At 67.2% G+C, this 114,171-nt stretch carries 99 protein-coding genes, 1 tRNA gene and 1 pseudogene (1 of these 101 only partly in view); 59 read left to right on the plus strand and 42 right to left on the minus strand.

What is annotated here, in order from left to right:
* A partial coding sequence (locus tag AC57BR_RS18900) for a pyruvate dehydrogenase E1 component-related protein (RefSeq protein WP_496365177.1) occupies positions 1–120 on the minus strand: 120 nt, incomplete at its 3' end.
* A 328-nt stretch (positions 121–448) separates the two neighbouring features.
* Here AC57BR_RS18900 and AC57BR_RS18905 point away from each other — a divergent pair.
* From AC57BR_RS18905 to AC57BR_RS18925, 5 genes are all read left to right on the plus strand, one after another.
* A complete protein-coding gene (locus AC57BR_RS18905; protein WP_496363366.1) occupies positions 449–2,014 on the plus strand; it encodes an NCS1 family nucleobase:cation symporter-1 in 1,566 nt (521 codons plus the stop codon).
* Positions 2,015–2,110: 96 nt separating this feature from the next.
* Positions 2,111–2,854 (plus strand): aspartate/glutamate racemase family protein, encoded by a 744-nt coding sequence (locus AC57BR_RS18910; protein WP_496363368.1) that lies wholly within the window; start codon positions 2,111–2,113, stop codon positions 2,852–2,854.
* 42 nt (positions 2,855–2,896) lie between these two features.
* Positions 2,897–3,658 carry an SDR family oxidoreductase gene (locus AC57BR_RS18915; RefSeq protein ID WP_496363370.1) on the plus strand — a complete coding sequence of 254 codons (762 nt, stop codon included), beginning with the start codon at positions 2,897–2,899 and terminating at the stop codon, positions 3,656–3,658.
* 148 nt (positions 3,659–3,806) lie between these two features.
* The gene (locus tag AC57BR_RS18920; protein ID WP_496363372.1) at positions 3,807–4,820 is read left to right on the plus strand and encodes an endonuclease domain-containing protein; all 1,014 of its coding nucleotides are present in this window, start codon (positions 3,807–3,809) and stop codon (positions 4,818–4,820) included.
* Between the two features lie 189 nt (positions 4,821–5,009).
* Positions 5,010–6,488 (plus strand): cation:dicarboxylate symporter family transporter, encoded by a 1,479-nt coding sequence (locus AC57BR_RS18925; RefSeq protein WP_496363374.1) that lies wholly within the window; start codon positions 5,010–5,012, stop codon positions 6,486–6,488.
* Between the two features lie 158 nt (positions 6,489–6,646).
* On the opposite strand, the gene AC57BR_RS18930 is transcribed toward AC57BR_RS18925, so the two are convergent.
* The 3 genes from AC57BR_RS18930 to AC57BR_RS18940 all read right to left on the minus strand — a co-directional run bounded on the left by AC57BR_RS18930 (position 6,647) and on the right by AC57BR_RS18940 (position 9,766).
* Positions 6,647–7,048 carry a sterol carrier family protein gene (locus AC57BR_RS18930; RefSeq protein WP_496363376.1) on the minus strand — a complete coding sequence of 134 codons (402 nt, stop codon included), beginning with the start codon at positions 7,046–7,048 and terminating at the stop codon, positions 6,647–6,649.
* Between the two features lie 29 nt (positions 7,049–7,077).
* Entirely contained in the window at positions 7,078–8,094 is a 1,017-nt protein-coding gene (locus tag AC57BR_RS18935; RefSeq protein WP_496363378.1) for an asparaginase, read from the minus strand.
* Between the two features lie 94 nt (positions 8,095–8,188).
* Positions 8,189–9,766, minus strand: coding sequence for a molybdopterin-dependent oxidoreductase (locus AC57BR_RS18940; protein WP_496363380.1), 1,578 nt, complete (start codon positions 9,764–9,766; stop codon positions 8,189–8,191).
* Positions 9,767–9,872: 106 nt separating this feature from the next.
* On the opposite strand from AC57BR_RS18940, the gene purD reads away from it, so the two are divergent.
* Both purD and AC57BR_RS18950 read left to right on the plus strand, forming a co-directional pair.
* Positions 9,873–11,204 carry a phosphoribosylamine--glycine ligase gene (gene purD / locus AC57BR_RS18945; protein ID WP_496365178.1) on the plus strand — a complete coding sequence of 444 codons (1,332 nt, stop codon included), beginning with the start codon at positions 9,873–9,875 and terminating at the stop codon, positions 11,202–11,204.
* Between the two features lie 2 nt (positions 11,205–11,206).
* Positions 11,207–12,145, plus strand: coding sequence for a phosphoribosylaminoimidazolesuccinocarboxamide synthase (locus tag AC57BR_RS18950; RefSeq protein WP_496363382.1), 939 nt, complete (start codon positions 11,207–11,209; stop codon positions 12,143–12,145).
* Positions 12,146–12,224: 79 nt separating this feature from the next.
* On the opposite strand, the gene AC57BR_RS18955 is transcribed toward AC57BR_RS18950, so the two are convergent.
* A complete protein-coding gene (locus AC57BR_RS18955) occupies positions 12,225–13,487 on the minus strand; it encodes a helix-turn-helix domain-containing protein (protein WP_496363384.1) in 1,263 nt (420 codons plus the stop codon).
* A 133-nt stretch (positions 13,488–13,620) separates the two neighbouring features.
* Between AC57BR_RS18955 and AC57BR_RS18960 the strand changes: the two genes are divergently transcribed.
* The gene (locus AC57BR_RS18960; RefSeq protein ID WP_496363386.1) at positions 13,621–13,854 is read left to right on the plus strand and encodes a hypothetical protein; all 234 of its coding nucleotides are present in this window, start codon (positions 13,621–13,623) and stop codon (positions 13,852–13,854) included.
* 100 nt (positions 13,855–13,954) lie between these two features.
* Positions 13,955–14,308, plus strand: a complete 354-nt coding sequence (locus tag AC57BR_RS18965) for a hypothetical protein (RefSeq protein ID WP_496363388.1) — start codon at positions 13,955–13,957, stop codon at positions 14,306–14,308.
* 134 nt (positions 14,309–14,442) lie between these two features.
* Here the strand turns inward: AC57BR_RS18965 and AC57BR_RS18970 are convergent.
* The 5 genes from AC57BR_RS18970 to AC57BR_RS18990 all read right to left on the minus strand — a co-directional run bounded on the left by AC57BR_RS18970 (position 14,443) and on the right by AC57BR_RS18990 (position 21,759).
* Positions 14,443–14,519 (minus strand) — tRNA-Pro (locus tag AC57BR_RS18970).
* Between the two features lie 81 nt (positions 14,520–14,600).
* Positions 14,601–16,475: an ABC transporter ATP-binding protein gene (locus tag AC57BR_RS18975; RefSeq protein ID WP_496363390.1), complete on the minus strand. Its 1,875-nt coding sequence runs from the start codon at positions 16,473–16,475 to the stop codon at positions 14,601–14,603.
* Positions 16,472–18,289 (minus strand): ABC transporter ATP-binding protein, encoded by a 1,818-nt coding sequence (locus AC57BR_RS18980; RefSeq protein WP_496363392.1) that lies wholly within the window; start codon positions 18,287–18,289, stop codon positions 16,472–16,474. The genes AC57BR_RS18975 and AC57BR_RS18980 overlap by 4 nt, the downstream gene beginning before the upstream one ends.
* A 159-nt stretch (positions 18,290–18,448) precedes the next feature.
* Positions 18,449–19,396, minus strand: coding sequence for a metallophosphoesterase (locus AC57BR_RS18985; protein ID WP_496363394.1), 948 nt, complete (start codon positions 19,394–19,396; stop codon positions 18,449–18,451).
* Positions 19,397–19,398: 2 nt separating this feature from the next.
* Positions 19,399–21,759, minus strand: a complete 2,361-nt coding sequence (locus AC57BR_RS18990) for a transglycosylase domain-containing protein (protein WP_496363396.1) — start codon at positions 21,757–21,759, stop codon at positions 19,399–19,401.
* A gap of 37 nt (positions 21,760–21,796) precedes the next feature.
* Between AC57BR_RS18990 and sp36 the strand changes: the two genes are divergently transcribed.
* From sp36 to AC57BR_RS19005, 3 genes are read left to right on the plus strand one after another with little or no spacing between them, the layout of a single operon-like run.
* On the plus strand, positions 21,797–21,952 hold the full coding sequence (sp36, locus tag AC57BR_RS18995; RefSeq protein ID WP_003797879.1) for a Sp36 family protein: 156 nt from the start codon (positions 21,797–21,799) through the stop codon (positions 21,950–21,952).
* A 1-nt stretch (position 21,953) separates the two neighbouring features.
* Complete coding sequence (locus tag AC57BR_RS19000; protein ID WP_496363399.1) at positions 21,954–22,487, plus strand: RidA family protein; 534 nt, start codon at positions 21,954–21,956, stop codon at positions 22,485–22,487.
* A gap of 16 nt (positions 22,488–22,503) precedes the next feature.
* A complete protein-coding gene (locus AC57BR_RS19005) occupies positions 22,504–23,415 on the plus strand; it encodes an NUDIX hydrolase (protein ID WP_496363401.1) in 912 nt (303 codons plus the stop codon).
* A 523-nt stretch (positions 23,416–23,938) separates the two neighbouring features.
* Here the strand turns inward: AC57BR_RS19005 and AC57BR_RS19010 are convergent.
* Entirely contained in the window at positions 23,939–24,616 is a 678-nt protein-coding gene (locus tag AC57BR_RS19010) for a Crp/Fnr family transcriptional regulator (RefSeq protein ID WP_003797871.1), read from the minus strand.
* A 192-nt stretch (positions 24,617–24,808) separates the two neighbouring features.
* Between AC57BR_RS19010 and AC57BR_RS19015 the strand changes: the two genes are divergently transcribed.
* Positions 24,809–25,993 carry a MarP family serine protease gene (locus tag AC57BR_RS19015; RefSeq protein ID WP_496363404.1) on the plus strand — a complete coding sequence of 395 codons (1,185 nt, stop codon included), beginning with the start codon at positions 24,809–24,811 and terminating at the stop codon, positions 25,991–25,993.
* A gap of 52 nt (positions 25,994–26,045) precedes the next feature.
* On the opposite strand, the gene AC57BR_RS19020 is transcribed toward AC57BR_RS19015, so the two are convergent.
* From AC57BR_RS19020 to AC57BR_RS19045, 6 genes are all read right to left on the minus strand, one after another.
* Positions 26,046–27,071: a DUF2332 domain-containing protein gene (locus tag AC57BR_RS19020; RefSeq protein WP_496363406.1), complete on the minus strand. Its 1,026-nt coding sequence runs from the start codon at positions 27,069–27,071 to the stop codon at positions 26,046–26,048.
* A gap of 2 nt (positions 27,072–27,073) precedes the next feature.
* Positions 27,074–27,550 (minus strand): type II 3-dehydroquinate dehydratase, encoded by a 477-nt coding sequence (gene aroQ, locus AC57BR_RS19025; RefSeq protein WP_377948473.1) that lies wholly within the window; start codon positions 27,548–27,550, stop codon positions 27,074–27,076.
* 252 nt (positions 27,551–27,802) lie between these two features.
* On the minus strand, positions 27,803–30,004 hold the full coding sequence (locus AC57BR_RS19030) for an alpha-galactosidase (RefSeq protein ID WP_496363408.1): 2,202 nt from the start codon (positions 30,002–30,004) through the stop codon (positions 27,803–27,805).
* 133 nt (positions 30,005–30,137) lie between these two features.
* Positions 30,138–31,481: an ABC transporter substrate-binding protein gene (locus tag AC57BR_RS19035; RefSeq protein ID WP_496363410.1), complete on the minus strand. Its 1,344-nt coding sequence runs from the start codon at positions 31,479–31,481 to the stop codon at positions 30,138–30,140.
* Positions 31,482–31,532: 51 nt separating this feature from the next.
* Positions 31,533–32,462, minus strand: a complete 930-nt coding sequence (locus AC57BR_RS19040) for a carbohydrate ABC transporter permease (RefSeq protein ID WP_496363412.1) — start codon at positions 32,460–32,462, stop codon at positions 31,533–31,535.
* Between the two features lie 11 nt (positions 32,463–32,473).
* Complete coding sequence (locus AC57BR_RS19045; protein ID WP_496365179.1) at positions 32,474–33,421, minus strand: carbohydrate ABC transporter permease; 948 nt, start codon at positions 33,419–33,421, stop codon at positions 32,474–32,476.
* 214 nt (positions 33,422–33,635) lie between these two features.
* Here AC57BR_RS19045 and AC57BR_RS19050 point away from each other — a divergent pair, with 214 nt between their 5' ends.
* Both AC57BR_RS19050 and AC57BR_RS19055 read left to right on the plus strand, forming a co-directional pair.
* Positions 33,636–34,850, plus strand: a complete 1,215-nt coding sequence (locus AC57BR_RS19050; protein ID WP_496363414.1) for a Gfo/Idh/MocA family protein — start codon at positions 33,636–33,638, stop codon at positions 34,848–34,850.
* A gap of 14 nt (positions 34,851–34,864) precedes the next feature.
* Complete coding sequence (locus AC57BR_RS19055; RefSeq protein ID WP_496363416.1) at positions 34,865–35,884, plus strand: LacI family DNA-binding transcriptional regulator; 1,020 nt, start codon at positions 34,865–34,867, stop codon at positions 35,882–35,884.
* A gap of 30 nt (positions 35,885–35,914) precedes the next feature.
* Here AC57BR_RS19055 and AC57BR_RS19060 read toward each other — a convergent pair whose 3' ends face one another.
* The 5 genes from AC57BR_RS19060 to acs all read right to left on the minus strand — a co-directional run bounded on the left by AC57BR_RS19060 (position 35,915) and on the right by acs (position 42,129).
* Positions 35,915–36,697, minus strand: a complete 783-nt coding sequence (locus tag AC57BR_RS19060) for a DeoR/GlpR family DNA-binding transcription regulator (protein ID WP_306925696.1) — start codon at positions 36,695–36,697, stop codon at positions 35,915–35,917.
* 44 nt (positions 36,698–36,741) lie between these two features.
* Complete coding sequence (locus AC57BR_RS19065; protein ID WP_496363419.1) at positions 36,742–37,653, minus strand: carbohydrate ABC transporter permease; 912 nt, start codon at positions 37,651–37,653, stop codon at positions 36,742–36,744.
* Entirely contained in the window at positions 37,650–38,621 is a 972-nt protein-coding gene (locus tag AC57BR_RS19070) for a carbohydrate ABC transporter permease (protein WP_496363421.1), read from the minus strand. The genes AC57BR_RS19065 and AC57BR_RS19070 overlap by 4 nt, the downstream gene beginning before the upstream one ends.
* 16 nt (positions 38,622–38,637) lie before the next feature.
* Positions 38,638–39,948: an ABC transporter substrate-binding protein gene (locus tag AC57BR_RS19075; RefSeq protein WP_496363423.1), complete on the minus strand. Its 1,311-nt coding sequence runs from the start codon at positions 39,946–39,948 to the stop codon at positions 38,638–38,640.
* Positions 39,949–40,131: 183 nt separating this feature from the next.
* Positions 40,132–42,129 (minus strand): acetate--CoA ligase, encoded by a 1,998-nt coding sequence (acs, locus tag AC57BR_RS19080; protein WP_496365180.1) that lies wholly within the window; start codon positions 42,127–42,129, stop codon positions 40,132–40,134.
* A 403-nt stretch (positions 42,130–42,532) separates the two neighbouring features.
* Here acs and AC57BR_RS19085 point away from each other — a divergent pair, with 403 nt between their 5' ends.
* The 3 genes from AC57BR_RS19085 to AC57BR_RS19095 all read left to right on the plus strand — a co-directional run bounded on the left by AC57BR_RS19085 (position 42,533) and on the right by AC57BR_RS19095 (position 45,756).
* Positions 42,533–44,089 carry a hypothetical protein gene (locus tag AC57BR_RS19085; RefSeq protein WP_496363425.1) on the plus strand — a complete coding sequence of 519 codons (1,557 nt, stop codon included), beginning with the start codon at positions 42,533–42,535 and terminating at the stop codon, positions 44,087–44,089.
* Positions 44,090–44,260: 171 nt separating this feature from the next.
* Positions 44,261–45,082, plus strand: a complete 822-nt coding sequence (gene nth, locus AC57BR_RS19090) for an endonuclease III (protein WP_496365181.1) — start codon at positions 44,261–44,263, stop codon at positions 45,080–45,082.
* Positions 45,079–45,756, plus strand: a complete 678-nt coding sequence (locus AC57BR_RS19095; protein ID WP_496363427.1) for an NUDIX hydrolase — start codon at positions 45,079–45,081, stop codon at positions 45,754–45,756. Before nth ends, AC57BR_RS19095 begins: the two co-directional genes overlap by 4 nt.
* Before the next feature lie 13 nt (positions 45,757–45,769).
* Here AC57BR_RS19095 and AC57BR_RS19100 read toward each other — a convergent pair whose 3' ends face one another.
* Both AC57BR_RS19100 and AC57BR_RS19105 read right to left on the minus strand, forming a co-directional pair.
* Positions 45,770–45,961, minus strand: coding sequence for a YegP family protein (locus AC57BR_RS19100; protein ID WP_043417572.1), 192 nt, complete (start codon positions 45,959–45,961; stop codon positions 45,770–45,772).
* 332 nt (positions 45,962–46,293) lie between these two features.
* Positions 46,294–48,090, minus strand: coding sequence for a bifunctional 3'-5' exonuclease/DNA polymerase (locus tag AC57BR_RS19105; protein WP_496363429.1), 1,797 nt, complete (start codon positions 48,088–48,090; stop codon positions 46,294–46,296).
* Between the two features lie 194 nt (positions 48,091–48,284).
* Here AC57BR_RS19105 and ssd point away from each other — a divergent pair.
* The 7 genes and pseudogenes from ssd (at position 48,285) to AC57BR_RS19140 (ending at position 53,876) form a co-directional block, all read left to right on the plus strand.
* Positions 48,285–49,498, plus strand: a pseudogene (gene ssd / locus AC57BR_RS19110) (septum site-determining protein Ssd).
* A complete protein-coding gene (locus AC57BR_RS19115) occupies positions 49,495–50,907 on the plus strand; it encodes a TadA family conjugal transfer-associated ATPase (protein ID WP_496363431.1) in 1,413 nt (470 codons plus the stop codon). The pseudogene ssd and the gene AC57BR_RS19115 overlap by 4 nt, the downstream one beginning before the upstream one ends.
* A complete protein-coding gene (locus AC57BR_RS19120; RefSeq protein ID WP_496363433.1) occupies positions 50,904–51,719 on the plus strand; it encodes a hypothetical protein in 816 nt (271 codons plus the stop codon). Before AC57BR_RS19115 ends, AC57BR_RS19120 begins: the two co-directional genes overlap by 4 nt.
* Before the next feature lie 43 nt (positions 51,720–51,762).
* Positions 51,763–52,377 carry a type II secretion system F family protein gene (locus tag AC57BR_RS19125; protein ID WP_496363435.1) on the plus strand — a complete coding sequence of 205 codons (615 nt, stop codon included), beginning with the start codon at positions 51,763–51,765 and terminating at the stop codon, positions 52,375–52,377.
* 331 nt (positions 52,378–52,708) lie between these two features.
* Positions 52,709–52,996 (plus strand): DUF4244 domain-containing protein, encoded by a 288-nt coding sequence (locus AC57BR_RS19130; RefSeq protein WP_496363437.1) that lies wholly within the window; start codon positions 52,709–52,711, stop codon positions 52,994–52,996.
* A 140-nt stretch (positions 52,997–53,136) separates the two neighbouring features.
* Positions 53,137–53,544: a TadE family type IV pilus minor pilin gene (locus tag AC57BR_RS19135; RefSeq protein ID WP_496363439.1), complete on the plus strand. Its 408-nt coding sequence runs from the start codon at positions 53,137–53,139 to the stop codon at positions 53,542–53,544.
* Positions 53,545–53,585: 41 nt separating this feature from the next.
* Positions 53,586–53,876, plus strand: a complete 291-nt coding sequence (locus tag AC57BR_RS19140) for an Rv3654c family TadE-like protein (protein WP_496363441.1) — start codon at positions 53,586–53,588, stop codon at positions 53,874–53,876.
* 196 nt (positions 53,877–54,072) lie between these two features.
* On the opposite strand, the gene AC57BR_RS19145 is transcribed toward AC57BR_RS19140, so the two are convergent.
* Positions 54,073–56,469 (minus strand): DEAD/DEAH box helicase, encoded by a 2,397-nt coding sequence (locus AC57BR_RS19145; RefSeq protein WP_496363443.1) that lies wholly within the window; start codon positions 56,467–56,469, stop codon positions 54,073–54,075.
* 158 nt (positions 56,470–56,627) lie between these two features.
* Positions 56,628–57,320, minus strand: a complete 693-nt coding sequence (locus AC57BR_RS19150; RefSeq protein WP_496363445.1) for a GNAT family N-acetyltransferase — start codon at positions 57,318–57,320, stop codon at positions 56,628–56,630.
* Positions 57,321–57,444: 124 nt separating this feature from the next.
* Between AC57BR_RS19150 and trhO the strand changes: the two genes are divergently transcribed.
* Complete coding sequence (gene trhO / locus AC57BR_RS19155; protein ID WP_496363447.1) at positions 57,445–58,350, plus strand: oxygen-dependent tRNA uridine(34) hydroxylase TrhO; 906 nt, start codon at positions 57,445–57,447, stop codon at positions 58,348–58,350.
* A gap of 82 nt (positions 58,351–58,432) precedes the next feature.
* On the opposite strand, the gene AC57BR_RS19160 is transcribed toward trhO, so the two are convergent.
* From AC57BR_RS19160 to AC57BR_RS19170, 3 genes are all read right to left on the minus strand, one after another.
* Entirely contained in the window at positions 58,433–58,996 is a 564-nt protein-coding gene (locus tag AC57BR_RS19160; RefSeq protein WP_496363449.1) for a DUF6023 family protein, read from the minus strand.
* Positions 58,997–59,118: 122 nt separating this feature from the next.
* Positions 59,119–59,562, minus strand: a complete 444-nt coding sequence (locus tag AC57BR_RS19165; protein WP_496363451.1) for a DUF6023 family protein — start codon at positions 59,560–59,562, stop codon at positions 59,119–59,121.
* 10 nt (positions 59,563–59,572) lie between these two features.
* Positions 59,573–60,178 (minus strand): hypothetical protein, encoded by a 606-nt coding sequence (locus AC57BR_RS19170; protein ID WP_496363453.1) that lies wholly within the window; start codon positions 60,176–60,178, stop codon positions 59,573–59,575.
* A 65-nt stretch (positions 60,179–60,243) separates the two neighbouring features.
* Here AC57BR_RS19170 and AC57BR_RS19175 point away from each other — a divergent pair, with 65 nt between their 5' ends.
* Positions 60,244–61,887, plus strand: coding sequence for a DUF7059 domain-containing protein (locus AC57BR_RS19175; RefSeq protein ID WP_496363454.1), 1,644 nt, complete (start codon positions 60,244–60,246; stop codon positions 61,885–61,887).
* A gap of 95 nt (positions 61,888–61,982) precedes the next feature.
* Here the strand turns inward: AC57BR_RS19175 and AC57BR_RS19180 are convergent, their stop codons facing one another.
* Complete coding sequence (locus AC57BR_RS19180) at positions 61,983–62,297, minus strand: hypothetical protein (protein WP_496363456.1); 315 nt, start codon at positions 62,295–62,297, stop codon at positions 61,983–61,985.
* 186 nt (positions 62,298–62,483) lie between these two features.
* Here AC57BR_RS19180 and AC57BR_RS19185 point away from each other — a divergent pair, with 186 nt between their 5' ends.
* The 5 genes from AC57BR_RS19185 (at position 62,484) to proC (ending at position 69,055) form a co-directional block, all read left to right on the plus strand.
* Positions 62,484–63,185, plus strand: coding sequence for an ArsR/SmtB family transcription factor (locus tag AC57BR_RS19185; RefSeq protein ID WP_496363458.1), 702 nt, complete (start codon positions 62,484–62,486; stop codon positions 63,183–63,185).
* A 174-nt stretch (positions 63,186–63,359) separates the two neighbouring features.
* The gene (gene topA, locus AC57BR_RS19190) at positions 63,360–66,083 is read left to right on the plus strand and encodes a type I DNA topoisomerase (RefSeq protein WP_496363460.1); all 2,724 of its coding nucleotides are present in this window, start codon (positions 63,360–63,362) and stop codon (positions 66,081–66,083) included.
* Positions 66,084–66,179: 96 nt separating this feature from the next.
* The gene (locus AC57BR_RS19195; protein WP_496363462.1) at positions 66,180–66,629 is read left to right on the plus strand and encodes an SseB family protein; all 450 of its coding nucleotides are present in this window, start codon (positions 66,180–66,182) and stop codon (positions 66,627–66,629) included.
* Positions 66,630–66,713: 84 nt separating this feature from the next.
* Positions 66,714–67,706, plus strand: a complete 993-nt coding sequence (locus AC57BR_RS19200; RefSeq protein ID WP_496363464.1) for a Ppx/GppA phosphatase family protein — start codon at positions 66,714–66,716, stop codon at positions 67,704–67,706.
* A gap of 515 nt (positions 67,707–68,221) precedes the next feature.
* Positions 68,222–69,055: a pyrroline-5-carboxylate reductase gene (proC, locus tag AC57BR_RS19205; RefSeq protein ID WP_496363466.1), complete on the plus strand. Its 834-nt coding sequence runs from the start codon at positions 68,222–68,224 to the stop codon at positions 69,053–69,055.
* Between the two features lie 209 nt (positions 69,056–69,264).
* Here the strand turns inward: proC and AC57BR_RS19210 are convergent, their stop codons facing one another.
* Together AC57BR_RS19210 and AC57BR_RS19215 are read right to left on the minus strand one after the other, a co-directional pair.
* Positions 69,265–69,951: a potassium channel family protein gene (locus AC57BR_RS19210; RefSeq protein WP_003797805.1), complete on the minus strand. Its 687-nt coding sequence runs from the start codon at positions 69,949–69,951 to the stop codon at positions 69,265–69,267.
* A complete protein-coding gene (locus AC57BR_RS19215; RefSeq protein ID WP_496363468.1) occupies positions 69,944–71,377 on the minus strand; it encodes a TrkH family potassium uptake protein in 1,434 nt (477 codons plus the stop codon). Before AC57BR_RS19215 ends, AC57BR_RS19210 begins: the two co-directional genes overlap by 8 nt.
* Before the next feature lie 105 nt (positions 71,378–71,482).
* On the opposite strand from AC57BR_RS19215, the gene AC57BR_RS19220 reads away from it, so the two are divergent.
* Both AC57BR_RS19220 and AC57BR_RS19225 read left to right on the plus strand, forming a co-directional pair.
* Positions 71,483–72,694 (plus strand): acetoin utilization protein AcuC, encoded by a 1,212-nt coding sequence (locus AC57BR_RS19220; RefSeq protein ID WP_496363470.1) that lies wholly within the window; start codon positions 71,483–71,485, stop codon positions 72,692–72,694.
* 111 nt (positions 72,695–72,805) lie between these two features.
* Positions 72,806–73,438: an ArsR/SmtB family transcription factor gene (locus AC57BR_RS19225; RefSeq protein WP_496363472.1), complete on the plus strand. Its 633-nt coding sequence runs from the start codon at positions 72,806–72,808 to the stop codon at positions 73,436–73,438.
* 77 nt (positions 73,439–73,515) lie between these two features.
* On the opposite strand, the gene AC57BR_RS19230 is transcribed toward AC57BR_RS19225, so the two are convergent.
* On the minus strand, positions 73,516–74,856 hold the full coding sequence (locus tag AC57BR_RS19230) for an alpha-hydroxy acid oxidase (RefSeq protein ID WP_496363474.1): 1,341 nt from the start codon (positions 74,854–74,856) through the stop codon (positions 73,516–73,518).
* A gap of 106 nt (positions 74,857–74,962) precedes the next feature.
* Here AC57BR_RS19230 and AC57BR_RS19235 point away from each other — a divergent pair, with 106 nt between their 5' ends.
* Both AC57BR_RS19235 and AC57BR_RS19240 read left to right on the plus strand, forming a co-directional pair.
* Positions 74,963–75,670, plus strand: a complete 708-nt coding sequence (locus AC57BR_RS19235; protein WP_496363476.1) for a FadR/GntR family transcriptional regulator — start codon at positions 74,963–74,965, stop codon at positions 75,668–75,670.
* Positions 75,671–75,967: 297 nt separating this feature from the next.
* Positions 75,968–76,558: a TetR/AcrR family transcriptional regulator gene (locus AC57BR_RS19240; RefSeq protein WP_496363478.1), complete on the plus strand. Its 591-nt coding sequence runs from the start codon at positions 75,968–75,970 to the stop codon at positions 76,556–76,558.
* 140 nt (positions 76,559–76,698) lie between these two features.
* Here the strand turns inward: AC57BR_RS19240 and AC57BR_RS19245 are convergent, their stop codons facing one another.
* Positions 76,699–77,712 (minus strand): LacI family DNA-binding transcriptional regulator, encoded by a 1,014-nt coding sequence (locus tag AC57BR_RS19245; RefSeq protein WP_496363480.1) that lies wholly within the window; start codon positions 77,710–77,712, stop codon positions 76,699–76,701.
* A 207-nt stretch (positions 77,713–77,919) separates the two neighbouring features.
* Here AC57BR_RS19245 and AC57BR_RS19250 point away from each other — a divergent pair, with 207 nt between their 5' ends.
* Genes AC57BR_RS19250 through AC57BR_RS19265 form a run of 4 tightly spaced genes read left to right on the plus strand, consistent with a single transcriptional unit; the run spans position 77,920 to position 82,394 of the window.
* Positions 77,920–79,341, plus strand: a complete 1,422-nt coding sequence (locus tag AC57BR_RS19250) for a Gfo/Idh/MocA family protein (protein WP_496363482.1) — start codon at positions 77,920–77,922, stop codon at positions 79,339–79,341.
* A gap of 25 nt (positions 79,342–79,366) precedes the next feature.
* On the plus strand, positions 79,367–80,359 hold the full coding sequence (locus AC57BR_RS19255; RefSeq protein WP_496363484.1) for an NAD-dependent epimerase/dehydratase family protein: 993 nt from the start codon (positions 79,367–79,369) through the stop codon (positions 80,357–80,359).
* The gene (locus AC57BR_RS19260; RefSeq protein WP_496363486.1) at positions 80,356–81,261 is read left to right on the plus strand and encodes a 5-dehydro-4-deoxyglucarate dehydratase; all 906 of its coding nucleotides are present in this window, start codon (positions 80,356–80,358) and stop codon (positions 81,259–81,261) included. The genes AC57BR_RS19255 and AC57BR_RS19260 overlap by 4 nt, the downstream gene beginning before the upstream one ends.
* Positions 81,261–82,394: a mandelate racemase/muconate lactonizing enzyme family protein gene (locus AC57BR_RS19265; protein ID WP_496363488.1), complete on the plus strand. Its 1,134-nt coding sequence runs from the start codon at positions 81,261–81,263 to the stop codon at positions 82,392–82,394. The genes AC57BR_RS19260 and AC57BR_RS19265 overlap by 1 nt, the downstream gene beginning before the upstream one ends.
* 85 nt (positions 82,395–82,479) lie before the next feature.
* Here the strand turns inward: AC57BR_RS19265 and AC57BR_RS19270 are convergent, their stop codons facing one another.
* On the minus strand, positions 82,480–83,601 hold the full coding sequence (locus AC57BR_RS19270) for a M24 family metallopeptidase (protein ID WP_496363490.1): 1,122 nt from the start codon (positions 83,599–83,601) through the stop codon (positions 82,480–82,482).
* A complete protein-coding gene (locus tag AC57BR_RS19275) occupies positions 83,598–85,730 on the minus strand; it encodes a DUF6807 family protein (RefSeq protein ID WP_496365182.1) in 2,133 nt (710 codons plus the stop codon). The genes AC57BR_RS19270 and AC57BR_RS19275 overlap by 4 nt, the downstream gene beginning before the upstream one ends.
* Before the next feature lie 1,396 nt (positions 85,731–87,126).
* Between AC57BR_RS19275 and AC57BR_RS19280 the strand changes: the two genes are divergently transcribed.
* The 3 genes from AC57BR_RS19280 to AC57BR_RS19290 all read left to right on the plus strand — a co-directional run bounded on the left by AC57BR_RS19280 (position 87,127) and on the right by AC57BR_RS19290 (position 90,523).
* Positions 87,127–88,071 carry a carbohydrate ABC transporter permease gene (locus AC57BR_RS19280; protein ID WP_496363492.1) on the plus strand — a complete coding sequence of 315 codons (945 nt, stop codon included), beginning with the start codon at positions 87,127–87,129 and terminating at the stop codon, positions 88,069–88,071.
* Entirely contained in the window at positions 88,064–89,020 is a 957-nt protein-coding gene (locus AC57BR_RS19285; RefSeq protein ID WP_496363494.1) for a carbohydrate ABC transporter permease, read from the plus strand. The genes AC57BR_RS19280 and AC57BR_RS19285 overlap by 8 nt, the downstream gene beginning before the upstream one ends.
* A gap of 144 nt (positions 89,021–89,164) precedes the next feature.
* Complete coding sequence (locus tag AC57BR_RS19290; protein ID WP_496363496.1) at positions 89,165–90,523, plus strand: ABC transporter substrate-binding protein; 1,359 nt, start codon at positions 89,165–89,167, stop codon at positions 90,521–90,523.
* Positions 90,524–90,693: 170 nt separating this feature from the next.
* Here the strand turns inward: AC57BR_RS19290 and AC57BR_RS19295 are convergent, their stop codons facing one another.
* Complete coding sequence (locus AC57BR_RS19295) at positions 90,694–92,709, minus strand: beta-galactosidase (RefSeq protein ID WP_496363498.1); 2,016 nt, start codon at positions 92,707–92,709, stop codon at positions 90,694–90,696.
* A 203-nt stretch (positions 92,710–92,912) separates the two neighbouring features.
* On the opposite strand from AC57BR_RS19295, the gene AC57BR_RS19300 reads away from it, so the two are divergent.
* The 5 genes from AC57BR_RS19300 (at position 92,913) to AC57BR_RS19320 (ending at position 97,969) form a co-directional block, all read left to right on the plus strand.
* A complete protein-coding gene (locus tag AC57BR_RS19300; protein ID WP_496363500.1) occupies positions 92,913–94,193 on the plus strand; it encodes an ABC transporter substrate-binding protein in 1,281 nt (426 codons plus the stop codon).
* Positions 94,194–94,227: 34 nt separating this feature from the next.
* On the plus strand, positions 94,228–95,175 hold the full coding sequence (locus AC57BR_RS19305) for a carbohydrate ABC transporter permease (protein WP_496363502.1): 948 nt from the start codon (positions 94,228–94,230) through the stop codon (positions 95,173–95,175).
* Positions 95,172–96,083, plus strand: a complete 912-nt coding sequence (locus AC57BR_RS19310) for a carbohydrate ABC transporter permease (RefSeq protein WP_496363504.1) — start codon at positions 95,172–95,174, stop codon at positions 96,081–96,083. Before AC57BR_RS19305 ends, AC57BR_RS19310 begins: the two co-directional genes overlap by 4 nt.
* 4 nt (positions 96,084–96,087) lie before the next feature.
* Positions 96,088–96,672 (plus strand): Poxvirus protein I5, encoded by a 585-nt coding sequence (locus AC57BR_RS19315; protein ID WP_496363506.1) that lies wholly within the window; start codon positions 96,088–96,090, stop codon positions 96,670–96,672.
* Positions 96,673–96,736: 64 nt separating this feature from the next.
* Positions 96,737–97,969 (plus strand): MFS transporter, encoded by a 1,233-nt coding sequence (locus AC57BR_RS19320; RefSeq protein ID WP_496365183.1) that lies wholly within the window; start codon positions 96,737–96,739, stop codon positions 97,967–97,969.
* Position 97,970: 1 nt separating this feature from the next.
* Here AC57BR_RS19320 and AC57BR_RS19325 read toward each other — a convergent pair whose 3' ends face one another.
* Positions 97,971–100,001: a DUF6807 family protein gene (locus tag AC57BR_RS19325; RefSeq protein ID WP_496363508.1), complete on the minus strand. Its 2,031-nt coding sequence runs from the start codon at positions 99,999–100,001 to the stop codon at positions 97,971–97,973.
* Positions 100,002–100,211: 210 nt separating this feature from the next.
* Here AC57BR_RS19325 and AC57BR_RS19330 point away from each other — a divergent pair, with 210 nt between their 5' ends.
* A complete protein-coding gene (locus AC57BR_RS19330; protein ID WP_496363510.1) occupies positions 100,212–100,877 on the plus strand; it encodes a rhamnogalacturonan acetylesterase in 666 nt (221 codons plus the stop codon).
* 78 nt (positions 100,878–100,955) lie between these two features.
* On the opposite strand, the gene AC57BR_RS19335 is transcribed toward AC57BR_RS19330, so the two are convergent.
* Positions 100,956–101,981, minus strand: a complete 1,026-nt coding sequence (locus AC57BR_RS19335; RefSeq protein ID WP_496363512.1) for a LacI family DNA-binding transcriptional regulator — start codon at positions 101,979–101,981, stop codon at positions 100,956–100,958.
* A 179-nt stretch (positions 101,982–102,160) separates the two neighbouring features.
* Between AC57BR_RS19335 and AC57BR_RS19340 the strand changes: the two genes are divergently transcribed.
* From AC57BR_RS19340 to AC57BR_RS19375, 8 genes are all read left to right on the plus strand, one after another.
* The gene (locus AC57BR_RS19340) at positions 102,161–102,526 is read left to right on the plus strand and encodes an L-rhamnose mutarotase (protein WP_496363514.1); all 366 of its coding nucleotides are present in this window, start codon (positions 102,161–102,163) and stop codon (positions 102,524–102,526) included.
* Positions 102,527–102,571: 45 nt separating this feature from the next.
* Positions 102,572–103,738, plus strand: a complete 1,167-nt coding sequence (gene rhaI / locus AC57BR_RS19345) for an L-rhamnose isomerase (RefSeq protein WP_496363516.1) — start codon at positions 102,572–102,574, stop codon at positions 103,736–103,738.
* A 2-nt stretch (positions 103,739–103,740) separates the two neighbouring features.
* Complete coding sequence (locus AC57BR_RS19350; protein WP_496363518.1) at positions 103,741–105,792, plus strand: bifunctional aldolase/short-chain dehydrogenase; 2,052 nt, start codon at positions 103,741–103,743, stop codon at positions 105,790–105,792.
* A complete protein-coding gene (locus tag AC57BR_RS19355; protein ID WP_496363520.1) occupies positions 105,789–107,282 on the plus strand; it encodes a rhamnulokinase in 1,494 nt (497 codons plus the stop codon). The genes AC57BR_RS19350 and AC57BR_RS19355 overlap by 4 nt, the downstream gene beginning before the upstream one ends.
* A 57-nt stretch (positions 107,283–107,339) precedes the next feature.
* Positions 107,340–108,347, plus strand: coding sequence for an acetylxylan esterase (locus tag AC57BR_RS19360; RefSeq protein WP_496363522.1), 1,008 nt, complete (start codon positions 107,340–107,342; stop codon positions 108,345–108,347).
* Positions 108,348–108,623: 276 nt separating this feature from the next.
* On the plus strand, positions 108,624–109,760 hold the full coding sequence (locus AC57BR_RS19365; protein WP_496363524.1) for a 3-deoxy-7-phosphoheptulonate synthase: 1,137 nt from the start codon (positions 108,624–108,626) through the stop codon (positions 109,758–109,760).
* A 98-nt stretch (positions 109,761–109,858) separates the two neighbouring features.
* Positions 109,859–110,071 carry a helix-turn-helix domain-containing protein gene (locus AC57BR_RS19370; RefSeq protein WP_003797758.1) on the plus strand — a complete coding sequence of 71 codons (213 nt, stop codon included), beginning with the start codon at positions 109,859–109,861 and terminating at the stop codon, positions 110,069–110,071.
* 220 nt (positions 110,072–110,291) lie between these two features.
* Positions 110,292–110,390, plus strand: coding sequence for a 30S ribosomal protein bS22 (locus tag AC57BR_RS19375; protein ID WP_003792170.1), 99 nt, complete (start codon positions 110,292–110,294; stop codon positions 110,388–110,390).
* Positions 110,391–110,521: 131 nt separating this feature from the next.
* Here the strand turns inward: AC57BR_RS19375 and AC57BR_RS19380 are convergent, their stop codons facing one another.
* A complete protein-coding gene (locus AC57BR_RS19380; protein WP_496363528.1) occupies positions 110,522–111,340 on the minus strand; it encodes an HAD family hydrolase in 819 nt (272 codons plus the stop codon).
* Between the two features lie 83 nt (positions 111,341–111,423).
* On the opposite strand from AC57BR_RS19380, the gene AC57BR_RS19385 reads away from it, so the two are divergent.
* Complete coding sequence (locus AC57BR_RS19385) at positions 111,424–111,681, plus strand: glutaredoxin family protein (protein ID WP_496363530.1); 258 nt, start codon at positions 111,424–111,426, stop codon at positions 111,679–111,681.
* Between the two features lie 86 nt (positions 111,682–111,767).
* Positions 111,768–112,463 (plus strand): redox-sensing transcriptional repressor Rex, encoded by a 696-nt coding sequence (locus tag AC57BR_RS19390; protein WP_496363532.1) that lies wholly within the window; start codon positions 111,768–111,770, stop codon positions 112,461–112,463.
* Positions 112,464–112,515: 52 nt separating this feature from the next.
* Here the strand turns inward: AC57BR_RS19390 and AC57BR_RS19395 are convergent, their stop codons facing one another.
* Together AC57BR_RS19395 and AC57BR_RS19400 are read right to left on the minus strand one after the other, a co-directional pair.
* On the minus strand, positions 112,516–113,424 hold the full coding sequence (locus AC57BR_RS19395; RefSeq protein WP_496363533.1) for a hypothetical protein: 909 nt from the start codon (positions 113,422–113,424) through the stop codon (positions 112,516–112,518).
* A 205-nt stretch (positions 113,425–113,629) separates the two neighbouring features.
* Positions 113,630–114,171: the 3' portion of a hypothetical protein gene (locus AC57BR_RS19400; protein WP_496363534.1), read on the minus strand. It continues 103 nt past the right edge of the window; 542 of the gene's 645 nt are visible here — the last part of the coding sequence; its start codon lies off the right edge, out of view — the gene reads right to left on this strand; its stop codon occupies positions 113,630–113,632.

Here is a 114,171-nt window from a genome sequence, read left to right on the forward strand (position 1 = left end):
CTGTTCCCTGATCAGCGCATCCAGGGACTCAACCCACTCGGCGGTCTCTTCCGGATCACGATCAGGCAGCTGGTTAGTCAACCCGCTGAGGATATGGGAGGTATCTTCTCCTGCAGCCACGGCAGCCTCGTTTCATCTTTGAATGTTGGGCTCATGTTTTCGTATTGTGAGAAAACATTCTTGCTATTCGAGATTATCGGCAGCACTAGATCCCGGTCAAACGCTGCCGCCCATTCCTTGGCAGCGACGGCGGGGCGTTGGCCAAAGGTGCGGTTTGTGACCAATAGCGCCGGCCCAGCACCTTGACCTGAAGGTGATGCAGGTCATACGATGTTTTCACTATTCAACAAGTTTATTTCGCAATGTGGAATAACAGCGATAATCCGGCGACGCTGATCGCCCGATCGAAGGCTCACCACTGCGAAAATCCCAGAAACCGGAGAACCAGATGCAGACGACCCCATCAGTCGGCGTCGAAACGGACGGGCCGACGCCGTTGTCGGGCCAGCCGGTCCAGGCCGCCACAGCCACCGACGCCCTGTGTGAGGCGGCCAGCGCGGCAGCCGGCCGCGACATCAGCCCCAGCCTCTACAACACCGACCTCGCACCCACCAAGCGGCAAGGGCGCCGCTGGACCGGGTACAGCATCTTCACCCTCTGGGCGAACGACGTGCACAGCCTCGGAAACTACGCGTTCGCCGTCGGACTCTTTTCCCTGGGCCTCGGGGGCTGGCAGATCCTCACCGCCCTGGCCATCGGAGCGGTTCTCCTCTTCGTCCTGCTCAGCTTCTCCGGCTTCATGGGGCAGAAAACGGGCGTTCCGTTTCCTGTCATGAGCCGCATCAGCTTCGGCATCCGCGGTGCACAGCTCGCAAGCCTGCTGCGCGGGGCGGTGGCGGTGGCGTGGTTCGGCATCCAGACATTCCTTGCCTCGGTGGTGCTCCGCGTCATGCTGGTGGCCATGGTTCCGTCCCTCCACGACCTGGACACCAACTCCATTCTCGGCCTCTCCACCCTGGGCTGGATGTCCTTCGTGGGGCTGTGGATCGTGCAGCTCGTCATTGTCAGCTTTGGCATGGAGATGATCCGCAAGTACGAGGCCTTCGCCGGTCCGGTCATCCTGGTGACGATGGTCCTGCTGGCTGTCTGGGTCTTCACCGAGGCGCAGGGCTCCATCCAGTGGACCGGCATCCGGGGCCTCGAGGGCGGCGAGATGTGGCGGACTATTTTCGCCGGCGGTGCCCTCTGGGTCTCCATCTACGGAACGTTTGTCCTTAACTTCTGCGACTTCACGCGCTCTGCGGTGTCCAAGAAGTCCATTGTGCGCGGCAACTTCTGGGGCATCCCCATCAACATGCTCCTCTTCGGCGCCATCGTGGTGGTCCTGGCCGGAGGTCAGTACAAGATCAACGGCACCATCATCGAAACGCCGTCCGACATCGTCCAAAGCATCCCGAACACCCTGTTCCTGGTGCTGGCCTGCCTCGCGATCCTCATCCTGACCATCGCCGTCAACCTCATGGCCAACTTCGTCGCTCCCGTGTATGCCCTCACCAACCTCTTCCCCAAGCGGCTCAACTTCCGCCGCGCAGCCTGGGTGAGCGGCACCATCGGCCTGGTCATCCTGCCGTGGAACCTCTACAACAACCCCCTCGTGATCGTCTACTTCCTGGGTGGGCTGGGTGCACTGCTCGGCCCCCTGTTCGGCGTCGTCATGGCCGACTACTGGCTGCTCCGCCGCGGAAAGGTCAACGTCCCCGAGCTCTACACCGAGGACCCGGCGGGAGCCTACTTCTACAAGCGGGGCGTCAATCCGCGGGCCATCATCGCACTCGTGCCGGCGGCCGTCCTGGCCATCCTCGTCGCCTTCCTCCCCGCCTTTGAGGCGGCGGCACCGTTTGCCTGGTTCTTCGGGGCCGGCGTCGGCGCACTGAGCTACTACGTGATCGCCGACCGCAGGCTGCGCTTTGAGGACGCAGACGGCGAGGCCATCGCCGTCGCCAGCACCCACTAAGAGCCACCCACCCAACTGACTCGCACTTAATGTCGTTTTGAGCCCCCAAAACGACAACAACTGCGAGTCACTTGGGCCACCAGTCCAGGAGGAACCATGCGCATACTCGTTGCGAACGTCAACACCACCCAGTCCATGACCGATTCCATTGCCGCCCAGGCGCGCAGCATCGCAGCACCGGGCACCGAGATTGTCGGGATCACGCCGCGCTTCGGGGCCGACTCCTGCGAAGGCAACTTTGAGAGCTACCTGGCCGCGATCGCCGTCATGGACCGCGTGGTCAACTACCCTGAACCCTTCGACGCCGTCATTCAGGCCGGCTACGGCGAGCACGGCCGGGAGGGGTTGCAGGAACTGCTCGACGTGCCCGTCGTTGACATCACCGAGGCGGCGGCCAGCACGGCCATGTTCCTGGGCCACAAGTATTCCGTGGTCACCACCCTGGACCGTGCCGTGCCGCTGATCGAGGACCGGCTGAAGCTGGCCGGCCTCGATGCGCGCTGTGCTTCGGTGCGGGCCAGCGGGATGGCCGTGCTGGAACTCGAGGAGGAACCGGAGCGGGCGGTCGAGGCCATCATCAGCCAGGCGCTGCTCGCCGTCCGGGAGGACAAGGCCGAGGTGATCGTGCTGGGCTGCGGCGGCATGGCGGGCTTGGACGAACAGATCCGGCAGCGGGCCGGAGTGCCCGTCGTGGACGGGGTTGCGGCCGCCGTGACCATCGCGGAGTCCCTGGTCCGGATGCAGCTCTCCACGTCCAAGGTGCGGACGTACGCCACGCCGCGGCCCAAGACCGTCATAGGCTGGCCGCTGACGTCGAACGACGTTCCCGCCACCGCCTAAGGTTCCCGCCGCCCAGGTTCCAACAACTCCAGGAGAAGCAGCATGACCGTTCCACCTACTACGGGACGGGTCGCCGTCGTGACCGGTGCCGGTTCCGGCATCGGGCGCGCGGTTGCCCGGCAAATGCTGGCGGACGGTTACCGGGTGGCCCTGGCGGGCCGCCGTGAGCAGCAGCTCCTGGAAACAGCGGACGGGCATCCGGACGCGCTTGTGGTGCCGTGCGATGTCACGGTGCCCGACGACGTCGAACGCCTTTTCGCTTCTGTCCTCCGGCGCTGGGGCCGGGTGGACGTCCTGTTCAACAACGCCGGCGTCTTCGGGCCGGCGGCGTCGGTGGATGAGATCACCGTGGCGGACTGGGAGGCCACCGTGGCCGTGAACCTGACCGGCTCGGTGCTGTGCGCCGGGGCCGCCGTCCGGGCGATGAAGGCACAGACACCGCGGGGCGGGCGGATCATCAACAACGGCTCCATCTCGGCGCACTCACCCCGGCCGCGGACCGTTGCCTACGCCGTCACCAAGCACGCCATGACGGGCCTGACCAAGAGCATCGAGCTCGACGGCCGGGAGTTCGGGATCACCTGCGGGCAGATCGACATCGGCAACACCGCAACGGAAATCATGGACACCATCGGGGTCGGCACGGGGGCGCTCCAGGCCGACGGAAGCCGCAAGGTGGAACCGATGTTCCCGGTGGAGGACGCGGCCCGTGCAGTGCTGATGATGGCCGGGATGCCGCCGTCGGCCAGCGTGGGTTCGGTGGTCATCACGGCCGCGGGAATGCCCTTCATAGGCCGCGGCTGACCTGACCTCCGTCCTTCCCCCGAGTTTTTGTCCACATATCGCGACTTAAACGGCCCTCAGCGTCGAATACCTGTACAAAAACTCGCGACCTCGAAGTTGCGCCTGTGGATAACGTCCCGCAGGCCTCTTCAAGGTGCCTCAATGGAGCATGACCAGATTGTCACCGCTGCCCGAGGAGATCGGCGGCAGACCCTTCGCCGTTCCCGAGGCCTCCCTCGCCGGCGTTCCTGCCAGCAGGCTCTTCGCCCGCGACATGCACCGCCCAAGCAGGGGCATCCGCGTGCCGAGGTCGTGCGGTGCCGACCTTCCCGCACTCGTCCGCTCGCACACCGCACTTGATCCGGACACCTTCGCCAGCCTGGTCACCGCTGCCGAAGTCCACGGCGTCCCCCTGCCGCCGTGGGCCGAGTTCAGGCCCGACGGCGGCGCACCGGTGACCGCCGTCGTCGAACCCGTGCCATGGGGCAAGAAAAGCGGTCCGCATTTCCGCGAGCCCGGACGGTTCCTCCACCTCTCCCGGGAGAGCGGCGAACCCCTTCCGCGCCGGCGCGGGATCGCCGGGCACCGGCTCAAGGTCCGGAGCGGCGATCTTGTTGAGATCGACGGCCTCAGGCTGACCTCCGTGGCCAGGACGTGGGTGGACCTAGGCTCCGTCCTGCCCATCGACGACCTTGTGGTGGCCGGTGACGCCATCGTCAGCGAACACGCCAGGCACTTCGGGCCGCCGAAGGTCGCCATGGTGCCGCTGGCCGAGCTGCGGAAGTTTGTGGACGGCGCCAATGGCATCCACGGGGTGCGGAAGGCGCGGCGGGCGCTCGACCTGCTGTGCGTCGGCGTCGACTCGCCGCCGGAAAGCAAGCTCCGCCTGCTGCTGGACGGCGCCGGCCTTCCCGAGTTCACGCCGAACTGCCGCGTGGATGACGTCCTGAACAGGACGGTCTGGACGGATCTCGGGTGCCCGAGGTTCCGGACGTGCATCGAGTATGAGGGGCTCCATCACCTGACTCCTGAGCAGCAGGCACTGGACGCATACCGGGACCAGCGTGTGACGGACGCGGGCTGGCGCCAGGTCAAAGTCAACAGCGTCGACATGAGCCGCGGGCGTGACTGGGTCGTGTCGCGGGTCAGGCAGGCGCTGCGCAAGCAGGGCTGGCCCGTGTAGGAGTTTTTGTACAGATACCGGCCGCTGGAGGCGCGGCAAGTCCCAAAAAGTGGACAAAAACTCAATTGTGACCGGCGAAATAGTTCCGCATTGTGAAAACTGAATTTCCTCTTGCGGAATTGTGTGACCGGGGTTACGTTGGAAGCAGACCCCGATCCGGGGCAGTTCCCAATTGATAGGTACAGATCAATGAAGATCCCAGATTCCGCGGCGCTGAAGGCGAGTTCGGTGCCGTCGAAGAAGAAGCCCCTCTATAGGTCGCTCTTCTTCCAAATTCTGATCGCCGTCGTGGCAGGTGTTCTCATAGGGCATTTCTGGCCGGACCTTGGCTCCCAGCTGAGGCCGCTCGGTGACGGTTTCATCCAGCTCATCAAAATGATCATCGCGCCGCTGATCTTCCTCGTGATCGTCACGGGAATCTCGGCCGTTGGCGACGTCAAGGCGGTCGGAAGGGTAGGAGTCAAGGCTCTTCTCTACTTCACAGCGGCCACACTTTTTGCCCTGGTTTTCGGCCTGATTGTCGGCAACATCGTCCAGCCCGGAGCGGGCCTGAACATCGATCCGAGCACCCTGTCCCAGGAGGCTCTCGACGCCAAGACCGGCCACGCCGTGCCGAAGGACGCAGCGGCCTTCATCCTGGACGTCATTCCCACCAGCGTCATCGGCGCCTTCGCCAGCAACAGCCTGCTGCAGGTCCTCTTCTTCTCGGTCTTCTTCGGCGCGGCAATTGTGGTCATCGGCCGGGAGCGCTGCATGCCGGTCATCAGCCTCATGGAGACGGTCCTCGAACTCATCTTCAAGATCATGTCCTGGATCATGAAGGTGGCCCCGATCGGTGCCTTCGGTGCCATGGCGTTCATCATCGGCCAGTACGGGCTGGACACCTTGGGCACTTATGCGCAACTGATCGCCGCCTGCTACGGCGCCGCGGTGGTCTTCATCGGCCTCCTGTTCCTCGTGGCCTGGGGCTTCGCCCGGGTTCCGCTGTGGCAGTTCCTCAAGTACACCCGCGAGGAATTCCTGCTGGCCCTGGGCACCGCCTCCACGGAGGCCGTGATGCCGCGCATCATGACCAAGCTGACGAATGCCGGATGCTCACGGGCCACCACCGGCCTGGTGGTGCCCACCGGCTACTCGTTCAACCTGGACGGTGCGGCGATCTATCTGTCCATCTCCCTGCTGTTCCTCGCCCAGGCCTTCGGCCACCATCTGGACCTCGGTCAGCAGCTTGCCGCCCTCGGTGTCCTGCTGCTGACCTCAAAGGGCATGGCCGGCGTCCCAGGCTCATCTTTCCTGGCACTGTCCGCCACGGCAGCTGCGCTCGGAATCTTCCCGGTGGCCGGCGTCGCCCTGCTCCTCGGGGCTGACCGGCTCATGGACTCCATGCGCGTGGTGGTCAACCTGCTGGGCAACTGCGTGGCAACCTTCGTGGTCTCCAAGTGGGAGGGCCAGTTCGACCGCAGCGTCATGGTCCGGGCGTTCCGCGGCGAGATCACCAACCACGACTCCGCCGTCATGCTGGGTGTGGAGGAGGACTTCCAGGAGCAGGAACTGGAACGGATCAGCGGGGGCGGTCAGGCTTCGCCCAAGTTCCGCGGCGGCCCGAACCCCGGTGAGATGCCGGAGTTCCAGATGAGCAGGCCGTCCGCCGCCATCAACCACGAGTAACGACCGGAGTTTTTGTACAGATATTGGCCGCTAAAGGCCTTTGAGGTCGCGATATCTGTACAAAAACTCCAAATGACAGAGGCAGGATCCCGCCCCGGGCTGAGCAGTTCAGACTTGGGCGGGGTCCTGCCTTTCGTGTGAGAACGGGGAAGCGGATCTCAGAGCGGGAGGAGGGCTGAGAGGTCGGCACGCAGGCCGGAGGCCGCCACGCGTCCGGCGCTGACGGCGTCCGCCCAGCTCAGCCGGCCGGTCACCATCGCCAGCCAGGTGGCGGCGTCGCACTCGATGACGTTTGGGGGTGTGCCGCGTGTGTGCCGCGGACCCTCCACGCACTGGGTGACGCCGAAGGGCGGCACCCGCACCTCCACCGAATTCCCCGGCGCCCGGGCGGTGACCTCCTCGAGTGAGTACCGGACCGCCGTCGCGATCACCGAACGGGGAACCGCCGGCGCGGCGGGTGCGGCCGGAGCAGCGTCCGACGGCGGGACGGCACCTGCCGCCCACTCGTTCAGTGCCGCTTGGCCGTCGGCCGGGTCGATTCTGCGGCGCGCAACTGCCACCGGTGCCTCCTTGAAGAGCTAGAAGTACGTTAGTCCAGCAGTGCCGAGACGGCGTGGCCCAGGCGGATCCTGCCCACGGGGCGGCCGCCGCCGAGGACCGGCTCCACCACCTTCTCGAGCACGCTGGACACCCCCGGGATGTCGACGGCCCCGCAGGCTGCCAGCAGGGTCAGCCCGACCAGCGAGGTGGCCCGCAGGTTGCCGTCAAGCACCTTGAGGGCCACCGAGACCCCTTGGGACGTGGCCATGACAAGGATGCCCTCGGCGCCGATCTTGGCGATGACGTCCAGCTCCTCCATGACGATCGTGTTGGCCTCGCCCCTGCCCTGGACCGCCCACGGGTAGTCCAGCATGGAGGTTGCGATGGTGGCGGCGCGGGCATTGGCGGATTTGTCGGAGGGAGCCTTGGCGAGCAGGGAGTACGCACGGGCCAGCCCGGTCAGCGAGATGGCCGCAACCGGGGCGCCACAGCCGTCGATGCCCAGGTGGGCGATCCGCTCGCCGGAGTACTCCTCGATCACGGTGCGGATGCGCTGCTGCAGCGGGTGGTTGGGTTCCAGGTAGCTGTGCGTGTCCCAGCCGTTTTCGGTGCAGGCCCACAGGAAAGCCGCGTGCTTCCCCGAGCAGTTGAACGCCAGCCGGGACTTGCCCCGCTCGGACCGGGTCAGCCACGTCCGGGCCGTCTCGTCCTGCGGCCACGCGGCGGGGCACTGCAGCTGGTCCTCCTTGACGCCCGCGGCCTTGAGCATGCCCTCGACGACGTCCATGTGGTCGAGGGACCCGGTGTGGCTGGCACAGGCGAGTGCCACCTGGGCGCCGCGCAGCGGAACGCCGGACTGCATCGCCGCCAGCGCCTGCAGGGGCTTGAGCGTGGACCGGGCCAGGATGGGGGTGGAGATGTCGCCAAGCTGGGTGACGACGTGGCCGTCAGCGGCGAGCACCACGGCGGCCCCGATATGGCGGGACTCCACGAATCCGCTTCGTTCAACCACGGCGAGTTCAACGGCGGAATCCACAGTGAACGTGGCGTGCGAATTTAGGGCCATGGCCCAAGTCTATGGTGCGGCACGGGCATTCCCCGGGAGCCGTCCGGGGCGGCTGGCCGCATAAAAACGCGCGGCCAATGCGCCGCTGGACCGGCTACTCAACCGTGACCATGACCGACTGCCAGCCTGAGGCGCCGTCAGGCACGGGATCGGCGCGCTTCTCCGTCTGCACCTCACCGGTCCCGTCCGTGGCGCGCACCTTGATGTAGTGCGAGCCCGGCTTGGCATCCCAGTCGAAGGACCATTGCCGCCACGTGTCCACGGAAGCCTCGTCCGAGAGCACGGCCTCAGCCCAGCCGCCGCCGTCGATCTGCACCTCGACCTTGGTGATTCCCCGGGTCTGCGCCCACGCCGTGCCGCCGACGGCCACCCGCCCGGCCGGCACCACCGCGAAGGACTTGGGCACCTCCACCCGGGCCATCGTCTTGATGGGACCGCGCTCCGACCAGCCGCGCTGGGTCCAGTAAGCCTTGCTGTCGGCGAACCGGGTCACCTCCAGATCCACCACCCACTTCGTGGCGGAGACAAAGCCGTACAGTCCCGGCACCACCATGCGCACCGGGTAGCCGTGTTCCAGCGGCAGCGGTTCGCCGTTCATGCCGATGGCGAGCATGGCGTCGCGGCCGTCCTGCAGGACCTCCAGCGGCGTGGAGGCGCTGAATCCGTCGATGGAGGTGGAGAGGACCATGTCCGCGCCCGAGGTGGGCCTGGCCCGCTTGAGCACCTCGCGGAGGGGGAGCCCCAGCCACTTGGCGTTGCCGGCGAGGTTGCCGCCCACCGGATTCGAGACGCAGGTGAGGGTCACATGGGACTCGATCAGTTCGGCGTCGAGCAGGTCCTGGAAGGTGAGCCGGACCTCCTCCTCCACGAGCCCGTGCACGCGCAGTTGCCACTCCTCCGCCTTGATCTCCGGAACGCTGAGGGCAGTGTCAATCCGGTAGAAGTCCTTACCGGGCGTCAGCCATGGCGTCACGCCCGGAGTGGCCGACTGCACCCCGGCGGGCACGGCGGCTGCACCCCGGGCCGGGGCCGGCAGCCGGAGGGACTCCCGCGCCTGCGCCACAGTGCTGCGCGCGGCGCTGAGCAGCCGGCCTCCGGTGGCGGCGATGCCCGCGGCGGCCGCCGTGATGCCTGTTGCCGCAAAGAAGGCGCGCCGGGAGGTGGCCGGCCGCTCCGGCGCCTTGGCCGCCACGTCAGCCGGAGAGTCGGGAAAGGCCCGCAGCCGCCACAGCCGAGAGACCAGCAGCCGCAGCGCTACCAGCCCTGCCACGGCTCCCGCCAGCGAGGGCACGGCGTCCAGCGGCCTGACGCCCGCGCGGGTCACCACGCTGGCCACGATCACCGCACCCATGAACAGCACTCCGGCGGCGCCCAGCGCCCATCTCCGGTACGCCACCACGCCGAGCACGCACGCCAGCACGAAAATCGTCAGACCCATCCCGGCGAAGAGCGCGGCCTTGTCATTGGTGCCGAACGTCGCAATCGCGAAGTCCTTCAGCCACGGCGGGGTGAAGTCGATGAACGTCGAGCCGAGGGCAATCAGGGGAGTGGCGCGGGCCGTAAAGAACGCCCCCAGCAGTTCCGCGACGGAAAGAACGACGGCGGCGGCGGCCACCCCGGCGAGGGCCGCCAGTGCGGCTGGTCCCCTGAGCAACCTCATGAGCTTCTTCATGACATTGGTTCGTAGCGGCGGGCCATCCGGATTGTCCGCCGGCCGCAACTGAGGGCCGGGCCTCAGCTTAGGAGCCAGCACGGTGCACAAAGTACCCTTGGAGACTGTGAAGGTACTCGTCATTGGCCCAGGCGGCCGCGAACACGCCATTGTCCGCTCCCTCCTTGCCGACCCCAACGTTTCCGAAGTCCACGCGGCTCCGGGCAACGCCGGCATCAGCAAGCTCGTCCCCACGCACGCCATCAACGGGAACGATCCGGACGCAGTGGCGGCGCTCGCCACCCGGCTCGACGTCGACCTGGTTGTCGTAGGTCCCGAAGCCCCCCTCGCCGCCGGTGTTTCCGACGCGGTGCGCGACGCCGGCATCCCGGTGTTCGGCCCCAGCAAGGCGGCCGCCCAGCTCGAGGCCTCCAAGGCTTTCGCGAAGCAGGTCATGGCCGAAGCCGGCGTTCCCACGGCGATGGCCCTGGTGGCCGTGAACGCGGACGAAGCAGGCTCGGCCCTGGACACCTTCGGCGCGCCCTACGTCGTCAAGGATGACGGCCTGGCCGCCGGCAAGGGCGTGGTGGTCACCAACGACCGCAACGATGCCCTGGCCCACGCCCAGAGCTGCTTCGACGCCGGCGGAACCGTCGTCATCGAGGAGTTCCTGGACGGCCCCGAGGTCTCCGTGTTCGTCCTGTGCGACGGCCGCAACACCGTGGCCCTGTCCCCGGCGCAGGACTTCAAGCGCATCTACGACAACGACGAAGGCCCCAACACCGGCGGCATGGGCGCATACACCCCGCTCGACTGGGTTCCGGATGGCCTGGTCCAGGAGGTCATCGACCGCATCGCCCAGCCCACCGTGGATGAGATGGCCCGCCGCGGCACCCCGTTCGTCGGCGTGCTGTTCGTCGGCCTGGCGCTGACCAGGCGAGGCACGCGCGTCATCGAATTCAACGTCCGCTTCGGCGACCCCGAGACGCAGGCGGTGCTCGCACGGCTCAAGACCCCGCTCGGTTCCCTGCTCCTGTCAGCTGCCAAGGGCGAACTGGACCAGGCAGAAGAGCTGCGCTGGTCCAAGGACACGGCAGTCGCCGTCGTCGTCGCCTCCGAAAACTACCCGGACACCCCGCGCACGGGTGACCGCATCCGCGGGCTCAAGAAGGTGGACGAACTGGACGGCGTCCACGTGATCCACGCCGGAACCAAGCTCGACGACGAGGGCAAGGTGGTCTCCGCCGGCGGCCGCGTGCTGGCCGTGGTGGCGCTGGGGTCCGACCTCGTGGAGGCTCGGGAAAGGGCGTACGACGGCGTGGAGCTGGTTCAGCTGGAAGGCGCCCAGTTCCGCACGGACATCGCAGGCAAAGCCGCACGCGGTGAGATCAAGGTGTCGGCCGCCGTCGCGGCCCCGTCGGCTGCCCAGGCCGGCTCCGCATCGGAAGAGAAGGCGTGACTGTGGCTGAACAGGAAGGTCCCCGCGGCCTGGACACCCCGCACACCGAGCTGCCCGGCTGGAAGCATGTCTACTCGGGCAAGGTCCGCGACCTCTACATCCCGGCCAGCGACGCCATCAACGAGCAGTTCGGGCAGGAATGCGTGCTGGTGGTGGCGAGTGACCGCATCAGCGCCTACGACCACGTGCTCAGCAGCGAGATCCCGGACAAGGGCCGGATCCTGACCCAGCTGAGCCTCTGGTGGTTCGACCAGCTGGGCGTCGAGCACCACGTCCTGGCATCCACCGTGGAGGACGGCGTGCCGGCCGCGGTCGAGGGCAGGGCCATGATCTGCAAGAAGCTGGAAATGTTCCCGGTGGAGTGCATTGCCCGCGGCTACCTCACCGGCTCCGGCCTCGTGGAGTACCGGCAGTCCGGCACCGTCTGCGAGATCCCGCTGCCGGAAGGCCTGGTGGACGGCTCCCGCCTGGAGCAAGCCATCTTCACCCCGTCGGCCAAGGCCGAGGTGGGCGAGCACGACGAAAACATCACCTACGACGCCGTCGTGTCCATCGTGGGAGACGACATCGCCGCGCGCCTGAGCGAGCTGACCCTGGGCATCTACACCAAGGCCGAGGAGATCGCCCGTGAACGCGGCATCATCCTGGCCGACACCAAGGTGGAGTTCGGCTACGACGTCGTGAACGGTGCCATCACGCTGGGAGACGAGGTCCTGACGCCGGATTCGTCCCGGTTCTGGGACGCCGCCACCTACGAGCCCGGCAAGGCTCAGCCCTCCTACGACAAGCAGTTCGTCCGGGACTGGCTGACGTCCGCCGAATCCGGCTGGGACAAGGCCTCCGACACGCCGCCGCCGGCCCTGCCCGCGGACATCGTGGACCGCACCCGGGCCCGCTACGTCGAGGCCTACGAGAAGCTGACCGGCCGCACCTTCAGCTAGGCAGTCCAGGCCTTAAACAAAACGCCAGGCGCCCCCGGAAAGAGTCCCGGGGGCGCCTGGCGTTCGTCCGGAACAGCTGTCAGCTGGCCTCGGCCGCGGCGGCGCGCCGCTGGGCGAGCCGGATCTCCAGCACGGCGTCGAGGGCCTGCTGGACGCGGTCCTGCGCACCGGCGGCGCTGAACTCCTTCTGCGCCTCCTCCAGGTGCACCAGCGCCTCATCAGCTTCGCCCGCGGCCTTCAGTGACTTGCCGAGCAGCAGCGAGACTTCGCCGGCCGTGTGCCTGGCCAGGTCGGCGCGTTCGGCGTGGATATCGCGGAGCTTCTGCACTGCGGCCACAATGTCGCCCGTGAGGTAGAGCCAGCGGGCGCGGATGAACGCCACCTCCAGCTGGTCCGTCTTGTTGCCGCCGACGATGGACAGCGCGAGCTCAGCGCGTTCAATGGCGGACAGGGTCTCCGGCTCCACGATTCCGGAGGAGAGGCGGACGGCGGCCGACGCCTTGTTGAAACGGGCCCAGAGCTCGATGTCGTTGGCGGGGGAGAGCAGTTTGGCCGCCCGCTCGTGGTGCTTGATGCCCTCCGGGTAGTCGTGCCTCATGAACGCGACGTTCCCGATCACCCAGGCCACCTCGCCGGCGAGCTGGGACATCGAACGCTCGTCCATCTGCTCATTCATGTCCTGGCAGTATTTCCAGGCCTCGTCCAGCCGGCCGCTCTCGGCCAGGGCACCGATCAGCGCACGGAGCGCGCCGATGATCAGCGTTGAACCCTTGGGCAGCTGTGCGCACAGCTCCACGGCCTTCTCGGCGTGCTCGACGGCGGTGCTCAGCTGTCCCTGTCCGTGGCACAGGGCGGCGAGCATCTGGCGCGCCCGGACACCGAGGCCCGCCGATTCGGTGGCCATGGGGTGCTCGGACAGGTGCTCCATGATCTTCTGGCATTCCTTGAGCTGGCCCTGCTTCATGAGGCATTCGGCCTGCATGTAGGTCATGTTCCACCAGGCGCTGGTGTTCTTGCCGTCCAGGGCAATCCGGGCCGCGTTGGCGGCGTGCTCGGCGGCGAGGGCGTAGTCGCGCAGGTCCCACGCCTGGCGGGCGTACAGTCCGGCCAGCACGTATTCGGCGTCGCTGACCGAGATGGGCTGGCTCCACGCCTCGAGGGCCTTGGGCGCGAGCTCGAGCCTGCGGGCGAGCTCTTCGATGACGTCGGCTGTGGGTTCCCGCCGCCCCGTCTCCAGCAGGGAAATGTAGCTGGGGGAGTACAAGTCTTTGCCCAATTCGGCCTGAGTCAGTCCGCGCTCCAGCCGCTCAGCGCGGAGCTTCTCCCCGAATCCGTTACCCACTGGGGTTCCTCCTATTCCGGACAGCCTTTGTACAGAATGCTTGACACCCTCTGTGGAAAACATTTTACAATGTATGTCAACAAGGACTGTGCTGACTTGGTAACGAATCCGACTCGTATTGAGGAACTCTCACATGTTGAAGAAGATAGCAGCCGCTGCCGTTTTGGCGGGGGCCCTCGCATTTTCTGCTGCGGCTCCCGCCGTTCTGTCTGCAGGCTCGATCGCGGACAACGCGGGCACCCCGGTTGCCATTGGCAACTGGCCGGATCCGATGCGCGTCAAGGACGTGAACAAGACCACTATCGGCAATTGGCCTGATCCCATGGTGTCAGAAACCTCCATTGGCAACTGGCCTGATCCCATGTAAACAGCTTCCATGAGAGAACGGTCCCGGAACATGCGCACATCATGTTCCGGGGCCGTTTTTCTTTCCGGAAACAGCAGCCGTAAACCAAGGAGTGGGGACCATGACACGGAGAGTGACCGACGGCCTGCAGTGGGCCTTTTTCCTCTGGACCATTGCCGGGACGTCGCTGATTGTGGCGGCCGCTGCCGGCGCCGCAATCGTTGAGGTGTTCAGGGGAACGGCCGACGCCGGGACGTTCGTCTGGGGGATGATCGGCATTGCGGCGCTGCTGGAGTCGGTGGTGCTTTTCGCCGTCGGCCTCCGTTTGCGCCACCGGCACCTGAACCGGGTCCAAACCTATGACAGCCGCGGCGACTACCTGGCGGACGGCGGATCCCGCCGGCCCCGGATGCCCCTGCTGGGCGACGGGCAGGCGACGCAGAACATCCATAACCAGAGCCTCGGCGGCAACTGAGCCCGGACGGACCCAACTAGGTAGCAGGTGAGGGCGTTCCCAGCGCTGAGAACCCCGTCTGCTGCTACCTAGTTGGGCGGGGTCCGTAGAAAACAGAAAGAGGGCCTCCCCTGGGGGAGACCCTCTTTCCTTATTGGTCGGGATGACAGGATTTGAACCTGCGACCTCTTCGTCCCGAACGAAGCGCGCTACCAAGCTGCGCTACATCCCGATCCGCTGCTGCGAAAGCAACTAAACAAGGATATCTGATACCGGGGCTACATGCGAAATCGAGGTCGGGAAGGGCCTCGGTTCAGACCAGCGAGTCCTTCCAAGCGCTGTGCAGCCGGGCGAAACGGCCGTCGCCGCCGATCAGCTCCTCAGGGGTTCCGTCCTCCACCACCTGTCCGTCGTGCACCACAAGCACCCGGTCCGCAGTTTCAACGGTGGACAGCCGGTGGGCGATGATCAGCGCCGTGCGGGCGCCTTCCCGGGACGCTCCGTCGCCGGTGGGCCCGTCACCTGCAGGGCCTGTTCCGTCCCTGCCGCGCAGCAGCCCGGCGAGGCCGTTCTGCACGAGCCGCTCGGAGGGGATGTCCAGGGAGGACGTGGCCTCGTCCAGGATCAGCACCGCGGGCCGGGCGAGGAATGCTCGCGCGAAGCTGATGAGCTGGCGCTGGCCCGCCGACACCCGGCCGCCGCGTTTATTGACGTCGGTGTCGTATCCCTCGGGGAGTTCCATGATGAACTCGTGCGCACCCACGGCCTTCGCGGCCGCCTCGATCTCCTCCCGCGGTGCGTCGGGCCTGCCCAGGGCGATGTTGTCCGCCACAGACCCGCTGAACAGGAACGCCTCCTGGGTGACCATCACGATGTTGCGCCGCAGGTCCGCGGTGGCCAGCTGGCGGACGTCCACGCCGTCGAGCCTCACGGAACCGGCGGACACGTCATAGAAGCGCGCAATCAGCTTGGCCAGCGTGGACTTGCCCGCCCCGGTCTGGCCCACCAGCGCCACGGTCTGGCCGGCCGGAATGCTGAGGTTCAGTGTGGGGATGATGAGCGGGCCGGTGCCGTAACGGAACTCGACGTCCCGGAATTCGACGGCGCCGCGGGCGTCATGGAGTTCCACCGCGTTTCGCGGCGGACGCACCGTGGGCACCTCCTCCAGCAGCCCCGAGACCTTTTCCAAGGCGGCCTGCGCGCTTTGGAAGGAGTTGTAGAACATGGCCATCTGGTCCACGGGCTGGAAGAAGCGCTTGGTGGAGAGCATGAGGGCCAGCAGCACGCCCACGGCCAGGTCGCCGGTCAGTACCCGGAAGCCGCCGGACAGCAGTACGGCGGCGACGCAGACGTTGCCGATCAGCACCAGGCCGGGCTGGAAGATGCCGTTCAGGTTGATGGACCGGACCGTCGCCTGCCGGTAGTCCTCGGCGAGTTCGCCGTAGCGGCCGGCGTTTTCGCGCTCCTTGCGGAAGGCCTTGACCGCGCGGATGCCGGTCATGGTCTCGATGAAATGCACGATGAGCCGGGCCGAGACCACCCGGGACTGGCGGAAGGCAATCTGCGAGTGCTTCTGGTACCAGCGGGCCAGGAAGAACATCGGCACGGCCGCGGCCAGCACCACCAGCCCGCTGCGCCAGTCGAGGGCGAAGATGGTGGCGGCGGTGAACACCATGAACAGCGCGCCCGAGGTGAGCGAGCTGACTCCCGAGTCCAGAAGTTCGCGCAACGCTTCGAGATCCGAGGTCTGCCGGGCGATGATCCGTCCCGACGTGTACTTCTCATGAAATTCGAGGCTGAGCCGCTGCGTGTGGCGGAACACCCACAGGCGAAGGTCCAGCAGCATGGCCTGGCTAAGTTTCGCCGTCGACGTCACGTACAGGGCCGTCAGCCCGGCGGCGGCCACTGCCGTGTCCAGATAGGCGACGCCGGTCAGCACCAGCGGGAAGCTGTTGCCGGTGCGGAGGGCCGGCAACGCATGGTCGATGCCGAAGGCGATCAGCGCCGGGCCAGCCACCCGGGCCGCCTGGGAGAGGACCACTGTGGCGATAGTGAGCCAGAACCTCAGCCGCACGGGACGGATCAGCGACCCCAGCAAGGCGAGCGACCGGCGTCGTACTGCCTTGCTGTCGCTCTTGCTCAGGTGGGCGTTGTCCTCATTGGCTGTCCCGAAGGCTGTAGCGCTCATCGGCTGACCTCCTCCGCGTCGTCCAGGGCCGACAGCTCGGAGTCCAGGTCGCGGGGCTCCGTCTCCAGGCTCGCGATGACGTAACGGTAGTGGCTGTTCCCTGCCAGCAGTTCGGTATGGGTTCCGACGGCGGCGATCCGGCCGTCCTCCAGCAGCGCCACCCGGTCGGCAAGCGCAACGGTGGACGGGCGGTGGGCGACGATGAGCGTCGTGGTGCCGGCCAGCACCTCCCGCAGCCGGTTTTCCACGAGCTCCTCGGTGTTCACATCCAGGGCGGAGAGGGGATCGTCCAGGACCAGCACGGAGGGCCGGGCCGCGATGGCCCGGGCCAGGGCGAGGCGCTGGCGCTGGCCGCCCGACAGGCTGAGGCCCTCCTCGCCGATGAGGGTGTCCAGCCCTTCGGGCAGCGAATAGGCGAAGTGCGCCTGTGCCGTGTCCAGGGCCTCGGCGAGGATTTCCTCCCGCGTGTCGGTGTCCTCTGCCTGCACGCCGAGCAGCACGTTGTCGCGCACCGAGCTGGAGAACAGTGTGGTGTCCTCGAAGGCCACAGCCACCAGGGTGCGGAGCTCCTCGACGCCGAACTCGCGCAGGTCCACGCCGTCGAGGGTGATGGAACCCGCCGTGACGTCGTAGAGCCGGGGTACGAGCTGCAGCAGGGCACTCTTGCCGCTGCCGGTGATGCCCACCAGGGCCATGGTCTCGCCCGGACAGATGTCCAGTCGGACGTCCTTCAGGACCGGTTTGTCCGGGGCGTCGTCGAACGCGAACGTCACGTTGTTGAAGCTCAGCGCGCCCTTGACGTCGGCCGGGCGGCGCGGTTCCGCTGCGCTGGTGATGGTGTTTTGGGAATCCATGACCTCGAAGTGCCGGTCCAGCGCCGTTTTCGCGGTCAGCGCCATGGCCAGCAGCATGCCGGAGAACTCCACGGGCGCCGCGATGACGGCGGCGGTGGCGAAGAATGCTACGAGGGAGCCGATGCTGAGCTGGCCGCTCGCGGCGAGCAGGATGCCGGTGACCAGGCCTGCGCCCAGCGCCAGCTCGGGCAGGAGCGTCACCACCATGCTGAAGACGGCCTGGTGCCGGGCCTTGGCGATCTCCGTCTGGCGCAGTTCCTCGGCCTGGCCGTTGAAGGTCTCCAATGCTTCGCGGCTGCGGCCGAAGGCCTTCAGCACGCGGATGCCATGGACGGATTCCTCAACGGTGGTGGCGAGGTCGCCCGCCTGGTCCTGGCTGCGCCGGGTGACCTTGCTGAAGCGGGTCCGGAAGCGGAAGCCGTAGACCATCACGGGTCCCGCGGCGGCCAGGAAGATCAGGGCGAGCTGCCAGCTCATGGTGAACATGACGACGACGCCGATCACCACGGTCAGGGTGGTCACCACGAGCATGATGGCTCCGAATGCCATCCAGCGCCGGATGAAGTTGAGGTCCGTCATGGCGCGGGAGAGCAGCTGGCCCGAGCCCCAGCGGTCATGGAAGGCGACGGGGAGGTCCTGAAGGTGGCCGTAAAGCGAGACCCTCATCCGGGTCTCCACGGTGGTTGCCGGGTTGATCACGAAGGTGCGGCGCAGGGCAACCAGCACGGCTTCGGCGACGCCCAGGGCCAGAATGAGGCCGGCCGAGCCCCACACGGCTCCGGCGGTGGCCCCGGGCCGGAGGGAATCGTTGATGAGCACGCGCAGTACCTGCGGGATGGTCAGGGCAACCACACTGGCCAGGAGTGCGGACAGCAGGCCCATAATCAGCCGCGGCAGGACCGGCTTCACGTGCGGATAGAGACGGCTGACGGATCGAAAAAATGAACTCTGCTTGGCCATGCCCGCTTCTTGAACTCAACTGTGTGAAATCACATGCGATGTAGTTTCCCGTAGCAACTACCCTATGCCATGGATGGCACCCATCACAGGTGACCAGTCACCGGAGGACCAACAGCTCTCCGGCTGACAGCGTGAGTCTCCGACTGACAGCGCCAGCGGTCAGGCGCGCGGGGTGAGGGTCAGCAGGACGGCCTCGGGCTTGCATGCGATACGGACCGGCGCGAACCGGGACGTGCCGATCCCGCCCGAGACGTTGACCGGCGTCGTACTTCCGTTGCTGGTCCAGTCGTTGAGGCCTTTCGCCCGCCAGGTGGGGATGTCGCAATTGGCGACGACGGCGCCGTAGCCGGGGATGCACAGCTGGCCCCCGTGCGTGTGGCCGGCCAGGAGCAGGTCCGCGCCGTCCTCGGTGAAGTGGTCCAGGACCCGCTGGTACGGGGCGTGGATGACGGCGACGCGGAGGTGGTCCTTGGCGTTCTGGCCCCTGGTGCCGCGCGGCCAGCCGGCATACCGTTCCCGGTTGAGGTGCGGATCATCCACCCCTGAGAAATCGAACCGCATGCCGTTCAGGACCACTGACTGGTGCCGGTTGGTCAGGTCGATCCAGCCGCCCATGCCGAAGCCGGACCGAAGGCGCGGCCAGTCGAGTTCCTCCCGGTCTGGCGCGGCCTTCGAAGGCCCCATCAGGTAGGCGGCGGGGTTCTTCAGTTTGGGCGCGTAATAGTCATTGGAGCCGGGAACAAACACGCCCGGGAACTCCATGAGCGGTGTCAGCGCGTGGAGCAGCGGGTCCACGGCCTTGGGGTGGCTGAGGTTGTCACCCGTGTTCACCACCAGGTCCGGCCTGAGCGCCGCCAACGACTGCAGCCACGCCGCCTTGGCCTTCTGTCCCGGCACGAAGTGGATGTCGCTCAGATGCAGGATCCGGAACGGTGCCCTGCCCGCAGGAAGGATCGGGACGGTCTCCTCGCGGAGGACGAACTGGTTCTTTTCCCACATTCCGTAGGCTGTGGCGGCCAGGGCCGCCGCGGTCCCGGCGCCGGCGGTGACGGCAAAGCCGCGCCCGATGCTACGGACGCGGCTTGCCACGCGTGAGAGGTCAGTCACGGTCAGCCGTTCCCCTTGGTGCTGTTGCCGTTTCCGTTGCTGCTGTTCCCGGTGTTGCCCCCGGCGCCACCCGTGCTTCCACCGGTGTTGCCACCCGTGCCACCGCCGGTGTTGCCACCGGTGTCCCCTCCGGTGTTTCCGCCCTGGGACGGGTTGTTCGGAACCGGGGGCTGGTACTGCGGCGTGCCGTAAAGCAGGTTCGACGGCGGTTCCGGGAAGGGGTCCGTTCCGTAGCCCGGCGCAATTTGCGACATGAAGTTGGAGAACATCGGGCCGGCGATCATGTAGCCGTCGATGCCGGTGTAGAACTTCCCGTTGACGGTCACGTTCTGACCGGCGCGCTGCTGGTTGCCGAGCGGATCACCGAACCAGGCAGCCGTGGCGAGGCCCATCGTGTGACCGACAACCCAGGTGGAGCCGTTGTTGTTGGACGTACCGGTCTTGGCAGCGATCGGGAAGTTGGTCTCGGTGGAGATCCTGGGCTGGATGAGTGAACCGGATCCCTCGTTAAGCACCTTCTGCAGCGCATAGTTCACGCCACGGGCCACCTCGGGCTTGAGGGCGTCACGGCAGGCCGGCGACTGGGCGGGCAGCTGCGCGCCGGACTGGTCCGTAACCGATGTGATGGCGATCGGGGCGCAGTACTTGCCGTCGTTGGCGAACGTGGCAAAGGCCGAGGCCATCGTCAGTGGCGCCGTCTGCCTTGAGCCCAGCAGGTTGCCGATGGTGGTCATGGTGATCTTCGGATTCGGATCCACCACCGCGTTGGTCTCCTTGTCGCGCGCCGGCAGGCCTTCGTGCAGGCCTACCGCGTCGACAACCTTCTGGATGCCGCAGAGGTCAAGCTGCGAAGCCGAGGCAAACGTGGCCGTGTTGATGGAGTTCTTCAGGCCGTCCAGCACGGTCATGTTCCGGTAATAGCCCTCCTCGGCGTTCTGCAGGTCCTCGGTGCCGTTCGTGCTGTCATACCAGCCCACCGTCGGCGTGGGGCAGGTGTTCTGCCACGGGAAGTCCTGGGGGTACCGGCGCTGCGCGGCGTTGACGATGGTGTTCATCGACTTGCCCTCATTCAGCCACTCGGCAAACGTGAACGGCTTCATGGTGGAGCCGGGCTGCGCGCCGCCGAGGCCGTTCAGGTCATTGCCCTGGTCATCGTACTGGTCAACGCTGAAGTTGATCTGGGAGTCGAATTTGCCCTTGCCCGCAAACCACGAGGTGTTCTGGGCCATGTTGGTGATCTTGCCCGTGCCCGGTTCAACGGAAACCAGGGCGGCGCCCCACTTGTCCGGATTCGAGCCCGCAGCGGCGTTCACCTGGTCCTGCGCAATCTTCTGCGCCTTCGGATCCAGGGTGGTCTTGATGGTCAAGCCGCCACGGAACACCTTCTTCTCGCGTTCGGTGGCATCCGCTCCGTAAGCCGGATTGTTCAGCAGGAGGTGCAGGACGTAGTCACAGAAGTACGGGGCGGTGGGCGAGTAGGCGCAGCCCTGCCGTGCCGGGGTCACCTTCGGCGTCACGGGGGTTGCCACTGCGGCGGTGTACTGGGCCTTGGTGATCTTGCCGTGGGTGAGCATTGCGCTCAGAACGAGGTCCCGGCGCTTCTTCGCGTTGTCCGGGTTGGTGATGGGGTCGAAGGCTGACGGGCTGTTCACGAGGCCGGCAAGCAGCGCGGCCTGGGGGAGCGTCAGGTTCTTCGCGGTGGTGCTGAAGAAGAACTTGGAGGCGGCCTCAATACCGTACGCGTCACGGTTGAAGAAGACGATGTTCAGGTAGCCCTCAAGGATCTGCTCCTTGGTGAATTTCTTCTCCAGGGCGATCGCTAGCTTCATTTCACGGAGCTTGTCCCCGACGCCCTTGTTAACGCCGTTGAGCTTGATCTCATCGGTGTTGCCCTCCGCCTCAAGGTTGGCGTTGAGGACGTTGTTGACGTACTGCTGCGTGATGGTGGAGGCGCCCTGCTTGTTGCCGCGCGCCGTGGCGACCAGGGCGCGGAGGATGCCGGTGGTGTCCACGCCGCCGTGCTCGTAGAAGCGGCTGTCCTCAATGGAGATCACCGCGTCCTTCATGAACGGGGAGATCTGGTCCAGCGGAACGCGGGTGCGGTTCTCCGCGTACAGGTTGGCGATCACGCTCCCGTCCGCGGCCAGGACCTTGGTGGACTGGCTGGGCGGGTCCACCTGGAGCTCAGCGGGCAGGGTGTCAAAGAATTCGATCGAGCCGCTGGCTGTGCTGCCCGAAACGGCGGCTGCAGGAACCAGCAGACCGGCCACGAGGACACCACAAATAGCGCTCACGCCAAGGAAGCCAAGAATTTTTCCGAGGGTGGTGGCCGTGTCGAATATGGGGTTCTTACGAGTCGCCATGTTCTCCAGTTTACCGGCAACGATTAGGCTTTATTTCATGACCAAATGGGAGTACGCCACGATTCCGCTCATCATCCACGCCACGAAGCAGATTCTGGACCAGTGGGGAGACGACGGCTGGGAGCTTGTTCAGGTAGTCCCCGGACCCGACGGCAACGGCCTTGTCGCCTACCTCAAGAGGGAGAAGCAGTAGCATGACCACCCCCCAGGAAACCGCTTCCAGCGCTGATCTGACGCCATCGTCCGCCGTCGAGCAGCGTCTCGCCGAGCTGGGACTGACCCTGCCGGAGGTTGCCGCCCCCGTCGCCGCCTACGTGCCGGCCGTCGTCTCCGGCAACCACGTTTACACGTCCGGACAGCTGCCGTTTATTAACGGCAAACTCGAAGCAACGGGCAAGGTGTCCGCCGGCACCGAGGGGACCTCGGACGAGCCGACTGTGTCTCCGGAAGACGCAAAGGCATACGCCGCCGTCTGTGCCGTGAACGCCCTGGCCGCCGTCAAGAGCGTCATCGGTGACCTCGACCGCATCACGCGCATTGTCAAGGTTGTGGGCTTCGTCTCCTCCGACCCGTCATTCACCGGCCAGCCCGGCGTCATCAACGGCGCGTCCGAGCTCCTGGGCCGCGTCTTCGGTGACGCGGGCCAGCACGCCCGTTCCGCCGTCGGCGTTTCAGTCCTGCCGCTCGACTCTCCCGTGGAAGTCGAACTGATCGCCGAATTCAGTTAGGGAGCAGTAGGTTCCTTTGCCCCATCTAGCACGCCGGCTCTTTGTTCTTCCCCCCGATCTTGAAGGGGCGGCACGAAGCTGGCTCGAACACGGTGAGCGGACTCCCCGCAAACCCCGTTTCGCTTCCTCCGTGGTGCTCCTCCGGGATTCGCCCACCGGGCTGGAAACCTGGCTCGGTTACCGGCCGGGGGAGTCCCCGCTGGGTGTCGTCGCCTTCCCGGGCGGTTCGCTGGACGGGGCCGACGACGACGCCGTCGGCTGGCTGGGGCCTTCTCCCCAGCACTGGGCCGAGCAGATGGGAACGGACGACGTCGGCCTGGCCCGCCGCCATGTGGTGGGTGCAGTCCGCGAACTGTTCGAGGAAACCGGCGTGCTGCTGGCTGGGCCGGACCTGTCCTCCACGGTGGAGGCGACGTCCACTGTGGAGTGGATGAAGGCCCGCGAAGCCGTGGCCTCGCAGGAAAAGTCGTTCACCGAGGAGCTGGCCAAGCGCGGCCTGTCCCTGCGCACTGACCTGCTCAAGCCGCTTGTGAACTGGCTCAGCCCGGATTTCGCGCACCGGCGCTTCAACACCCGGTATTTCGCCGCCACCGTCCCCATGAACCAGCAGCCCTCCATCCTTGAGAGCAAGGGCGTCTGGGGCCGGTGGGTGTGCGCCACGAAGGCGATCGCCGAACGCGACACCACCGTCCTGGGTGACGAGGTGGGCCAGGAGAACACCGTCGGCCTCACCCTCGGGCAGCTCATGGTCCCCGGCTCCGAGATCATGCTGGAGAAGATGGCCAAAGCCAACGGCTGCATCGCCTACCTCAGCTACAAGCGCACCCCCCACGTCTACCAGCCCAAGCTGGTCGACGAAAACGGGACGCTCATGCTCGAAGTCGAGGCCGCAAAGACGGTCGCCGGAGAGCCCCAGCGCGAGCGCTAAACTCACTGGCCTGATCAAGCTCCTACCCGCTGATCGAGCCTGTCGAGATCTGTTCGTTTCTGGTCACCTCCGCCAGGCGGCGGCCCTTCGGCGTGGCTTAGCGCGTAGGTCCCTTCCCAACACTCGCAAGCTCGTGTCGGGGCCCTCGGGACGACGCTTACGACGCGCCATTACGGTCGCTGCGCGACCTTCGGGCCCCTTTCGATCGCGATGCGCTCCTTTCCGAAGACATGCAGCCCGGCTCGCAGTTAACCTCCTCAACGCTTCCTCAGATCCCGTCGCATTTCTTGCGACGCTTCCTCAGATCCCGTCGCGTTTTTCCCGACCACCAGCTGAGGCGGATTGCGGTCCTTCGGAAAGGAGCGCATCGCGGTCGATCGCGGGGTGGAGGTCGCTCAGCGACCGGAGCGACGCACTTCGACCGTGTCTAAGCGACGCCGAAGGGCCGCCGTCCGCCGATGGTGAGTTAACAGCGAAGGCCGGCTCCGTTCTACGGGCCGGCCTTCTGCGTTGGGGCGTGTTGCTAGCGGGAGCGCTGGCGGAGGCGCTGCATGTCCAAGATCACGACGGCGCGTGCCTCGAGTCGCAGCCAGCCGCGCTGAACGAACTCGGCCAGTGCCTTGTTGACCGTTTCGCGGGAGGCGCCGACCAGCTGGGCCAGCTCTTCCTGGGTGAGCTCGTGTGCCACGAGAACGCCGTCGGTGGCAGGACGGCCGAATCGGTCGGCGAGGTCCAGGAGGGCCTTGGCCACACGGCCGGGCACGTCGGAGAAGACCAGGTCGGAGAGGGAGTCATTGGTGCGGCGGAGGCGGCGGGCCAGTGCCTGCAGCAGCTGGGCCGAGACCTCGGGACGGGTCCGCAGCAGGGAGTTCAGGCTCTCGTTCTTGAGGCCGGCCAGGCGGGTCTCCGAGACGGCGGTGGCCGTGGCGGTGCGCGGGCTCGGGTCGAACAGTGCCATCTCGCCGAAGAGCTCGCCCGGGCCGAGGATGGCCAGCAGGGATTCGCGGCCGTCGGGGGAGGTGCGGCCGAGCTTCACCTTGCCGGAGACAATGAAGTAGAGCTGGTCACCCTGGTCGCCCTCGCGGAAAACGGATGCACCGCGGGACAGGTCGACCTCGGTCAGTTCGTCCGTCAGCAGGCGGAACGCGTCGTCGTCCAGCGTGGCGAAAAGGGGTGCGCGGCGCAATACCTCGATGTCCATAAATTCTCCTGAGTAAAAGTGTCGTCTGGGGCGCTTGTGCCATTGTTTCAGAATTTTCAACGTTCTGTGACGTACTTGGCAGCTGAAACGCCCTAAAAGACGCCGCGAGACCAGCGCAGGCTCCGCGTATCCACGGCAAACTGTCAGACTTCGCCAGTAGAATCGGGGCTTAGCTGCTTGTGAGGAGACCCGGTGTTTGGCCTGACCGTTCTGGACCTTGCGTTGATTCTCACGCTCTTGTCCTATCTGATCTACGGCCTGCGCAACGGCTTCCTGGTGACCGTCGGCGGCCTTGCCGGCTTCGCGGCCGGCGCCGTGGCCGCTTTCCTCTCCGTTCCGCTGGTCAGCGACTTCGTGGAGGACAGCGGGTGGCGCCTGACCGCCATCATTGGAACTGCCGTCCTGCTGGTGGTCATGGGCAATGCGCTCGGCACCATGATCGGGCGCAGCATCCGCAGCGCCGTCCGCATGCAGCCGCTCCGGGCTATGGACAGGATCATCGGCGGGGCCCTGAACCTGATCGTGTCCGCACTGGTCATGTCCATGCTGGCCTTCAGTATCAGCGCACTTGGCGTTCCCTTCGTGTCGCAGCAGCTGGCCGAGTCCAAGGTGATCCGTTTCATAGACGGACTGACGCCCAACCCGGTCAAATCCGCCATGGCTCAGCTGCGCTCTGCGGTCATCGGCGACGGCATCCCCACGCTCATCGAGGGCATCGGCCAGGACCAGCAGGTCCCGGTTCCGAACTCCAGCACGGATACTCCGGCGCTGAACAGGGCAGCCGGCTCGGTCCTGAAGATCGCAGGGACCGCGTTCCAGTGCGGGCAGAACCAGACAGGCACAGGCTTTGTTGTATCGCCCGGGCGCGTGGTGACCAACGCACACGTCGTGGCAGGTGTGTCGCAACCCGTGGTGGAAGTCCCCGGCGGAGGAGCCATGCCCGGAAGGGTGGTGTACTTCGACAGCAAGCGCGACCTCGCCGTCCTGGCAGTGGACGGCCTGCCCACCGCGGCACTGCCCCTGAGCTCCGACTTGCCTGCGGGAACGGCCGCCGCCTTTGCCGGCTACCCGCACGGCGGCCCTTACCAGTCCAAGCCGGCCACTGTGCAGGGCATTTCCACGGTGCTGGTGCCGGACATCTACGGAAACAACCCCGTTCCCGACGAGGTGTACAAGCTTGCTGGTGACGTACAGCCGGGCAACTCCGGCGGGCCGTTGCTCACCACCAACGGGGAGGTGGCAGGGGTCATCTTCGCGAAGACAACCTCCAACGCGGCCCTGGGCTTCGCGATTCCGATGATCGACCTTCGGCCGGTGGCTGCAGAGGCGCCGGGCCTGTCCAGCCCCGTGTCCTCCGGGCAGTGCATCCAGCAGTAGGCATCAGCAGTAGGCGCCCGGCAAGCGGCCGTCCAGCAACAGGATCAGCCGGTTACAGCCAGTCCAGGCTTTGGCCGTGCGGGCCGGTGATGGCTACGGGCTGGCCGTTGTGCTGCAGCAGGAAGTTACCCCGAATCCGGCCGGGGTCCATCTCCGGGAGAACCGCGGAGCCGTCCTCCTGGATGATCACCGTCTCGCCCTCATTCGACAGCCAGTGGCAACCGCGGTCATGCGCCAGGCCCTCCGTAGTGGCCCGGAACCTGGCGCGTCCGTCACTGCTGACGTAACCCATGACGGCGCTGTGGAACACCACCAGAGCGGCATCGGCAGGCGCCTGGCCGGCGAGCGACAGCAGTTGTTCGTTCAGGTCGCCGGCCACCAGCAAAGGCGGCTCATCGCGCGCAACGGCTATTGCCCGGCGCAGCCGCTCGCGGCGGAACTCCTGCTCCGGCCAGATCAGCGCCTCAAGCCAAGCGACGTCGTCGGGATTGCGCACGTCCAGCGGATTCAGGTCGATCCCCGCCCGCCACACCACCTCCGGCAAGCCGTCGGGCAGGGGAACCGGGCCCGCTGTGTGGCAGCGCAGGACGGGCGGCTCCGACCCTCCGCCGGACCCACCGGGACCCAGCCGCGTAACGGTCACGCCGTCGTCGAACTCGTAGCTGTAGCGGTCCGGAAACAGGGCAAGCCCGGCGGAGGCGCCCACTTCGATCAGGGCGAGCGGCCTGCCCTCCGCGGCGGCGATCGCCCCGAGCGAGGGAAGCAGGGTGGCACAGCGGCCCACCTCGTTGGTCTGCGTGGCGCGGGACATGACGGTGCGCGAGACCGCCGTCCAGTGCTCGTCCAGGAATGTCCGGAACTCGGAGTACGGGGACACGCCAGCGCCGAGGAAGCGGGCGGCGGCGAGCATCAGCAGGGGCTGGCGCTTGTTGTATGGCCACTGGTCGATCCGGGCAATGAGCTCGGGATCGTCGGCGATGTGCAGCGACCAGTCGGCGTAGCAGGGCGAGGAACCGGGGGCATCAACCGTGCCGAAGTGCCGGTACCAGTCTGCGGTGCCGAGGGCCGCCGCCGGCATGGTCAGGCCTTGCCGGCATTCAGGTCCGCGAGGTACTCCACGGCGAACCGGTAACCCAGAATCCCGGCACCGGCGATCACGGCCTTGCTGATGTCGGAGAGGTAGGAGTGGTGGCGGAATTCCTCGCGGGCGTGCACGTTGGTGATGTGGACTTCCACCGCGGGGAGCTGCACCGCGGAGATGGCGTCGCGGATGGCCACCGAGGTGTGGGTGTACGCCCCGGCGTTCAGCACGATGCCGATGGCCTTGCCCCTGGCGGCGTGGATGGCGTCCACCAGGGCGCCCTCATGGTTGGACTGGAAGCACTCGACGTCGAGCCCGCGGGCGGCGGCCGCGTCCTTGGCGAGCTGCTCGACGTCGGCCAGTGTGGCCGTTCCGTACTTTTCCGGCTCGCGGGTGCCGAGGAGGTTCAGGTTGGGGCCGTTCAGGACAAGGATGGTGCCGCGGCCGGCTTCGGTGGCGGAGGGGGCTTCAGTCATGACTGCAAATCTATCGCGTTGTCCCGCCGGCCTCTGCGGGAGAGGGCTTTCATTACGGCCGGACCGTTGCATGCTCGACGCCGGTCGCCCGGTCGGGCGGCCGCACGACTTCGGTGGGGCTTAAGTGCTCGTTCGCGCTGGGGCGGCGGGGCTTATGTGCTCGTTCGAGGCTGGCTCCGGTGGCCGCAGACACAAGGGGGCACTGGCCCGGGCGGTGTACCGCCCGGGCCAGTGCCCCTTCGACCGGCGCCCCTAGAGGGCCGTGACCTTCAGCACCAGTGCGTGCTCCGGGTTGAGGCTGGGCATCGGGAGCCCCACCTCGGCCAGGAAGCGGCCGCTGGCCTCCGCCCCAGAGGCCAGCCACGCCGGCGGCTGGATCTGGGTGAAGGTGTGGCCGTAGTCGGCGTCGCCGGGGGCCGGGAAGATGGCCTCCACACGGTAGCGGCGTGCCGCCTCGAGCCCGGGCAGGGCGACCCGTCCCAGCTGCTCGGCGAACGAGGTGCGCGTGCTCACCAAGGCGAACAGCGCCGCCGTCGTGCCCGTGGCAACGGAATCCGCAACTCCGGAACCGGTAGAACCCGCCACCACGCCGTGGAGCATGAGCGAGTCGTCGGGGACGTCGGCCCGGACCATCCGGCCGCTGTGGATGAGCCCGCGGTGCTCCTTGTACAGCGCGATGAACCGCTTGAGTTCCTCGCGCTGCTCACCCTGGACCTCCCGCACGTCCCATTCCATCCCGAAGTGGCCGAACAGCGCCGTGATGGCACGGAAGGACAGGTCGTGGGTGCGGGCGGTGGTGTGCGACGTGGTGGGCCCGATGTGCCCGCCCACCAGTTCGGGCGGAACCACCGTGCCGGTCCAGCGCTGGATGGTCTGCCGTTCCAGGGCGTCGTTGCAGTCCGAGGCCCAGATGCGGTCCGTGCGCTCCAGGATGCCCAGGTCCACGCGCGCCCCGCCGGAGGAGCAGCTCTCAATCTCGACGCCGGGATGGGCCTTGCGCAGTTCGTCGAACAGGCGGTAGGCGGCCAGGGTCTGCTCGTGGACGGAGGCGCGTCCTGCATGCCCGTGCTCGGTGAGGTCCCGGTTCTGGTCCCACTTGAGGTAGCTGATGTTGTTTTCGCGCAGGAGGGCGTCGATCCGGTCGAAGATGTACTGCCACGCCTCCGGGTTCACCAGGTCGATGATGTGCTGGTTCCGCCAGGCGAGCGGCAGGCGTCCGCCGTCCTTGTGGGAGGCGGCTGCCGGTCCCACGATCCAGTCCGGGTGCGCCCGTGCCGTGTCCGAGTTGAGGTTGATCATCTCGGGCTCCACCCACAGGCCGAACTCCATGCCGCGGGACGTGACGGCACTGATGAGCGGCGTCAGCCCCTCCGGCCAGAGCGTCTCGTCCACGAACCAGTCGCCCAGGCCGGCGGTGTCGTCGCGGCGGCCCCGGAACCAGCCGTCGTCCAGGACGAAGCGCTCCACGCCGAGGTCGGCGGCGGAGTCGGCGAGTTCGATCAGGGTGTCCAGGTTGTGGTCGAAGTAGACGGCCTCCCAAGTGTTGAGCACCACCGGGCGCGCCTTTCCGCCGCCCGCCGCCGGGAGCACATGGTGCGGGCGCGCACGGAACCAGCTGTAGAACGACTCGCTGATGCCGTCCAGCCCGCGGTCCGAGTAGGCGGCGAAGAGCTTGGGCGTGGTGTAGCTGGCGCCGGGCCCGAGAACCACCTCGGCGGGGCCCAGCAGTTCCGAGCCGCCAATCATCGTGCGCCCGTCCGCGAGGGTGTCCGCGAACTGTTCGTGGTTGCCGCTCCAGGCCAGGTGGGTGGCCCAGACCCGGCCGTGCCGGTTGCCGAAGCCGGCGGTGCCGGCCGCGAACAGCAGCGAGGAATCGTGTCCGGTGCGGCCGTGCCGCCCGGTGCGCACCCAAGTGCCCTGCTGGATGGGCCGGCGCTGGGGGTGCCGTTCCCGGCACCAGCGCCCCGTCAGGTCGAGAAGTTCGACGGCGTCCGGGGCCACCGGGAGGACGGCGGCCAGTTCGTCGAGCTGGAACGGAGTGGTTCCGGTGTTCGTGACGGCGTGGTGCAGTTCCAGCAGGCCGCCGTCGTGGAGGGTGAGAGCTGATTCGACGGTGATGCCGGCCTCGGCATCCTGCTGCACCACGACTGCCGATTTGCCCGTGACGGCGGCATGCACAGCGCGCAGGCGAACGGAGAAGTCCAGTCCGGAGACGCCGTCGGCGATCCGGTGGCCGCGCAGGGCGGGCCGGCCGCGCCAGCTCGAAGACGCCTGGGGGAGCAGCCCCGCCGGGACGGTGGCGTCGATGGCGGAGTTGGGAATGGCCTCGGTGAGGATGGACAGGTCAGGGAGGTCGCTGCCAAGGTCGGCACCCCAGTGGATGACCTCGGCCTCCCCGCTGTTGAAGCTGATCACCAGGCTGGTGCCGGCGGAACGGAGGTGCAGGGGATCCATAGGTAAGTCTCTTTCGTGATGAGCAGATAGAAATGAGGGGTGCTGCGGGGCCGGGCGCGGAGTGCGCGGTTCCGGCCCCGCAGGTGTGGTGCTGCGTGGATGCCTGGACTTTGATTTTCGCCCAGTTGACGTCCTACTTGAAGAGGGAGTTGACCTGGCCGTTGGCGTCGGAGAGGCTGCTGGCGTCCTTCTTGCCGGACAGCACAGCGTCCATCGCCGGCTTCATGATGCCGTCCACCTTCGCGGCCTTGTCCGCGATGGGGAACAGGAAGGTCGTTCCGTCCTTGACGTGCTGCGTGAACGCCGTGACATCGATGCCCTTGGCCTTGAACGCGGCGGCCGCCTTGTCAGAGGAGGTCTTGATGGCCGGGAAGACCACAGCCTTGGACGCCACGACATCCTGGCAGGCGGATGAGGCAAGGTACTCGACCCACTTCGCCGAGGCCACCGGGTACTTCGTGCCGGCAAAGATGGAGTCGGCCAGGCCGTTGAACATGCTGGCACGCTTGCCGTCAGGTCCCTTGGGGGTGGGGGCGATGCCCGTTTCCACGCCCTTGTAGCTGGTGTACTGGCCGATCATCCAGGACCCGTTGGTGTTGATGGCTGCCTTGCCTGCACCGAAGGCGTCCGATACGCTGGCGCCGACTGTGGTTTCAAGCTTGGGCATGTAGCCCTTCTCGGCCAGCCCCGCCCACCACTTGATGGTTTCCTGGAACTTGGGATCGTCGTAGTTGAACTTGGTGCCCCACGGATTCTTGTCCGTATGGGTCCAGCCGGTGGTGCCGGTGAGGAAGCTCCACTGGGTCTGGCCCTGGCCCGAGCCGGAGGATTCCAGGCCGAGTCCGTAGACGGCAACGTTGTTCTTGTCGAAGCCGGGCTCGTCGCCGCGCTTGCCGTTCTTGTCCACGGTCAGGTGCGCGATGGCCTTCTCGTAACTGCCGCCGTCCTGCGGGTTCCAGTCAAGGTTTCCGAGCTGTTCTTCGGTGTAGCCGGCGTCCTTGACGAGCTTCTTGTTGAAGAACATGGCCACGGTGTCCCAGTCCTTGGGCAGGCCGTAGCGCTTGCCGTCCTGGCCCACCCAGAGGTCCGCCAGGCCCTCGTTGTAGCCGTCCAGTTTCACCCCGTCCTTCGCGACGGCGTCGTCCAGGGGGAGCAGCTGCTTCTTGGCGGCGTATTCGGGGTACTTGGACAGGTGGTTGGTGAAGACGTCCGGTGCGGTCCCTGCCACGAAGCCGTTGGTCAGCGTGGTCCAGTAGTCGTCCCAGCCGCGCTGGGTGATCTTGACTTTGATGTCCGGGTTGGCCTTGGTGAAGTCCGAGGCGCACTGCTTGTAGGCGGGGAGCTGGTTGGCGTCCCACAGCCAGTAATTGATTTCGCCCTTGGCCTCGGATGAGCCGGCGGACGAACCGCCGCCGCAGGCGGAGAGGGACAGGGCGATGGCTGCGGCGGCAGCGACGGCGCCGATGGTTTTCTTCATGATGGACCTTTCTTGGGGGTGCGTTTTGCGCGGGTGCACGGGTGGTGGGGGTTACTTGATGCCGGAGAAGCCGATGGAGTTGACCACCTTCTTGCCGAAGGCGAAGAAGAGGAGGAGCACGGGGAGGGCCGCGACGATGGTTGCTGCCATGAGGCCGGACCAGTCCGGGGCGCCCTGCGGGGACTGGGACTTGAACACGCTCAGGCCCACGGTGAGGACACGGACGTTCTCGTCCTGGCCCACGAGCAGCGGCCAGAAGTATTCGTTCCACTGGCCGATGAACGTCAGCAGGGCCAGGGTGGCCAGCGGTGCGGCGGCATTGGGCAGCACGATCTGGAAGAAAATGCGCAGATGCTTGGCGCCGTCCAGCATGGCGGCCTCCTCCACTTCGCGGGACATGTTCAGGAAGAACTGCCGCAGGAAGAAGATGGCGAACGGGGTCATGAACAGGAACGGCAGGGCCAGGCCGGCGAAGGAGTTGAGCAGGCCGAGATTCTTGATGAGCAGGAAGTTGGGCAGCGCGGTGAAGATCGGCGGAACCATCATGGTGGCCAGGAACAGGGCGAAGACCTTGTCCCGGCCGGCCCAGCGGAGCCGGGCGAAGGCGTAGGCTGCCATGGCGCTGAAGAACACCTGGCCCGCGGTGGTCGCCGTGGAGAAGATGACGGAGTTGCGCAGGTACAGCCAGAAGTTGATGTTGGCGCCGGATCCGCCGTCGGCGATGGCTTCCTCGGCGGTCTGCATGCCGAAGACCCGCTTGAACGCGCCCCAGCTGAAGTCCGCGGGCAGGAGGTTCGAGGCGTTGGATGCCAGCGAGTGGTTGCTGGACAGAGCGGTCCGCAGCATCCACAGGAACGGGAGCACGGTGACCAGGAGGGCGAGGATGACGAGTGCCCAGGCGCCGGCGCGGCGCCAGTTGACCGGTTTGCGGGCAGCTATGCTGCGGTTACGGGTCTTGCGATTGAGAATCTGCGTGGTCATGGCGGGGTTCCTTAGTCCAGGTCCGATTCATTGCCCTTGAGGAACTTCATCTGGATGAAGGCCACCAGGGCGAGGATCACGAAGAGAATGACGGAGAGCGCAGAGGCGTACCCGAAATCCGATTCACCGAAGGCTTTTTGGTAGATGTACATCTGGATGACACGGGAGGCGTTGACCGGGCCGCCGTTGGTGGTGACCGCGACGGTGTCGAACACCTGGAAGGACCCGATCACGGTGACCACCAGGACCAGCGCCAGCACCGGACGGAGCAGCGGCATGGTGATGGACCAGAACGTCCTGGTGGGGGAGGAGCCATCCAGGGACGCCACCTCGTAGACGTGGTTCGGGATGGACTGCAGTCCGGCGAAGATCAGCAGGGCCGTGTAGCCCATGTGGCGCCAGACGTTGACGAAGGCGATGGTGGGGATGGCCCACTGCTCACTGCCGAAAAAGGCAATGCGGGGCAGGCCCAGCCAGCTGATGACCTCGTTGACGATGCCCAGCTGGTAGTCGAGCATCCAGAACCAGAGCAGGGCGACGATCACGTTGGCCACGAGGAACGGCAGCAGCAGTGCGCCGCGGATGAACGTGGACTTCGCCACCCGGTGCATCAGGAGGGCCAGGCCCAGGGCGATGACGGTCTGGAAGCCGATGTTCAGGGCCACGTACTGGACCGTGACGCCCATGGCGTTCCAGAACAGCTCGTCGGCGAAAATCGCCGTGTAGTTCCTGACGCCAACCCACTCCGGGTCTCCCAGGATGCTGTACTCGGTGAAGCTCAGGTAGATGCCGCGCAGGGTGGGCATCAGGTAGAAGGCCACAAAGCCGATCATGGCCGGGGCGATAAACAGCAGGGCGATCTTGAGGTCGCCCAGTCGGGTGACACCTCGGCGGATCCTGCCGGGCCGTGCCGGCCGTTGATCACTCCTGGCTGGGGGGTTCTTGGTAAGGGTGGTCATCATCGACCCTTCCTGGGTGTGTGATGGAACTAACAATCGACCACGAATCTACACGAGTAGATCTGGGACCGCAAGGATTATTTCGGGACTGCTTGCGGCGGAAGTTTCTCCAACGTTGCAAGCGTTGACTCGAGTAGATTCAGCTGCAAGACTGTGGCGCAAACATGTATGCGGCCCGGAGAGCGGTGCCGCCTGGGCCTAGGAAGGCAGAACAATGGCGTTTTCAATCGGAGTAGTCGGCGTGGGGCAGTTTGGTGGCCAGTTCGCGCACCTCTTCAACCTCCACCCCGGAGTCAGCGAGGTCTTCGCCGTGGACGAGCGGGCGGACCGTGCGGCCCAGGCAGTCGAGCAGTACGACCTGGCAGGCTCCCTCGGCACATTCGATGAGCTGTTGGCGTCCGACGTCGACGCCGTCGCCATCTTCACGCAGCGGTGGACCCACGGACCGCTGGTGGAGCGGGCGCTCCGGGCCGGAAAGCATGTCTACTCGGCCGTGCCCATGGCCGTCACCGAGGACGAGATCGCGAAGATCATCGACGCCGTCCGGGAGACCGGCAACCTCTACATGATGGGCGAAACCAGCTACTACAACCCCGCCACGGTCTATGCGCGCGAGCAGCACGCGGCCGGCCGGTTCGGGAGGGTGTTCTACGCGGAAGGCGATTACGTCCACGACATGGACCTGGGCTTCTACGACGCCTACCAGTACAGCGGCGGGGAGCGCTGGAAGGAAACCGCCAGCTACCCGCCCATGCTGTACCCGACCCACGCGATTGGCGGCGTCCTCGGTGCCCTACCGGCGCACGCAGTGAGCGTCAGCTGCGTCGGCGTGAAGGACGACCGCGGGGACGGGGTGTTCGACAAGGACATCAGCATGTTCGGGAATGACTTCTCCAACGCCACGGCCCTCTTCGAGCTGAACGACGGCGGTGCCATGCGGACCAACGAGATGCGCCGGGTGGGCTACCCCTCGCATATCCGTGAGTCCCGGTTCCGGTTCTTCGGCACCGAGGCCAGCTTTGAGCAGCTGGCCAAGGTGACGGTGTGGCAGGACAAGACCAGCGTCCACGACATCTCAGAGCAGATGGAGTCACGGCCCAGCGTGCCCCTGGACGATCCGTCGCTTGCCAATGTGGCGCCGGAACTGCGGGACGCCTTCGTGTCCGGGCTGGCGCCGGTGCATGACAGCGACAGGCTGCCGGAGGAGTTCCGCGGTGCCCCCAACGGACACGAGGGCAGCCACCAGTTCCTCGTGGACGACTTTGTCACGGCCGTGAACACGGGCTCGCTGCCGCCGGTCAATGCATGGACGGCCGCAAGGTTCACCCTGCCCGGCATCGTGGCCCATGAATCCGCCCGGCGGGGCGGCGAACGCCTCCCCATCCGCGACTTCGGCGATGCTCCGGCCACGCTCCAGGGCGTGCTGTAGCTAGCATGGACACTATGACCATTCCGGCAGCGCCCGCCCCGCGGACCCAGGTGACCCGCAAGGATGTTGCCCGGTACGCCGGGGTGAGCACCGCCGTCGTCAGCTACGTGGTGAACGGCGGGCCGAAGAAGGTGGCGCCGGCCACCGAAGCGAAGGTCCAGGAAGCCATTCGGCAACTGGGCTACCGCCCCAACGCGGCTGCGCGGGCCCTGAAGCTGGGGTCCAGCGAGACGATCGGTTTGGTCATTCCGGACAACAGCAACCCCTTCTTCTCAATGCTGGCCCACGCCGTGGAGGACGCGGCGGGGGCGCTCGGGTACGCCCTGGTGCTGACGAACTCGGACGGCAACCTGGCCAAGGAGCGCCGGAACATCCGGAACCTGGCAGCCCGGCAGGTGGATGGCGTGGTGCTGGCCAGCGTCCTGTTCGAACCGGAACTGGAGGACCTGGAGGCCGCGGAGATCCCGTCCGTGCTCCTGAGCCACAGCGGCAGCTCGGCAGGGGTCACCACGGTGGGCGTGGACCTGGCGCAAGGTGCGCGCACCGCCGTCGAGCATTTGATCGGTCACGGCCACACCAACATCGGCCTGGCCATGGGCACCACGACCGGAAATGAAGCGGACGCCCGCGAAGAGGGCTGGGTGCAGGCGCTCAGGGACGCCGGATTGCCGGAAGGCCCCATTGCCCGCAGCGCCTTCACCCGGGTTGGCGGCTACGCCGCAGGGAAGCGGTTCCTGGCGTCCGGGCACCGGCCCACCGCCATCTTCGCCAGCTCCGACATGCAGGCCATCGGCATCCTCCGAGCGCTGCACGAGGCCGGCCTGTCCGTCCCGGAGGACATAGCGCTGGTCTCGTTCGACGGTTCGGAGGACGCGGAATACTCCTGGCCGACGCTGACCACCGTGGAGCAGCCCGTGCGGGACATGGCGGAGGCAGCCGTCCGGGCGCTCGTTGGGGCGGACCGCGGCGAGCCCGCACAGCACCGCGTCTTCCCGACGAAACTCCTGGTCAGGCGGTCCTGCGGCTGCCCGTGAGACCGCGCTGCGGTCTAAACCATCCGGAGCCTAAACGAGCCTCAGCCGGCCCACCCGGTCGCGGAGGATCCGCTGGGCGTCGGGGGACAGGCCGGAATCGCAGATCACCTCGTCGGCTTCCTCAAGTTTGGCGATGGTGCTGATCCCCTGGGTGCCCCACTTGGTGTGGTCCGCCAGGACCACCACCTTGCGCGAGGCGGCGATGAACGCCCGGTTGGTTTCGGCCTCCAGGAGATTGGGCGTGGTGTAGCCGGCGTCCGCATCCATGCCGTGCACGCCGAGGAACAGCAGGTCCAGGTGCAGTTGGCGGAGCGCCGCGGTTGCGATCGGGCCCACCAGGGCGTCCGACGGCGTGCGCTCGCCGCCGATGAGGATCACCGTTGAGGCGTGGCGCCCGGACCCCGATGCCGAGGCATGGTGGAAGAGGTCGGCGATCTTCACTGAGTTGGTCACCGCGGTGATCCGGGGGCCGTTGGCGAGTTCCTTGGCCAGCGCCCAGGTGGTGGTGCCCGCGCTCAGTGCAACCGCCATGCCCTCGTGGACGAGGGCGGCGGCTTCCAGGGCGATGGCGCGTTTCTGCGCGGTCAGCTGGGTGGACTTCAGTTCGAATCCGGGCTCGTGTGTGCTGGCATCCCCGGGCAGTTTGGCACCGCCGTGGATCCGCTCCACCTGGCCGCTTTCCTCCAGCATCTCGATGTCGCGGCGCACCGTCATCAGGGACACTCCCAGCTGCTGCGCGAGATCCGATACGCGGACCACCCGCTCGCGCCGGACGGCGTCCACTATGGACTGGTGACGGGCCGCGGGAAGCATCGGGATCCTTTCAGTGGATGAAACCTCGTACTGCCCATCATCGCCTAGCCCTTGCTGGAACCAAGAGTCAGGCCCGCGACAAACTGCCGCTGCAGGAGCAGATAGACGATCAGGGTGGGGATTACCGTGATGACGGCGCCGGCTGCCAGCAGGTTGTAGTTGTTCAGGAACTCGCCCTGGAGGTTGTTGATGGCCGTGGTGACGGGCAGCCGGTCGCCGCTCTGGATGAACAGCAGGGGCCAGAAGAAGTCGTTGTAGATGAAGATGACTTCCAGCGTGGCAAGGGCCGCGAAGGCCGGACGGCACAGCGGCATGATGATTTCCCGGTACTGGCGCCAGATGCCGGCACCGTCCACGAGTGCGGCCTCTGTCAGGTCCGCGGAGAGCGCCTTCATGTAGTTGGACAGGACGAAGGTGCAGAACCCCATCTGGAATGCCATGTTCACCGCGATGACGATGATGTACGTGTTCAGCATGTTGCCCGAATCGCTGAAGGAGTAGGGCACCTGGAAATGCTTGGCCATCTCGAACAGCGGCGCGGCCAGCACCTGGGGCGGCAGCAGGTTTCCCGCCGTGAACATGATGAGCAGCGTGACGTTGAACTTCCAGCCCACACGGCTGACGGCGAACGCCATCATGGACGCGAAGAAGAGCACCAGGAGTACCGCCGGAACGCAGATGATCACCGAGTTCCAGAGGTATTTGGCGAAGCCGCCCTGGGACCAGGCCTGGATGAAGTTGTCGAAGTTGAAGTCGCCGGCCAGGCTGAAGTAGCCGTGTTCGTTGGTCGAGGCGATCGGCCGCAGGGCGGTGAACACGGCCCAGAGCAGGGGGATCAGCCACATGACCGCCATGGCCGTCAGGAAGATGTGCGTGCCGTAGTGCCGTTTCGGCTTGCTGCCGGAGCGTTCGGTTTTCCCGGTCATGGCCGTGCCGGCGGAGACTTTGGCGCTCATGCCCTGTTCTCCCTGCCGAAGGTGCGGCTGAGGTAGAACACAATGGGTACGAGCGAGATGACCAGCAGGACCACCGCGAGGGCGGAGCCGACGCCGATCACCTGGCCTTCGCCCACGAGGTTCTGGATCACCAGGGCGCTGAGGAGTTCCAGGCCGTTGGTGCCGCGGTTGATCACGTAAACGACGTCGAACGCCCGCAGCGATTCGATGATGGTGATGACGACGATGACGATGTTAATGGGCCGCATGGCCGGGAACACCACGCGGAAAAACGTCTGCGCCGCGGTGGCCCCGTCGATGGCCGCGGCTTCCTTCAGGCTCGGGTCAACGCCCTTCAGTCCCGCCAGGTACAGCAGCATGACGTAGCCGGCGTGCCGCCACGTGGCGGCAATCATGGCTGCCCAGATGTTCACCGAGGAATCCCCGAACCAGTCAACGGCCTGCGGCGTCCCCGAGGTTCCGAGCAGGAAGTTCAACAGGCCGTTGTCCCGCTGGTAGAACAGCTGCCAGATGATGCCGATCAGCGCCAGGGACAGCATTACCGGCGTGAAGAAGATGCTCTGGTAGATCCTGCTGCCCCGGATCTGCTGGTCCAGCAGTACCGCCAGCAGCAGGCCCAGCGGCGTGGCCACCAGGGCCAGGAAGGCCAGCCACAGCAGGTTGTGCTGGATGGCAGGCCAGAACGGCGGGTAGTCCTGGGAGATGTACTGGTAGTTGTCGGCGCCTGCCGGCCTGATGTCGGTCAGGGCGAGGCCGTTCCAGCGCGTGAAGCTCAGCCAGACGGACATCACCGTGGGCAGCCACACGAACACCAGCTGGATGAGGGTGGGAATGCCCACCATGAGGGCCAGGACGGCCTTGTCCCTTTTGGAGAGCCGGCGGACCTTACCGCTGCGTACCCGCTTGGCCGGCACCCCGGAGGGCGCCCTGGAATCCGGCGGGACCAGGTCTCTTGCTGCTGCGCTCATGGGAGTCCCCGGACCCCTACTGGGCCGCGTACAGTGACTTGGCCTGTGCCTCAAGGTTCTTGACGTCCATTTTTCCGTCCTTGAGGAAGGTCTGCAGGGCCGGGATCATGACGTTGTTGGCCATGGCGGGCAGGGCGTCACGGTCAAAGAACTGGCTGATGGACTTCGCCTGCGCGATGGTGTCCGCGCATTTCTTGTTCAGCGGCGAGAACTTGGAGGTGTTCGCGCCCTTGGCCGTGGCGATGTTGGAGGCATCCACCGAGGCGTAGATGTCCTGTCCCTCGGGGGTGCCGATGAATTCCATGAACTGGTGCGCGGCCGCGTTCCCGCCGCCCTTGGTGGACAGCAGCAGCCCGTCGATGGGTGCCTCCACCGCATCGCGCCCCTCCGTGGCGATCTCCGGGAAGGCGAAGAAATCGATGTCCTTCAGCACGGCCGGATCCGTGAACTGCTGCGTGACGAACGAGCCGAGCAGGTACATGCCCGTCTTCTTGGCAGCCAGCGCCCGCGCCGCGTCCTGCCAGGTCTGGCCGAGCGCCGCAGGATCCTGGAAGGGCAGCAGGGCGGACCAGGTGTCGAAAACGTCCGTCACCTTCTTCTGGTCCCAGGACTCCTTGTGGGCGCACAGGTCCACGTGGAACTCGTAACCGTTGAGCCGCATGTTGATGTAGTCGAACGTGCCCATGGCGGGCCAGCCGTCCTTGTCTGCAAAACCGATCGGAATGATGCCGTCTGCCTTCATCTTGGCCGCCAGGGTCTTGAGGGCATCGAAGGTTTCCGGCACCTCGTAACCCTTGTCGGCCCACACGCTCTTCCGGTAGAAGAAGCCCCACGGATAGTTGTAGTTGGGGACGAAGTACATCTTCCCGTCCGGGCCGGTGGAGGCCTTCTTCAGTGCGTCGGAGAAGTTGCCGCCGATCTTGCCCCAGACGTCATCAACCGGCGCCAAGAGCCCCTTGCCGGCATAGAACTGCATCCTGTAACCGGCGAACCAGGTGAAGGCGTCATCCGGGGAGCCCTGCAGGTAGGAGTTGATCTTGTTCTGGAAGTCGTTGTGCGGCACCACGTTGGTGCGGACCGTCTTGCCCGTCTTCTGGGTGAAGGCGTCGGTGACCGCCTGGTACGCCTTCTTGGGAACTTCGTCGGAGGAGCCGGAGCCGAACGACAGCCCGGAGGATTCGGAGCCTCCGGCGGATGGTCCGCTGCCTCCGGTGCACGCCGCCAACAGTGGTACGCCGGCCAGGCCGGCGGCACTGACGCCAATAGTCTTGAGGAATGTCCGCCGGGCTGGCCCGGCGCTGGTGGACGCTTCCGGATGTGGTGCCATGATCTCTCCCGGGGATGGAGTCGTGTGACATGTGTCACATATCACTGACTATAACCTCGCAAAAGGGAACAGGAAAGATCGCGAATGAACACCCCGGGGGTTCCGACGGCGGGACGCCCGTCGGGCAGAAAACGCTGGGCCCGCCCGGTGTTCCGGACAGGCCCTGCGTCAGCTCTGATGCGCCTACTTCTTCAGTGACGCGGCGATCTGCTGCATGACGGTGTTGTCGGCGAGGGTGGTGGCGTCTCCGACGTCGCGGCCTTCGGCGACGTCCTTGAGGAGGCGGCGCATGATCTTGCCGGACCGGGTCTTGGGCAGTTCGGGCACCACGAGGATGGTCTTCGGTTTCGCGATCGGTCCGATTTCCTTGCCGACGTGGTTGCGGAGGTCCTGGACGATTTCGTCGCCGGAGTCCACGGCGTCGCCGCGGAGGATGACGAACGCGACGACGGCCTGCCCGGTGGTTTCGTCGGTGGCCCCGACGACGGCGGCCTCGGCCACGGCTGGGTGGGACACCAGGGCGGACTCGATTTCGGTGGTGGAGAGCCGGTGCCCGGAGACGTTCATGACGTCATCCACCCGGCCCAGGAGCCAGATGTCGCCGTCCTCGTCCTTCTTGGCGCCGTCGCCGGCGAAGTACATGGTTTCGAAGCGCGACCAGTAGGTGTCCTTGAACCGTTCCGGATCGCCCCAGATACCGCGGAGCATGGCCGGCCAGGGTTCGCGGATCACCAGGAATCCGCCGTGCCCGTCCGGGACCGAGGCGCCGTTCTCGTCCACGACGTCCACGGCGATGCCGGGCAGCGGCACCTGCGCGGAGCCGGGCTTGGTGGAGGTCACGCCCGGCAGCGGGGCGATCATCTGGGCGCCGGTTTCGGTCTGCCACCAGGTGTCCACGATCGGGGCCTTGTTGCCGCCGATGACGTCGCGGTACCACATCCACGCCTCGGGGTTGATGGGTTCGCCCACGGAGCCCAGGACCCGGATGGAGGAGAGATCGTACTTGTCCGGGATGTCCCGGCCCCACTTCATGAAGGTGCGGATCGCGGTGGGGGCGGTGTAGAGGATGGAGACCTTGTACTTTTCCACGATCTCCCACCAGCGGCCCTGGTGCGGGGAGTCCGGGGTGCCCTCGTACATGACCTGGGTGGCGCCGTTGATGAGCGGCGCGTAGGCGACGTACGAGTGCCCGGTGACCCATCCGACGTCGGCCGTGCACCAGTACACGTCCGTTTCCGGGTGCAGGTCGAACACCGCCTTGTGGGTGTAGGCGGTCTGGGTGAGGAAGCCGCCGGTGGTGTGCAGGATGCCCTTGGGCTTTCCGGTGGTGCCGGAGGTGTACAGGATGAACAGCGGATGTTCGGAGTCATGCCCGACGGCGGTGTGCTCGGCTGACGCCGCGCCGACGGTGTCCGCCCACCAGTGGTCCCTGCCCTCGTGCCAGTCGACGTCCTGGCCGTTGCGCTTGACCACCACCACGTTCTGCACGGTGTGGCCGTCCTGCTCGAGGGCTGCATCCACGGCGGACTTCAGGGCGCTGGGCTTGCCGCGCCGGTAGGTGCCGTCCGCGGTCACCACGAGCTTGGCTTCGGCGTCCTCGATCCGGGACCGCAGTGCGTCGGCGGAGAAACCTCCGAACACCACCGAGTGCACGGCGCCGATCCGGGCGCAGGCAAGCAGCGTGATCACGGCCTCGGGGATCATCGGCAGGTACACGGCCACCCGGTCGCCCTTGGCCACGCCGAGGGACTCGAACGCGTTCGCGGCCCTCTTCACCTCCTCGGTCAGCTCGGCGTAGGTGTAGGAGCGGGAATCGCCGGGTTCGCCCTCGAAGTAGATCGCGACGCGGTCGCCGAGGCCGTTCTCCACGTGCCGGTCCAGGGCGTTGTAGGCCGCGTTGACCTCGCCGCCCACGAACCACTTGGCGAACGGCGGGTTCGACCAGTCAAGCGCCTCGGTGAAGTCCTTGTTCCAGGTCAGCAGTTCGCGGGCCTGTTTCGCCCAAAATGCGGGCCGGTCAGCTGCTGCCTCGGCATAGACGTCGGCGCCCACCACGGCGTTGGCGGCGAAGTCCTCGGAAGGGGCAAACTTGCGGTTCTCATGCAGCAGGTTTTCAAGAGCATCGCCCTGCTGGCTGGGGGTGGCAGCGGTGGCCGTCGAGCCGGGGGTGTCCTGGGACATGGTGAACCTCATCATTCATCGATCTTTGCTGCGCGGTGCGCCGGTCCCGGCCGTTGCCCGGCCGGCGCACGGCGGCGGGCAACGGCCCGTCACGGACAAACCGCAAAGAGCTGTTCCGAAACCAGACTAGCGCTTCCGGCATCGGCGCGTGGGCCGCGTCACACGACGGGCCGTGAGCGGTGCCCATTTAGCGGTGAACGGTTCCATGCCAGAGCTGTGCGGTTTCTGTGGGCACGCCGCCCCGCGGCCAGTCAGCTAGTGAAGCATCCTCCACTTGGCTAGGCTGAGATGGACTCGTGACAGTGGCCGGAGGCAGCCAGACCGCTTGTGGTCAGGCTCCGGCCGTAGGGCGGAATCACGCAGCGGACGCCAGTCCGGGCGCCGCCACGCTAAGGAGAACAGAATGAATCAGCAAAGCCAGGGCCAGCCGGGCCAGCAGGGCACGGCCCAGCAGGGCGCCGGCCAGCCACCGCACGGGGCGGGACCGTCCGGGCGGCCGGAAGCGCACAGTGCTGCGCCGACTTTCATGAAGCAGCAAGGCGTGCGGAATGAGGCCGTTGCTGGACCGTTCACCGTCCGTGACCTGACAGTCTTCGCCGCCACCCTGGTTCTCTTTGTTGCATCGCTGATTCCGATGTTCGCTGTGCGGTACAACCTGTGGAATCTCGGAAGCCTCTTCTTCCTGGGGCTCGGCGTGGTGCTGCCGCTGATCGTTGCCGCACTGTTTGCCGCCCGCCGGCTCGCCCCTGACACGAAGGTCCGGATCGGATCCCTTTCCGTGGACCAGTTCGGTTCGGTGGTTGCCTCGTTTGCCGTCGGCTTCTTCTTCCTGTCCGTCGCCGGGGCGTACACGCCCAGCCTGCTCGTGGCGCTGATCGGTTCCCTTGTGCTGCTGGCCGCTACAGTGCTGGCCCGTTATATCCCGTTCTTCGCCGGGGACTTCCTGGACCGCGCCGAGGTGCCGGCCCACATCATGGCGCGCGACTCGGCCGTGCCCGTACGCAAACCCAAGACACCCAAGGAGCCGAAGCCTGCCGCTGCCGCGCCGGGTGCTTCCTCCACCGCTGCTTCCGCTTCCCATGGTGCGACGGCGGTTGGCCAGCCGGGGCGCGGTGCAACCCAGACCGGCACCTCAGGTGCCGGAACCTTTGGTGCCTCAGGTGCCGGTGCCGTTGGTGCCGGAGCCGTTGGCGCCGCAGGGGACGGTGCCGCCGCAGGGACCGGTGCTGCAGCTGCCGGCGCTGCCGGCGCAGGGCCGGCGACCGGAGTATGGCCCGCCGCTAACGCGGCCAGCAGCGCCGCCGCCGCCCCGGAAACCGGACCGGCCGCCGTCGTGCGGTCCCCGCAGACCGGTGGTGCCGCCGCAGAGACGGCCTCAGTGCCGTCCGCCAAGGCCGCCGACGCCGGCGCACAGCCAGCCCCCGCGGAGGCCGAGCAGACCCAGCTGGACGGAGTCACGGCCACTCCGGCGGCCGGCGCCGGAGCTACCGGCGCGAAAGCTCCGGCAGCTGAAGGTCCCGCAGCTGAGACTTCCTCAGCCGGAGCAGCAGTCATGGAGGCGCCCGCAGCGGAAGCCCCCGTCGCCGAAGGCAAGTCCAACGCTCCTGCACGTGAAGCCGCGGAGGAGGCGGCACGGGCGGCCTCGGCGACGCCTGCCACCGCCGTTCACCCGAGGGTGGACATTCCGGAGCAGGCGAGGTCGCAGGAACCCATCGGTGCCACCGTTGACCCGGCGAGCCGGCCGGAGGAGTCCGAGCAGGAGCAGGTCCACGAGGCCTTCTGGTTTGCCGTGGCGCAGCACCGTACTGCCGTTGACGAGCGCACGGGCGCACCGCTGTTCGGGATCGAGCCCGGCGGCTGGGTCCTGGCGCTCGAAGACCGCGGGGACGAATTCCTGGTCCAGCACACGGACGGCCGGGTGGGCGTCCTGCGCGACCTCAGCAACATCGAGCGCGGCTAGCCGGCCGCCGTGGCCGATTCCGCTTCGCGCCGGCGCGGCACGCCGGACGGCGTCCCAGTGGCCCCTGCTCCAGCGGAGCTTCCGGCGGAGGTTTCCGTGGAGGTTCCCGCCGCTGAGGTTCCGTCGGAGATCCCCGGGGACGCCATCCCCGCCGAAGTGCCCGCAGGTGCCATCACCGCCGAAAACCGGGCGGCTAGCCGGCCAGCCCGGTCCGGCGAGTCGGCCCTTGCCCTGAAGCGCCGGGCACGCAGGATCAACCGGGCCCTCGCCGAGCAGTACCCGTACGCCCACGCCGAGCTCGACTTCCGGAACCCCTTCGAGCTCCTCGTGGCAACGGTGCTCTCGGCGCAGACCACAGACGTGACCGTCAACCTGATTACGCCGCTGCTCTTCTCCCGCTACCCGGATGCCCGCGCCATGGCGGAAGCCGATACCGCGGAGCTGGAAGCCATCATCAAGCCGACGGGGTTTTTCCGCGCCAAGACGCGTAACCTCCTCGCACTGGCGAACCGGGTGGTGGACGAGTTCGACGGCGTGGTGCCCGGCCGGCTGGAAGACCTGGTGACGCTTCCCGGCGTCGGACGGAAAACCGCGAACGTGGTTCTGGGCAATGCGTTCGGCATTCCGGGCATTACGGTGGACACGCACTTCGGGCGACTGGCGCGGCGTTTCGGCTGGACGGAGTCGGACGACCCCGTCCGGATCGAGTCCGACGTGGCGGAGCTGTTTGAACCCAGGGACTGGACCATGCTGTCCCACCGGGTGGTCTTTCACGGCAGACGGGTGTGCCATTCCCGCAAGCCGGCCTGCGGTGCCTGCGCCGTGGCCAACTGGTGCCCCAGCTTTGGCTCGGGCGAGACGAACCCCGCCAAGGCCGCGAAACTGCTGAAGTACGAGCTGGCGCCCGGAAACGAGGAACTCCTGGCGAAGCTGCTGGCCGAGACACACCGCGCCGCAGAGATCCGGATGGAATCGCAGCGGAGGAGGCAATGACAGCGCGCCAGGACCTGGTAGACCTCGTCGATTCAATCAGGGCGGGAACCGGTCCTGCCCGGAATCCTTACTGGCGGACGCTGACCGTTGACGAGTCCGTTGCCCGCAAAGCGGCCGTTCTGATCCTTTTCGGAGCCCTGGACGATGTGCCCGCAGCCTCCGGCAAACCGCTGGTGGCTGCCGATCTGGACGTCCTGCTCCTGGAACGAGCCCACACCCTCGATGACCATCCCGGCCAGGTGGCGTTTCCCGGCGGCGGCATTGACGTTGGCGAATCGCCGGTGGAGGCCGCGCTTCGGGAAGCGGAGGAGGAAACGGGCCTGGACCCGTCCGGCGTCGAGGTGCTGGGTGCCCTGCCGGAACTGGCGCTTCCGCGCGGAAACTTCCTGGTGACCCCTGTCCTGGCCTGGTGGGCGTCGCCGTCGCCGGTCCGGGTGGTGGATTACGGCGAGTCCGCCCAGGTGTTCCGCGTGCCGGTCCGCGATCTGCTGGACCCCGAGAACCGGACCATGGCGGCCGTGACCCGCATGAACCAGACGTTCCAGAGCCCGGCGTTCACCGTGAACAGCCTCGTGGTCTGGGGCTTTACGGGCATGATCCTGAACGAACTGTTCGACCAGCTGGCCTGGTCCGTCCCGTGGGACAGGACCAGGCTTCACCCGCTGGACCTCTAGACGGACATTCCGGTCAGTGCTGCGATTTCCGCAGATCCACCACCAGGCCGGTGGCGGCGTTTTCGCGCAATGCGTTGATGCCGGCCACTACTCCCGAAACGCTCTTGAACCGCGGCGACTCTGCCACGATGTTTCCGTCCCCATCCATGAGCCGGAACTTGTAGGACTGATCGCTGTCCTGGTGAACTTCAAACTTGCCCGCCATTGGCGTGGAAACCCCCTGCTGATGCTTCGTCGCACGTGCCGGGCCAACTGATTGCCACTGCCCGGCCACCATCGAGCTTAGTGGCCCACGCCACACGATGCGAACTACCCACCGGTACATTACTCGGTACAACCGCTTATTCCGGAAGTGGCGGATGTGACTTTTGTTTCCCGTGGGCAGAGGCTATTGTCCTGCCCCAACGGGCGGCAGGTGTGCCGGACGGGTGCCGTCGTGGGGCGCTTTGGAGGTGCCGCCGTCGTGAATTACGACGGCGGCCGGCGCGTCGGGCGTTAAAGTGCCCCGTTTCGGATCGGCCGGCTCCGGAGGCAGGCTCACTTTGCGTTGTCGTAGGAGTCGACGACGGCGACGCTCACCGGGAACTCGACCGGAATGCGGCCGAAGAGCAGCTCCTTGGCGGCGTTGGCTGCCTCCTCGATGGCCCGGATGCAGACGTCCACGGCGGCGTCGGGGGCGTGGACCATGACCTCGTCGTGCAGGAAAAACACGAGTTCCGCGGCGGCTGAACCGTCGGCGCGCATGGTGCGCAGCCGCCGTCGTAATTCCGCAAGCCAGCAGGCTGCCCAGTCCGCAGCCGAACCCTGGACGACGAAGTTCCGCGTGAAACGTCCGCGGGAACGTGCGATGGCGTCGGCGCGGCGCTGTTCCTCCGCGGAAGTGGACCGCTGGCTGAGGAACCACCGTTCCGACGGCGGTGGGCTGCTGCGTCCCAGGCGCGAGGTGACCGTCCTGCCGGCTTCGCCGTCGCGGGCGGCCCGCTCGACGAATCCCACCGCGCGCGGGTAGGTCTTGGCCAGCTGCGGCATCAGGCGGCCCGCTTCGCCGGAGGTGGCGCCGTACATGGCTCCCAGCAGGGCCATTTTTGCCTTGCCCCGGTCACCGCCGAAGCCCTTGGCCGCGATGCCCGCGTAGAGATCCTGGTCCCGGGCGGCCTCGGCCATGGTCGAGTCCTGGGCGAGGGCGGCGAGGACACGGGGTTCCAGCTGGGACGCGTCCGCCACGATGAGCTTGTGCCCCGGGTCTGCGTGCACGGCGCCACGGACCTGGCGGGGGATCTGCAGTGCCCCGCCGCCGCGTGACGCCCAGCGGCCCGACACCACTCCGCCCACCACGTATTCGGGCCGGAACCTCCCGTTCCGCACCCAGGCGTCCAGCCACGCCCAGCCGTTGGCGGTGTGCAGCCGTGACAGTTTCTTGTAGGCCAGCAGGGGCGCGATGGCCGGATGGCTGGACCCCTTCAGTTCCCATTGCCGCGTGGACTTCACCTCGATGCCGTTGCGGTGCAGGGCGCGCATCAGCTCCTGTGGCGAGTCCGGGTTCAGTGCCGGTGCGTTCAGCAGGCCCCGGAGCTCGGTGTTGAGGGCTTCGAGCTTGGCTGGGCGGTGCCCAAGCGGGGGCCGTGGGCCCAGGTGCTCCGCCAGGATGTGCTCGTGCAGCTCCTCGCGCCAAGGCACGCCGGCATGCTGCATCTCGGCCGCGACCAGGGCGCTGGCCGATTCGGCGGCGAGGAGGAGCTGAAGGCGCTGCCGCCGGTTACCGTCCCCTGCGGCGGCTGAAGCGGCGGCTGTTCCCGCGTCGGCTGCCGCGAGGGCCTCCTGCTGGGCGGCGTATTCGGCGCGCAACTCGGCCAGGGTCTGCCGGGGTTCGGTTGCAGCGCCCGGGTCGTCGAAGAGCGCCCCCTGGTCCGCGGGCGGAGGGGGTGGCTGGAGCAGCCGCGGCGGCTGCAGGTCGTCGTCCTGGGTGAGCTTCTCGGCGCTGCGGGCGTACGGCGTGTGGGCCGTGAATTCGGAATGGGCCAGGATGGCGCCGCACAAGGAGAGATCGTAGCAACGCTCCACGTCCACGCCCGCCGCCAGCAGTGACGGGTACCAGTCCTGGGTGCGGTGCCAGATCCAGCGCGGACGCCGTTTCTCGAGTTCCCGGACGACGGCGGCGAGCCCGGTTCCGCCGTCGGGTGCAGTTTGGGGTGCTCCCTGGTGGGCTCCCACGTCCGCTCCCTGCGGGGCAAGGCTGACAATCCGGGGTTCCGGATTGTCGGGGCGGGGGAGGCCTGCCGCCGTGAGTTCCTGTATGGCTGCGCCGTCGGGGTGGGCGGCGAGCAACAGATACATGTGTCCAATTCTGCCCTGCCGCCATGCTGTCCGGCGTCGCGCCAGCGCCTTGGGGCCGTTGGGTATCTGCGGGGCCTTGCCGTTCTTGTCCTCCACAGCGAGCCGGATTGTCCTTTTGAGGAGCCGGCGGCCAGTTTTCCACATACAGCCATGCGGCTCTGACGGTCGGCCGTTCCGTTTGGCACAGTGGCTGCATGAACAGGCACCACGCCCGGAACCGGCGACTCCCATCAGACCCGGATAGCGCGCTGCCGGATGCTGCCGTGCCTGGCGCTGCCGTGCCTGGCGCACAGCGCAGGCCAGCTCCGGTGGGGCTATCGCCCGGTTCTGAACCCGGAACCTGGCTCCCCGCTGACGGCGGCGACGTCCTGCTCGTCACGGGCTATGAATTCCTGCGGGGCGAAGTCGAACGGATTGTCGCGGCCGCCGGCGGACGACTCCGGGTGGTCGGCGATGTGGCGGAGGCTGCCCCGTTCTGGGATTCCGCCGCCGACGTTCTGGTCGGCAGCGATGTCCGTGAACTGCCGCCCCGGCGCCGCGCCCCCGCAGTGCTCGTCGGCCTGAGCGGGGAAGGGGATACGCTCTGGCACCTGGCCGCTGCCCTGGGTGCACAACGCGTCGCCGTTCTTCCCGACGCCGCCGCTTGGCTTGCGGAATATCTCAGCCGGTCCCGTTCACCCGAGGCCGGAGGCCTGGTGCTCGGCGTTACCGGCGGCTGCGGAGGGGCGGGTGCCACCACAGCGGCGGCGTGGCTCGCGCAGGCAGCAGCTGAACTCGGTGCACGGGTCCTGCTCGTGGACGCCGATCCCTGGGGCGGCGGCCTTGAATTGCCCTGGCCGCGGAGGAATCCCCGGGCCTCCGCTGGCCGGATCTGGCCGATGCCAGTGGCAGCATTGACCCGCAGCAGCTCGCCGACGCCTTGCCTGTCGCCGGCGGGTTCTCGTTTCTGTCGTGGCCCGGAAGCAGGGAACGGCCGCCCCTGGTGGACCCGGTCACCGTGGGTGGCGTCCTCGACGCCGCACGCAGGGGCTATGAAGTGGTGATTGTCGATATCGGCCGCAACGCCGAGCCGCTGCGCACGTTCGCATGGGATTGCGACCGCCTCCTGGTTGTCGTCCCCGCCCAACTGAAAGCTGCAGTCGCCGCCGCGCGGCTGCTGCAGGAGCTTCCGCCCGTCGAATCCGCCCTGGTCATCAGGGGAAAGGCCGGGGCTGCGCTGGACGCCGCGCTCGTCGCCGAATCCGTGGGGCTGCCCCTGCACGGCGTGATGCCTGAGGTGCGGGGCACAGCCTCGGCCACCGAGATGGGCCGCCTGCTCGACCAGGGCAGGCGGAAGAGCGTGCGGCGCTTCGCCTCTTCAGTGCTTGGCCTCCTCGCCGGCGATCTGCAGACCGGGGACTTCCGGTGAGTGCTCATCTGGGAGTGCCAGGGACCGGTGCCGATGCCAGCCTCAGCGCCGCCCCCGGGTTTCCCGGTGCAGCTGCTTCCCGCGCCGCGCTCGCGGAGTCCGCCGGACGACGGCGCGCGGCCCGGGTCCTGGACGCGGGGCTCCTTGAGACCGTCCGCGAATCGGTCATGGCCGACGCCGGGCCGGTCACCCCGTCCCGGGTGGCGGCCGCGGTGCAGGCCACCGGGAAGCTGCTGGGCACAGCGGGTTCCCTCGCCGCCGCTGAGCGCATCAGCGCTGAACTCAACGGCCTTGGGCCGCTGCAGCACCTGGTCCGGGATCCGTTGGTCACGGACATCTTCGTGAACGCCCCGGACTCCGTCTGGCTGGACAGGGGCCGCGGCATCGAACGCACATCCGTGACATTCGCGGGGGAGACCCAGCTCAGGGCCCTTGCCGCCAGGCTGGTGGCATCAGGCGGAAGGCGGCTGGACGACGGATCCCCCTGCGTGGATGTGCGGCTCGAGGGCGGTTACCGGGTCCATGCCGTCCTGCCGCCCATCTCGGCGGCGGGCACGCTGCTCAGCATCAGGATCCGGCGGGAACAGGTCTTCACCATGGACGAGCTCCGCGCCGGAGGCATGTTCGGGCCCCTGGTTCAATGCGTTCTGGAGCGCATGGTGGCGCAGCGGTTGAGTTTCCTGGTCAGCGGGGCCACCGGCTCCGGAAAGACCACCCTCCTGTCCACCCTGCTGGGGCTCTGCCACCCGGGCGAACGGCTGGTCCTGATCGAGGACGCATCAGAGCTGAACCCCGTACACCCGCATGTGGTCTCGTTGGAATCACGGCACGGGAACCTCGAGGGAGGCGGCGCAGTGGACCTCGGGGAACTCGTCCGCCAGGCCCTGAGGATGCGGCCGGACCGGCTGATTGTGGGGGAATGCCGGGGCTCCGAGGTGCGCGAACTCCTGACGGCCATGAATACGGGGCACACCGGAGGCGGCGGCACCATCCACGCCAACGCCGCAGGCGCGGTTCCCGCCCGGCTCACCGCACTCGGGGCCCTTGCCGGGCTTGGACAGGATGCGGTCCGCCTGCAGGTTGCCAGCGCCCTTGACGTGGTGGTGCATGTTGCCCGGTCGAGGCACGGACGCTGCGTCGCGTGCATCGGCATCCTAACCGAGCGGCCCGGTGCTCTCGACGTCGCCGTTGCCCTGGACGTTTCAGCCGGCAGGCCGGTTCCCGGGCCGGCGTGGGAGATCCTTGCCCAGCGACTGGCTCTCGATCCGGACCTTGTCCTGGAGGCAGGCGCTCTCCCCGGGACAAGCCACGTACGCGACTCCATCCCCGCCGGCGAAACCAGCCCCGACTCCGGCGCCGGCTCGGGGAACGTGCGTGAAAAACGCGGAGCCCGCAGGGCAGCAGCATGACCGCGGTCTTTGTTGGTGCACTGGCGCTTGCCGCGTGGCTGATGCTGAGCCCTGGGCGTGGGCCGGTTCGGCGCGCACGCATGGCCCTCGGCCGCAGCGGCTTGGCCGGTGGACGTGTCCGCCGTGACGGCCGGTCTGCAACGGCGGACCGAGGCGGGCTTGGCCTCACCCGTGGCCTCGCCCGTGGCCGCCGCAGGGAGGCCTTCGTGTCCCTGACGGTTGTGGTTCAGCAATTGGCTGCCCTGTTGAAGGGCGGCCGGTCCCCTTCGCGGCTGTGGGACGAACTGTGGCAGCTCTACGTGGAGCAGGGCTCCGCAGATGCCGACCCCCTCCGGCCACGGCTCAGCCCGGGGTCGGCGGCTGTCCTGTCAGCCGCCCGGGGAGCAGCCCTGCGGGGAGCGCCGGTGGCCGAGGCAATACGGTCGGCCTGTTTACCCTCACCCCATGGGGCGGGCGGCCGTGAGCCGCGGATCTGGGCTGAGCTGGCAGCCTGCTTCGAGATAGCGGCCGCCAGCGGCTGTCCGCTGGCCGACGTCCTGACGCGCTTTGCGGCCCAGCTCGAGGTTGAAGACGATGCCGAAGCAGCCCGGCAGACGGCGCTCGCCGGACCGAAGGCAACGGTCGCGCTGCTGACCTGGCTCCCCCTGCTGGGATTGGGACTGGGTGTCTGCCTCGGCGTGGACCCAGTGGCGATGCTGCTGGGCACACCGTTCGGCGTGGCTGCGCTGGTCGCCGGCATCGGGCTGACCGTTGCCGGCCGCATATGGTCCGCGAGGCTCGTGCGGGCAGCCGCCGGCGCGGCTGCGCCATGAAAACGCGCCGGCCGCGCTGCCTATGCATGAGCGGATCAGGCCAATGAACGGATCAGTTCTGGCCGCGTTCCTCATCTTCCTCGCGCTTGCGGCCGCCGCAGTCCTCGCCTTTAGCGGAACCGCTCATGCGAGATCCGGTCTCCTCCGCCGGAGCGGCCTGGCGGCGGGTAGCGGCAGGGCAGGCGGGGACGGCCACTCTCAGGGCCGCGCGGAGCAGTCGCCGGGATTGCGTGATACCGCCATGATGCTTGAGCTGATTGCCGCCATGCTCCACGCAGGTGCCGGCATCGGACGAGCCCTGGAGCTGGTGGCCGCTGCGGCCTCAGCCGAGTACGGTCGCGCCCTGCGGCCTGTCGTGGGAGCCATGGCCATCGGTGCCGACTGGGAGACGGCCTGGCGGAGTTCAGACGTGCGCTCGCCGGAGATACTCGCCCTCAGGGACGCCTTGGGCTTCGCCGCGCTGACCGGTGCGCCGTCGTCGTCCATCCTTTATGCCCAGGCCGCCAGAATGAGGCGGGAACGCTTCCGCGCCGCGGAGAAGCGCGCGGCCTCCCTTGGGGTCAAGCTGGTGGTTCCGCTGGGGCTTTGTTCACTGCCGGCCTTCATCTGCCTGGGAGTCGTTCCGGTGCTGCTTGCCCTGGTTCCGTCGGGCCGCTGAGATCTCAAGCAGCTGAAGCCCCTCAAGCAGCTGAAACCCCTTACGCAGCTCAGATCCCTCACGCAACTGAGGGGCTCGTGTTCTCGCCACCACAGCTGCCCCCGCCGCAGGCTTTTTTCGGGCTGCCCTGCAGTTACCGCTGTTCCATTTTGCATTCTGAGATGCGGCACACTGCCGGCTTGGGGACCGTGGATACACCTGCACTTTTCCTCCACATGCGGCTGGCCTGGCTGCTTTTCCACTTAGGCAAGTTCAGGCCTTACTCGTCCGGACGCCGGACGGGAGAGTCGAATGCACCGGCAATTCGCCGGAAGTCCAGAAAGGAAAATTCATGTCCCTCAACCACCACACCCCGGGTGAAGCCGTCCGGCCCTTACGCCAGGAATCCGAAGCAGCCGATGTGCTGGAGATCTACCCGGGCGCCAGCACGGCGCCGCGGGTGAAGTCACGGCAACGCAGGCGCCTCATGGGCTCGGAAGCCGGCATGGCGACCGCCGAATATGCCATCGCCACGCTGGCGGCGGTGGGCTTCGCCGGGCTCCTGGTGTTCATCCTGCGAAGCGACGAAGTCCGTGGCTTCCTGCTCAACCTGATCCGTACGGCGCTGGCCCTGCCGTGAAAACCGCTCCGCGGACCCTTACAGCGGTCGGGCTTCAGTCGTGCGGGCAGCACAGGAGCCCAGCCGGAGATAAGTCCGGCAGCCGTGGTCAGGGGAAGGCCTGCGGCGCCGGGAGCGGCCATGGGAAAAGCCGCGGTGCGGTGACCGCGGAATTTGCGGTGGCTCTTCCGGCGGTCCTGCTGCTTCTGGCAATGCTGCTGGCGGGGTCTGCGGCGGGAATCACCCAACTGCGGCTGGAGGATGCGGCCCGGGCTGGCGCCAGGGCACTCGCGAGGGGTGAAGACCCCGCGGCCGTCAACGGTATCGTCCGGAAGCTGGCAGGTCCTTCGGCCTCGTCGGCCGTGAAACCCGGCGGCGAATGGATGAGCGTCACTGTGTCAGACCGGGCGGCAGGACCCCTGGGACGCATGGTGCCGTGGACGCTGACTGCCAGGGCAGAGGCACGCAGCGAGACGGCATCATCGGCACCGCCCCGGGGAACGGCGCAGGCCGCGCAAGCGGTGCGGGCCGGGCAGGGACACGGCAATCCTGCCGGGCGGCCCCTGTGAGCCTTCAGCGGAAACAGCCCCTCGGCCAGCGCAGAAATCCCGTGTCCGGAGTCGAATCCGAACGCGGATCGGGCACTGTGCTGGCCGCGGGGCTCGGCATGGTGATTGTCATGGTCATGTCCTTGCTCCTCCTGTTGGCACAGGCATCGGCAGCGGCGTCCAAAGCCGCCGCCGCGGCCGACCTCGCCGCGTTGGCCGCGGCTGACGCGCTCCGTGGTGTTTCAGCGGGGGAGCCCTGCCTTGTGGCTGCCGCGGTGGCTGCCCGCCACAAAGCGACGCTTGTCAGTTGCACCGCAGGAGGCGACCAGTCCGTCCAAGTCAGACCGAGCTGACTGCCGGGCCCCTCCTAGGCGTCGCCACCGGCCGCGCCAGGGCGGGACCGCCGCCCTGAACCTGGCGGGACTCCCAAGGGCACGGGGGTCCAAAAGTGCCCGCAGCTCCAAAAGAGCACCGGGCTGGACGGCACCTGAGCCTGTTCGGGGACCCGTTCCTGGCCCGACCCGGCGTCATGTCGACGGCGTTCGTAAGCTAGACCGCGTTCGCCGCCGGTGCGCCGGCCCTGGAATCCTGTGGCGCTGCCGCGTCCCGCGCATCCTTCAGCAGGACATTGATCAGGGTGACTGCCGCGTCCTTGTCCAACGGGTTGTTCTTGTTGCCGCATTTCGGCGACTGGACACAGGAGGGGCATCCGGATTCGCACTCGCAGGCCTCGATCGCGTCTCTCGTGGCCGAGAGCCACACCTTGGCTTTCTCGAAGCCCCGCTCGGCAAAACCGGCTCCGCCTGGGTGCCCGTCGTACACGAAAATTGTTGGCACACCGGTGTCGGCATGGATTGCGGTTGAAACCCCGCCGATGTCCCAGCGGTCGCTCGAGGCAACCAGCGGCAGCAATCCGATGGCGGCGTGCTCGGCCGCGTGGAGGGCGCCGGGGAACTGGGCTTCGATGAGTCCGGCGCCCGTGAGTGACCGGTTCTCCATCACAAACCACACGGCCTTCGTAAACAGGTCCCGGGCACCCAGGTCGAGCGGTTCCTCGCCCAGGACTTCATTGGAGATCAGGGCCTTCCGCTGAAAGGAGACCACTTGAGTTGTGACCTTGACGTCGCCGAAGTGGACGGCAACGTCGCCCCACTGAGCAGTCCGCTGCGTCTCGAGGACCTCGATCTGCGTGACGTCCCGAGCTGTCGTGTAGTAGTCGGGGTTGGCGCGGCGTACCACCACGCAGTGATCGTCCTCGTTCAGGTCCTCCACCACGTAGCTGTCACCCTGATGGACGTACACGGCCCCGGCATGGGCCTGGTAGTGCGTCTGCGGCGAATCCATGGTTCCCAGCAGCGAACCGGTGTCGGCATCCACAATGCTGACTGGCCCTCCGCCGTCGGCGCGCAGGTTCACCATTGCGGCCGCGCTCTGGGCGTGGGTCCAGAACCAGCCGGCCGGGCGCCGCCGCAGGTACCCCTGTGCCACCAGCTGCCCGAGGAGTTTCTCCGCAGTGGCTCCGAACAGCGGCAGCTCGGCCACGCCGAGAGGGAGCTCGGCGGCAGCGGCACAGAGGTGCGGGCCCAGCACGTAGGGGTTGGACGGATCAAAGACTGTGGCCTCGACGGACACGTCGAAGATGGCTTCCGGATGATTGACCAGGTAGGTGTCCAGGGGATCATCGCTCGCCACGAAGGCGGCGATGGCGTCCTGTCCGGCGCGGCCCGCGCGGCCGATCTGCTGGAAGAGGGACGCCCGGGTGCCGGGCCAGCCAGCCACCAGCACGGCGTCGAGCCCGGAGATGTCAATCCCCAGTTCGAGGGCCGAAGTGCTGGAAATACCGAGCAGCTGGCCGGTCCGCAGTGCCCTTTCCAAAGCACGGCGTTCCTCCGGGAGGTATCCGGAGCGGTAAGCCGCCACGCGTTGCGGCAGGCTGGGGTCGACTTCGTCCAGGAGCCGTTTGGTGATGGACGAGATGGTTTCGGCGCCACGCCTGGACTTGATGAACGCGATGGTCCGGACCCGTGACGAGACAAGGTTTGCGAGCAGGTCGGCGGTCTCGGCCACCGCCGTCCTGCGTTCCTTGGCCCCGTTCTCGCCGCGCACCTCAGTCAGCGCCGGTTCCCAGAACGCCACCGTCGTGGATCCGTGCGGCGAGGAGTCTTCCGCGACTCCCTGGACCGCGGCGCCAATGAGCCGGCCAAAGGACTTTTCCGGCTCGGAAGCGGTGGCGGATGCCGCAATGAAGACCGGTCCAGCAGCGTTGCCATCGGCGGCGTAGTAGGCGCAGATGCGCCGCAGCCGGCGCATTAGATTGGCCACGTGGGAGCCGAAGACGCCGCGGTAGCTGTGCGCCTCGTCCACGATCACGTAGCGCAGGCGCCGGAAGAACCCCGCCCACCAGGCGTGGTTGGGCAGGATGCCGAAGTGCAGCATGTCGGGGTTGGCCAGAATGAAGTTCGCGTGGTCGCGGATCCAGCGGCGGGAGGCCTGGTCGGTGTCGCCGTCATAGGTTTCAGCCCGGACGGTCGGGAGGTTCAGGGACCTAATTGCTGCGAGCTGGTCTGCCGCCAGCGCCTTGGTGGGCGAGAGGTACAGCGTCACTGCGCCGTCGTCGTGGATTTTTCCGGGGTCCGACAGGACACGGAGCTCGGACCGGTGAATCGCGTCGAGCGCCGGCAGCTGGTAGGCCAGGGATTTCCCGGATGCCGTGCCGGTGGCGATCACCACGTGCCTGCCGCCGTGGGCAATGTCTGCTGCCCGGATCTGATGCCGGTAGGGCTGGTGGATGCCGAGTTTCCCGTAGGCCGCCACCAGGTCGGGGTGGGCCCAGTCCGGCCATGGTTCGTGCACGGCGGCGCGCGCCGGAATGGTCCGCACATGCCGGAGCTGCTCCGGGTCCGGGCCACGGCCCAGCAACGGAATCAGCGAGTCATGGGGGTTCACCCCAACATTCTTTCATCCAGGTAAAAATCGCCGGCACAGAAGAGCAAACCGGCACGGAACACAGAACGGCACGGAACACAGAACGGCACAGAACAGCGAACCGGCACAGAACAATTGACCCGCTACAGAACCCGGACGGATGGAACGGCAGGAAGAAATTAGACCACGGAGAGGTCGGACCCCTCATCGGAGGCGGAGAGCATCAGCACGTGGCACACCGAGGACCAGCCCAGATGCGAATACAGCTTCTGTCCGTCCAGGGACGCCAGCAGGAGTCCGTCCTCCACATCGTGGGAGAACGCCTGCGCCGCCAGTGCCTTCATGATGAAGCTGCCCAGACCCCGGCGCTGGAAGGAGGGTTCGGTGACGATCTTGTCGAACACCGCGGTCCCGTCGATGACCACCACGCGGCCGCTCGCCGCCAGGATGTCGCCCGAGCGTACTTCGGCGAAGTGGACGCCGTCGGATTCCCATGTTTTCAGGGAGAGGTCGTCGTCCGAGAGCCACGGGTCCTCGGCGTCCTGGGTTTCCATGTCCACAACCATCATGGTCTGAGACGCTGACGTAGCGTTGAGGTTGTGCTGCTCAGCCAAGAGCTTGTAGCGTCCCACATCATTGGTCAGGATGGTCAGGACGCGTTTGGGGGCCTCGGCGGTCTTTGCCGCGAGGTCCGCGAATTCCGCGTCCGTAGGATCGGAGGCGAAGTATTCCCAGTCCCCGGTCGTGTCCGCACGCAAGGCCGCGGGGAACCGTCCCTCGGTGCGCGTTTCATAGCCCCGGCAACCAGCCCAACCGGCTACCCAGACTTCAAGGAGATGAGTAATGTCTCCGACCATGGCTTCTGGCGTCATGTGATGAGAGTATTCCAGCGCTGTCATAAGCAACAGAGCTTGGGCGCTTGCTTATGCAATTGTGATAGGAGGCTCTTCCCGGGGCCGAATCCGTCCCGGGTGGCCACCAAGTACCCTTAAATACGTGGCTTTGAACCGAATCGTACTCTTTTACGGCTTTACTCCCATCGCAGACCCGGACGCTGTCCGGCTCTGGCAGCGTGCCCTGTGCGAAAAGCTCGGCCTGACCGGGCGGATCCTCATCTCCAAGGACGGCATCAACGCCACCGTCGGCGGGGAGATCGGGGCCGTAAAGCAGTACGTGAAAACCACCCGTGAATACAAGGGTTTCCACGGCATCGACGTCAAGTGGTCCGACGGCGGTGCGGAGGATTTCCCCCGCCTGAGCGTCAAGGTCCGCGACGAGATCGTTTCGTTCGGCGCGCCCGGCGAGCTGAAGGTGGACGAAAATGGCGTCGTGGGAGGCGGGACCCATTTGCAGCCCGAGGAACTCCACGAACTCGTCGACGCGAGGAAGGCCAGCGGCCAGGACGTCGTGTTCTTTGACGGCCGCAACGCGTTCGAAGCACAGATCGGCAAGTTCAAGGACGCCGTTGTCCCTGACGTCGCCACCACCCACGACTTCATCACCGAGCTCGACTCCGGCAAGTACGACCACCTGAAGGACCAGCCGGTCGTCACCTACTGCACCGGAGGCATCCGCTGTGAGGTGCTGTCCAGCCTCATGCTGAACCGCGGCTTCAAAGAGGTTTACCAGCTGGACGGCGGCATCGTGCGCTACGGGGAAAAGTTCAAGGACCAGGGCCTCTGGGAGGGGTCCCTCTACGTCTTCGACAAGCGCATGCACCTCGAATTCAGTGAGGACGCCAAAACCATCGGCGAATGCGTACGGTGCCAGTCGCCCACGAGCAAGTTTGAGAACTGCTCGAACCCCAGCTGCCGCACGCTCACCCTGTACTGCGCTGTGTGCGCGGCAAACCCCGAAACCCTGCGCTGCCCCGACGGTTGCCCCGACGGCTGCGCCGCCTGAGCTCGGGGGACGGCTACACCGCGTGAGCACAGGGGACGCCCGCGCCCCGGCACTCCAGGCCTGGCGGGTAGTAGTTCCAGCGTCAGATCCGGCTGATCCGGTAGGCGAAATTGGCGTCCGACCGGGCCTCCACCGTCACCCGGAGCACGGAGTCCTCGGACACGTGCACCACATTGACACGCGACGTGCCGCACCGGAGGCTCAGGTCCACCAGGGCGGACTCTTCGTCGCGGACTGTGAATGAGACCCGCCGCTCGCTCCGGCACGCGAGGGTGAGGGAGTACGTGCCGCTCGGCAGCTGCTTGGTGGACTCTGTCTTGCTGCGGCCCCTGGCAACGCTGCCGTAGCTTGTGTGGAAGACCTGTCCCTCGGCGTCGGGCAGGACTTCCTTCGCCCATTCGGTGAGCTCCTGACCCGACACCGGCACGTTCTCCAGCGGATCACGCGGCAACACGGGATCGGTTACCACAGGGCCAGCATCCGGAAGTTCGCCCCGGCCGTCGTCGTAGTTGTATTCACAGCCGCCCAGGACGGCCGCCACCAGCACAAAGAAAAGCACGACGGCGGCTGCCGGCGCCCGCAGCCAAAGCGTGCGTTGCGCCCGCCCCGGGAAACGACGCGCGGAGGCCATCCGCACCGTGGGCATATCCCGACTTTAAGCCTGCCGGGGGCGCCGGTACAGATGCCAATCCGCCGGGAGGAAAAATTCTCCTGCGCCGTGGCGGAGGCTGCGGGATCCGTGCGGCTCCGCCGCTACGACGCCGCGGATTAACGCGCAGGAACCAAGTGGTAGGCGTACAGCAGCGGTGCGTCCACGCTGGAGGCGCTGATCTCCATCCGCCCGGCCTTCGGAACGGTGATCGCCGCGGTTTCGCGGCTGCCGTTGCAGGCCGCCCCGGCTTCCGTCAGTTCCTTGCCGGCGACCGTCACGGCGAAGAATGCCTTGCCGCCGCCGTCGCACGTGATGGTCAGGGTGTAGTCACCCGCGGGGACGCTGGCTGCCGCCTGGATGATCCTGTCCCGGCTGAGGATCTTGCCGGAGTCCTCCAGCACTGCTTGGCTGTCGGAGGGCAGGGCGGTGGCCCGCCACTGCGGAACATCGGCATTTTCGATCGACACGACGGGGGAGCAGGCAGTCGCTGCCAGCACTATGGCGGCGGACGCCGCCGCCCCGCCCAAGGCACGGGAAATCAAAGGACAACGATCAGGCATGCCCTCAAACTTACCCGTTTGAGGTGCCGCCGGATTCCGACCGACTCCTCCCGCTCCGCAGCGGGGCAACAAAAGAGACAAGTCTGTCTGCTTCGGCCAGCGCTTTGGCCATGCCCGCGGAGGTCGCCAGTACCCGCTCACCCCGGGACTCCAAAGTCACGGGAATGACCGTGGTCCGTGCCGAAGCGTCCGGCACCCCGGTTCCCTGCTGCGGGGCCCGCGGGCCCGCGGCTTCGTGATGTGGGGGCTGCGATTCCGTGGGCTGCTGTTTCGACGCCTCGCGCCTTGCGCTCTCCCCGGACAGGGTCAGCGCATCGATCTTGGCGCCTCCGATCTTGTCCAGCATTTCGTAGTCCTCGTCGGTGCACAGATCGCTGGCCGCAAGGTGCTTCAGCGCCACCAGGCCAACAATTGCCCTGCTGAAGTCGCGGTCCATGGCAAGGTCGATGGCCCACTGGGTCCGCTTCCACCACTGGTCCCGCCGGTCCGCCTGGCGCCGCTGGGCGAGCGTGCGCCACGCGATCCAGGCAGCAATGACGGCGGCCAGCAGCGGTGCGAATGCAGCCGCGTACCGCAGCCAATCGGGATCGGCCGCCACTGCCTGGGTTCCGAGCATGGCCCAACTGTAGCTTCACGTGCCAACAATAATCAGGCGCCGGCGCCGGGAAATAGACTTGGCCGGTGACCGAACCAACGCACTTCACCGCCGGCAACACTCCCGACGCGCCCCGCAGCGACCTGCCCGACCTCCTGCAGTCACTGGCCTCTGACCTCCGCGAGGTGGGCTACACCCTGGAGGGGGTCGCGGAACTGCTGGGGGAATCCGCGTACGCGGCCCTGAACCGGGACCAGCTCATCCCGGCACTGATCGCGACTGAAGCAGCAGCCGGCGGCGAGCCACACACCGCGGCGTTGGCCGCCGTCGTGCGTTTCTGGCTTTTGGCAGTTCCGCAGGAAGCTGAGGTGCTCGACGGCGCGCTGCCGCGGACCCGCGCCGAAGGCCTGGCGGCGCTTGGGCTGGCGAAAATCACGGGGACCGAGGTGGCCGCCGAAGCGGACCTGCGTCCCTACGGCTGGGACTCGGGCGGGAACGGCGGCGTCGAGATCTGGGTGGCCAGCGACCTCGCTGCGCACCAGCGGCCAGGCGTCCTCAGGCACGACCACGTCCTGGGCATCGGGCAGGCATCCACCACCCTTGTCCAGACCACCATCCGCCGCCACGCCGAAAGAGCACTGGACCTGGGCACCGGCTGCGGCATTCAGACCTTCCATCTTCTCCAGCACAGCGGCCACGTCACCGCCACGGACATCTCGGAGCGAGCCCTCGCATTCACGCGCTTCAACCTCCTGCTCAATGCCGAGGCCCTGGGTATTGATCCGGCGCGGCCGGCGGAGCGGGTGAGCCTGCGGCTCGGATCGCTCCTCGAGCCTGTTGCCGGCGAAGCGTTTGACGTCGTCGTGTCCAATCCGCCGTTCGTCATCACGCCGCGCACTGCAGGGGAGGCAGCGGCCGACCAGTTCACGTACCGCGACGGCGGCCTGCCGGGGGACGACATCGTGGCGTCGCTCATCCGCTCCCTGCCTGACGTGCTCGCACCCGGCGGAACGGCCCAGCTGTTGGGTAACTGGGAGATCCCGCAGGGTTCGGCGTGGGATGAGCGGCCGCAAAGCTGGGCCGGTCCGGACACGGACGCGTGGTTCATCCAGCGCGAACAGGTGGGGCCGGAGCAGTACGCCGAGACCTGGCTGCAGGATGCCTCGGAAACCCGGGACCGCCGCCACTACCAGGAGGCCTATGCCGCGTACCTGGCCGACTTCGCGTCGCGGAATGTCGGCGGGATCGGCTTCGGCATGGTCTTCCTGCGCCGGCCGGCGGGTGAGCGGCGGATCCGCCGGTTCGAGGAGATCACCTATCCGATTGAGCAGCCGGTCGGGCCGCATCTGGGGGCGGCGGTGGAACGGGCGGACTGGCTGGCGGCCCACGACGTCTCAGCGGCCCACCTTCTCGTGGCCGAGGACGTGACCGAGGAGCGCCACCAGCGCCCCGGCGCCGAACACCCCGGCGTCATCCTGCTGCGCCAGGGAGCCGGCCTCCGCCGCACCAATCTGCTGAGCACGGAACTGGCGGGCTTTGTCTCCGCATGCGACGGCGACCTGACCGCCGGACAGATTATCGGCGCCCTTGAGGCGCTACTGGGCGGGACGGACGGGTTCGACGGCGATGCCTTCCGCAGCGGACTGCTCGCCGAAGTGGCCAATCTGGTCCGGGACGGATTCCTGCTGCCTGTGGGCCCCGGGCCTGGACTGACAGCGCCTCTGGACTGACAGCGGGTCAATAGCGCGAACGGACAGTTGGGCCCCGAGTCGCAGCGGACCTGGCGCCGCAACTGTAGGTTCGCGCCGGCAGCGTGAACGGACTGTCAGTTACTCGGGGCGCGGCCCATCCCGGGGGCGGGGACGTCCATGGTGAAGCCGCACATGCAGCGGTAGGTCACGGCGTCGGCTGCACCAACGGTCTTTACCGAGCGGATCAGGTGCTGGCCGTCCACTCTGATGGCCATTTCCAGGGAGAACTCCTGATCGAGACGCTTCATGGGCCGCCGGCAATGCCGCGGGGCGCCCGTTGCCGCCAGCAGGGAGCCGTCGGCGGCCGTGCCGGCATCCAGGGGTGCGCCCGTCAATTGCCCGGCGGGCTGGGCTGCCTGGATCAAAGCGTCTTCGTCGAGGGTAATCATGGTCATCCTTTGGGCTTCTCACGGGACCGCCAACGCTGGCGGCCCCGCCGCGAACTGCTTGCGGGAGGTCTGCTTACGGAAGTAAGCAAAGCATGCTTAGTAATTCCGGGGCAAGCCCACTGGCTCCGGAACGACGGATATCAAGCATTTCTTTCAGAGCTCCTTTGTGCTGCGTAGACTGATGAAGTGAGCACTGACATGCCCTCGTCGGGACCGGCGGAAACCCCGCCGGCCGCAGCCCCAGCCACGCCGGCTGCGGCCGGGGTGCGGCGTAGGAACCGCCCGGAAAAGAAGGTGGAAATCACCGACCCCAAGGCGATCCGGGCCTTGGCTCATGCTGCCCGCCTGGAGGTCATCTCCGAGCTGTACTCCACGCAGTCCAGCCGCACGGCGACGGAACTTGCCCAGCAGACAGGACTCACCCCCAGTGCGATGAGCTACCACCTGCGGGCGCTGCAGAAGTGGGGCATCGTGGTCCCGGCCGAGGCCTCCGCCGACGCCCGCGAAAGGCGGTGGAAGGCGGCAGGCACGGACTTTGAGATCAACTCGGGCGGGGCAGTGGCCGGCCCGGACTTCGCGGTGATCGACCTCGAGCTGGATGCGTTCCGCCGCCGCGCCAGGGCCTACGCCCGTGCCCGGGACGAACAGCGGCAACGCGGTGAGCCCGGGGAACCGGCGTCGGCGGTGCTGCTCGCAAGCAATCTTCTCTACCTCACGGCCGAGCAGCGCAGCGAACTGACGGAAAGGGTGTTTGAGCTGCTCCGCGACTACGAGCTGGAGGATCCCAACCGCGTTCCACCGGGTGCCGAACGCATCGCCACCATGTGGTCCATGATTCCGGACGACCGCACTCTGCCAGGAGCCTCCGGCGGCCACAGCGGCACCTGACGGGCGCGGGGGACGGGCCTGCGCCGGCCCGCGGAGGGCCGGCCGGGCGGCAGGCAGTCCCGGCCGTGATGGGGGCCACCGTTTTCCACATGACAGCGCAGAATTCTGCAAAATATGGTGAACTAGGCCAATATGGGCTGATCTGCCCGAGCAACCTTTTTCTGTAGGAGCACTGTGCCAAGCAAGGCCAAAACCGGCAAGAAACTCGTGATTGTGGAGTCTCCGGCCAAGAGCAAGACCATCGCCAAGTACCTGGGCGAGGGCTTCATTGTTGAGGCCTCCATCGGTCACATCCGCGACCTGCCGCAGCCGTCCGAGCTCCCCGCGGACCTGAAGAAGACCTCCCTGGGCAAGTTCGCCGTCGACGTCGAAAACGACTTCAAGCCCTACTACGTCGTCTCCCCGGACAAGAAGAAAAAGGTGGCCGAGCTCAAGGCCCAGCTCAAAGACGCCGACGCGCTCTATCTCGCAACCGATGGGGACCGCGAGGGCGAAGCCATCGCGTGGCACCTCCTGGAGGTCCTGAAGCCCAAGGTCCCCGTGTACAGGATGACCTTCGGCGAAATCACCAAAGAAGCGATCCACCGCGCCATGGATAACCTGCGAGACGTCGACGCCGCCCTGGTTGACGCGCAGGAAACCCGCCGCATCCTGGACCGCCTCTACGGCTACGAGATCTCGCCGGTGCTGTGGCGCAAGGTGGCGCGCGGTCTGTCCGCCGGCCGTGTGCAGTCCGTGGTCACGCGCATGGTGGTGGACCGTGAACGCGAGCGTATGGCGTTCAAGTCCGCGTCCTACTGGGACCTGACCGGGCAGTTCGGTGCCGATTCCGGCTCCTTCAAGGCCAAGCTCGCCGCCGTTGACGGCGCCAAGGTGGCCACCGGCCGGGACTTTAACGACGACGGCGAACTCACCTCGCGCAACGTTGCGCACCTCAATGAGGAACTCGCCACCTCCCTGGCCGCCGCCCTGCAGGACGCCGATTTCCGCGTCCGCTCGGTGGACACCAAGCCGTACACGCGCCGCCCCGCCGCGCCCTTCACCACCTCCACGCTGCAGCAGGAGGCCGGCCGCAAGCTGCGGTTCTCGTCCAAGAGCACCATGCAGATCGCCCAGCGGCTGTACGAGAACGGCTACATCACCTATATGCGTACGGACTCCTCAGCACTGAGCGACGAGGCCGTCACGGCCGCGCGCCGCCAGGCTGCCGAGCTGTACGGCCCCGAATACGTTCCGCAGTCGCCGCGCGTCTACACCAGCAAGGCCGCCAACGCGCAGGAGGCCCACGAGGCCATCCGTCCCGCCGGCGACTCCTTCCGCACCCCGGCCCAGGTCGCCAAGCAGCTCAGCGGCGACGAATTCCGGCTCTATGAGCTGATCTGGAAGCGCACGGTCGCCTCGCAGATGGGCGATGCCAAGGGCTCCACGGCCACCATCCGCCTGGGCGCGGTGGCCGCTGACGGCCGCGACGCCGAATTCTCCGCCTCCGGCACGGTCATCACGTTCCCCGGCTTCCTGGCCGCCTATGAAGAGGGCAAGGACGAAAGCCGCGGCGACGACGACTCGGACGAGGCCCGCCGCCTGCCGAACGTCGCCAAGGGTGACGGGCTGACCGCCTCGGAGATCATCGCCGTCGGCCACGAAACCTCGCCGCCGCCGCGCTACACGGAAGCTTCCCTCACTGCCGAGCTGGAAAAGAAGGGCATCGGACGCCCCTCCACGTACGCTTCCACGATCTCCACCATCCAGGACCGCGGCTATGTGCGTAAGCAGGGCTCAGCCCTGGTGCCGAGCTGGATCGCGTTCTCCGTGGTGCGGCTCCTCGAACAGCACTTCACGGACTATGTGGATTACGAGTTCACGGCCGACATGGAAGGCGACCTGGACAAGATCGCCAACGGCCAGGCCGTGGGCGCCGCCTGGCTCAAGCACTTCTACTACGGGGAAGATGCCGATCCCGGCCTGCTGAGCATTGTGAACAACCTGGGCGAGATCGACGCCCGCGAGATCAACTCCGTGCCTATCGCGGATGGCATCACGCTGCGCGTCGGCAAGTTCGGCCCTTACCTGGAGAGCTCGCTGCCCACGGTGGACCCGAAGACCGGCGAAGTGGTGGAGTCCGCCCGCGCCAACGTCCCGGAGGACCTTGCCCCGGACGAGCTCACCGCCGCCAAGGCAGTGGAACTCATGGAAACCGCGGCTCCGGAGGAACGGGTCCTCGGTGCCGATCCGCACACCGGCCACACGGTGGTTGCCAAGAACGGCCGGTATGGCGCCTACGTCACCGAGATCATCCCGGAGATGACCGAAGAGCAGTTGGCCAACCTGCCCGTGGAGTACTACAAGAACGGCAAGCCCAAGCCGGCGAAGAAGCCTGTCAAGGCCAAGCCGCGCACCGGTTCGCTGTTCAAGTCGATGACCGTGGAATCTGTCACGCTGGACGAGGCGCTGCAGCTCATGAGCCTTCCGCGGGTCCTCGGCCAGGACGCCGAGGGCAACCCGATCACGGTGCAGAACGGCCGCTTCGGCCCGTACCTGAAGAAGGGCACGGACTCGCGGTCCATCGGCTCGGAAGAGGAAATCTTCACCATCACGCTGGAGCAGGCGCTGGAAATCTACTCCCAGCCCAAGCAGCGCGGTGCCCGCGCGGCCGTGCCGCCGCTGGCCGAGTTCGGTCCGGACCCCGTGTCGGAAAAGAACATCGTGGTGAAGGAGGGCCGCTTCGGTCCGTACATCACCGACGGCATCACCAACATCACCGTGCCCCGCAGCACCTCGCTGGAGGAACTGACCCGGGAACGCGCCGTCGAACTTCTCGCCGAGAAGCGGGCAAAGGGCCCGGTCAAGCGCACCACCACGCGCAAGGCTCCGGCAAAGAAGGCTGCAGCCAAGAAGTAGGTCCCGCTGGTTGGGCCCGCCGAAACCAAGGTCTCGGCGGGCTTTACTGGTGGTGCCGGAATTGCGCCCCGCCCAGCAACGTGGTCGAGTAGATGCATGACTGAACAGCCGGAACCCGCAGACACCACGCCGCTGAACGACCTTGAGGAGAAGCTGGCCCGGGGCGGCCAGCCGGACGCAGATCCGGTGGACGTGATCCTGTCCTTCCTCAACAACGAGGTCTACATCATCAGCTCCGACGCGCTCGAGGGCGAGGACTCCCAGGTTGAGCCGCTGGTGCTGGGCAACGCGGACGGCCAGCCGGTTCTTGCCGTGTTCTCGCATCCCAGCCGGGTGGACACGCAGTACCTGGAGGCCGCGCCGAACGTGCTGGGCACGCAGGGCGCTGCGATCATCGCCAACATCGGCGATGAACTGGGGATGGTCATCAACCCGGGCGCGGCCTACGGCTTTGAGATCAATCCCGAGGGCATCGCCAACATCAAGCGCGACTTCAAGCGTGCCGATGAGGTGGACGCCAACCCCGCCGGCCTCGAAGGCGAGTAGCCCCGCGCGGCTGTCCGCCAACTAAAGCCCGCAATGTAAGCGACGGGTTGCGTCCGCTGCGCCGGCGGGGGGAATAATGGCAGGATGCGGCTTGGCGTCCTCGACATCGGTTCAAACACTGTCCACCTCCTGCTGGTGGATGCCCACCCCGGCGCACGGCCTGTGCCCTTCGCCTCGCACAAGCGACCCCTCTCACTGGTGCAGTACCTGGATGGGGACGGGAACATCACCGACGCCGGCCAGCATGAGCTGACCGAGTTCGTGCTTGAGGCGTGGGAGTTCGCGGCGCGGCACAAGGCCGACGACCTGCTGGCCTTCTGTACATCAGCCATTCGCGAGGCCACCAATGGACCGGCGGTGCTGGCCCGGGTAAAGCACGAAACTACCGTCACGCTGCAGGAGCTCACGGGCAGCGAGGAAGCGTCCATGACGTTCTTCGCCGTCCGCCGCTGGTACGGCTGGGGCGCTGGCACCATCCTGAACTTCGACATCGGTGGCGGCTCCTTCGAAATGGCGCTGGGGCAGGACGAGCTGCCGGAGCTTGCAACCTCCGTGCCTCTGGGTGCGAGCCGGCTGACCCGCGACTGGCTGCACGAGGATCCGCCCTCCGCGAAGAGCGTCAAGGAACTGCGCCGCTACATCCGGACCACCCTCAAGCCGGTGGTCCGCAGCTTCAACGAGGTGGGCCGGGCGAACGTCCTGGCCGGCACATCCAAGACCTTCCGCTCCCTGGCACGGATCGCCGGGGCAGCCCCCAGCGCCGCGGGCCCGTACGTGAAGCGTGACCTGAACCGCGCGGACCTCGGCATCTGGGCACAGCGCATCTCCGCCATGAAGTCCGAGGACAGGCTGCACCTGCCAGGCGTCTCCGAGGCCCGTGCCAACCAGCTCCTCGCCGGTGCGCTGGTGGCGGAAGCCGCCCTGGAGCTCTTTGAGTACAAGAAAATCAAGATCTGCCCGTGGGCGCTGCGAGAGGGCCTCATCCTCCGGCGGCTCGACCAGCTGGTCTTCGACGGCCCGCTGGAGCCGGCGCCGCACGTGGGCGTCCCCCAGGTCTCGGCGCTGCCGGCCATCTAGGGTCCTGTCCGCAGGCCAGGGGCTGCACAGGGCTGCCCTCTGCGGCCGGTCTTAAACGAGTAAGCGCCGGCCGGTTACGCAGAAGAAGCTGGGGGGAACACTTCTGCAACCGACCGGCGCCACGCCAGTCCCGAAGGACCGGCTCCATCACTCGCACCTGTGAGGCGTCTACGACTCTAGCGAGGCAGTATGGGTGTTCCGGGGGATTTACCTGAAAGCGGGCTGGGAATACGTCCGCAGCCAAACTTAGCACCGAACTTAAAATTGAGGCAGCCTTAAAAAGCGAGGCAGCTTAAAAGCAAAGACACCGACGGCCTGCTGCAGAAAAATGGGCAAAACCACTGCAGACCGTCGGTGCCAGACAAGCATCCCCATGCTTGCTTCATCACTCGCACCCTCAATGAGGTACTACCCAAGTTAGGGGCCGAAGGTGTGTGAATGCTTCGACCAACATGTGAGCTACCTGTGAATAGCCGCGGTCTGCATCCGGAGCCATGAACTGCAATGATGGAGCAATGAGCAACCGAATCGCATTCCTTGGCTGTGGATCAATGAACGAGGCCATTCTGGGCGGCCTGCTGGAGGGTGGCACGAATCCCATGGAGATCGTGGCCACCGTCCGCCGCGCGGAGCGGGCAGCGGAGCTGGCCGAACGGCACGCCGGCATCACGGCCATCGCCGGCAGCGAAGAGCCCGACAACAACAAGCAGGCGGCGAAGGGTGCCGGCGTCGTGATTCTCGGCGTGAAGCCCGTAGGCATCGCCGAGCTGGCCCGGGAAGTCAGTGGCTCACTTTCTCCTGATGCGATTGTCATCAGCGTTGCTGCGGCTGTGTCCATCGCCCAGCTCGAAGCCGCCCTGCCCCCGGGCCAGCCGGTGATCCGGACGATGCCCAACACCCCGGCGAAGCTGGGCCGCGGCGTGGTCTCGGTGTCTGCCGGCACCAACTGCTCGCCCGAGCAGCTCCAGCGGGCGAAAGACATTCTCGGCGCGGTGGGGACCGTCGTCGAAATTCCCGAGGAGCAGGTGGACGCGCTGGGCGCCATCAGCGGTTCCGGTCCGGCCTACGCGTTCTACCTGGCCGAGGCGATGGCCGCCGCCGGCGTCGAACTCGGCCTGGACGAGGAGCTGGCGCTCCTGCTGGCACGCGAAACCGTGGCAGGAGCTGGCCTCATGCTTGCCGAACCGGGCGCGGAACCCTCCGCCCTGCGCAAAGCCGTGACCAGCCCCAACGGCACCACCGAACGCGCCATCGCCACGTTCGATGACCGCGGCATGCCGGCGATCATCGCCGCGGGCGCCCGCGCCGCGGCCGACCGCGCCGCCGAGATCACCAAGCAGCTCGGCTAGTCCCCACCCGCACCCTGACCTCGCAAGCTCGGCCAGGGAACCCTGCGGGCGTGGGCCCATCTCCGCTCCAGGATTGGAGTTTTTGTACAGATACCGCGGGTTAAAGCCCCTTTTGGGCGCGGTATCTGTACAAAAACTCCCGACGGCGGGTGGTGCGTCAGGCACGACGGCGGGCGGCGCCGTCGTCGGGCGTGTTAATAACCTCGCCGCTACGGCCGGGCGGCGAACCGCTCCAGCAGATCCACGTGCCCGGAGACGATCAGCATGTCGCGGGCGGATACCTTGGTTTCCGGCCGGGCGTAGGTGAAGTCCTCGCCCGGGGACTTCACGCCCACGATCGTCACGCCGTACTTGGACCGCACCTTGGACTCGTCCAGCGTGAAACCGACCGTTTCACGCGGCGGATACATCTTCACGATCGCGAAGTCGTCGTCGAACTCGATGAAGTCCAGCATGCGCCCCGAGACCAGGTGCGCGGCGCGGACACCGGCGTCGGCTTCGGGGTAGATGACGTGGTTGGCGCCGATGCGGGTGAGGATCTTGCCGTGGGACGGCGTGATGGCCTTGACCCACAGGTGCTCGATGCCGAGGTCCACGAGATTCACGGTGATGAGCACAGAAGACTCAATGGACGTGCCCACCCCCACCACGGCTGAACTGAATTCCTGCGCGCCCAGCTGGCGCAGTGCGTCGATATTGGTGGCGTCGGCCTCCACCACGTGGGTCAGGACGGGTGACCACTTCTGGACCAGGGACCTGTCGCGCTCGATGGCCAGCACCTCGCGGCCCTGCTTCACCAGCTGCTCGGCGGTGGAGGAGCCGAAGCGGCCCAGCCCGATCACCAGTACCGGCGCATTGTGGGCGGGGCGGTTGGGGGCGCCTGACGAATTAGCCAATGATGGGCCTCTCTTCCGGGTAGTGGTACAGCTGGCTGCGCTGGCGCAGGGCCAGGGCAGCGGCAAGCGTGACGGTGCCGACGCGGCCGGCGAACATCAGGACGGACAGCACATACACGCCCTCCGGCGGCAGTTCGGCGCTGAGGTTTGTGCTCAGGCCGACGGTGGCGAAGGCTGAAATGGTTTCGAACAGCACCCGGTCCAGGGAAGCGCCGCTGATGTGCAGGAGCAGGAAGGCGGACGCGGACACCAGCGTGGCGCCGGCGACGATCACCGAGATGGCCACGCGCATGGTGCCCTCAGGGATGGTGCGGCCGTAGACCTTGACGTCGGCGTCGCCGCGGGCTTCGGCGATGATGGCCAGGAACATGACGGCGATCGTGGTGACCTTGATGCCGCCTGCCGTTGAGGCGGAGCCGCCGCCGGCGAACATCAGGGCGTCCGTGAGGAGCATGGTGGTGGATTCCATCTGGTTCTGGTCCACCAGGTTGAAGCCGCCCGAGCGCGTCATGACTGAGGCGAACAGCGAGTGCGTGATCTTGTCACCGAGGGCCATGCCGCCGATGGTCCGGGTGTTGTCCCACTCCATGAGCGCCCACAGCACCGTTCCGGCCGCGAGCAGGATGAACGAGACCTGGATGGTGAGCTTCGTGTGCAGGTTCCACTTTTTCCAGTTGAGCCCGTTTTGCTGCAGGACCATGACGACGGGGAAGCCGAGGCTCCCAAGGAAAACGCCGAGCATGAGCGGAATGAGGATCCAGAGGTCTGTTTCGTAGGGGACGATGCCGTCCGAGTGCGGGGTGAAGCCGGCGTTGTTGAAGGACGAGATCGAGTAGAAGACGCCGTGCCAGACAGACTGCCAGAACGGCTCACCCAGGACCATGAAGCGCGGGATCAGGGCGATCGCGAGAGTGGCCTCGATGACCACGGAGGTGGTGATGACGATTCGCAGCAGCGTACCCACTTCACCGAGGCGGCCGGCGTTGTTCATGGCTTCCTGCGCGATGAGCTTGCCCCTGACGCCCAGCTTCTTGCTCACCATGAGGGCCAGCAGCGAAGCCAGCGTCAGCGTGCCGAGGCCGCCGACGAAAATGCCGACGAGAATGATCAGCTGCCCGAAGAAGGACCAGTGCACGGCCGTGGACACCACAGTCAGGCCCGTAACGCAGACAGCAGAGACCGCGGTGAAGAGAGCCTGGTGGAGCGGTGTGAAGTCGCCGGTTGCCGAGGAGGCCGGCAGCGACAGGAGAGCCGTGAAGAGGACGATGACCACCACGAAGGCGCTCAGGGCAAGACGGGCGGGCGATGTGTTGGCAATGTCATCGATGAAGTCACGGATGCCCGTGAATATCCACAGGCCCTCACGCTCCGGCGCTGCGGGCTGCCAGCTGGCCGGGCTCTTGGACCTCGACTGGCTTTGGGTCATGTGCGGCTGTTCCTCGATTGACTCTGCTTCCTCCAGTAGTAAACCACTAAACCCCGCGCCGTGGCCGGGCCCGCCAGCACACGGGCCTCCGGTAGCCTGTCAGTAATGACATTCCAGCCCGGACTCAGCCTCCCTGCACTGCCAACGACGGTGGTGTGGGACGCCGCCATGACGGCGTACAACTTCGGCCCGGGCCACCCCATGGCGCCCGAACGCCTGGACCTGACCGCCCGCTTGGCCGGGAGCCTGGGCCTGCTGGACCTCGCCCACGTCACGCTGTCCGCCCCGGACGTCGCCGACGACGGCGAGCTCACCACCGTGCACAGCCCCGACTTCGTGGCAGCGGTGCGCCGGGCCAGCGACAACCCCGCCGCCGCGGACGAGGCCTACGGGCTGGGTACCGAGGATGATCCCGCCTTTGCCGGGATGCATGAGGCTGCGGCGCGCTTGGCGGGCGGCTCCCTCCTCGCGGCCAGCTCGATCCTGGACGGCTCGGCGGTCCGGGCCGTGAACTTCGGCGGCGGGCTGCACCACGCATCCCGGGACCGCGCCAGCGGCTTCTGCGTCTACAACGATGCCGCCCTGGCGGTCCGGAAACTGCTCGACGGCGGCGTGCAGCGCGTGGCATATATCGACGTCGATGCCCACCACGGAGACGGGACGCAAAGCATCTTCTGGGACGACCCCCGCGTCCTCACCATCTCGCTGCACGAAACCGGCATGTCCCTGTTCCCCGGCACCGGCTTCGCCAACGAGATCGGCGGCCCCGAAGCCCGCGGCAGCGCCGTGAACGTGGCTCTGCCTGCGGGAACGGGGGACGCCGGCTGGCTGCGGGCCTTCCACGCCGTGGTCCCGCAGTTGGTGGGCGCCTTCGCGCCCGAGGTCATCGTCAGCCAGCACGGCTGCGACTCGCACCGGCTCGATCCCCTGACCCATCTCAACGTCAGCGTGGACGGACAGCGCGAGGCGGCCACCGCCGTCGCAAACCTCGCCGCCCGGCACTGCGGAAACCGCTGGATCGCCACCGGCGGCGGCGGGTACCACATCACGGGCGTCGTGCCGCGGACCTGGAGCCACCTGATCGGCATCGCAGCGAACCGCCCGGTGCCGCTGCGCACCCCCGTCCCGGAGGCGTGGCGTACGTATGTGCAGGAGCGCTACGGTGTGGACACCCCCGAGAGCATGGGCGACGACGCCGACGTCTGGTGGCGCTCGTGGGAGGTGGGCTTCGATCCCAACGACGACATCGACCGCACCGTGATGGCCACGCGCAAGGAAGTCTTCCCGCTGTACGGCCTGGACCCCTGGTTCGACTAGTTCCCTGGTTCGACTAGTTTCCTGGTTCGACCAGACCCGGTCTCTTCATGGGGGCGGCCACCGGCGAAATAGTAGATGCCATTCGGCGTATATGTCGCTAGGGTGGGTCACATGGTGACAGACGACGTCTTTGCCGTCATTGCTGAGGCAACGCGGCGCGACATTCTCGTGTCCCTCCAGGCGGGGGACAAAGCAGTGGGGGAGCTGGTCGAGGAACTCGCCGCCAGCCAGCCCACCATCTCCAAGCACCTCAAAGTGCTGCGTGAAGCCGACCTGGTCAGCATGCGCGCGCAGGGCCAGAAGCGCTACTACGCGCTCAATCCCAAACCGCTGGCCGGCGTCGCCAGCTGGCTCGAGACGTTCGACGTCGGACGCGCGGCCACCGCCGCAGCGTCACCGGACGCCGCAACCCAGCAGGGCGAGGAAGCCCCGGCTGGTACTGCGCGTGCCGCCGCTGCCGCCGCCGGAGCCCCGGCCGCCGGCCAGATCGCCGAGGTCCCCGACGCGTTCGCGGCAGCCACCGCGGCGCATTCCGGCAGCGCGGCGGACGACGCTACCCACGCACCCGGGCGACCGGCGAGCGGCCAGCTGAGTCCCGCCGTCGTGCTTCCCGGCGGCCAGGTGCCCGGCAGCGCCGGCCAGGACGACACCGTCCCGCAGCAGATCGGCCGCACCGTCGGCCGTGCCGCGACGAAGGCCGCCGACCTGCTGGCGAACCTGCCCAAGTTCGGCCGCAAAAAGTAACCCAACTGGGTCGCAGCACAGGGCGTTCTGAATGCTCAGAACGCCCTGTGCTGCGACCCAGTTGGGCGGGGAGGCAGTTACTTGCCGAGGATCCGCACGTGGTCCGGGGTCAGCTCGGAGATCCTGCTGACGCCGAGGAGCGCCATGGTGCGGGCCATGTCCTTTTCAAGGATCTGCAGGACGCGGTCGACGCCCGCCCGGCCGCCGGCCATGAGCCCGTACAGGTAGGCGCGGCCGATGAGCGTGAAGTCGGCACCCAGGGCCAGGGCGGCGACGATGTCCGCGCCGCTCATGATGCCCGTGTCCAGCATGATCGCGGCATCGCTGTTGTCCTTGGTGAAGGCTTCCTTGACGCCGGGAAGCAGGTGGAAGGGGATGGGGGCGCGGTCCAGTTGGCGGCCGCCGTGGTTCGAGAGCACGATGCCGTCGGCGCCGTGGTCCACCACCTTGCGGGCGTCCTCCACGGTCTGGATGCCCTTGACCACCAGCTTGCCCTTCCAGGTTTCGCGCAGCCAGTCGAGGTCCTCGAACGTGAGTGTGGGGTCGAACATCGAGTTGATCAGGTCGGCCACCGTGCCCGTGTACCGCGAGAGTGAGGCGAAGGTGAGTGGCTCGTGGGTGAGGAAGTTGAACCACCAGGCCGGGCGGTAGGACGCGTCCAGGACGGTCTTCAGGGTCAGCGCCGGCGGGATGGTCATGCCGTTGCGGACATCGCGCAGCCGGGCCCCGGCGACGGCCGTGTCCACCGTGACCATCAGAGTGTCGTTCCCGGCCTTCGCCGCGCGCTCGATGAGTTCGAGGGAGCGGTCCCGGTCCGTCCAGAGGTACAGCTGGAACCAGTTCCGGCCATTGGGCGCCGCCGCAGCCACGTCCTCGATCGAGGCGGTGCCCATGGTCGAGAGCGTGTAGGGGATGCCTGCGGCTTCGGCGGCCTGCGAGCCCGCATATTCGCCCTCGGACTGCATCATGCGGGTAAAGCCGGTGGGGGCGATGCCCACGGGAAGCCGGGAGGACTTGCCCAGAATGTCGGTGCCCAGGTCGATACTGGACACGTTCCGCAGGATGCCCGGGCGGAACTCGATGTCCAGGAACGCCTCGCGGGCACGCCGCAGGGTGATCTCGGCTTCCGCCGCGCCGTCGGTGTAGTCAAACGGGGCTTGGGGGGTGCGGCGCTTGGCGATGTCTCGCAGTTCCCAGACGGTGCTGGCGCGCTTGAGCCGGGCTTCCTTGCTGAACTCGGGCTTCTTGAACTGCATGAGCGGGGCGAGGTCCGAGTACTTCGGGATGCGGCGCTTCAGGGCGGCCGGAACTCCTGTGGCCGCCGCGGCGGCGCCGGTGGCAGGCCGCGTGGCCGGAGTATCCGTCGCGTCCGGGGCCGGGGTGGTCTCGGGGTTGCTCGGCTGGATGGTGTGGGTCATGGCTTTCCTCCGTGGGCATGCCGGGAGATGCTGAACAGGGGCTCCCCGCTGTGGTCTAACCACACTCTAAAGCATGTGGTCCAACCACATCAAGTACCATGGGCTCATGCGTACGCACCAACTTGTCCTGCGGTGGATCGAGGACCAGCTCTCGGGCGGCCAGCTCGCCGTCGGCGGCCGCCTCCCGGCCGAGCGGACCCTGGCCGAGCAGCTCGGCGTCTCCCGCACCTCCGTCCGCGAGGCCATCCGGGTCCTCGAAGCCATGGGCGTGGTCCGGGCTGGCGTGGGGTCCGGCCCGGAGGCCGGGACGGTAGTGATCTCGGACCCGACGGCGGCACTCGGCTCCGCACTGCGGCTGCACGTGGCCACACAGCACCTGCCCGTGGAGGACGTGGTGGAAACGCGCGTGCTGCTCGAATCCTGGGCGGCCGCCCGGGCCAGGCCGGATGCCCCCGCACTCGACCTCGCCGGCGCCCTGCTTGACGACATGGACGGCGGCCACGCCGTCGACGACTTCCTGGCCCTGGACGTCCGCTTCCACCTGGCCCTGGCGGACGCCGCCGGCAACGCCGTGGTCAGCGCCATGATGGGGTCCCTGCGGGAGGCCATCCAGGGCTACGCGGGGCAGTTGACCGCGAACCTGCCGGACTGGGACGCCACCGCGTCACGGCTCCGGGCCGAGCACCGGGAGATTCTGGCGGCCATTCGGAAGGACGACGGCGGCCGGGCGGCTGAGCTCGTTGCCGCCCACATCCGGGGGTACTACAAAGAAGCCGGGCTGGGCCCGAAGGATCCGGACCCAGCCCGGCCGTAGCTTGCCCGGGGGCGAGTTTTTGTACAGATAATGGCCCCAAATAAGGGTTTAACTCGCGACATCTGGACAAGAACTCCAGGGAGGGTTGGGGGACTCGACCTGCAGCGCCTGGAAGTCGTCCGCCGCGTGCCGGCCACTCGGCAGACGGAAGGAGCCCCGCTCAACCTGCCAGCCGCCGTCGTAATGGCCAAAGGCGCCCCGGAGAAAGCGTGGGCCCGCAAAACCTGGTGCGGCTAGGTTGTGCTTAATGTGTATTGGTCGCGCGGTGGGCGGGCGCCGGTGAAATAAACTTGCGAAATGTCTCCGTCAAAGCCCCGCGGGCAGTACGCCAAAGGCGCCGAACGCCGCGAGCAGATCATCCAAACCGCGACAGATGTCTTTGCCAGCGAAGGCTTCGAGGGCGCGGCCCTCAAACGTGTGGCCGAGCTCGTGGGAGTCAAGGAGGCCACGCTCTTCCACTACTTCAGCGGCAAACAGGAGCTCCTGACGGCGGTGCTTGCCGAGCGGGACCGCCGCAGCCGGGACATTGGGGGATTGGCCGAGTTTGGCCTGCCCAACCTGGCGTCCGTGGCGGAGCGGAACGAGAAGGAGCCCGGCCTGACGACGCTCTACGCCGTCGCGTCGGCTACGGCCAACGACCCTGGGCACGCTTCGCACGGCTACTTCCAGGACAGGTACTCCCAGCTGGTGGAGGAACTGGCGATCGATATCGGCCGGCGCCAGGGTGCGGGGGAGGTCCGGTCGGACGTCGCGGCGGAGTCGCTCGCCAGGCTGGTCATTGCTGCGTTCGACGGCCTTCAACTGCAGTGGCTGTACGACAAGAAAGTGGACATGGCCGGCGGCCTGACCGAGCTCGTCGACGTACTCCTGGTGCCGGCCAAGCCCTAACCCCCGGCGGCCCCTTAGGCCCGGCCGCCAGAACGCGCCGGCCGCCAGAATTCGCCCGGCGAAGAGTTTTTGTCCACTTGTCACGACTTCGGGGGCCTTTAGCGGCCATTATCTGGACAAAAACTCCAGACCAGGGCGGGCTAGTTGCCGGCGGGGCCGCTGCTTCCCCGGATCTCCAGGCGCGGCTGGAAGGTGGTCTCCTCGTCGGGTGCCTCGGCATTGCGGATCAGGGCCCGCAAGCTGTGCCAGGCGCGTTCGCCCAATTCCGTGATCGGGACCGCGGCGGTGGTGAGCGGCGGTGTGGTGTACCGGGCAAAGGGGATGTCGTCGAAGCCCGTGACGGAAATGTCCTCGGGAACGCGGACGCCACGTTCGTGCAGTCCGCTGAGCAGCCCCATGGCAACGAGGTCGTTGAACGCGAGGACCCCGGTGGCCCCGCTGGCCAGCACCTGGTCCACCGCTTCATGGCCGGTCTCGAAGCTGGAGCCGCCCTCGAGCATCCGGAGTTCGACGCCGGGATGTGCGGCCCGGAACTTGTCCAGCCCTGCCATGCGTGCCCGGTTGGAGGCGCTTCGGGCGGGGCCGGCCAGGAACGCGATCCTGGTATGCCCGAGGCCCACCAGATGTTCCGCGAGCTCCTGCACGCCCTGGCTGTAATCCACCTCAAGGCTTGGCACGCGCGTTTCCGTGGTGCTGCGGTTGATCAGGACCATCGGGTGCAGTGACGGCGCCAGCTCCTCGAGTTCGGCATCGCCCATGCGGGGCGCGCACAGCACCAGCCCGTCGCAGCGCCGCCGAGCTTCCCCGGCCAGGATCGCCTCCTCACTGGAAACTTCTGAGGAGTCGGCGATGAGCACCCGGTAGCCGTCCTGGGCCGCGGCCATGCTCAGCCCCCGCAGGATGGCCTGGAATGTGGGGTTGGCGAGGTCGGGCACCACGATGCCGATGGTGTCGGTCTTGCCCAGCGCAAGGCTGCGGCCCACGGGATTCGGCTGGTAGTTCAGTTCCGCCGCCGCATCGCGCACGCGCTGGGCAATAGCGGGATCCACGGTGAAGTTGCCGTTCATCACGCGGGAAACGGTGGCGTGCGAGACGCCGGCCTTGAGTGCGACGTCCGCGATACCGACGCGCCGGGTGCCGGTTCTCCTGCCCATGTGCTTCCTTCCCTGTCCGCTGCCACGGAACGCTACCACTATCTGCTGCCGCTGCTCCTCCGGCTTTTGCGAAAGATGGTTGACGCGCTCGCCGGTGTCTTGATACAAAGCTTATAACGTTTCGAGAAAACGCTTTCTCAGGATTCTTCCTTCACGTGGGCGGGGCGTCAAGCGGCCCGCCTACCACCTTTGGAAAGGGGCCCACCCATGGTCAATGTCGACACCGCCCAGCACCCGCAACCCGATACTGCGGGACCAGCCGCGCGGTCCCGCATCGCCCTGATCGGCACCGGCGGCCGCTCGGAAATGTACATCCGCGCCATCTTCGGCCAGCACGCGGATGTGGCCGAGCTGGTGGCGCTCTCGGACGCAAATCCCGGCCGCGTGGAGTACTACCAGCGGCTCATCCAGGAACTCGGCGCGGAACGCCCGGCCGACTCGTTCGAACCCGGCAAGCTGACCGAATACATCAGAACCAACGCGATCGACCGCGTCATCGTCACCACCCCGGACTACACCCATGCCGACTACATCGTCGAGGCGCTGGAGGCGGGGGCCGACGTCGTGGTCGAAAAGCCGCTGACCATCGACGCCGAGGGCTGCCGCCGCATCACCTCGGCCGTTGCGGCCACCGGCCGCAACGTGGTGGTCACCTTCAACTACCGCTACTCGCCGCGGAACAGCGCGCTGAAGCAGGTCATCCAGGACGGCGTGATCGGCAAGGTCACGTCCATCGACTTCAGCTGGGTCCTGGACACGGTCCACGGCGCCGACTACTTCCGCCGCTGGCACCGCGACAAGCAGAACTCCGGCGGGCTGCTCATCCACAAGGCGTCCCACCATTTCGATCTCGTGAACTGGTGGATCGACGATGTTCCCGAGCGGGTCTACGCTTCCGGCGGGCTGCGGTTCTACGGCGCCAAAAATGCCGCGGAGCGCGGCCTCGGCGCCCGGCCCGAGCGCGGCACCACAGAGCGCGGCACCACAGGCGCCACCGAGGAAGGAACACGCGACCCCTTCGCCCTGGACCTCCGCGAGGACGAGCGGCTGCGGGAGCTGTACTACGAGAACGAGAAGTTCGACGGCTACCGCCGGGACCAGGACGTCTTCACCGAGGGCATCACCATCGAGGACAACCTGGCGCTGACGGTGGACTACGACGGCGGGCCCACGCTCAGCTACTCCCTGAACGCCCACAGCCCGTGGGAGGGCTACCGGGTTGCCGTCAACGGCACCGAGGGCCGGGCCGAGCTGGAGGTGGTGGAGCGGGCCGCCGTCGTCCACAGCACCGACAAGAAGACCGTGGTGGACCCGTCGGCCACGCCCGTGGAAGAGGACGACGCCGTCCGCCGCAACGGTGAACGCCTCGTGGTCCAGCGCCACTGGGAGCCCGCCTATGAGGTGCCCATCGTCAACGGCGAGGGCGGTCACGGCGGCGGCGACAACCTCCTGCTTTCCGACCTCTTCAACGGCCCGGGTGAGGACCCGCTGGGCCGCCCCTCCGGTTATCTGGACGGGTTGCGCTCCGTGTCCGTGGGCATCGCAGGCAACGCGTCGCTGGAATCCCAGCTCCCCGTCCGCATCAGCGAGCTTGGCCTGGGCGTGGAACTGCGCCGCGGCCGGGTCTGAACGCAGCAGGAACAGGAACAACACCATGAGCAGAATTCTTGTCACCGGCGGCGCCGGGCGCTTGGGCCGCAGCGTGGTCGCGGGCCTCGCGGAGGCGGGCCACGAGGTGGTCTCGGCGGACCGGGACGCTGTCCCGGGCGGCACGTTCCCGGCCGGCGTCGAACAGGAAACGGCAGACCTGCTGGTCCCCGGCGAGGCGTTCCGCCTCCTGGAACGCACAGCGCCCGACGCCGTCATCCACCTCGCTGCTATCGCCGTGCCTTTCAGTGCACCCGAGGATGTCATCTTCAGCACAAACACGCGCCTCGCCTTCGCGGTGGTCAGCGCGGCCACCGAACTCGGGATCGGGAAGATCATCACGGCCAGCAGCCCCACGGTCCTGGGCTACGGCTCGCCGGCCGGCTGGCTGCCGGAGTCCTTCCCGGTGGACGAGGACACCACGCCGCGCCCCTGGAACGCCTACGCCCTGTCCAAGCTGATCGCCGAACAGACGGTGCAGATGTTCGCCGCGGCCCAGGGGGACCGGATCCGCTACGCGGCGTTCCGGCCCTGCTACGTCATCTCGCCGGAGGAGTGGGCCGGTGCCCCCACCCAGCAGGGGCACACCGTCCGCGAGCGGCTCGCCGACCCTGCGCTATCCGCGCCGGCGCTCTTCAACTATGTGGATGCCCGGGACGTGGCCGACTTCCTGGACGTGCTGCTGAGGAACATGGACTCCATCCCCAACGGCGAGACCTTCTTCGTGGGCGCCGCCGATGCGCTGGCCACCGAACCGCTCGCCGCGCTTCTTCCCCGGTTCGTGCCCGGCAGCGCCCGGTGCGCCGCCGGACTCACCGGCACCAGCCCCGCCTTTTCCATCAATAAAGCGAAGCGGCTGCTCGGCTGGGAACCCCAACGCACGTGGCGCACAGAACTCGCACTGGTGGAGGAAACCCTGGTCGGCGCCAGCACAGGACCAGCCACCGCAGGGTTAGTCAGCACAGGATCAGCCACACCCGGATCACAGGAGACCAAATGAAACTCGACGGCGTGCTTTTCTTTCCCGTCACCCCCTTCGGCGCCGACGGTGCAGTGGACATTGAGGTCCTGAAGGAACACATCGCCTCCCGCCTGCCCCACCGCCCCGGTGCTGTGTTCCCGGCGTGCGGCACCGGCGAATTCCATGCCCTGAGCATCGATGAGGTGCGCACCGTGGTGGCGGCCGCCGTCGAAACCGTCAACGGTCAGGTGCCCGTCATCGCGGGTGCGGGCGGCCCCCTGGGCCACGCCCTCGCCGCGGCCCGCGCCGCCGAGGAGGCGGGCGCCGACGCCCTGCTGGTCCTGCCCCCATACCTGGTCTCCGGCCCCACCGACGGCGTGGTGGCCTACATCGAGGCGGTGGCCGGCGCGAGCAGCCTGCCGGTGATCGTGTACCACCGCGGCACGGCCAAGTTCACCGCAAAGGCCATCGCCCAGCTTGCCGGCAACCCCAAGGTGATCGGCTTCAAGGACGGCATCGGCGACGTCGGCCTGGCCCAGGAGATCGTCTCCGCCGTCAGGGCCAGCGGCCGGGAGGACTTCCTGCTCTTCAACGGACTGCTGACCGCCGAACTGACGCAGGGCGCCTACCGGGGACTGGGCATCCCGCTGTACTCCTCGGCGGCCTTCGCCATGGCGCCGGAAATCGCCAGCGCCTACTACGACGCCTACACCAGCGGCGATGAGGACCGCCGGCGGGCACTGCTCGACGGCTTCTACGCGCCCCTCGTGCGCTTGCGGGACCAGACACCGGGCTTCGGCGTCTCCCTGATCAAGGCCGGGCTGCGCCTCACCGGACTGGCCGTCGGTCCGGTCCGGCCCCCGCTGGTTGACCCCACCGAGGACCAGCTCGTGGAGCTCAAGGCAATCCTGGCCAAGGGCCACGAGCTGGCCGGCCGCTGATGGCGGCCAAGATCACAGGGCTGCACACGCGCCTGATCACCGTGCCGCTGCGCCGCAGCTGGGGTGCTGATGCGCCCGAGAACCACATCATCGCCACCAGCCTTTTCACGGACGACGGCAGCGCGGGGCACGGTTTCTCCTGGACACCCACCATCGGGCCGCAGGCGGTCAAGGCCCTTCTTGACCACGACATCGCGCCTTTCATCACCGGGCTGGAGGCGAACCCGGAGGTGGTCTGGGACCAGCTCTGGAAACGGCTGCACGAGGCCGGTGGCGGCGGGCTCACCACCATCGCGATGGCCGGCGTCGACCTCGCCCTCTGGGACCTGGCGGCCCGTACCGTCGACGTGTCCGTGGCGGGGCTGCTGGGCCAGCGGCAGGAATCTGTGGAGGTCTACGGCTCCGGTGTGAACCTGCACTATTCCCTCGACGAACTCGTGGCGCAGACCGAACGGTGGGTCGCGGCGGGCCACCGGGCCGTGAAGATCAAGGTGGGCAAGCCGGACCTGGCCGAGGACGCCGAACGCGTGGCCGCGGTCCGCTCGGTGCTCGGCCCGGACCGCCGGCTCATGATCGACGCGAACCAGCGCTGGGACCTGCCCGCTGCCCTCCGGGCCCTGGACGTGCTGGGCCAGTTCGGCCTGGACTGGCTGGAGGAACCACTGCGCGCCGACGATCTCTCGGCCTACCGCCGCCTGCGGAGGCAGTCGCCGGTACCCATCGCCCTGGGCGAGAACGTGCACACCATCTACCGTTTCCGGGACTTTATCGAGGCCGGTGCGGTGGACATCATCCAGCCCAACATCATCCGGGTGGGCGGCATCACGCCGTTCCGCCGGATCGTTGAGCTGGCCCGGGCCAACAGCGTCCGCGTGGCCCCGCACCTGCTGCCCGAGCTGTCCGGCCAGCTCGCCCTGACCCTCGCCGAGGCCGTCAGCGTGGAGGACGTGGAGGACGCTTCCTTCGAGCAGCTGGGCATCCTGGCCGGCCAGTCGCCGGTCCAGATCCGCGACAGCCGCCTCTACGGGACGGGCCTACCGGGCCTGGGTTTCAGCTTCACCGCCGCACTCCTGCCCGAGCCCCGGGACCGAAGCTTCGACCTGCCGACGGACCCTGCGTTCCGGCTCTCGTAGGTTCCTCGCACCCAACTAGGTAGCAGAACAGGGCGTTCCCAGGTCTGGGAACGCCCTGTTCTGCTACCTAGTTGGGTTAACCGGGCTACAGCTGCAGCGCCAGCGGCCGGGGGAGCCCGTTGATGTCCGCAACCGGCCACCTCGGGTCGAACGTCAGGACGTTGGTTCCCGCCGCAGTCAGCTGGACGGTGTCCTCGATCTTGACGCCCGGGCCTGAGGGATTCCACGTGAAGGTCTGGTTGGGCACCACGACATCGTCCGTGGCGGCGGTGGCGCGGGGATCGCGGCCCGCGTAGCCGGCGGGTCCGCCCTGGTGGTGCATGGTCCACTGGTCGGCGCCGAAGCCGTGCCGGGCGTACGCGGCCTGGATCTCGGCGAAGATGCCGTCAAGCCTGGCTCCCGGAACCGTGGCCGCGAAGATGTCCGCCTCAACCGCCGCGATGCGCTCCTCGGCGTCCAGCTCCGGCGGGGTCCCGGCGTCGAACCGCACCCACCTGGTCAGATTGGCCACCAGACCGTGCCGCCGGGCGCAGACCACGGCCATGGCCCGCCGGCCCAGGGGTGCGTGGGTGGCGAGCGGGTGCCGGAACGTGCTGCGCGAGCTGCCGTTGCAGAGCAGGACCAGGGGTTCGGCGCCGGCGGCGACGATCCGTGCGGCGAGGGCGGACGCGACCTCGAACTCGGTGGTGTCGGGCGTCGTCCGGGACAGGACGTCCGTCATGGCGCGGGCGGCATCGGCGCACAGCCTGGCGTAGCGGGCGCTTTCACCCGGGAGCATCGGCTGCCGCGCCGCCCGGAGTTCCGCGGCCACGGCTTTCTCTGCCAGCGGCTCGCCGGGTCCGGCAAGTGCATCGACGGCGTCGGCGAGCTGTCCGTACCAGGGGACCGTGTGAAGTTCGACGCCGGGCGGCAGCTCCTCGGCGGCGAGGCGTTCCGCCTCGTTGTTGAACGTGACGAGGTGGTCACCGGCACGGTTCACGAGGAGCGCGGCGATCGGGTCGCCCGCCAGGCTGATATGCATGCGGCTGCCGTCCAGGTACCACGTCAGGGCGGTGTTGCTGGTAAGGAGCAGGGCGTCATGTCCCCTGGCATCCAGGATCTCCAGGACCCGTTGCCGTTTGGCGGCCCTGTCGTGTGGGTTTCCGGGCAGCGCCGTTGGAGCCTGTACGGCTCCGGCCAGTGCGGTTGCTGGTGCAGGAACGTTCATGTGGTTTCCCCCAAAGATTCGGTGAGTTGTGAAATGTCTGTGGTGCTCAGGATTCCCTCGGCGACCAACACCGTGACGGTGCGCCGGACCGGGTTGTCCCGGGTTGCGCGCAGGGGACTGTCCCAGGCGAGCGAGAGCCCGACTCCCGGGTAGCCGGAAAGCCGGACGAACCACGGATCCGGTGCCTGCGGTGAAGCGAGGAACACCAGGGTGGCCGCTTCGCCGCTCCCGGACTTTCCAGCCGACCCGAACACTCCGCTCCATGCCAGCCACGGGGCAACCGTGCCGTGCACGGCGTCCTCGCCTTCGGCCCTGGCAGTCCGGATCCGTGCGCCACTCGTGGGAGGCAGCCGCCAGAAGAAGCCACCGTAGCCGCCGTTTTCCCGGCCGTTGGAGCCCGGGCTGCCCAGCGCCACCGGTTCCGGGCCAACGGGTGCGAGTTCAAAGTCCAGGCTCAGCTTCCACACGGACGGGCCGACGGCGTCATACCGCCAGCGCCGCTGTTCGGTCAGCACCGCCGTGCCGTCGGGACCCACCCAGTGGAGTGTCTGGTGCAGGGCCCCGGGGGACTCGGCCATATCCGTGATTTCGATGTGGCCATGGTCGTCCTGCCACACGTAGCCACCGGCCCGGCGCGTATAGGTCCGCCCGCCCCAGAAGTTCACGCCGGCAACATCCTGGATGGCGACGCCCGCCCCCAGATGCCAGACGTGGTCCGCGGGCAGGTGGTCCGTGACAACCGTGCCCCCGAGCGTCGTTACAGGGTGCAGGTAGGGCCGGGGCGACGACGTCGGCGTGATGCGGCTTCCGTCCTGCAGCCAGGCAACAGGGCTGCCGCCCACAGCAAGAAAGGGGTTCGCCGGTTCCGGTCTGGCCCAGGGCAGCCCGAGCTCGGCAAACGTGGATTGCGAGAGAACTGCCCGCAGCAGCGCCGCCTCGATGCCGTGCACCACCGGGTGGGCGTCGTCGCCCTCGCCTTCCCAGGCAACGCATGCCGCCGGAATCTCCCGCGGCGGCTCAGCCGTGCGGACCGCCTCGAAGACGGTCATGTAGGCTCCGGCTGCGGAGAGCGGGCTGAGCAGCCCGGCCCCGCCGCCGTAGGTTCCGCCACCGTCCGCCCCGTTACCGTCGGCGCGGGCGGCCAGGAGATTCTCCAGCAGGTCCGTCCGTCCGAACGTCCGCGTGCTGGTGCCCTGGGCGGTTTCCAGGACCAGCCTGTCCTCGGTGTAGAAGAACTCCGCCTTGCCGAGCGTGCCGAAGACTGTGACGGACGGCGGGGACTGTTCGGCCGCGCACAGAGTCAGGGCACACATGAGGACCCGTCCGGCCGACGTGCGGACCCGGATAACTGATGTGTCGTCGCTCTCCGTGTTGTGGGCCCGGTAGAGGTCGGTTTCCACCGACCCGACGTCGTCAACGCCGGCCGCGCCGGCGATCCGCAGCCCGGTCGCGACCGCATGGGCCAGGGCGTTCGTGGCCACGCCGTCCACGACGTCGGTGCCGTCCAGGCTCCGCCGCCCGGCCCAGCGTGAGCGCTTGAAGTAGCCAGCGCTCCGCACCCAGGCCCCGGTGGCGCCGATTCCGCGGATGCGGCCTAGTGCGCCCGACTCCACCAGGCCGGCGATCTCCGGCAGCGCATCCGAGCCGAGGCTCTGGAATCCGACCTGGACCAGCCGGCCCGCCGCCTCGGCCGCGGCCAGCACCTCGTCGAACTGGGCAAGGGAGGCCATGGGCGGCTTCTCCACGTAGACGTCGGCCCCGGCCGCGATCGCGGCAAGGGCCAGCGGGGCGTGGGTCTGGATGGGCGTTGCGAGGATGACGACATCCGGTGCGGTGCCCGCTGCCAGCAGTTCAGCCAGGGTGCCGAAGACCTGCACCGAAGAATCCAGCGTCCCGTCTGCCGGGGGACGCGGATCGGCGACGGCGACAAGCCGGGCCAGTTGACGATCCTCCAGCCGGCGGAGGTTGCCCAGGTGCCGGGCGCCGTAGCCGTGCACGCCCACCAGCGCGATGCGGGGGACGGCGGCCGGGGCAGCCGCGGCAGCCGCGGCGCGCCCGGCCTGAAGACCCGCCGCGGCGCGCCCGGCCTGAAGACCCGCCGCGAGGAAGGCGGCCGCCTCCTCCTGCATCCCGCGGGTGAACACATGGCCGCCCGGCCAAAAGCTCCCGGTGTACCGCCCGGCCGGATGGAGGGCACCCAGGCGGGCATCGGCGTCGTGCATTCCCTGTTCCGGGAACAGCGCATCGGCCGACGCGTACTGCACCAGCAGGCTGTCCGACGATGAGCGCGCGGTGAGCTCGGGCCAGTCACCAAGACGGGTGAGGCCGGGCGTCTGGAGCAGCCACGAATGTGCGTCCAGATACGAGGGAAGCAGGGAACCGAAGGTGGTCATCATGCAGGTCACAGCGTGGCTGCGGATCAGCGGGCTGAGCGCGGCGAGGATGAGGGACCTGGCGCCTCCGCCGGAGAAGCCGGCACAGCCGAGCCTTCCGGCGTCTACGCCCGGGAGCCCGGCGAGTACGTTCAGCGCCGCGAGGTCGTCATGCGCCACCATGCCGGCGAAGCTGGTGCCGAGCAGGCCGGCGGCCTTGGCCACGGTGTCCTCGTGGGCGGCGGCCGCGGCGTCGTACAGTTCTGCCGTGGACGGTTCGACGCCGGCCTCCCGCCACAGTGCCTTCCGGCCGTCGACGGCGGCAGCCGTTCGCTCGGGAGGCGTGCCGAGGTCGAATCCCCGGCTGCCCCACGAGAACGTGTCATGGGCGAGCACGGCGAAACCCTGCGACGCCAGCCAGGTGGCGAAGGCCCGGCCCTCATACAGCCGGTTCCGGAGCGGGTCAGAGCCGCTTCCCGCCGTCGGGCTGTCCACCAGCCGCGCGGCACCGGAGGATTTGATGCCGGCGTGGCAGTGCAGCGCCAGGACGCCCGGCAGGGGGCCGGCGGCGTGCTCCGGGCGGATGAACCAGGCGGTGGTGCGGGGGCCAAAGCCCAGCTGCCAGCTCAGGCGGGAGGTGGTCACGCCGTCGCTGATTTCCTCCCAGTCAACACGGAAGGCGGGCCCGGCCGGGACGTCAGGAACACCAAGCGCGTCCGCCAGCTCCTGGCTCGGGCTGTCTGCCGGGCGGTAGCGCGGGGCGGCAGCCATGAAGCCGGGCCAGTCCTCGTAGCCACCAATGGCGCTGGCTGAAATCATGACCGCGTTCTCCGGGGTGCAAACATCGTTGTCCTGCCTTTCGCAGTTCGCGCGCAGCGGCGCTCGGCAGCGCTCATCAGTCAGAAAACGCTTTCTCAAAAATTAGCAAAGGGGTGTACACCGGTCAAGAAACCGTTTACTTTGGTACGGAGCCGCCGTTGCCCGAGTCACTTTCGGGGCCACATTGGGAGCGTAATTTGGCGGCACCAGCTGCCCGCATCAACGCTTAGGCAAGAAACAATCCGTGGAAGGCCACGATGACCAAAGGAGACCACATGGCCGTACAGCAGCACTCGGAGGCGCCCTGCGCCCCCGGCGACGTCGGGAGGGGCCAGTGAGCGCCATCAGCGAACTGTCGTCGATGTCCCGCCGCAAGGGACCGGTGACCGAGGAAGAAAAGCGGGCCAACCGGCGCGACAACAAGGAGGCCTACATCTTCCTGCTGCCGTGGCTCGTGGGTCTCGTGGTCATCACGGTCGGCCCCATGCTCATGTCGCTTTACCTGGCCTTTACCGACTACAACCTCCTGCAGGCGCCGGAATGGACGGGGCTGGACAACTTCACCCGGATGCTCGGCGATGCCCGGCTTCACAACTCGCTCCGGGTGACCTTCACCTATGTGCTTGTGGGCGTTCCCCTGCAGCTGGCGGTCGCACTGCTGATCGCGCTGGTGCTCGACAAGGGGCTCCGCGGACTGCCCTTCTACCGCTCGGTGTTCTACCTTCCCTCCCTCCTGGGCGGGTCGGTCGCCGTCGCCATCCTGTGGAAGCAGATCTTTGGCACCACCGGCCTGGTCAACCAGGTACTGGCGATGTTCGGCATCACCGGACCCGGCTGGATCTCGGATCCGAGCACGTCGCTCGGCTCCATCATCCTGCTGCACGTCTGGACCTTCGGCAGCCCCATGATCATCTTCCTCGCCGGGCTGCGCCAGATTCCCAACATGTACTACGAGGCGGCCGAGGTGGACGGCGCCACCACGCTGCAGAAGTTCTGGCGGATCACGTTGCCCATGCTCAGCCCCATCATCTTCTTCAACCTGGTGCTGCAGATCATCGGCTCCTTCCAGTCCTTCACGCAGGCGTTCATCGTCTCGGGCGGCAACGGCGGACCCTCGGATTCCACCATGTTCTTCACGCTGTACCTCTACCAAAAAGGCTTCGGCCAGTTCGACATGGGCTACGCCTCCGCCATGGCCTGGTTCCTCCTCGTGATCATCGGCGCCTTCACGGCCGTCAACTTCATCGCTTCAAAGTATTGGGTGTTCTACGATGACTAAACTTCAGACACTGCCCGCCCCCGAGCAGGAACAGGGCAAAAGCGGAAAAGTTCCCGGAAACAGGACCCGGGGCCACTCCGGCCGGCCACGGGAATCGCGCGGCACCCTGGCCTTCAGCCGCAGCGCGCGCGTCAAGGCGCTGGCCAAACATGCACTGCTGATCATCACCGGCGGGATCATGATCTACCCGCTGCTGTGGATGGTGGTGTCCTCGCTGCGGCCCAACGACCTCATCTTCCGCGAGCCCGGCCTGTGGCTGAACAGCCTGGAGATGAGCAACTACACGGACGGCTGGTCCGCGCTGAGCCATCCGTTCGGCCACTACATGCTCAACTCGGCCATCGTCGTGATCGGCTCCATCCTGGGCAATCTGATCTCGTGCTCCATGGCCGCCTACGCCTTCGCCCGGCTCCAGTTCAGCGGAAAGAAGCTGTTCTTCGGCATCATGCTCCTGACCATCATGCTGCCGTTCCACGTGGTGATCGTTCCGCAGTACATCCTGTTCTCCCAGATTGGTTGGGTGAACACCTTCTGGCCGCTCATTGTGCCCAAGCTGCTGGCCACGGACGCGTTCTTCGTGTTCCTCATGGTCCAGTTCATCCGCGGCATTCCCAAGGAACTTGACGAGGCGGCCAGGATCGACGGCGCCGGCCACCCCCGCATCTTCCTGCGGGTCATCCTGCCCCTGATGGTGCCGGCGCTCGCCACCACCACGATCTTCACCTTCATCTGGACCTGGAACGACTTCTTCGGGGCCCTGATCTACCTCACCGACCCCGAAATGTTCACCGTGCCCGTCGCGCTGCGCGCCTTCGTTGACTCGCAGTCCGCCACCAGCTGGGGTTCGCTGTTCGCGATGTCCATCGTGTCCCTGCTGCCCGTGTTCCTGGTGTTCCTCTTCGGCCAGCGTTTCCTCATCAAGGGCATCGCCACCACCGGCATCAAGTAGCCCGGCCGGCTGATCGCAACAGTCCTAGCAAAAACCTCTTGTCATACAAGCGACCTACTTGTAGTGTAAGTAAACGAGAAAGCGCTTTCCCAACAAGTTCAGTTTCTCAGTCGCTTCCAGGATCAAAGAAGATCGGAGTTTCCAGTGCCACTCTTTCCCCGGCCCGCATCGGCAGCCGCATCCGGCGCCGCCCAAGCTAAACCAGCAAAGACAAAACGCCGCCTCCGCGCCACCGGAGCCGTGGCCGCCGCAGCCGCCGCCGTCCTCGCCCTGAGCGCCTGCGGCGGACCCGCCCAGTCGAGTGCGGACGGCAAGGTGGAACTGCGGTTCTCCTGGTGGGGCGGCGACAAGCGCGCGCAGGTCACACAGGCCGCCATCGCAGCGTTTGAGGCCGAGAACCCCAACATCAAGATCAAGGCCGAATACGGCGACTGGAGCGGCTACTGGGACAAGCTCGCCACCCAGGTTGCCGCCAACGATGCCCCGGACATCATCCAGATGGACGAGAAGTACATCACCGAATACTCCACCCGCGGGGCGCTGCTGGACCTTTCCAAGTACAGCATCGACACCTCGAAGCTGGACGAGGCGGCCCTGAACGCCGGCAAGAGCGAAGACGGCCTGACCGGTATCGCGGCCGGCATCAACGCGGCGACCATCCTGGCCAACCCGGCGGTGTTCAAGGCGGCCGGTGTGGCGCTCCCGGATGACAAGACCTGGACCTGGGAGGACTTCGAGCGCATCTCGGCCGAGGTGACCGCCAAGTCTCCCAAGGGGACCTACGGCGCCGCCGCGTACGGCACCGACGAGGCCTCCCTCGGCGTCTGGCTGCGGCAGAACGGCAAGTCCCTCTACACCTCGGACGGCAAGCTCGGGTTCGAGCCGTCGGACATCGCGGGCTGGTGGGACTTCCTCAAGCAGCTGAGCGAAAAGAAGGCCGTGCCCTCGGCCTCGGAGGTTGTTGAGGCCGAGGCGGCCCCACTGGACCAGAGCGGCCTGGCCACCGGCAAGAACGGGCTGGCCTTCTGGTGGTCCAATCAGCTGCCGGCGCTGGAGAAGGCGGCCGGCAGTGAGCTGCAGGTGCTCAGGTTCCCCTCCAAGACGGGCAATGCGGCGGACACCAAGCTCTGGTACAAGGCATCCCAGTTCTGGTCCGCCTCCTCACGGACCAAGCACCCCGAGGAGGTGGCCAAGTTCATCAACTTCCTGGCCAACGACACGAAGGCCGGCGAGGTCCTGCTGGCAGACCGCGGCGTGTACCCCAACTCCGAGGTCCGTGCCGCCATCCAGTCCAAGCTGACTCCCGCCGACGTCAAGGTGGTCAAGTTCATTGACCAGATCAAGGGTGAACTCGGCGAGGCCCCGGCACCGCCGCCGAAGGGCGCGGGCGCCATCCAGGAGATCATCAAGCGCTACAGCTCCGAGGTGCTGTTCAACCGGCTCTCCACCCAGGACGCAGGCACGAAGGCCGTGGACGAGATGAAGTCCGCGATCAGCAGCTAACGCCTCGCAGAGCACGAAGCACGAAAACCCCGGGTACTCTCCCAACGGAGAAGGCCCGGGGTTTTCCGCGCGTCGGTACTGAAGCGCGCCGGGCGGGGAGTTTTTGTACACGTATCGCGACTTCGGGGGCCTTTTGGGGCCATTATCTGTACAAAAACTCCAAGCCTCGGTCAGTCCTCGGCGATCACGGCCACCGCTCCGCCGGGAACAAGCCCGCCGAAACGTCCGCCGCCCAGCAGTTCCTCGCCGTCGGCCTTCACCGGTGCATCCTCCCGGCCGTGGTTGATCGCGAAGAGGAAACGGCGCCCGTCGGGCGTGACCCGCCGGGTCAGTTCGACGCCGGCGGCGGCCTCCGCGCAAGCTGCCACTCCCGCCTCGGCCAGGAGCCGGTCCAGGAGGCGTTCGATGCCGTCACGGTCGGGGAGCGTGGCCAAATACCAGGCGGCGCCGCGGCCCGCGGTCCTCCGGGTCAGGGCAGGGATTCCGTCGAGCGGGTAACCGGTGAAGGTGGCCAGGGTTTCTGCGCCGTCGGCGTGGACGTGCTCGCTCCAGATCCGGCCACTGGTTCCGTCGCTCAGGGTCACCTGCCCGCCTTCGAGCAGCGGATGGAACTCCTCGGTCCGGATGCCAAGCAGTTCCCGGAAGGCGCCCGGATAGCCACCCAGCCGGATGTGGTCCCGTTCGTCGACGATGCCGCTGAAATAGCTGACCAGCACCGTGGCTCCTGCCTCGGCGGCGCCGGCGATGTTGGCCGCGGCGTCATCCGTGACGCAGTAGAGCGTGCACACCAGGACCAGGTCATAGCCCTGCAGGTCTGCTGTGGGATGGACGAAATCCACGCCCACGCCGCGCAGGAACAGTGACCGGTGGAATTCGCGGAGCAGGTCGAGGTACTTCACATCCTCGCTTGGGTGTGAATCCAGTTCGCTGGCCCACCACGCCTCGTAGTCGAACACAATGGCCACCCGGGATTCCACCGTGGACCCCTTCACCGGGCCAAGCCGCTTCAGGGCTTCGCCGAGGGCCACCACCTCGCGCCACACCCGGGTGTCCCGGCCGCCGTGCGGCAGCATCGCCGAATGGAACTTCTCGGCCCCGGCAACGCTCTGCCGCCACTGGAAAAACATGACGGCGTCGGCGCCGCGGGCCACGTGCGCCAGGGAGTTCCGGAGCATTTCGCCGGGCATCTTCGGCTGGTTGCGGGGCTGCCAGTTCACGGCCGACGTCGAGTGTTCCATCAGGATCCACGGCCTGTTGCCCGCGACGCCGCGGGTGAGGTCCGCGCTGAACGCCAGTTCGATCTCCCGCTCCGGGTCCGCGGCCACCAGATAGTGGTCGTTGGCCACCACGTCCAGGTCCATCGCCCAGTCGAAGTAGTCCAAGGACTTGGTGGCGCTGGAAACCATGAGGTTGGTGGTGGCCGGAACGTCGGGAGTCACCTCCCGGATCACGGCCAGGAGGCTCCGGTAATAGTCCATCAGCGCCCAGGAACTGAACCGCTGGAAGTCCAGCCGCTGCGCCGGGTTGAGGGTGGTGGGGGCGGCCCGCGGCGGAATGATCTCCTCGAACGAGGCATAGTGCTGCGACCAGAAGGCCGTTCCCCAGGCCTCGTTCAGCGCCTCGACGCTGCCGTAGCGCCGCTCCAGCCAGCGCCGGAACGCCGCGGCGTCCTCCTCGCCGTAAAACTCGGAAACGTGGCAGCCCAGCTCATTGTCCACGTGCCACAGCGCCAGGGCCGGATGGTCCTTGTACCGTTCGGCCAGCTTCCGGGTGATGGCCGCGGCATACCGGCGGTAAACAGCGGACGACGGCGAGTAGTGCCGGCGGGAGCCGCGCTCCAAGACGGTGCCCTCCGCCGTCACCGGCAGGACTTCCGGGTGCTTCCGCACCAGCCAGGCCGGGGGAGCGGCCGTGGCCGTGGCGAGGGCAACCTTGATGCCTGCGCCGTCCAGGTTGTCCAGCACCTCATCCAGCCAGGCAAAGTCGTACTCCCCTTCACGCGGCTCCAGGAGCGCCCAGGAAAAGATGGCCACGCTGAGGAGGGTGACCCCGGCTTCCTTCATGAGGCCGATGTCCTCCAGCCGGATGTCGGCAGGCCACTGTTCGGGGTTGTAGTCACCGCCGAATGCCAGGCCGGGGCCGCTGTTCCAGGCCGGGGTTGGGGGAGGGGACGCTGGGGTGGGCATGGGACTCCTTCGTCGTTGCCGGATGAGGCGGCTCAAACAGAACTGGTGAAACGGGAAGTTTGGAAAACGCTTGCCCAAGGTGGGCCGATGTGACTATTGTATCGATTCAGAGATTGTGTAATCCAGATCACGACTCCAGGTTGACGAAGTTTTCTGAAAAAAGTTTGCGCCCATTGAGCGGCAACATGAGCAAGGAGGCTCCCATGATCAGCAGAAGGAATTTTCTTACCGCGGTGGCGGCAGGAACGGTGTCCGCAGCTACGCTGGCCGCGTGCGGTGCGCCGGCAGGCCAGACAGGCTCCGCTGCCAACCCGGTAACCATCACCTACACGTGGTGGGGCAACGACGACCGGGCCGAACGCACCCGCAAGGCCATCGCCCTGTTTGAGAAGAAGAACCCGGACGTCAAGATCAACGGCAACTTCACGGACTTCGCCGGTTACTGGCAGAAGCGCGCCACCGAGGCCGCTGGCGGCGGACTCCCGGACGTCATGCAGTGGGACCTTTCCTACCTTCGCGACTACGCCCAGCGGAATCAGTTGCTGGACCTCGGCACCGTCAAGATCAACACCGACGCCTTCGACAAGACCCTGCTGCCGTCCGGCCAGATCCGCGGCAAGACCTACGGCATCCCCACCAGCACCAATGCCTTCGCCGTCTACTACGATCCGGCCAAACTGAAGGAAATCGGCGTGCCTGAACCGGCCGGCGCGTGGACCTACGCAGAGTACAAGGACTGGCTCACCACGATCGGGCAGGCCGGCGGCGGAAAGTACTTCGGCGGATCCGACTTCACCGGCATCTGGTGGCAGTTCAACATCTGGCTGCGGCAGAAGGGCATCGACGCCTTCACCGGTGACGGCAAGCTCGGCTTCAGCAAGGATGACCTGCGCACCTGGCTGAACCTGAACTCGGACCTCCGCGGCACCAACGCCGTGGTCCCGGCGGACCGCAGCGCCCAGGTCAAGCCCAAGAGCCCGTTCGGCTCCAACCTCACCGTCTCGGAGAACACCTGGGACAACTTCATGGCCGGCTACCTCAAGGACAGCGGGGCCAAGGAGCTCAAGCTGGTGCCCGTCCCGTCGGACGACCCGGACAACCTGGGCCTGTTCCTCAAGCCGTCCATGATGATGGTGGCCAGCGCCAAGACCAAGAACAAGGATGCGGCCGCGCGCTTCATCGACTTCATGGTCAACGACCCCGAGGTGGGCGAGATCTTCAAAACCTCACGCGGTGTTCCGGCCTCCAAGACGCAGCGGGACGGCACCACCTTCGAAGGCACCGACAAAGCCGTGGTGGACTACGAATCCTCCATCGGCAAGTACCTCAAGGACGCCCCCGAACCACCGATCGTCGGCTTCGGCACGCTGGAAGCCGCGTTCCTTCGCTTCAATGAGGACCTGAACTACGGCAAGCTCACGGTGGACGGCGCCGTGGACCAGTGGTTCAAGGAAGCCGAAGACGTCATCAAGCAGAACGCGTAGCGTACGCGCTGCAGAACCTGACAAGGACTCTTTCGTGACTCAGACCCTGACCCGCCGCAGCGGCACCGCCGCCGCCCCGCCCGCGCGTGCACCGCGCCGGCGGGGTGCGGACGCCCGTGCCGGCTACACCTTCCTGTTGCCCTGGCTGCTGGGCTTCATTCTCCTGACCGTGGGCCCGATGCTGTCCTCGCTCTACCTCTCCTTCACCAACTACAACCTCTTCGAGGCGCCCAAGTGGATCGGCCTCGATAACTACACCAGCCTGTTCCAGGACGAGCGCTTCCTGCAGTCGGTGGGTGTCACGCTGGGCTACGTGCTGTTCGGAACCCCGCTGAAGCTCGCAGCGGCACTCGCGGTGGCCCTGCTGCTGAACAACGCCACCCGCGGCCAGGGCTTCTACCGCTCGGCCTTCTACGCCCCCTCGCTCATCGGGGCCAGCGTCTCGATCGCGATCGTCTGGAAGGCCATGTTCGGCGACCAGGGTCCCGTGGACCAGGGCCTGTCCTTCTTCGGCATCAACCTCGGCGGCTGGGTGGGCAACCCGTCCATGACCATGCCCATGATGATCCTGCTGACGGTCTGGCAATTCGGTGCCCCCATGGTGATCTTCCTGGCCGGTCTCAAACAAATACCGCAGGAACTGTACGAGGCTGCCTCCGTGGACGGGGCCGGCCGCTTCCGGAAGTTCGTGAACATCACGTTCCCGATGCTCTCCCCGGTGGTCTTCTTCAACCTCCTCCTGGAGACCATCCACGCGTTCCAGATCTTCGCCTCGGCGTACATCATCTCCAACGGTGAAGGCGGCCCGGCCGGCTCCACCCTCTTCTACACCCTCTACCTCTACCTCCGGGGCTTCAGCGACTTCCGGATGGGCTACGCCTCGGCCATGGCCTGGCTGCTGGTGATCGTCGTCGGCGTCATCACGCTCATCTTCTTCCGCACGTCCAAGTCCTGGGTCCACTACAGCGGTGATGCAAAATGACCACACTCAGCCCACCCACCCAGGCCCGGACCGCCGCCGCGACCGAGTACAACCCCAAGGCCGACTCCCGCGCGGCCAAGCGCACCCGCAGCATCGTGTTCCATACCCTGTCCCTGGCCCTGATCGCCGTCGTGCTCTACCCGGCGCTGTGGATGGTCAGCTCGGCCTTCAAACCCAGCAGCGAGATCATCGGCAACTCGTCGATCTGGAGCTCAAACTTCAGCCTCGACAACTTCGTGACCGCGATGGGCGGCATTGGCGGTGTCTCCACGGCCCAGTTCTTCGCGAACTCTGTGGTGCTGGCCCTCGGCTCGGTGATCGGGACCGTGCTCTCGGCGACCGTCTCGGCCTACGCCTTCGCCCGGATCAAGTTCCCCGGCCGCAGCATCTTCTTCGGCATGATGATCGCCACCCTGCTGCTGCCGTTCCACGTGGTGATCATTCCGCAGTACATCATCTTCCAGCAGCTGGGGCTCGTGGACACCTACATCCCCCTGCTGATCGGCAAGTTCCTTGCAGCGGACGCCTTCTTCGTTTTCCTCATGGTGCAGTTCATGCGCAACCTGCCCCGGGAGCTGGATGAAGCCGCGATCATCGATGGCGCGGGCCACATGCGGATCTTCTGCAGCATCATGCTGCCGCTGATGAAACCGGCCCTCATCAGCTCGTCCATCTTCGCCTTCATCTGGAGCTGGAACGACTTCCTGGGCCCGCTGCTCTACCTGAACTCGCCGGAAAAGTACCCGCTGCCCCTGGCCCTCCGTCTCTTTGTGGACCAGACCCAGAGCTCCGACTACGGGGCGATGATCGCCATGTCCGTCCTGGCGCTGCTGCCCGTGCTGGTGTTCTTCCTGGTCTTCCAGCGCTACATCGTGGAGGGCGTCTCCACCCAGGGCCTCAAGGGCTGACACCATGACCGCCGAGACCGACAGCGTGCCCGTCAACAGGTTCGCGCTCTTCTCCGAAACCATGCTGGCCGGTGTCATCGTGCTGGCGCTCTCCGTTCCCCTGGTCACGGTGCCGGCCGCCTATGCGGCCGGCACCGCCCACCTGGGGCGGCACCTCTCCGGACGGGACGACTCCGTCCGGGGCCTCTGGGGCACGTTCCGGTCAGCCCTGCCCGGGAGCCTGAAACTGGGGCTTACGACGGCGGCCGTTGCCGCCGTCGTCATCATCAACCTGCTGCTCGCGGCAGCAGGGCAGCTGCCGGGGAGGGCAGTGGTCCTGCCCGCGACGCTGCTCGTGGCCACCGCGGCCACGGTGCTGCTGCTCCGGACGGCGTCCTCCTGGCAGCCCGGTGGCTGGGCCGAAGCACTGGCCGCGGCGCGGAAGGGGTCCCTGGCGGACTGGTCCGGTTCGCTGCTCCTGGTGGCGGCACTGGGCCTGACGGCCGTCTTCGTGTGGATGCTGCCGGCGCTGGTGATCGTGGTGCCGGGCTGCCTCGTGCTCGCCGCGGCGGCGGTCAGGCTGCGCGTAGAGGCCAGGTCAGCCAGCTGACGTGACGTCCCCCCGCAGAACTTTCCAACGCAGAACTCTCCAACGCCGAACCTTCCAGGACCGAATTCCGGCCGCCCCGAAATCCCGCAGCGACAAGTGGTACCGGCCGCTCGCGCAGCGCAACTACCGCATCTTCGTGGGTATCCAGCTCGCGGGCGGCACGGGCGTCTGGATGCAGCGGCTTGCCCAGGACTGGCTGGTGCTGCAGCTGACCGGAAGCCCGGCTGCGGTGGGCATTGCCGTGGCACTGCAGTTCCTGCCCCTGCTGGTGCTGGGGCCGCTCGGCGGCGTGGTGGTGGATCTCTTTCCCAAGCGCCGCATCCTTCTTCTCTGCCAGTCCGTCACCGCGGTTCTGGCCGGCGGCCTCGCCGCCTGGGACGCCGGCGGGAGCATCGCCGTCGAAGTTGTCTACGCCAGCTGCATCCTGCTGGGCATCACCAGCGCCCTGGACGGCCCTGCCCGCCAGGTGTTCGTGAACGAAGTGGTGGGCGATGCCGGCCTTCCGGCGGCAATCGGACTCAACAACGCCATCGGGCAGCTCGGGGCCATGGCCGGGCCGGCCCTGGGCGGGCTCGTGATCGCCAGGGCCGGATCTGCGGCCGCCTTCGCCGCCAACGCCGTGCTGTGCCTGGCGGTGCTGGCCATGATTGCCGCCATCAGGCCGGGCGAACTCCATCCGGGCACGCCGGCGGTCCGCGGGCGGGGCCAGGTGCTTGCGGGCTTCCGTTACGTGCGCGACCGCCCGCGGCTACTGCTGGTCATGCTGCTTGCCGGACTCCTCGGGGCGTTCGGAATGAACGGGCCGGTGGTGCTGGCGGCCTTTGCCAGTTCGGTGTGGCACAGCGGCGCCGGCGGGTTCGGCCTGTTCAACACCCTGTGTGCCGGAGGTGCCCTTGCCGGCGCCCTGCTGGCCTCCCGGCTGCAGCGGCTGGGCCGGAAGGGGATCGTGGCCAGCGCCGGGCTCTTTGGACTCGCTCAGCTCATTGCCGCCGTCATGCCCAGCCAGGAGTTGTTCATGGCGATGCTGGTGGTGGTCGGTTTCATGACCCTGCTGTTCCTCACCAGCGCCGCCACGGCCGTGCAGCTGGAGGCCGGGGCAAGTGTCCGTGGCCGGGTGATGGCCCTGTACCTGCCGCTACTGCTGGGCGGCCATGCGCTTGGCGGGCTGCTGGCCGGCTGGCTGACGGAGTGGCTCGGTGTCCGGGCGGGGCTGGCGGTGACCGGCGCGCTGGGGATGGTTTCCGCCGTCGTCGTTGCGGGCCTGCTGTGGCTCCATGGCCGCCGGGCGGCTGCTTAGTCTAGCGCTGACTCACCAGGGACTCGACGGCGGCCGGCGACAGTTCGCCGTCGCACACCCACACGCTCAGGCTCCGCCGAAGCGATTCCCCGGCGGCCAGCGCCACGTGCCTGTCCCAGGCCAGGGCGGACCCGACGGCGGGGTAGCCGGAGCAGCGGACAAACCACGGATCGGCGGCCCCGGCCGGCGCACTGAACACGAGCGTCGCGGGCTGCCCCGACCGGATGCCGGGGACGTCGCCGAAGGAGGCGGTCCACGCCAGCCACGGCGCAACGGCGCCGTGGACTGCCGGTTCCCCCTCGGCGTCGGAGGTGAAGATGCGGGTGCCGCTGCACGCCGGAAGGCGCCAGAAGAAGCCGCCGTAGCCGCTGCCCGCGGCGCCGTTCGAGCCCGGGCTCCCCAGCGAAACGTCGACGACGGCGGTCAGCTCCGTGCCCAGGTCCAGGCGCCACGCGCGCTCGCCCAGGATCTCGTGGCTGAGGGTCCGCTGTTCGGTCAGCAGGGGCTGTCCGTCTGTTCCGAGCCACCGGAGCTGCCGGGTGTCCGGTTGGTCCATATTGGCCGGGACCGGTTCGATCCGGCCGTGGTCCTGCCGGGAGACGTACGCGGCGGCATCGCGCGTGTACGTCTTGCCGCCCCAGAAGTTGGTGCCGTTGACGTCCTGGAGCGCGAAGCCGGCGCCCAGATGCCACGGGTGGTCGGCGGGCAGATGGTCCGTCACCACGGTTCCGCCCAGGGTGGTGACGGGGTGCAGGTAGGGCCGGGGTGACAACGCCGCGTTGAGTCCCTTGCCAGTTCGCAGGACCGCCAGCGGCCTGCCGCCGGCGTTGAACAGCGTAGTGGCCTCGGCGGGATCCGCGGGACGCGCCCACGGCAGGGCCAGTTCCCTGAAGGTGGCGTGCGCACTGGTGGCCCGCTCCAGGGCGTCCTCGATGCCGGGTATCACGGCATGGGCCGCGTCGCCGTCGCCCTCCCAGAGCAGGTGGGCGGGGCTGATTGGCGCCGGCGGTTCGGCCGTGCGGACAGCCTCGAGCACCAGCATGAACGCGCCGGAGTCGTTGAGGGCGCTGGTGAGTTCCGTGCCAGTGGCGAGGTGCTCCAGCAGGTTTTCGGTCAGGTCGTCGCGGCCGAACTCCTCCGAGTGCTCCCCGTCCGCGTTGCTTATGTGCAGCCGGTCCTGCGTGTAGTGGAAAACGGCCGTTCCTGCGGAGCCCTGCAGGGTGATGTAGGGCTCCACGGACTCCGAGGCGCAGAGCGTCAGGGCGCAGGTAATCGGCAGTCCGGCTGCGGTCCGGATCATGATGACCGAGGTGTCATCGGCCTCGATGCTGTTCGCGTGGTAGAGGTCCGTCTCCACGGAGGCCACATCCTCCACGGTGCGGGCGCCCGCGATCCGCAGCGCAGTGGCGATGGCGTGTGCCAGGGGATTGGTGGCCACGCCGTCCACCACGTCCACACCGTCCAGGCTCCGCTTGCCGGCCCACCGGGAGCGCTTGTAGTAGGCCCGGTCCCGCACCCAGCGGCCGGTCGCACCGATTCCCTGCAGGGTGCCGATGGTGCCGTCCTGGAGGAGCTTGTCGATGGCCGCCAGAGCCTGCGATCCGAGGCTCTGGAACCCGATCTGCACGCTGCGGCCGGATGCCGCGGCAGCCTCCTGCAGCTGCCGGAAGTCGGCCAGCGATGCCACCGGCGGTTTCTCCAGGTAAAGGTCTGCGCCGGAAGCCAACGAGGCCAGGGCAAGCGGCGCATGGGTCTGGATGGGCGTGGCCACGATGACCACGTCGGGGCTGTGGTTGCCGGCCAGAAGGGACTGCAGATCGGGGTGGACCGCCGTCGAGTCCGGCAGCGCGCCCGGGGACGGCGGATTCGGGTCCGCCACGGCCACGAGTTCCACCGCGCCGGCCTGGGTCAGCCGGTCCAGGTTCTTCAGATGGTGCGCACCGAAGCCGTGGACGCCGATCAGGGCGATCCGGGCGGGGGTGTCGCGGCGGTGCGCAGTCTGTCGGTTGGGCTGCGTCAGCGGGGTGTCCATGGTGCTCCTGTCCGGCGCTGCGGCGCTGCGCGACGCCATCGTCTACCGTTGCCGGGGGAGCACCTGCGTTCAGAGCAGCAAGCGCTTTCCCGTTTCCGTTTGCTGCCCAGTGTACTCCCTAGGCGCCCCCATGTGTAACGTTTCAAAAAAACCTTGACCTGCGAGCTGGCGGCGGCTGATCATCATCAGGAGACGCGCGGAAGGAAGACAATGAAGATTTTGCTGGCCGGAGATTCGACCGTGGCCAACTGTCCCACCTACGAGTATCCGATGAGCGGCTGGGGCGCCCACCTTGCGCCAGAGGTCTACTCGTGGGCTACCGTGCACAACTTCGCCAAGGGCGGGGCCACCACCGAGTCCTTCCGGGAGGAAGGCCTGTGGCATGAACTCCTGCATCAGGCGGTCAGCGGGGACGTGGTCCTCATCCAGTTCGGCCACAACGACCAGAAGCGCGCGCACCTGGCCGCCCGGGGCGGTTATGCGAACAACCTCCGCCGGATGGTGGCGGAGGTCCGGTCGAAGGGTGCCACTCCCGTCCTCTGCACCTCGGTGGAGCGGCGGCACTTCAGCAACGGCATCCTGGCGGAGACGCTGGGGGAGTACCCCTCGGTGGTCCGGGAACTGGGCACTGAGCTGGGCCTCGACGTGGTGGACCTCAACTCCTGGACCAGGGCCCTGTATGCCGGGCTTGGTGAGGAGGGATCCAAGGACCTGTTCTTCCACTTCGGCCCCGGTGAGCACGCGCACTGGGCCGGGGGCCTGCTGGATGACACCCACTTCCACGAGCGCGGAGCCCGGCGGATCGCCAAGTTCGTGGCCGCCCGCCTCGAAGTGCTGGGCTTCAGGCCGGAACCGGACCTGCTGGGGGTCTTCTGAACGGGCGCCCTTTTCTGGGCGGGGCCGTCAGTGGGGCGCCCCGGTCAGTGGGGCGCCCCGGTCAGTGGGATGCGCCGGTCAGTGGGGTGCTTCGGGGCCCGCGGTGCTTTGCCGGACCACCAGCTCGGGTTTGAAGACGACGGCGCGGTGCCGGGGGTGCTGCGCGTCCAGTTCCTCCGTCAGCAGCTCAATGGCAGTCCTGCCGATCGCCTCGGTGGGCTGGCGGATGGAGGAGAGCGGCACGACGGCGGACACGGCGAAGTCGATGTCGTCGTATCCGATCAGGGCCACGTCATCCGGAATGCGCACGCCGTTCATCATCGTCAGCGACTGCATGACTCCGAGCGCCAGGAGGTCGTTGGCGCAGAAGATGCCGTCCGGCATGTCCCCGGCGCCCCGCTCCACGAGGCTGTTGCCCACGCCGCGCCCGGCGAGCACGGACTGGCCGTTGGAATCAAGCACCTCCAGTGCTGCGCCGTTCACCTCGGCCACGGCGCGGCGGGCGCCGAGGAGGCGGTCGGAAACCTGGCGGATGGACAGTGGGCCACCCACGAAAGCCAGCTTCCTGCGCCCCAGGTCGAGGAGGTGCCGGGCGGCAAGGTAGCCGCCGGCGTCGTCATCCACCGAAACGGAGCTGAAGCGGTCGTCGTCGGCCAGTCGGTCCACCAGGACCGTTGGAACGCCGCGCTGCCGCAGGGCTTCGAGTCTGTCGGCCACATCCCCCACGGGGGAGATCAGCAGGCCCTGGACCCGCTGCTCCTGAAAGAGGTCGATGTAGTGCGATTCCCGGTTCGCGTCGTGGCCGCTGTCGCCCAGCAGCACGGCGCTGCCGTTCACGGCCGCTGCGTCCTCGGCGGCCCGGACCAGCGAGGTGAAGAACGGGTTGCCGACGTCCAGGACCACGACGCCGATGGTCCGGCTGTGCCCTGCCCGCAGCTGCCGGGCGGCGTCGTTGCGGACAAAACCGAGCTCGTCGATCGCCTGCAGCACCCTGTCCTTGGTGCGCTTGGAGACACGGTCGGGATTGTTGAGGACGTTGGACACTGTGCCCACGGCAACCTGCGCATGGTTGGCGACGTCCTTGATGCTGGCTGCCCGCGACATTCTGGTGATCCTCCGAAAGATCGATTTGCCCATCCGGGTGAAAACGCTTGACACCCTTCTTCAACCCAGAGTACTTTGAATCGTAACAATGAAACGATTCAAAGACGGAGAATATTCAAAGCCGAGTGAATTGGTTTCCGCTTCGTCCGCCGCACCCGAAACGTCCACAGGAGTACAACATGAGGGTTTGCTTCCGATCCTCCGTCCAGCCGGAGCTGCTGGCGGAGTACCGCCGGCGCCACGCCGCCGTCTGGCCGGAGATGCTGGCCGCGCTCAAGGACGCCGGCTGGAACAACTACTCGCTGTTCCTGGACGGGGACGGGCTGCTGATCGGCTACCTCGAATGCGACGACTTTGACGCCGTGCGTGCCCGGATGGCCCTCACCGACGTCAACGCCCGCTGGCAGGCGGAAATGGCCACGCTCTTCCGGGACAGCGATGTTCCGCCCGACGAGGGCTTCAGGGTGCTCGACGAGGTGTTCAACCTCGACGGTCAGCTGGCCGCGGCCGCCGGCGGCAACGCTGAGGCCTCCGCCAAACACTAGATTTCCCACGTACTGACACTGCCAAACACTGACGAAAGAAAGATCATGAACAACACAGCATCGGCACTGGGCCGGCTTTCGGAGCTTGCGATTGAGGTTCCGTCATGGGCCTACGGCAACTCGGGCACCAGGTTCAAGGTGTTCGGCACCCCCGGTACCCCGCGCACCGTCCAGGAGAAACTGGCGGACGCCGCCAAGGTCCACGAGCTCACCGGCCTGGCGCCCACCGTGGCGCTGCACATCCCGTGGGACAAGGTGGAAGATCACGCTGCCCTGAAGGAGTACGCGGCCGGCCTCGGTGTGGGGCTGGGCACGATCAACTCGAACACCTTTCAGGATGACGAGTACAAGTTCGGCTCGCTGACGTCATCGGACGCCGCCGTCCGGCGCCGCGCGATCGACCACCACTTCGAGTGCATTGGCATCATGCACGCCACCGGGTCCAAGGACCTGAAGATCTGGCTCGCGGACGGCACGAACTACCCGGGCCAGGATGACATGCGCGGCCGCCAGGACCGGCTGGCCGAATCACTGCAGGAGATCTACGCCCGCCTGGGCGAGGACCACCGCCTGGTGCTCGAGTACAAGTTCTTCGAGCCGGCTTTTTACCACACGGACGTTCCGGACTGGGGCACCTCGTACGCGCAGACCCTGGCGCTGGGCGAGAAGGCGTTTGTCTGCCTGGACACCGGCCACCACGCCCCCGGTACCAACATCGAGTTCATCGTCATGCAGCTGCTGCGCCTGGGCAAGCTCGGTTCCTTCGACTTCAACTCGCGCTTCTACGCGGACGACGACCTGATTGTGGGCGCCGCGGACCCGTTCCAGCTGTTCCGCATCATGCATGAGGTAATCCGCGGCGGCGGCTTCGGCAAGGATTCCGGCGTGGCGCTCATGCTTGACCAGTGCCACAACCTGGAGGAGAAGATCCCGGGCCAGATCCGCTCGGTGCTGAACGTGCAGGAGATGACCGCCCGCGCGCTGCTCATCGACACCGAGGCATTGACCGAAGCGCAGCGCGCCGGGGACGTCCTGGCCGCGAATGCCGTGTTCAACGACGCCTTCTATACCGACGTCCGGCCGGTCCTGGCCGAATGGCGTGAATCCCGCGGCCTGCCCGCGGACCCGCTGGCCGCCTACAAGGCCAGCGGCTACCAGAAGAAAATAAATGAGGACCGCGTGGGCGGCCAGCAATCCGGATGGGGCGCATAAGCATGACCATGCAGAACACAACCAACAAGACTGTTGAAGACCTGATCGCCCGTTCCAACCGTCTGGGCGCGGACAAGCGGAACACGAACTTTGCCGGGGGCAACACGTCCGCGAAGGGCTTTGAGAAGGACCCGGTCACGGGCGAGGACGTCCGGCTCCTCTGGGTGAAGGGCTCGGGCGGGGACTTGGGCACGCTGAAGGCGCAGAACCTGGCGGTGTTGCGGCTGGACCGGCTGCAGGCGCTGAAGAACGTTTATCCGGGCGTGGAGCGCGAGGACGAGATGGTCGCGGCGTTTGATTACTGCCTGCACGGCAAGGGCGGCGCCGCCCCGTCCATCGATACCGCCATGCACGGGCTCGTGGATGCCGCGCACGTGGACCACCTGCACCCGGACTCGGGCATCGCGATCGCCACGGCTGCCGACGGTGAGGCGCTGACCGCCAAGATCTTCGGCGACAAGGTGGTCTGGGTGCCGTGGCGCCGCCCCGGTTTCCAGCTGGGCCTGGACATCGCCGCGATCAAGGACGCCAACCCGCAGGCCATCGGCACCATCCTGGGCGGGCACGGCATCACCGCCTGGGGGGCCACCAGCGAGGAAGCCGAAGCCAACTCGCTGTGGATCATCGCCGAGGCCGAGAAGTACATCGCGGAGAACGGCAAGGCCGAGCCGTTCGGTGGCAAGCTGCCGGGCTACGGCCCGCTCCTTGAGGCTGAACGCAAGGCGAAGGCCGCCGCGCTGGCGCCGGTGATCCGCGGCCTGGCCTCGGCGGACAAGCCGCAGGTGGGCCACTTCAGTGACGATCCCGCGGTGCTGGAGTTCCTCGAGGCCGCCGAACACCCCCGCCTGGGCGCGCTGGGCACCTCCTGCCCGGACCACTTCCTGCGCACCAAGGTCAAGCCGCTGATCCTGGACCTGCCCGCGGACGCCTCCATCGAGGACTCCGTGGCCCGGCTGAAGGAACTCCACGCCGAGTACCGCAAGGACTACCAGGCCTATTACGACCGCCACGCCGACGCGGACAGCCCGGCCCTGCGCGGCGCGGACCCGGCCATCGTCCTGGTTCCCGGCGTCGGCATGTTCTCCTACGGTGCCAACAAGCAGACCGCCCGCGTGGCCGGGGAGTTCTACCTGAACGCGATCAACGTAATGCGCGGCGCCGAGGCGATCTCCACCTACGCCCCGATCGATGAGACCGAGAAGTTCCGGATCGAGTACTGGGCCCTGGAGGAAGCCAAACTCGCCCGGATGCCCGAGCCCAAGTCCCACGCCACCCGCATCGCGCTGGTCACCGGTGCCGCGTCCGGCATTGGCAAGGCCATCGCCACCCGCCTCGCCGCGGAGGGCGCCTGCGTGGTCATCGCGGACCTGAACCTGGACAACGCGCAGGCCGTCGCCGCCGAGCTCGGCGGCCCGGACGTCGCCGTCGGCGTCCAGGCCGACGTCACCAACGAAGCCCAGGTCGCCGCCGCGATCGATGAGGCGGTGCTGGCCTTCGGCGGGGTGGACCTGGTGGTCAACAACGCCGGCCTGTCGATCTCCAAGCCGCTGCTGGAAACCACCGAGACGGACTGGGACATCCAGCACAACGTCATGGCCAAGGGCTCGTTCCTGGTGGCCAAGGCCGCCGCGAAGGTCATGATCGAGCAGGGCCTGGGCGGGGACATCATCTACATCTCCTCCAAGAACTCCGTGTTCGCCGGCCCGAACAACATCGCCTACTCCGCGACCAAGGCCGACCAGGCCCACCAGGTCCGCCTGCTCGCCGCGGAACTTGGGGAGTACGGCATCCGCGTCAACGGCATCAACCCCGACGGCGTGGTCCGCGGCTCCGGGATCTTCGCCGGCGGCTGGGGCGCCAAGCGCGCCGCCGTCTACGGCGTGGACGAGGAAAAACTGGGCGAGTACTACGCCCAGCGCACCCTGCTCAAGCGCGAGGTCCTGCCCGAGCACGTCGCCAACGCCGCGGCCGTCCTCACCAGCAACGAACTCTCACACACCACCGGACTGCACATCCCCGTCGACGCCGGGGTCGCGGCAGCGTTCCTCCGGTGAGTACGGCGGCAGTTACCGGTGTCGACGGCGGCCTGTTCGCCGCCGTCGACATCGGCGCCTCCTCGGGGCGCGTCATTCTGGGACGGATCAGCACTGGATCAGGCATGCCTGGAGCTGACACCACCGACGGCGGTCCGGTGCGGGCCATGCTCGACGTCGTGCACCGTTTCCCCAACGCCGTGGTGCAGTCCGACGCCGGCCTCCGCTGGGACTTCGACGCCCTCTTCGCCGAAGTGCTCACCGGCCTCGCTGCCGCCGGCAAGGCGGCAGCCGAGCGGGGGGAAACGATCGCCAGCATCGGGATCGACACCTGGGCGGTGGACTACGGCCTGGTCACCAAGGACGGCGAACTCACCGCGCAGCCGTACAGCTACCGGGACGAACGCAGCCGCGCCGCCGTCGCCCAGGTGCACGGGAAACTCGACCCGGCCCGGCTCTATGCCACCACGGGGCTGCAGTTCCTGCAGTTCAACACGCTCTACCAGCTTGCCACCGAACCGGATCTGGACGGGCTGCAGGCACTGCTGATCCCGGACCTGATCGCGTTCCTGCTCACCGGGCAGCGCCGCACCGAGGCCACCAACGCCTCCACGACAGGGCTGTTCGACGCCGTCGCGGGGGAGTGGGCCACCGAGCTGTTCGGACCCCTGGGCCTGCCCAGGGACCTGTTCCCGCCGCTGATCCAGCCCGGCGAAACGCTGGGAACGCTGTTGCCCGGAATCGCCGAGCGGACCGGGCTGCCCCAGGACACCAAGGTGGTGGCCGTAGGCTCGCACGACACCGCATCGGCCGTCGCCGCCGTTCCCGCGGAGCAGGAGAACTTCGCCTACATCTCCTCCGGCACCTGGTCCCTCGTGGGGCTGGAACTGCACCACCCGGTGCTCACCGAAGCCAGCCGCGCGGCGAACTTCACCAATGAGCGCGGGGTGGACGGCACCACCCGGTACCTGCGCAACGTCGGCGGGCTCTGGCTGCTCAGCGAATGCCAGCGCACCTGGGCCGAGGAAGGCTACCGGCCGGCGATCGGGGAACTCCTCGACGCAGCCGCGGCGCTCCCGCCCGGCGGGCCGAGGATCAACCCCGACGACCCCGCCTTCATCGCCCCGGACAACATGCCCGACCGGATCCGTGCGGCAGCCCGCAACACCGGCGCCGTCCTTCCGGCCGAGCCGGCGGCGGTCGTCCGCTGCATCCTGGACAGCCTCGCCGCCGGGTATGCGCGCACCATCGCCGACGCCGAACGCCTCGCCGGTGTTGCCGTGGGCGTGGTGCACATCGTCGGCGGCGGATCGCAGAACGCGCTGCTGTGCCAGCTTACGGCCCAGGCCACCGGCAAACCCGTTATCGCCGGCCCGGTCGAGGCAACGGCCCTCGGAAACGTGCTGGTCCAGGCCCGCGCGGCAGGCACCGTCACCGGCGGACTCGACGCGCTGCGGGCGCTGGTGCGCGCGTCGCACACGCTCGACAGGTTCGAGGCCGCGCTGGTCTGAAGCACGGGACCGCACGCCACCCAGGAAGACGCCACCAGAGGAAGAACGGAAAACTTCATGCCGCTGTTCGATCTGCCCCTCGAGGAGCTCCGCCGGTACACCTCAGCGGCCACCGTGCCGCCGGATTTCCAGGCTTTCTGGGACCGCACGATTGAGGAGGCCAGGACCCGTCCGCTGGACGCTGTCTTCGAACCGGTGGAGAACTACCTGGCCGTCGTGGACACCTTCGACGTCACCTTCGCCGGCTACGGCGGCGCCCCCGTGAAGGGCTGGCTGCACCTGCCGGTGACCCGGGAGGCCGGGACCCCGCTGCCCGCCGTCGTGCAGTATGCCGGCTACTCCGGCGGGCGCGGGCTGGCCAACCAGGACACGAGGTGGGCACAGGCGGGCTATGCGCACTTCATCATGGACACCCGGGGCCAGGGCTACTCGGGAGCGGTTGGGGAGACCGCGGACCCGCACCCGTCGGCCGGTGAGGTGGCGTATGCCGGTCTCATGACCCGGGGCGCGGCCAGCCGCGAAGAGTACTACTACCGCCGCGTGTACGTGGACGCATTCCGTGCCGTCGAGGCGGCGCAGGCGCACCCTGACGTGGACGCGTCCCGGATTGTGGTGGCGGGCGTGAGCCAGGGCGGCGGCATCACTATCGCGGTGGCCGGACTCGCGGCCGGAAGGCTCGACGGCGTCATCGCCGCCCTGCCCGACGTCCCGTTCCTTCAGGACTTCCCGCGCGCGATCGACATCACACCGCGAGGCCCGTATCCCGAGATCGCCGCCTTCCTCGGCCGGCACCGCGAACGGTACGAGTCCATGCTGGCGGTGCTGAACTACTTCGACGGCGTTAACCTGGGCAGGTCCGCGACGGCCCCGGCGCTGTTCTCCGTGGCACAGATGGACGACGTCTGCCCGCCGTCGACCGTTTTCGCCAGCTACAACGCCTACGGGACGGAGGCACGCGGGGCAGTGGGGAAGGACATCGACGTGTACCGCTTCAACAACCACGAGGGTGGCCAGGAGCACCACTGGGTCCGGCAGTTGCAGTACCTCCGCAAGCTGCTGGGGTGACGCACTCCTAGGCGCGCTCCGGCCGATGTGGTGAGCTGCGAAGTCCGCATGTGACGGCGTCGATTTGGCAATCCATCACTGCGGGCTTATGGTCGTTTCCATGACTAACCGTTGGTATGCGTATTTTTCGTTGGCTCTGGAGGGGCCCGCGTCTAACTGACACGCATCCAACTTTCCTTCAGAGCCAACAGGGCAGAGATCATTCTCTGCCCTTCGCCATTTCCACGGCGGGTTCTGATCAGGGGCCCGCTCCCACCCTGAACAGGACCCCCGAAAATGAGCGCAACAGCCACCGAAACCCAGCAACCGACGTCGAAACGCCAGTCGACGTCGAACCTGCGGGTCAGCGAGATCACGGCCCTGCCCACGCCGCAGGAGATGATTGCGGAACTGCCGCTGGACGCCAAGGCGGCCGACGTCGTCGAACGCGGCCGCGACGAAGTCCGGGCCATCATGGACGGCGTGGACGACCGCCTGCTGGTGATCGTCGGCCCGTGCTCCATCCACGACCCCAAGGCCGGCCTGGAATACGCCCGCCGGCTGGTCAGCCAGGCGGAGAAACACAAGGAAGACCTGCTCATCGTCATGCGGACCTACTTCGAAAAGCCGCGCACCACCGTGGGCTGGAAGGGCCTCATCAACGATCCCCACCTGGACGGCAGCCATGACATCGCGACGGGACTTCGGGCCGCCCGCAGCTTCCTGCAGCAGGTCACCGCCCTGGGGCTTCCCACCGCCACTGAGTTCCTGGAACCCATCAGCCCGCAGTACATGGCAGACCTCGTCTCCTGGGGTGCCATCGGCGCCCGCACCACTGAAAGCCAGATCCACCGCCAGCTCGCCTCCGGGCTGTCCATGCCCATCGGCTTCAAGAACGGAACCGACGGCGACCTCCAGGTGGCGGTCGACGCCTGCAGCGCCGCCGCCGCAGCCCAGGCCTTCCTCGGCATCGACGGCGACGGCCGGGCCGCGCTGGTGTCCACCGCGGGCAACCCCGACACCCACGTGATCCTCCGCGGCGGCCGGAAGGGCCCCAACTACTCCGCCGCCGACGTCGAGGCGGCCTCCGCCAAGCTCGCAGCCAAGACCCTCAACCCGCGGCTGATCGTGGACGCCAGCCACGCCAACAGCGGCAAGAGCCACCACCGCCAAGCCGAGGTGGCGCTCGAGATCGGCGCCCAGCTCGAGGACGCGGGAACGGCCGCGGGAGCGATCGCCGGCGTCATGCTGGAGAGCTTCCTGGTGGGCGGCGCGCAGAACCTCGACGTGGCCGAACACGCCGCCGGACGCTCGGACCTGGCCTACGGCCAGAGCGTCACAGATGCCTGCATGGAGTGGGATGTGACGGCGTCCGTCCTCGAACAACTGGCGGCATCGTCGCGGAAACGGCGGGCTTTCACAATGGCCACGTGAGCATCTAGAGTAACTAGAACACGGTTGTTCGATGGCTCAGCATCGGCGCACACCGCAGATAGACCGGCGTCGTTGCTGAGAGCAAAGGAATATGGGTAATGTCCGCAGAGTCGAACTTCTCGAACGCCAAGTTCTTGACCGTGGCCGAGGTGGCTGAGGTAATGCGTGTCTCCAAAATGACCGTGTACCGCCTTGTCCATTCGGGGGAGATGCCCGCCGTCAGGTTCGGCCGCTCCTACCGCGTCCCGGAGACCGCCGTCGAACAGTACCTCAAGGGTGCTGTCGTGGACGGTCATACGGGCACCGCCTAACGGGACCCGACTGACCGCACCGATCCCGTGGTTGCTGCAGCCGCCTTGGGGGCCGCTGCACGCCACGGGGCTGTGCTGGTCAGGGGGTGCTCCAGATAAGCGGTACCCTGTTAAGGAACGTTTTACGTCATTGTAAGAATCTGTCAGTTGTCAGTCTGTTGCTCAGTCCACGGACCTTCTCCATCAGACAGGTACTGCATCTAGTTTGTAAGGAACTTTCGTGGGTTCAGTTATTAAGAAGCGTCGCAAGCGTATGGCCAAGAAGAAGCACCGCAAGTTGCTTCGTAAGACCCGCCACCAGCGCCGCAATAAGAAGTAGAGCTAGCTCTACGCGTCAATGCCCGCCCCTTTCGAGGGTGCGGGCATTTTTGCGTTCCCGCGACACGCAAACCCTCCCGTGACACGCATACCCTCCCGCGACACGCATACCGCCGTGCGCGGAGAACAGTGTCAGGCCCGGGGGCCGCGGAAACGGGTGTAGCCCCGCCAGAGGCCGTAGACCGCTCCTCCTGCTGTGGCTGCTTTGAGGCCCAGGGTGGCGGCCCGGCGGCCTGAGCGGAAGTCGTAGACCGGCCAGTTGCGTTCGCGGGCGTGCTTGCGCAGGCGGGCGTCCGGGTTGATCGCCACCGGATGGCCCACCATCGTCAGGAGCGGGATGTCGTTGTAGGAGTCGCTGTAGGCCCAGCAGCGCTTCAGGTCCAGTCCGTGGTTGTCCGCGATGCCCTGGACCGCCACAGCCTTGGCGGCGCCGTGCAGGATGTCCCCGACGAGCCTGCCCGTGTAAAAGCCATCCTTGGTCTCGCCCACCGTTCCGAGGGCGCCCGTGAGCCCCAGCCGCGTGGAAATCACGGTGGCCACCTCGATAGGCGTCGCGGTGACCAGCCACACCTTCCGGCCCACGCGCAGGTGCTGCTCGGCCAGGGCCTTCGCGCCGGGCCAGATCCGGGAGGCGATCATCTCGTCATAGACCTCTTCGCCCAGCGCCTTGATGTCCTCCTCCGTGATGCCGGCGGCGAGCCTCAGCGCGGAATCCCGGACGGCGTGGACGTCATTGAGGTTCTCGCCCCGGAGCACGAATTTCAGCTGCTTCCACGCCATGCCCGCCGCCTGCGCAAGCGTGAAGGCGCCGCGCTGGTGCATTTTCCTGGCCACGTGGAACAGGCTGGCGCCACGCATGAGGGTGTTGTCGACGTCGAAGAAGGCTGCCTCGCCGTGTTGCTGCTTCGCAACCGGACGGTGGGCCACAGCGACGTACTTCTCCTCGGGCATGCCACTGAGTCTAGTCAATGCAGTACCCCGCACCTGACGGCCGCCGCGTCGCTCCGCATCGGGAACGGCGATACGGTTGAAGCATGGCAAACCCCGACGTCGTTCTCCTCACCAAAGCAGACTGTCACCTGTGCGCCGCGGCGCGCGACGCCGTCGGGCGGGTGACTGCCGGGCTGGGACTTTCGTGGTCGGAGCGGCAGCTGGACGCCGACGACGAGCTGCGCGAACGCTATGCCGAGGAGATCCCGGTGGTGCTGGTGGACGGCGTCCAGCGCGACTTTTGGAAGATCGACGAGGCGCGCCTGGAGCGTGTCCTGCGCCGGGCCATCGCGGGAGATTAGCCAATTTCGAACAATGGCATTGGCTTTGTTGACATAACTGATGGGGATCTAGAGTGGACTCACAACGCGACGTAACGGAGCAGATAGTGACTTCGCTCGATTCACCACCCCAGCCCCTGCCTGGGCCCACCGGGGCTGCCGGAAAGCAGATCCCGCCGGCGGCCGTGGCCCGGCTGACGATCTACTTGCGCGCCCTGAACTCCCTGCTGGCCGAAGGCACCGAGCGGGTCTCCTCCGAATCACTGTCTGAGCTTTCCGGAGTCAGCTCCTCAACCCTCCGCAAGGACCTGTCCCATGTGGGCTCCTACGGCACGCGCGGCGTGGGTTATGAGGTGCAGTACCTGAGCCGCCACATCGCCGCCGCACTCGGCCTGACACATGACTGGAAAGTCGCGATTGTCGGCGCCGGTAACCTGGGCAAGGCGCTGGCCCGCTACGGCGGCTTCGAATCCAGGGGCTTTGACGTGGTTGCCATCTTTGACGCCGACCAGATGGTGGTGGGCAATGAGGTGGGCTGGCTGCGGGTCAGCGACGTTGCGGACCTGGAGACGGTCCTGGAACGGACCGGCACCAACATGGTGGTGCTGGCACTGCCGGCCGCCGTCGCCCAGAGCATATGCGACCGCGTGGTGGACGCCGGCGTGCGGAGCATCCTCAGCTTTGCGCCGGTGATGCTCCAGGTGCCCGACGGCGTGACGCTGAGGAAGGTGGACATGGCCACCGAACTGCAGATCCTGGCGTACCACGCGCAACGGGCGCAGACCCCCGGTCAGCCGGAGTAGCTCCGGCCTTTCAGGAATCCGCGCCCGTTGGGGTGAGGCAGCGTTCGATTAGCTAGCGGCCGTACGGGCCACCCGGCTGCGAGTACGGGTTGGCGAACGGCTGCGGCTTCTGGAAGTACTGAGCTGATCCCGGCAGGTACAGCATCACGATCGCGGCGATGCCCAGGAGCGCTACCAGAGTGTTAAGGCCCAGCGGGAAGAGGCTGAAGACGGAGAGCGCAGCGAACACGGTGCCCAGGATGCGCGCCCAGTTCTTGCCCTTCCGGATGTTGAAGGCCACCAACGCGTACAGGCCGGCGCCGATCAGGGCAAAGACCACCATGGTTCCGATGATGAAGCCCTTGACGTCCTCGAAGGCGATGTTCTGGCCGCTGCCGCGCAGCTGCTCTTCGAACGTGCTCCGCATGGCCGGGTCATCCAGGGTGGGGATGGCGATCAGTACGGACAGGATGGACAAGACGCCTGCGGCGATGATCATCCAGAAGGAATAGTTAACGAGCTTCGGAACGCCGGCGCCGGTTGCTGCCTGGGCCTGTTCCGAGGGGTACTGCCCGTAGGGGGACTGGCCATACGGGCTCTGGCCGTAAGGGGACTGCCCAAACTGAGACTGCCCGTACTGGGGTGCGCCGCCCTGTCCGGCCTGCCCGTATTGCGGCGGGTTCTGTCCGTACTGCGGTTGCCCGTACTGCGGTGCGCCGCCCTGTCCGGCCTGTCCGTACTGGGGTGCGTTCTGTCCGTACTGGGGTGCGTTCTGGCCATACTGCGGCGCGTTCTCGCCGTACTGGGGGGCGGGTGGCGTTACCTGGCCGTACTGCGGGGTGCCCTGCCCGAACTGCGGAGTGCTTTGCTCGTGCTGGGGCGCGTCCTGACCGTAGCGTGGCTGTTCGTTGCCTGGCTGGCGGCCGTTGTCCGGCTCGTCGGAGCCGGGGTCATTGGAGTGCGGGACTGGAGGATTGCTCATGAGCGGTCCTTTGCGTAGTGACGTCTGAATCGGCTACCGGTTCAGACGCCTGCCCTCCCCAGCATGGTTCACTTCCCACCGTACCCCTCAGCGGGTGCGCCGTGGATCATTCCGGAGAGGTATTCCAAAGGCATGCCTACCTGCGGAAACGTTGCGTGGCAGGGCACTGTCCGGCCACGAAATCAGGGTCCCTGCCGGGCGGCGGTCAGCGGCGTCCCCGTGCTGCAACGAACCAGGCCTGCGAGTTGGGCACCCACATCAGCGCCGTGGCCACCAGACTGACCAGGAAGCCCAGCCAGTTCCCGTCCTGGCCCGCGGGGAAACTTGAGCTGATGATGGCCAGCAGCAGCGACACCCCGGCCACGATGGTCAGGGCCAGCCGCGCCCACTCCTTGCCTTCCTTCAGCTTCAGGGCCAGGACAATCTCCGCCGCCGCCACAGCCAAGGCCACGAGGACGAGCAGGAACACGAGGACCGCCAGGCCGGGAATGATCGCGAAGAGCACCAGCACACCAAAGATGCCGATCACACCGCCCAGCAGCCCCAGCAGGCCGCCGATAACCCAGATCCAGTAGGACACCTTGAGCTCCGTGGGCAGCCCCGTCACGTCGAAGAGGCCGGAGAAGCCCCCGCGCGGCATGACCTCGCCAAAGTTCCGTGGCCGGTCCGCTGGCAGTTCGAAGGCGAACCGGCCACTACCGGTGGGCGGCTGCTGGGCCGGGAACGGTTGGCCCGGCGTCGGCTGGC

It is taken from the genome of Arthrobacter sp. BGA-UO-ETr-C19, assembly GCF_059568005.1.

Excerpts from the sequence above, each read along its gene's own strand:
- AC57BR_RS18905 (WP_496363366.1), top strand. The coding sequence starts at position 449 with ATGCAGACGACCCCATCAGTCGGCGTCGAAACGGACGGGCCGACGCCG.
- AC57BR_RS18910 (WP_496363368.1), top strand. The coding sequence starts at position 2,111 with ATGCGCATACTCGTTGCGAACGTCAACACCACCCAGTCCATGACCGAT.
- AC57BR_RS18915 (WP_496363370.1), top strand. The coding sequence starts at position 2,897 with ATGACCGTTCCACCTACTACGGGACGGGTCGCCGTCGTGACCGGTGCC.
- AC57BR_RS18920 (WP_496363372.1), top strand. The coding sequence starts at position 3,807 with ATGACCAGATTGTCACCGCTGCCCGAGGAGATCGGCGGCAGACCCTTC.
- AC57BR_RS18925 (WP_496363374.1), top strand. The coding sequence starts at position 5,010 with ATGAAGATCCCAGATTCCGCGGCGCTGAAGGCGAGTTCGGTGCCGTCG.
- AC57BR_RS18935 (WP_496363378.1), bottom strand. The coding sequence starts at position 8,094 with ATGGCCCTAAATTCGCACGCCACGTTCACTGTGGATTCCGCCGTTGAA.
- AC57BR_RS18940 (WP_496363380.1), bottom strand. The coding sequence starts at position 9,766 with ATGAAGAAGCTCATGAGGTTGCTCAGGGGACCAGCCGCACTGGCGGCC.
- AC57BR_RS18960 (WP_496363386.1), top strand. The coding sequence starts at position 13,621 with ATGTTGAAGAAGATAGCAGCCGCTGCCGTTTTGGCGGGGGCCCTCGCA.
- AC57BR_RS18965 (WP_496363388.1), top strand. The coding sequence starts at position 13,955 with ATGACACGGAGAGTGACCGACGGCCTGCAGTGGGCCTTTTTCCTCTGG.
- AC57BR_RS18975 (WP_496363390.1), bottom strand. The coding sequence starts at position 16,475 with ATGAGCGCTACAGCCTTCGGGACAGCCAATGAGGACAACGCCCACCTG.
- AC57BR_RS18980 (WP_496363392.1), bottom strand. The coding sequence starts at position 18,289 with ATGGCCAAGCAGAGTTCATTTTTTCGATCCGTCAGCCGTCTCTATCCG.
- AC57BR_RS18990 (WP_496363396.1), bottom strand. The coding sequence starts at position 21,759 with ATGGCGACTCGTAAGAACCCCATATTCGACACGGCCACCACCCTCGGA.
- sp36 (WP_003797879.1), top strand. The coding sequence starts at position 21,797 with ATGACCAAATGGGAGTACGCCACGATTCCGCTCATCATCCACGCCACG.
- AC57BR_RS19000 (WP_496363399.1), top strand. The coding sequence starts at position 21,954 with ATGACCACCCCCCAGGAAACCGCTTCCAGCGCTGATCTGACGCCATCG.
- AC57BR_RS19010 (WP_003797871.1), bottom strand. The coding sequence starts at position 24,616 with ATGGACATCGAGGTATTGCGCCGCGCACCCCTTTTCGCCACGCTGGAC.
- AC57BR_RS19020 (WP_496363406.1), bottom strand. The coding sequence starts at position 27,071 with ATGCCGGCGGCGGCCCTCGGCACCGCAGACTGGTACCGGCACTTCGGC.
- aroQ (WP_377948473.1), bottom strand. The coding sequence starts at position 27,550 with ATGACTGAAGCCCCCTCCGCCACCGAAGCCGGCCGCGGCACCATCCTT.
- AC57BR_RS19030 (WP_496363408.1), bottom strand. The coding sequence starts at position 30,004 with ATGGATCCCCTGCACCTCCGTTCCGCCGGCACCAGCCTGGTGATCAGC.
- AC57BR_RS19035 (WP_496363410.1), bottom strand. The coding sequence starts at position 31,481 with ATGAAGAAAACCATCGGCGCCGTCGCTGCCGCCGCAGCCATCGCCCTG.
- AC57BR_RS19040 (WP_496363412.1), bottom strand. The coding sequence starts at position 32,462 with ATGACCACGCAGATTCTCAATCGCAAGACCCGTAACCGCAGCATAGCT.
- AC57BR_RS19045 (WP_496365179.1), bottom strand. The coding sequence starts at position 33,421 with ATGACCACCCTTACCAAGAACCCCCCAGCCAGGAGTGATCAACGGCCG.
- AC57BR_RS19050 (WP_496363414.1), top strand. The coding sequence starts at position 33,636 with ATGGCGTTTTCAATCGGAGTAGTCGGCGTGGGGCAGTTTGGTGGCCAG.
- AC57BR_RS19055 (WP_496363416.1), top strand. The coding sequence starts at position 34,865 with ATGACCATTCCGGCAGCGCCCGCCCCGCGGACCCAGGTGACCCGCAAG.
- AC57BR_RS19060 (WP_306925696.1), bottom strand. The coding sequence starts at position 36,697 with ATGCTTCCCGCGGCCCGTCACCAGTCCATAGTGGACGCCGTCCGGCGC.
- AC57BR_RS19065 (WP_496363419.1), bottom strand. The coding sequence starts at position 37,653 with ATGAGCGCCAAAGTCTCCGCCGGCACGGCCATGACCGGGAAAACCGAA.
- AC57BR_RS19070 (WP_496363421.1), bottom strand. The coding sequence starts at position 38,621 with ATGAGCGCAGCAGCAAGAGACCTGGTCCCGCCGGATTCCAGGGCGCCC.
- AC57BR_RS19075 (WP_496363423.1), bottom strand. The coding sequence starts at position 39,948 with ATGGCACCACATCCGGAAGCGTCCACCAGCGCCGGGCCAGCCCGGCGG.
- acs (WP_496365180.1), bottom strand. The coding sequence starts at position 42,129 with ATGTCCCAGGACACCCCCGGCTCGACGGCCACCGCTGCCACCCCCAGC.
- AC57BR_RS19085 (WP_496363425.1), top strand. The coding sequence starts at position 42,533 with ATGAATCAGCAAAGCCAGGGCCAGCCGGGCCAGCAGGGCACGGCCCAG.
- AC57BR_RS19095 (WP_496363427.1), top strand. The coding sequence starts at position 45,079 with ATGACAGCGCGCCAGGACCTGGTAGACCTCGTCGATTCAATCAGGGCG.
- AC57BR_RS19100 (WP_043417572.1), bottom strand. The coding sequence starts at position 45,961 with ATGGCGGGCAAGTTTGAAGTTCACCAGGACAGCGATCAGTCCTACAAG.
- AC57BR_RS19105 (WP_496363429.1), bottom strand. The coding sequence starts at position 48,090 with ATGTATCTGTTGCTCGCCGCCCACCCCGACGGCGCAGCCATACAGGAA.
- AC57BR_RS19120 (WP_496363433.1), top strand. The coding sequence starts at position 50,904 with ATGACCGCGGTCTTTGTTGGTGCACTGGCGCTTGCCGCGTGGCTGATG.
- AC57BR_RS19125 (WP_496363435.1), top strand. The coding sequence starts at position 51,763 with ATGAACGGATCAGTTCTGGCCGCGTTCCTCATCTTCCTCGCGCTTGCG.
- AC57BR_RS19130 (WP_496363437.1), top strand. The coding sequence starts at position 52,709 with ATGTCCCTCAACCACCACACCCCGGGTGAAGCCGTCCGGCCCTTACGC.
- AC57BR_RS19150 (WP_496363445.1), bottom strand. The coding sequence starts at position 57,320 with ATGACGCCAGAAGCCATGGTCGGAGACATTACTCATCTCCTTGAAGTC.
- AC57BR_RS19160 (WP_496363449.1), bottom strand. The coding sequence starts at position 58,996 with ATGCCCACGGTGCGGATGGCCTCCGCGCGTCGTTTCCCGGGGCGGGCG.
- AC57BR_RS19165 (WP_496363451.1), bottom strand. The coding sequence starts at position 59,562 with ATGCCTGATCGTTGTCCTTTGATTTCCCGTGCCTTGGGCGGGGCGGCG.
- AC57BR_RS19170 (WP_496363453.1), bottom strand. The coding sequence starts at position 60,178 with ATGCTCGGAACCCAGGCAGTGGCGGCCGATCCCGATTGGCTGCGGTAC.
- AC57BR_RS19180 (WP_496363456.1), bottom strand. The coding sequence starts at position 62,297 with ATGATTACCCTCGACGAAGACGCTTTGATCCAGGCAGCCCAGCCCGCC.
- AC57BR_RS19195 (WP_496363462.1), top strand. The coding sequence starts at position 66,180 with ATGACTGAACAGCCGGAACCCGCAGACACCACGCCGCTGAACGACCTT.
- AC57BR_RS19200 (WP_496363464.1), top strand. The coding sequence starts at position 66,714 with ATGCGGCTTGGCGTCCTCGACATCGGTTCAAACACTGTCCACCTCCTG.
- proC (WP_496363466.1), top strand. The coding sequence starts at position 68,222 with ATGAGCAACCGAATCGCATTCCTTGGCTGTGGATCAATGAACGAGGCC.
- AC57BR_RS19215 (WP_496363468.1), bottom strand. The coding sequence starts at position 71,377 with ATGACCCAAAGCCAGTCGAGGTCCAAGAGCCCGGCCAGCTGGCAGCCC.
- AC57BR_RS19220 (WP_496363470.1), top strand. The coding sequence starts at position 71,483 with ATGACATTCCAGCCCGGACTCAGCCTCCCTGCACTGCCAACGACGGTG.
- AC57BR_RS19225 (WP_496363472.1), top strand. The coding sequence starts at position 72,806 with ATGGTGACAGACGACGTCTTTGCCGTCATTGCTGAGGCAACGCGGCGC.
- AC57BR_RS19230 (WP_496363474.1), bottom strand. The coding sequence starts at position 74,856 with ATGACCCACACCATCCAGCCGAGCAACCCCGAGACCACCCCGGCCCCG.
- AC57BR_RS19235 (WP_496363476.1), top strand. The coding sequence starts at position 74,963 with ATGCGTACGCACCAACTTGTCCTGCGGTGGATCGAGGACCAGCTCTCG.
- AC57BR_RS19240 (WP_496363478.1), top strand. The coding sequence starts at position 75,968 with ATGTCTCCGTCAAAGCCCCGCGGGCAGTACGCCAAAGGCGCCGAACGC.
- AC57BR_RS19245 (WP_496363480.1), bottom strand. The coding sequence starts at position 77,712 with ATGGGCAGGAGAACCGGCACCCGGCGCGTCGGTATCGCGGACGTCGCA.
- AC57BR_RS19250 (WP_496363482.1), top strand. The coding sequence starts at position 77,920 with ATGGTCAATGTCGACACCGCCCAGCACCCGCAACCCGATACTGCGGGA.
- AC57BR_RS19255 (WP_496363484.1), top strand. The coding sequence starts at position 79,367 with ATGAGCAGAATTCTTGTCACCGGCGGCGCCGGGCGCTTGGGCCGCAGC.
- AC57BR_RS19260 (WP_496363486.1), top strand. The coding sequence starts at position 80,356 with ATGAAACTCGACGGCGTGCTTTTCTTTCCCGTCACCCCCTTCGGCGCC.
- AC57BR_RS19265 (WP_496363488.1), top strand. The coding sequence starts at position 81,261 with ATGGCGGCCAAGATCACAGGGCTGCACACGCGCCTGATCACCGTGCCG.
- AC57BR_RS19270 (WP_496363490.1), bottom strand. The coding sequence starts at position 83,601 with ATGAACGTTCCTGCACCAGCAACCGCACTGGCCGGAGCCGTACAGGCT.
- AC57BR_RS19275 (WP_496365182.1), bottom strand. The coding sequence starts at position 85,730 with ATGCAGGAGGAGGCGGCCGCCTTCCTCGCGGCGGGTCTTCAGGCCGGG.
- AC57BR_RS19285 (WP_496363494.1), top strand. The coding sequence starts at position 88,064 with ATGACTAAACTTCAGACACTGCCCGCCCCCGAGCAGGAACAGGGCAAA.
- AC57BR_RS19295 (WP_496363498.1), bottom strand. The coding sequence starts at position 92,709 with ATGCCCACCCCAGCGTCCCCTCCCCCAACCCCGGCCTGGAACAGCGGC.
- AC57BR_RS19300 (WP_496363500.1), top strand. The coding sequence starts at position 92,913 with ATGATCAGCAGAAGGAATTTTCTTACCGCGGTGGCGGCAGGAACGGTG.
- AC57BR_RS19310 (WP_496363504.1), top strand. The coding sequence starts at position 95,172 with ATGACCACACTCAGCCCACCCACCCAGGCCCGGACCGCCGCCGCGACC.
- AC57BR_RS19315 (WP_496363506.1), top strand. The coding sequence starts at position 96,088 with ATGACCGCCGAGACCGACAGCGTGCCCGTCAACAGGTTCGCGCTCTTC.
- AC57BR_RS19325 (WP_496363508.1), bottom strand. The coding sequence starts at position 100,001 with ATGGACACCCCGCTGACGCAGCCCAACCGACAGACTGCGCACCGCCGC.
- AC57BR_RS19330 (WP_496363510.1), top strand. The coding sequence starts at position 100,212 with ATGAAGATTTTGCTGGCCGGAGATTCGACCGTGGCCAACTGTCCCACC.
- AC57BR_RS19335 (WP_496363512.1), bottom strand. The coding sequence starts at position 101,981 with ATGTCGCGGGCAGCCAGCATCAAGGACGTCGCCAACCATGCGCAGGTT.
- AC57BR_RS19340 (WP_496363514.1), top strand. The coding sequence starts at position 102,161 with ATGAGGGTTTGCTTCCGATCCTCCGTCCAGCCGGAGCTGCTGGCGGAG.
- rhaI (WP_496363516.1), top strand. The coding sequence starts at position 102,572 with ATGAACAACACAGCATCGGCACTGGGCCGGCTTTCGGAGCTTGCGATT.
- AC57BR_RS19350 (WP_496363518.1), top strand. The coding sequence starts at position 103,741 with ATGACCATGCAGAACACAACCAACAAGACTGTTGAAGACCTGATCGCC.
- AC57BR_RS19360 (WP_496363522.1), top strand. The coding sequence starts at position 107,340 with ATGCCGCTGTTCGATCTGCCCCTCGAGGAGCTCCGCCGGTACACCTCA.
- AC57BR_RS19365 (WP_496363524.1), top strand. The coding sequence starts at position 108,624 with ATGAGCGCAACAGCCACCGAAACCCAGCAACCGACGTCGAAACGCCAG.
- AC57BR_RS19370 (WP_003797758.1), top strand. The coding sequence starts at position 109,859 with ATGTCCGCAGAGTCGAACTTCTCGAACGCCAAGTTCTTGACCGTGGCC.
- AC57BR_RS19380 (WP_496363528.1), bottom strand. The coding sequence starts at position 111,340 with ATGCCCGAGGAGAAGTACGTCGCTGTGGCCCACCGTCCGGTTGCGAAG.
- AC57BR_RS19385 (WP_496363530.1), top strand. The coding sequence starts at position 111,424 with ATGGCAAACCCCGACGTCGTTCTCCTCACCAAAGCAGACTGTCACCTG.
- AC57BR_RS19395 (WP_496363533.1), bottom strand. The coding sequence starts at position 113,424 with ATGAGCAATCCTCCAGTCCCGCACTCCAATGACCCCGGCTCCGACGAG.